General features: G+C 60.0%; 94 protein-coding genes, 3 tRNA genes, 1 other RNA gene and 2 pseudogenes (1 of these 100 only partly in view). 62 read left to right on the top strand and 38 right to left on the bottom strand.

All coding sequences use genetic code 11. From position 1 onward, the window contains the following. Both KGB29_RS24190 and KGB29_RS24185 read right to left on the bottom strand, forming a co-directional pair. Positions 1 to 502, bottom strand: the 5' portion of a protein-coding gene (locus KGB29_RS24190; protein WP_150812862.1) for an NAD(P)H-dependent oxidoreductase. 77 nt of this gene lie to the left of the window's left edge; the window shows 502 of its 579 coding nt (coding positions 1–502); it begins with the start codon at positions 500 to 502; its stop codon lies beyond the left edge, outside the window. Between the two features lie 42 nt (positions 503 to 544). After that, the gene (locus KGB29_RS24185; RefSeq protein WP_150812861.1) at positions 545 to 1,429 is read right to left on the bottom strand and encodes a LysR family transcriptional regulator; all 885 of its coding nucleotides are present in this window, start codon (positions 1,427 to 1,429) and stop codon (positions 545 to 547) included. 225 nt (positions 1,430 to 1,654) lie between these two features. On the opposite strand from KGB29_RS24185, the gene KGB29_RS24180 reads away from it, so the two are divergent. Further along, positions 1,655 to 2,419 carry a sulfite exporter TauE/SafE family protein gene (locus KGB29_RS24180; protein ID WP_150812860.1) on the top strand — a complete coding sequence of 255 codons (765 nt, stop codon included), beginning with the start codon at positions 1,655 to 1,657 and terminating at the stop codon, positions 2,417 to 2,419. Here the strand turns inward: KGB29_RS24180 and KGB29_RS24175 are convergent. Next, positions 2,409 to 2,723, bottom strand: coding sequence for a putative quinol monooxygenase (locus KGB29_RS24175; RefSeq protein WP_150812859.1), 315 nt, complete (start codon positions 2,721 to 2,723; stop codon positions 2,409 to 2,411). The genes KGB29_RS24180 and KGB29_RS24175 overlap by 11 nt on opposite strands. Before the next feature lie 162 nt (positions 2,724 to 2,885). Here KGB29_RS24175 and KGB29_RS24170 point away from each other — a divergent pair, with 162 nt between their 5' ends. The 7 genes from KGB29_RS24170 (at position 2,886) to KGB29_RS24140 (ending at position 10,595) form a co-directional block, all read left to right on the top strand. Continuing rightward, positions 2,886 to 3,476, top strand: coding sequence for an NAD(P)H-dependent oxidoreductase (locus tag KGB29_RS24170; protein ID WP_102669005.1), 591 nt, complete (start codon positions 2,886 to 2,888; stop codon positions 3,474 to 3,476). A gap of 66 nt (positions 3,477 to 3,542) precedes the next feature. Beyond that, a complete protein-coding gene (locus KGB29_RS24165; protein ID WP_154910468.1) occupies positions 3,543 to 4,454 on the top strand; it encodes a LysR family transcriptional regulator in 912 nt (303 codons plus the stop codon). A gap of 242 nt (positions 4,455 to 4,696) precedes the next feature. Continuing rightward, entirely contained in the window at positions 4,697 to 6,142 is a 1,446-nt protein-coding gene (locus KGB29_RS24160) for a SulP family inorganic anion transporter (protein WP_154910467.1), read from the top strand. 185 nt (positions 6,143 to 6,327) lie between these two features. Beyond that, positions 6,328 to 7,677: a gluconate:H+ symporter gene (locus tag KGB29_RS24155; protein WP_008047545.1), complete on the top strand. Its 1,350-nt coding sequence runs from the start codon at positions 6,328 to 6,330 to the stop codon at positions 7,675 to 7,677. 14 nt (positions 7,678 to 7,691) lie between these two features. Continuing rightward, the gene (locus KGB29_RS24150; RefSeq protein WP_154910466.1) at positions 7,692 to 8,552 is read left to right on the top strand and encodes a MurR/RpiR family transcriptional regulator; all 861 of its coding nucleotides are present in this window, start codon (positions 7,692 to 7,694) and stop codon (positions 8,550 to 8,552) included. Between the two features lies 1 nt (position 8,553). Then, entirely contained in the window at positions 8,554 to 10,011 is a 1,458-nt protein-coding gene (locus KGB29_RS24145; RefSeq protein WP_154910465.1) for a D-aminoacylase, read from the top strand. A gap of 215 nt (positions 10,012 to 10,226) precedes the next feature. Further along, positions 10,227 to 10,595, top strand: coding sequence for a glyoxalase superfamily protein (locus KGB29_RS24140; RefSeq protein ID WP_154910464.1), 369 nt, complete (start codon positions 10,227 to 10,229; stop codon positions 10,593 to 10,595). 26 nt (positions 10,596 to 10,621) lie between these two features. Here the strand turns inward: KGB29_RS24140 and KGB29_RS24135 are convergent, their stop codons facing one another. Beyond that, positions 10,622 to 11,650 carry an AraC family transcriptional regulator gene (locus KGB29_RS24135; RefSeq protein ID WP_090452994.1) on the bottom strand — a complete coding sequence of 343 codons (1,029 nt, stop codon included), beginning with the start codon at positions 11,648 to 11,650 and terminating at the stop codon, positions 10,622 to 10,624. Between the two features lie 210 nt (positions 11,651 to 11,860). Here KGB29_RS24135 and KGB29_RS24130 point away from each other — a divergent pair, with 210 nt between their 5' ends. The 6 genes from KGB29_RS24130 to KGB29_RS24105 all read left to right on the top strand — a co-directional run bounded on the left by KGB29_RS24130 (position 11,861) and on the right by KGB29_RS24105 (position 21,701). Continuing rightward, complete coding sequence (locus tag KGB29_RS24130; protein WP_150812855.1) at positions 11,861 to 13,456, top strand: FAD-binding oxidoreductase; 1,596 nt, start codon at positions 11,861 to 11,863, stop codon at positions 13,454 to 13,456. A 5-nt stretch (positions 13,457 to 13,461) separates the two neighbouring features. Further along, positions 13,462 to 15,057, top strand: a complete 1,596-nt coding sequence (locus KGB29_RS24125; protein ID WP_154861543.1) for a glycerol-3-phosphate dehydrogenase/oxidase — start codon at positions 13,462 to 13,464, stop codon at positions 15,055 to 15,057. 20 nt (positions 15,058 to 15,077) lie between these two features. After that, positions 15,078 to 16,646 carry an FGGY-family carbohydrate kinase gene (locus KGB29_RS24120; RefSeq protein WP_154910463.1) on the top strand — a complete coding sequence of 523 codons (1,569 nt, stop codon included), beginning with the start codon at positions 15,078 to 15,080 and terminating at the stop codon, positions 16,644 to 16,646. A 241-nt stretch (positions 16,647 to 16,887) separates the two neighbouring features. Next, complete coding sequence (locus KGB29_RS24115; protein WP_154910462.1) at positions 16,888 to 18,177, top strand: phospholipase; 1,290 nt, start codon at positions 16,888 to 16,890, stop codon at positions 18,175 to 18,177. Between the two features lie 60 nt (positions 18,178 to 18,237). After that, positions 18,238 to 20,193: a DUF1302 domain-containing protein gene (locus KGB29_RS24110; RefSeq protein WP_191628329.1), complete on the top strand. Its 1,956-nt coding sequence runs from the start codon at positions 18,238 to 18,240 to the stop codon at positions 20,191 to 20,193. 134 nt (positions 20,194 to 20,327) lie between these two features. Continuing rightward, positions 20,328 to 21,701, top strand: a complete 1,374-nt coding sequence (locus KGB29_RS24105) for a DUF1329 domain-containing protein (protein WP_154910460.1) — start codon at positions 20,328 to 20,330, stop codon at positions 21,699 to 21,701. A 161-nt stretch (positions 21,702 to 21,862) separates the two neighbouring features. Here the strand turns inward: KGB29_RS24105 and KGB29_RS29015 are convergent, their stop codons facing one another. Continuing rightward, positions 21,863 to 22,726 carry a methyl-accepting chemotaxis protein gene (locus KGB29_RS29015; RefSeq protein ID WP_411740517.1) on the bottom strand — a complete coding sequence of 288 codons (864 nt, stop codon included), beginning with the start codon at positions 22,724 to 22,726 and terminating at the stop codon, positions 21,863 to 21,865. Beyond that, a pseudogene (locus tag KGB29_RS29010) lies at positions 22,721 to 23,647 on the bottom strand (methyl-accepting chemotaxis protein); the annotation flags it as partial. The gene KGB29_RS29015 and the pseudogene KGB29_RS29010, both read right to left, overlap by 6 nt. Before the next feature lie 394 nt (positions 23,648 to 24,041). On the opposite strand from KGB29_RS29010, the gene KGB29_RS24095 reads away from it, so the two are divergent. From KGB29_RS24095 to KGB29_RS24085, 3 genes are all read left to right on the top strand, one after another. After that, positions 24,042 to 24,713, top strand: a complete 672-nt coding sequence (locus KGB29_RS24095; RefSeq protein ID WP_150812849.1) for a histidine phosphatase family protein — start codon at positions 24,042 to 24,044, stop codon at positions 24,711 to 24,713. A 31-nt stretch (positions 24,714 to 24,744) separates the two neighbouring features. Beyond that, a complete protein-coding gene (locus tag KGB29_RS24090) occupies positions 24,745 to 25,572 on the top strand; it encodes a phosphatase PAP2 family protein (RefSeq protein WP_150812848.1) in 828 nt (275 codons plus the stop codon). Positions 25,573 to 26,082: 510 nt separating this feature from the next. Continuing rightward, the gene (locus KGB29_RS24085) at positions 26,083 to 26,346 is read left to right on the top strand and encodes a hypothetical protein (protein WP_008047515.1); all 264 of its coding nucleotides are present in this window, start codon (positions 26,083 to 26,085) and stop codon (positions 26,344 to 26,346) included. Positions 26,347 to 26,442: 96 nt separating this feature from the next. On the opposite strand, the gene ssrA is transcribed toward KGB29_RS24085, so the two are convergent. From ssrA to KGB29_RS24045, 8 genes are all read right to left on the bottom strand, one after another. Further along, positions 26,443 to 26,839: a transfer-messenger RNA gene (gene ssrA / locus KGB29_RS24080) on the bottom strand. Positions 26,840 to 26,933: 94 nt separating this feature from the next. Then, the gene (locus KGB29_RS24075) at positions 26,934 to 27,212 is read right to left on the bottom strand and encodes a hypothetical protein (RefSeq protein WP_057716496.1); all 279 of its coding nucleotides are present in this window, start codon (positions 27,210 to 27,212) and stop codon (positions 26,934 to 26,936) included. Between the two features lie 334 nt (positions 27,213 to 27,546). Then, positions 27,547 to 27,819, bottom strand: coding sequence for a hypothetical protein (locus tag KGB29_RS24070; RefSeq protein WP_090453013.1), 273 nt, complete (start codon positions 27,817 to 27,819; stop codon positions 27,547 to 27,549). Between the two features lie 192 nt (positions 27,820 to 28,011). Further along, the gene (locus KGB29_RS24065) at positions 28,012 to 30,822 is read right to left on the bottom strand and encodes an FAD-binding and (Fe-S)-binding domain-containing protein (protein ID WP_154946589.1); all 2,811 of its coding nucleotides are present in this window, start codon (positions 30,820 to 30,822) and stop codon (positions 28,012 to 28,014) included. Further along, positions 30,819 to 31,490: a lactate utilization protein C gene (locus tag KGB29_RS24060; RefSeq protein ID WP_102669031.1), complete on the bottom strand. Its 672-nt coding sequence runs from the start codon at positions 31,488 to 31,490 to the stop codon at positions 30,819 to 30,821. Before KGB29_RS24060 ends, KGB29_RS24065 begins: the two co-directional genes overlap by 4 nt. Continuing rightward, positions 31,487 to 32,944 (bottom strand): LutB/LldF family L-lactate oxidation iron-sulfur protein, encoded by a 1,458-nt coding sequence (locus KGB29_RS24055; RefSeq protein WP_057716492.1) that lies wholly within the window; start codon positions 32,942 to 32,944, stop codon positions 31,487 to 31,489. The genes KGB29_RS24060 and KGB29_RS24055 overlap by 4 nt, the downstream gene beginning before the upstream one ends. After that, on the bottom strand, positions 32,941 to 33,765 hold the full coding sequence (locus tag KGB29_RS24050) for a (Fe-S)-binding protein (protein WP_057716491.1): 825 nt from the start codon (positions 33,763 to 33,765) through the stop codon (positions 32,941 to 32,943). The genes KGB29_RS24055 and KGB29_RS24050 overlap by 4 nt, the downstream gene beginning before the upstream one ends. 150 nt (positions 33,766 to 33,915) lie before the next feature. Next, complete coding sequence (locus KGB29_RS24045) at positions 33,916 to 35,610, bottom strand: lactate permease LctP family transporter (protein WP_057716490.1); 1,695 nt, start codon at positions 35,608 to 35,610, stop codon at positions 33,916 to 33,918. 261 nt (positions 35,611 to 35,871) lie between these two features. Between KGB29_RS24045 and KGB29_RS24040 the strand changes: the two genes are divergently transcribed. Next, positions 35,872 to 36,639: a GntR family transcriptional regulator gene (locus KGB29_RS24040; RefSeq protein WP_154910446.1), complete on the top strand. Its 768-nt coding sequence runs from the start codon at positions 35,872 to 35,874 to the stop codon at positions 36,637 to 36,639. 115 nt (positions 36,640 to 36,754) lie between these two features. Here the strand turns inward: KGB29_RS24040 and smpB are convergent, their stop codons facing one another. Next, on the bottom strand, positions 36,755 to 37,237 hold the full coding sequence (gene smpB / locus KGB29_RS24035; protein WP_008057382.1) for an SsrA-binding protein SmpB: 483 nt from the start codon (positions 37,235 to 37,237) through the stop codon (positions 36,755 to 36,757). A 118-nt stretch (positions 37,238 to 37,355) separates the two neighbouring features. Between smpB and KGB29_RS24030 the strand changes: the two genes are divergently transcribed. Genes KGB29_RS24030 through KGB29_RS24020 form a run of 3 tightly spaced genes read left to right on the top strand, consistent with a single transcriptional unit; the run spans position 37,356 to position 39,508 of the window. Next, entirely contained in the window at positions 37,356 to 38,759 is a 1,404-nt protein-coding gene (locus KGB29_RS24030; protein ID WP_154910445.1) for a sodium-dependent transporter, read from the top strand. 7 nt (positions 38,760 to 38,766) lie between these two features. Further along, the gene (locus KGB29_RS24025; protein WP_057716487.1) at positions 38,767 to 39,201 is read left to right on the top strand and encodes a type II toxin-antitoxin system RatA family toxin; all 435 of its coding nucleotides are present in this window, start codon (positions 38,767 to 38,769) and stop codon (positions 39,199 to 39,201) included. Next, positions 39,194 to 39,508 carry an RnfH family protein gene (locus KGB29_RS24020; protein WP_150812841.1) on the top strand — a complete coding sequence of 105 codons (315 nt, stop codon included), beginning with the start codon at positions 39,194 to 39,196 and terminating at the stop codon, positions 39,506 to 39,508. Before KGB29_RS24025 ends, KGB29_RS24020 begins: the two co-directional genes overlap by 8 nt. Positions 39,509 to 39,569: 61 nt before the next feature. On the opposite strand, the gene KGB29_RS24015 is transcribed toward KGB29_RS24020, so the two are convergent. Then, positions 39,570 to 40,097, bottom strand: a complete 528-nt coding sequence (locus KGB29_RS24015; protein ID WP_057716485.1) for an outer membrane protein assembly factor BamE — start codon at positions 40,095 to 40,097, stop codon at positions 39,570 to 39,572. 97 nt (positions 40,098 to 40,194) lie between these two features. Between KGB29_RS24015 and fur the strand changes: the two genes are divergently transcribed. After that, entirely contained in the window at positions 40,195 to 40,599 is a 405-nt protein-coding gene (gene fur, locus KGB29_RS24010; protein WP_003197684.1) for a ferric iron uptake transcriptional regulator, read from the top strand. Positions 40,600 to 40,675: 76 nt separating this feature from the next. On the opposite strand, the gene recN is transcribed toward fur, so the two are convergent. Beyond that, on the bottom strand, positions 40,676 to 42,349 hold the full coding sequence (recN, locus tag KGB29_RS24005) for a DNA repair protein RecN (protein WP_057716484.1): 1,674 nt from the start codon (positions 42,347 to 42,349) through the stop codon (positions 40,676 to 40,678). 240 nt (positions 42,350 to 42,589) lie between these two features. On the opposite strand from recN, the gene grpE reads away from it, so the two are divergent. The 8 genes from grpE (at position 42,590) to KGB29_RS23965 (ending at position 53,055) form a co-directional block, all read left to right on the top strand. Then, positions 42,590 to 43,156, top strand: coding sequence for a nucleotide exchange factor GrpE (gene grpE, locus KGB29_RS24000; RefSeq protein ID WP_015093431.1), 567 nt, complete (start codon positions 42,590 to 42,592; stop codon positions 43,154 to 43,156). Between the two features lie 102 nt (positions 43,157 to 43,258). After that, on the top strand, positions 43,259 to 45,175 hold the full coding sequence (gene dnaK, locus KGB29_RS23995; RefSeq protein WP_154910444.1) for a molecular chaperone DnaK: 1,917 nt from the start codon (positions 43,259 to 43,261) through the stop codon (positions 45,173 to 45,175). Positions 45,176 to 45,470: 295 nt separating this feature from the next. Continuing rightward, a complete protein-coding gene (gene dnaJ, locus KGB29_RS23990) occupies positions 45,471 to 46,595 on the top strand; it encodes a molecular chaperone DnaJ (protein ID WP_150812840.1) in 1,125 nt (374 codons plus the stop codon). A gap of 10 nt (positions 46,596 to 46,605) precedes the next feature. Next, complete coding sequence (gene dapB, locus KGB29_RS23985) at positions 46,606 to 47,409, top strand: 4-hydroxy-tetrahydrodipicolinate reductase (protein WP_057716481.1); 804 nt, start codon at positions 46,606 to 46,608, stop codon at positions 47,407 to 47,409. Between the two features lie 259 nt (positions 47,410 to 47,668). Continuing rightward, entirely contained in the window at positions 47,669 to 48,805 is a 1,137-nt protein-coding gene (carA, locus tag KGB29_RS23980; protein WP_046038697.1) for a glutamine-hydrolyzing carbamoyl-phosphate synthase small subunit, read from the top strand. 116 nt (positions 48,806 to 48,921) lie between these two features. Then, a complete protein-coding gene (carB, locus tag KGB29_RS23975; RefSeq protein WP_150812839.1) occupies positions 48,922 to 52,143 on the top strand; it encodes a carbamoyl-phosphate synthase large subunit in 3,222 nt (1,073 codons plus the stop codon). Between the two features lie 2 nt (positions 52,144 to 52,145). Continuing rightward, complete coding sequence (greA, locus tag KGB29_RS23970) at positions 52,146 to 52,622, top strand: transcription elongation factor GreA (RefSeq protein ID WP_032829443.1); 477 nt, start codon at positions 52,146 to 52,148, stop codon at positions 52,620 to 52,622. Between the two features lie 28 nt (positions 52,623 to 52,650). Continuing rightward, on the top strand, positions 52,651 to 53,055 hold the full coding sequence (locus tag KGB29_RS23965; RefSeq protein ID WP_150812838.1) for an MFS transporter: 405 nt from the start codon (positions 52,651 to 52,653) through the stop codon (positions 53,053 to 53,055). 9 nt (positions 53,056 to 53,064) lie between these two features. On the opposite strand, the gene KGB29_RS23960 is transcribed toward KGB29_RS23965, so the two are convergent. Continuing rightward, complete coding sequence (locus KGB29_RS23960; protein ID WP_007942889.1) at positions 53,065 to 53,373, bottom strand: YhbY family RNA-binding protein; 309 nt, start codon at positions 53,371 to 53,373, stop codon at positions 53,065 to 53,067. Positions 53,374 to 53,478: 105 nt separating this feature from the next. Here KGB29_RS23960 and rlmE point away from each other — a divergent pair, with 105 nt between their 5' ends. The 17 genes from rlmE (at position 53,479) to KGB29_RS23875 (ending at position 69,631) form a co-directional block, all read left to right on the top strand. Then, positions 53,479 to 54,111, top strand: coding sequence for a 23S rRNA (uridine(2552)-2'-O)-methyltransferase RlmE (rlmE, locus tag KGB29_RS23955; RefSeq protein ID WP_057716479.1), 633 nt, complete (start codon positions 53,479 to 53,481; stop codon positions 54,109 to 54,111). 199 nt (positions 54,112 to 54,310) lie between these two features. Continuing rightward, the gene (ftsH, locus tag KGB29_RS23950; protein WP_057716478.1) at positions 54,311 to 56,221 is read left to right on the top strand and encodes an ATP-dependent zinc metalloprotease FtsH; all 1,911 of its coding nucleotides are present in this window, start codon (positions 54,311 to 54,313) and stop codon (positions 56,219 to 56,221) included. Positions 56,222 to 56,229: 8 nt separating this feature from the next. Beyond that, the gene (folP, locus tag KGB29_RS23945; protein WP_150812837.1) at positions 56,230 to 57,081 is read left to right on the top strand and encodes a dihydropteroate synthase; all 852 of its coding nucleotides are present in this window, start codon (positions 56,230 to 56,232) and stop codon (positions 57,079 to 57,081) included. Positions 57,082 to 57,097: 16 nt separating this feature from the next. Beyond that, positions 57,098 to 58,435 carry a phosphoglucosamine mutase gene (glmM, locus tag KGB29_RS23940; RefSeq protein WP_150812836.1) on the top strand — a complete coding sequence of 446 codons (1,338 nt, stop codon included), beginning with the start codon at positions 57,098 to 57,100 and terminating at the stop codon, positions 58,433 to 58,435. A 66-nt stretch (positions 58,436 to 58,501) separates the two neighbouring features. Continuing rightward, entirely contained in the window at positions 58,502 to 59,257 is a 756-nt protein-coding gene (tpiA, locus tag KGB29_RS23935; protein WP_154910443.1) for a triose-phosphate isomerase, read from the top strand. Positions 59,258 to 59,261: 4 nt separating this feature from the next. Continuing rightward, positions 59,262 to 59,645 carry a preprotein translocase subunit SecG gene (gene secG, locus KGB29_RS23930; RefSeq protein ID WP_017336473.1) on the top strand — a complete coding sequence of 128 codons (384 nt, stop codon included), beginning with the start codon at positions 59,262 to 59,264 and terminating at the stop codon, positions 59,643 to 59,645. Positions 59,646 to 59,667: 22 nt separating this feature from the next. Then, positions 59,668 to 59,753, top strand: a tRNA-Leu gene (locus KGB29_RS23925). Positions 59,754 to 59,850: 97 nt separating this feature from the next. Beyond that, a tRNA-Met gene (locus KGB29_RS23920) sits at positions 59,851 to 59,927 on the top strand. A 138-nt stretch (positions 59,928 to 60,065) separates the two neighbouring features. Then, a complete protein-coding gene (rimP, locus tag KGB29_RS23915; RefSeq protein WP_007973115.1) occupies positions 60,066 to 60,524 on the top strand; it encodes a ribosome maturation factor RimP in 459 nt (152 codons plus the stop codon). A 59-nt stretch (positions 60,525 to 60,583) separates the two neighbouring features. Continuing rightward, a complete protein-coding gene (nusA, locus tag KGB29_RS23910) occupies positions 60,584 to 62,065 on the top strand; it encodes a transcription termination factor NusA (protein ID WP_007988680.1) in 1,482 nt (493 codons plus the stop codon). A 27-nt stretch (positions 62,066 to 62,092) separates the two neighbouring features. Further along, positions 62,093 to 64,618, top strand: a complete 2,526-nt coding sequence (gene infB / locus KGB29_RS23905) for a translation initiation factor IF-2 (RefSeq protein WP_090453038.1) — start codon at positions 62,093 to 62,095, stop codon at positions 64,616 to 64,618. A gap of 159 nt (positions 64,619 to 64,777) precedes the next feature. After that, the gene (gene rbfA, locus KGB29_RS23900) at positions 64,778 to 65,179 is read left to right on the top strand and encodes a 30S ribosome-binding factor RbfA (protein WP_007973108.1); all 402 of its coding nucleotides are present in this window, start codon (positions 64,778 to 64,780) and stop codon (positions 65,177 to 65,179) included. Between the two features lie 3 nt (positions 65,180 to 65,182). After that, complete coding sequence (gene truB / locus KGB29_RS23895) at positions 65,183 to 66,100, top strand: tRNA pseudouridine(55) synthase TruB (protein ID WP_150812834.1); 918 nt, start codon at positions 65,183 to 65,185, stop codon at positions 66,098 to 66,100. Positions 66,101 to 66,217: 117 nt separating this feature from the next. Next, entirely contained in the window at positions 66,218 to 66,487 is a 270-nt protein-coding gene (rpsO, locus tag KGB29_RS23890) for a 30S ribosomal protein S15 (protein ID WP_015093441.1), read from the top strand. 206 nt (positions 66,488 to 66,693) lie between these two features. Continuing rightward, positions 66,694 to 68,799, top strand: a complete 2,106-nt coding sequence (gene pnp / locus KGB29_RS23885; protein WP_007915263.1) for a polyribonucleotide nucleotidyltransferase — start codon at positions 66,694 to 66,696, stop codon at positions 68,797 to 68,799. Between the two features lie 140 nt (positions 68,800 to 68,939). Further along, positions 68,940 to 69,015 (top strand) — tRNA-Thr (locus KGB29_RS23880). A 310-nt stretch (positions 69,016 to 69,325) separates the two neighbouring features. Continuing rightward, positions 69,326 to 69,631 carry a DUF6388 family protein gene (locus tag KGB29_RS23875; protein ID WP_154910442.1) on the top strand — a complete coding sequence of 102 codons (306 nt, stop codon included), beginning with the start codon at positions 69,326 to 69,328 and terminating at the stop codon, positions 69,629 to 69,631. A gap of 131 nt (positions 69,632 to 69,762) precedes the next feature. On the opposite strand, the gene nadC is transcribed toward KGB29_RS23875, so the two are convergent. Next, positions 69,763 to 70,611: a carboxylating nicotinate-nucleotide diphosphorylase gene (nadC, locus tag KGB29_RS23870; protein ID WP_057716471.1), complete on the bottom strand. Its 849-nt coding sequence runs from the start codon at positions 70,609 to 70,611 to the stop codon at positions 69,763 to 69,765. A 243-nt stretch (positions 70,612 to 70,854) separates the two neighbouring features. Between nadC and ampD the strand changes: the two genes are divergently transcribed. The 4 genes and pseudogenes from ampD to KGB29_RS29000 all read left to right on the top strand — a co-directional run bounded on the left by ampD (position 70,855) and on the right by KGB29_RS29000 (position 74,584). After that, positions 70,855 to 71,415 (top strand): 1,6-anhydro-N-acetylmuramyl-L-alanine amidase AmpD, encoded by a 561-nt coding sequence (gene ampD / locus KGB29_RS23865; RefSeq protein ID WP_154910441.1) that lies wholly within the window; start codon positions 70,855 to 70,857, stop codon positions 71,413 to 71,415. After that, the gene (gene ampE, locus KGB29_RS23860; protein WP_057716469.1) at positions 71,412 to 72,248 is read left to right on the top strand and encodes a regulatory signaling modulator protein AmpE; all 837 of its coding nucleotides are present in this window, start codon (positions 71,412 to 71,414) and stop codon (positions 72,246 to 72,248) included. Before ampD ends, ampE begins: the two co-directional genes overlap by 4 nt. A 338-nt stretch (positions 72,249 to 72,586) precedes the next feature. Next, positions 72,587 to 73,678, top strand: a pseudogene (locus KGB29_RS29005) (methyl-accepting chemotaxis protein); the annotation flags it as partial. Further along, positions 73,655 to 74,584: a methyl-accepting chemotaxis protein gene (locus KGB29_RS29000; protein WP_373423036.1), complete on the top strand. Its 930-nt coding sequence runs from the start codon at positions 73,655 to 73,657 to the stop codon at positions 74,582 to 74,584. The pseudogene KGB29_RS29005 and the gene KGB29_RS29000, both read left to right, overlap by 24 nt. Before the next feature lie 27 nt (positions 74,585 to 74,611). Here KGB29_RS29000 and KGB29_RS23850 read toward each other — a convergent pair whose 3' ends face one another. Together KGB29_RS23850 and cra are read right to left on the bottom strand one after the other, a co-directional pair. After that, positions 74,612 to 75,388, bottom strand: a complete 777-nt coding sequence (locus tag KGB29_RS23850; RefSeq protein ID WP_150812832.1) for a TatD family hydrolase — start codon at positions 75,386 to 75,388, stop codon at positions 74,612 to 74,614. A 3-nt stretch (positions 75,389 to 75,391) separates the two neighbouring features. After that, positions 75,392 to 76,387 carry a catabolite repressor/activator gene (cra, locus tag KGB29_RS23845; RefSeq protein ID WP_150812831.1) on the bottom strand — a complete coding sequence of 332 codons (996 nt, stop codon included), beginning with the start codon at positions 76,385 to 76,387 and terminating at the stop codon, positions 75,392 to 75,394. Between the two features lie 290 nt (positions 76,388 to 76,677). Here cra and ptsP point away from each other — a divergent pair, with 290 nt between their 5' ends. From ptsP to KGB29_RS23825, 4 genes are all read left to right on the top strand, one after another. Next, positions 76,678 to 79,539, top strand: coding sequence for a phosphoenolpyruvate--protein phosphotransferase (gene ptsP, locus KGB29_RS23840; RefSeq protein WP_150812830.1), 2,862 nt, complete (start codon positions 76,678 to 76,680; stop codon positions 79,537 to 79,539). Continuing rightward, on the top strand, positions 79,539 to 80,480 hold the full coding sequence (gene pfkB / locus KGB29_RS23835; protein WP_154910439.1) for a 1-phosphofructokinase: 942 nt from the start codon (positions 79,539 to 79,541) through the stop codon (positions 80,478 to 80,480). The genes ptsP and pfkB overlap by 1 nt, the downstream gene beginning before the upstream one ends. An 11-nt stretch (positions 80,481 to 80,491) precedes the next feature. Further along, complete coding sequence (locus tag KGB29_RS23830; RefSeq protein ID WP_150812828.1) at positions 80,492 to 82,231, top strand: PTS fructose-like transporter subunit IIB; 1,740 nt, start codon at positions 80,492 to 80,494, stop codon at positions 82,229 to 82,231. A 182-nt stretch (positions 82,232 to 82,413) separates the two neighbouring features. Continuing rightward, the gene (locus KGB29_RS23825) at positions 82,414 to 83,955 is read left to right on the top strand and encodes an alkaline phosphatase D family protein (protein WP_150812827.1); all 1,542 of its coding nucleotides are present in this window, start codon (positions 82,414 to 82,416) and stop codon (positions 83,953 to 83,955) included. 120 nt (positions 83,956 to 84,075) lie between these two features. Here KGB29_RS23825 and KGB29_RS23820 read toward each other — a convergent pair whose 3' ends face one another. Both KGB29_RS23820 and KGB29_RS23815 read right to left on the bottom strand, forming a co-directional pair. Next, positions 84,076 to 86,604 (bottom strand): PepSY domain-containing protein, encoded by a 2,529-nt coding sequence (locus KGB29_RS23820; RefSeq protein WP_154910438.1) that lies wholly within the window; start codon positions 86,602 to 86,604, stop codon positions 84,076 to 84,078. A 248-nt stretch (positions 86,605 to 86,852) separates the two neighbouring features. Beyond that, positions 86,853 to 89,177: a TonB-dependent receptor gene (locus tag KGB29_RS23815; protein WP_057716460.1), complete on the bottom strand. Its 2,325-nt coding sequence runs from the start codon at positions 89,175 to 89,177 to the stop codon at positions 86,853 to 86,855. Positions 89,178 to 89,384: 207 nt separating this feature from the next. Here KGB29_RS23815 and KGB29_RS23810 point away from each other — a divergent pair, with 207 nt between their 5' ends. Further along, the gene (locus KGB29_RS23810) at positions 89,385 to 90,065 is read left to right on the top strand and encodes a Fe2+-dependent dioxygenase (RefSeq protein ID WP_090453057.1); all 681 of its coding nucleotides are present in this window, start codon (positions 89,385 to 89,387) and stop codon (positions 90,063 to 90,065) included. Further along, a complete protein-coding gene (locus KGB29_RS23805) occupies positions 90,066 to 90,827 on the top strand; it encodes a tetratricopeptide repeat protein (RefSeq protein WP_223473472.1) in 762 nt (253 codons plus the stop codon). Positions 90,828 to 90,984: 157 nt separating this feature from the next. Here the strand turns inward: KGB29_RS23805 and KGB29_RS23800 are convergent, their stop codons facing one another. The 6 genes from KGB29_RS23800 to KGB29_RS23775 form a co-directional block, all read right to left on the bottom strand. Further along, on the bottom strand, positions 90,985 to 92,148 hold the full coding sequence (locus tag KGB29_RS23800; RefSeq protein ID WP_056728269.1) for a type III PLP-dependent enzyme: 1,164 nt from the start codon (positions 92,146 to 92,148) through the stop codon (positions 90,985 to 90,987). Positions 92,149 to 92,559: 411 nt separating this feature from the next. Then, positions 92,560 to 92,931 (bottom strand): hypothetical protein, encoded by a 372-nt coding sequence (locus tag KGB29_RS23795; RefSeq protein WP_150812824.1) that lies wholly within the window; start codon positions 92,929 to 92,931, stop codon positions 92,560 to 92,562. Between the two features lie 190 nt (positions 92,932 to 93,121). Continuing rightward, entirely contained in the window at positions 93,122 to 94,279 is a 1,158-nt protein-coding gene (locus tag KGB29_RS23790) for a betaine/proline/choline family ABC transporter ATP-binding protein (RefSeq protein WP_154910437.1), read from the bottom strand. Continuing rightward, the gene (locus KGB29_RS23785) at positions 94,276 to 94,929 is read right to left on the bottom strand and encodes an ABC transporter permease (RefSeq protein ID WP_057716456.1); all 654 of its coding nucleotides are present in this window, start codon (positions 94,927 to 94,929) and stop codon (positions 94,276 to 94,278) included. The genes KGB29_RS23790 and KGB29_RS23785 overlap by 4 nt, the downstream gene beginning before the upstream one ends. Before the next feature lie 12 nt (positions 94,930 to 94,941). Continuing rightward, positions 94,942 to 95,835 carry a glycine betaine ABC transporter substrate-binding protein gene (locus tag KGB29_RS23780; RefSeq protein ID WP_154861577.1) on the bottom strand — a complete coding sequence of 298 codons (894 nt, stop codon included), beginning with the start codon at positions 95,833 to 95,835 and terminating at the stop codon, positions 94,942 to 94,944. Positions 95,836 to 95,855: 20 nt separating this feature from the next. After that, on the bottom strand, positions 95,856 to 96,572 hold the full coding sequence (locus tag KGB29_RS23775) for an ABC transporter permease (RefSeq protein WP_057716454.1): 717 nt from the start codon (positions 96,570 to 96,572) through the stop codon (positions 95,856 to 95,858). A 438-nt stretch (positions 96,573 to 97,010) separates the two neighbouring features. On the opposite strand from KGB29_RS23775, the gene KGB29_RS23770 reads away from it, so the two are divergent. Together KGB29_RS23770 and KGB29_RS23765 are read left to right on the top strand one after the other, a co-directional pair. Then, positions 97,011 to 98,594 carry a peptide chain release factor 3 gene (locus KGB29_RS23770; protein WP_057716453.1) on the top strand — a complete coding sequence of 528 codons (1,584 nt, stop codon included), beginning with the start codon at positions 97,011 to 97,013 and terminating at the stop codon, positions 98,592 to 98,594. Positions 98,595 to 98,932: 338 nt separating this feature from the next. Beyond that, positions 98,933 to 99,187, top strand: coding sequence for a hypothetical protein (locus tag KGB29_RS23765; protein ID WP_057716452.1), 255 nt, complete (start codon positions 98,933 to 98,935; stop codon positions 99,185 to 99,187). 195 nt (positions 99,188 to 99,382) lie between these two features. Here KGB29_RS23765 and KGB29_RS23760 read toward each other — a convergent pair whose 3' ends face one another. From KGB29_RS23760 to KGB29_RS23720, 9 genes are all read right to left on the bottom strand, one after another. Continuing rightward, a complete protein-coding gene (locus tag KGB29_RS23760; protein ID WP_057716451.1) occupies positions 99,383 to 100,363 on the bottom strand; it encodes a peptide ABC transporter ATP-binding protein in 981 nt (326 codons plus the stop codon). Then, the gene (locus KGB29_RS23755) at positions 100,363 to 101,331 is read right to left on the bottom strand and encodes an ABC transporter ATP-binding protein (protein ID WP_057716450.1); all 969 of its coding nucleotides are present in this window, start codon (positions 101,329 to 101,331) and stop codon (positions 100,363 to 100,365) included. The genes KGB29_RS23760 and KGB29_RS23755 overlap by 1 nt, the downstream gene beginning before the upstream one ends. Positions 101,332 to 101,341: 10 nt before the next feature. Continuing rightward, positions 101,342 to 102,253: an ABC transporter permease subunit gene (locus KGB29_RS23750; RefSeq protein ID WP_057716449.1), complete on the bottom strand. Its 912-nt coding sequence runs from the start codon at positions 102,251 to 102,253 to the stop codon at positions 101,342 to 101,344. Between the two features lie 10 nt (positions 102,254 to 102,263). Continuing rightward, on the bottom strand, positions 102,264 to 103,274 hold the full coding sequence (locus KGB29_RS23745; RefSeq protein WP_008051717.1) for an ABC transporter permease subunit: 1,011 nt from the start codon (positions 103,272 to 103,274) through the stop codon (positions 102,264 to 102,266). A 72-nt stretch (positions 103,275 to 103,346) separates the two neighbouring features. Continuing rightward, a complete protein-coding gene (locus tag KGB29_RS23740) occupies positions 103,347 to 104,942 on the bottom strand; it encodes an ABC transporter substrate-binding protein (protein WP_102669063.1) in 1,596 nt (531 codons plus the stop codon). A gap of 78 nt (positions 104,943 to 105,020) precedes the next feature. Next, positions 105,021 to 106,454, bottom strand: a complete 1,434-nt coding sequence (locus KGB29_RS23735) for an OprD family porin (RefSeq protein ID WP_057716447.1) — start codon at positions 106,452 to 106,454, stop codon at positions 105,021 to 105,023. A gap of 174 nt (positions 106,455 to 106,628) precedes the next feature. Then, positions 106,629 to 108,230: an ABC transporter substrate-binding protein gene (locus KGB29_RS23730; protein WP_057716446.1), complete on the bottom strand. Its 1,602-nt coding sequence runs from the start codon at positions 108,228 to 108,230 to the stop codon at positions 106,629 to 106,631. A gap of 303 nt (positions 108,231 to 108,533) precedes the next feature. Next, on the bottom strand, positions 108,534 to 110,159 hold the full coding sequence (locus KGB29_RS23725; RefSeq protein ID WP_057716445.1) for an ABC transporter substrate-binding protein: 1,626 nt from the start codon (positions 110,157 to 110,159) through the stop codon (positions 108,534 to 108,536). Positions 110,160 to 110,605: 446 nt separating this feature from the next. Next, entirely contained in the window at positions 110,606 to 111,322 is a 717-nt protein-coding gene (locus tag KGB29_RS23720; RefSeq protein ID WP_090453064.1) for an SIMPL domain-containing protein, read from the bottom strand. A 372-nt stretch (positions 111,323 to 111,694) separates the two neighbouring features. Between KGB29_RS23720 and KGB29_RS23715 the strand changes: the two genes are divergently transcribed. From KGB29_RS23715 to KGB29_RS23705, 3 genes are all read left to right on the top strand, one after another. Further along, entirely contained in the window at positions 111,695 to 112,957 is a 1,263-nt protein-coding gene (locus tag KGB29_RS23715; RefSeq protein ID WP_057716443.1) for an ATP-binding protein, read from the top strand. Next, positions 112,950 to 113,510 carry a response regulator transcription factor gene (locus tag KGB29_RS23710; protein ID WP_007973041.1) on the top strand — a complete coding sequence of 187 codons (561 nt, stop codon included), beginning with the start codon at positions 112,950 to 112,952 and terminating at the stop codon, positions 113,508 to 113,510. The genes KGB29_RS23715 and KGB29_RS23710 overlap by 8 nt, the downstream gene beginning before the upstream one ends. 97 nt (positions 113,511 to 113,607) lie before the next feature. Then, positions 113,608 to 115,335 carry an ABC transporter ATP-binding protein/permease gene (locus KGB29_RS23705; protein WP_150812820.1) on the top strand — a complete coding sequence of 576 codons (1,728 nt, stop codon included), beginning with the start codon at positions 113,608 to 113,610 and terminating at the stop codon, positions 115,333 to 115,335. The last annotated feature ends 8 nt before the right edge of the window (positions 115,336 to 115,343 follow it).

Genomic DNA, 115,343 nt, shown 5'->3' with positions numbered 1-115,343 from the left:
AGGTGAGGGTTCGGGTTGGCTTGATGCCACAGAATTCCAGCGTGGTTTTACGGACCTGATGCAAACCGGGCATGCGGTAGATCCATCGGTAGTACCAGGGCGGTGTGTCCATGGTCACCAGCAGGTGGGCGGTTCGGCCGCGCAGGAGTTTGTCGGGGAAGGCTTTGCCCTGGCGATACTTGAAGGCAAAACCCGGCAAGAACACCCGGTCGAAAAAGCCCTTGAGCAAGGCCGGTACGCCACCCCACCAGATCGGATAAACCAGCGTCAGCTGTTCGGCCCACAGGATATCGGCCTGGGCATTACTCAAGTCGGCCTCCAGCGGCTGGACCTGTTGATAGCCTTCGCGCAGCACCGGGTCAAAATCCATGCTGCCCAGAAACAATTGACGCACTTCATGCCCGGCGCGCACTGCCGAAAGTGTGTAGCGCTCCGCAAGGGCGGCGCAGAAGCTGTTGCCGGACGGATGCCCGAGTATCACCAGTATTCGTTTACCCATCATCGCTGTCCTTGAAGATCAAACCTCAAGGATAAAGTCTGCCCCTCAGGGGAGAGTCAAGGCGTGCAGCAGGGCCTTGGCATAACCGGGTAATGCGGCGAAGTCCCGGGCACAGAGCAGCAGTTTGCGTTGGCCCCAGGGTTCTTGCAGGGCGAGGCTTTTGAAGGGTAGTCCGGCGGACCCGCGTTCGACCGCGGCCAGCGGCACGATTGCCAGTCCCGCCCCTCGGGCGACCATGCGCATCACGCCATCGAAACCGTCGGCGCGGATACGAATCTGCATGCGCAGGCCGGCGTGCAGTGCCTGCTCTTCCAGGTACACCGCCAGCGCGCTGTTGGCATTCAGGCCAACGTAGTCGTGATGCAACGTGTCGGTGAAGCTTACTGAGGTCGCATGAGACAAGGGATGTTCCCGGGGCATGATCAGCACCAGCGGATCATCGCGAAACGCTCGGGTCTGCAGGTCATCGGTGTCCACCGCGTCGGAAACGATGCCCAGGTCCGCCGCACCCTGGCGCAAGGCGTGGGTGATGCGGGTGCTGGGCAGTTCCTGCAAGTCGATGTCGAGGTTGGGATGGCTATGCAGGAAATCCGCGAGCAGCTCTGGCAGGTACTCGGTGATCGCCGTGGTGTTGCACAGCAGCCGCACCTGGCCTTTGACGCCCTGGGCGTATTCGGCCAGTTCCTGTTGCAGGCGTTCGGCCTGTTGCAGCAGAACCCGGGCGTGTCGGGCCAGGGCATTGCCGGCCGGCGTCGGGCTGACCCCACGACGATTGCGCTGAAGAAACTCGACGCCCAGCGACGCCTCCATGGCGCGAATTCGCGCGCTGGCCGCTGCCAGGGACAAATGACTGCGCGCGGCACCGGCGGTGATGTTGCCGGTGTCGAGGATGTTCAGGTACAGGCGCAGGTCGGTCAGGTCGAAGTGCATTGCGGCAACCTCTGGATGTGTGTTGTCTGGGAGGGCGCCATCGCGAGCAAGCTCGCTCCCACAGTGGATCGCATTTCTTCTGCGAGAACTCGGTCTCCTGTGGGAGCGGGCTTGCCCGCGAAGAGGCCAGTCGCTTCAGCAAAATACTCAGCCTCTGTCTAAGCAAGAGGCAGCCTCAGTATATGGCAGATTTTCAATCAACTCCCGCGGGCTCACCATGGCCCCATGAATACACTCTCGGCGTTCTATCAGCATCTCGGCTTGGCCCTTTCGCTGCTGGTCATCGGCACCTTTGTGCTGGCCGGCATGATCAAGGGCGTGATCGGCCTCGGCCTGCCGACCGTTGCCATGGGCCTGCTCGGTCTGGCTATGGCGCCGACGCAGGCTGCGGCGCTGCTGATCATTCCGGCGACCCTGACCAACATTTGGCAACTGGCATTCGGCGGGCATCTGTCGGCGCTGGCCAAGCGGTTGTGGCCGATGTTGCTGGCGATTTTCATCGGCACCGGGGCAGGCACGCTGTGGGTCGGCATGAGCGGTGGCCATTGGGTGGTGCGGGGGTTGGGCGCGGCATTGTTGCTGTATGCGCTCAGCGGTTTGTTCCTGCCGACTGTGCGCGTAGGGCGGCGCAGCGAACGCTGGCTCGGTCCACTGTGCGGAGTGCTGACCGGCGTCATCACGTCGGCCACCGGCGTGTTCGTGATTCCGGCGGTGCCCTATCTGCAAGCGCTGGGCTTGAGCAAGGATCAGCTGGTGCAAGCGCTGGGCCTGTCGTTCACCGTCTCGACCCTGGCCCTGGCCGGTGGTTTGCTATGGCGCGGCGCGCTCGGCGGGGGCGAATTGAGCGCATCGCTGTTGGCGCTGATCCCGGCCATGCTCGGCATGTGGCTGGGGCAATCGCTGCGCCAGCGGATCAGTGCCCTGTGGTTCAAGCGCGTGTTCTTCGTTGGCCTGGGGGTGCTCGGCGGCCATTTGCTGATCAGCGGCTAGCGGACGACGGACTGATCATGTCGATGGCGCGGATCTCGAAATCCCGTTCCAGGTATTCATCGCGCTGCTCGAGGAACTGCTTCATGTGCGGCAGGTTCGAGTGCACATCGAGGTGGGCCTGGGATTGCCAGATCTCGTAGAAGATGAACAGGGTCGGGTCCTGTTTGTCGCGCAGCATGTGGTACTCGATGCAACCGGGTTCGGCTCGGCTCGCTTGCACGTAGCCGCTGAAAAACACTTCAAAGGCGTCGGATTTTTCCGGACGGGTCTTGGCGTGCAGGATGAATCCCTGGATTTCACTCATCTACATCTCTCCTCAAGTCAGAACTGGTGCCAGTTTAAGGCAACAATCGCCTGCTGATTCGTGCTTGTAGGTCAAATGAATTTTGCCAAATCGACGCTTACTCCGCGTGAGGTCGATCGGTACTCTGCCGCCATCCGATTCCCGACCTTCCCGAGACCTCCCATGAAAAAAGTCCTTTTACTCAATGGCGGCAAAAAATTTGCACACTCCGACGGCCGCTACAACGCCACCCTGCATGAAGCCGCGTTGAGCGTGTTGGATCGCGGCGGTATGGATGTCAAAACCACTTTCATCGACGAGGGCTACGACGTCGCCGAAGAAGTGGCCAAGTTCCTCTGGGCCGACGTGATCATTTACCAGATGCCCGGCTGGTGGATGGGCGCGCCGTGGACCGTGAAAAAGTACATTGATGAAGTCTTCACCGAAGGCCATGGCAGCCTCTATGCCAGCGACGGTCGCACCCGTTCGGACGCGTCGCAGAAGTACGGCAGCGGCGGCCTGATTCACGGCAAGCAATACATGTTGTCGCTGACCTGGAACGCCCCGCAGCAGGCCTTCGACGACCCGACCGATTTCTTCGAAGCCAAAGGCGTGGACGCGGTGTACTTCCCGTTCCACAAGGCCAACGAGTTCCTGGGCATGACCGGTTTGCCGACGTTCCTGTGCGTGGACGTGATGAAACGCCCGAACATCGAAGGCGACGTGGCACGCTATGAGCAGCATTTGGCAGAGGTGTTTGGCCTCAAGGCGTAGTGCTCGGCTACTATCCGATGCAACGGCCAGGAAGATCGCCGCGCCGACTCGCAAAAGAGGACACACGTGAAAGCCAGATCCGATGAGTTGCAGGTTTTCGTCTGCGTGATTGAATGCGGGTCGATTTCTGCGGCGGCCGAGCAGGTCGGGCAAACGCCTTCGGCGGTCAGTCGTACGCTGTCGCGGCTGGAGGCCAAGCTCGACACCACGTTGATCAACCGCACCACGCGGCGCATGGACCTGACCGAAGAGGGCAAATACTTCTTCGAACACGCCAAGCGGATTCTCGATCAGATGGATGAGCTCGAAGAGCGCCTGTCCTCACGCCAGCAAACACCGTCCGGGCGGCTGCGGATCAACGCGGCATCACCTTTCATGCTGCACGCCATCGTGCCCTACATCGATGAATTCCGCAGGCTTTACCCCGACATCCAACTCGAACTCAACAGCAACGATTTGATCATCGACCTGCTGGAGCAGAGTACCGACATCGCCATTCGCATTGGCACCCTGACCGACTCGACGCTGCATGCCCGCTCCCTGGGTTGCAGCCCGCTGCACATCGTCGCCAGCCCGGCGTACCTGGAAAAATACGGCACACCGCAAGCCGTGGCTGACCTGGCGCACCATACGCTGCTGGGGTTCACCCAGAACGAAGGCCTCAACCAATGGCCGCTGCGTTATGTGCATGGCGATCGCTGGCCGATCCAGGCGTCGATCAGTGCTTCCAGCGGCGAAACCATCCGCCATCTCGCACTGGACGGGCAAGGCATCGCCAGCCTGTCGCATTTCATGACCATCGAAGACATTCGTGCCGGACGCTTGAAGGTGTTGCTGGCCGAGTTCAATAGCGGTTATCGCCAGCCGATCAACGCGGTGTACTACCGCAACTCGCAACTGGCCCTGCGCATTCAGTGCTTCCTTGACTTCATCCAGGGCAAGTTGGCCGATTATGCGAGCGCAAACTTCAAGGGTTGATTCGTGATTGCTGCGCAATGACGAGAGGGGCTGAGCTCGCTTTAGACCGCGTCATCGTTCTTCGCGGGCAAGCCGCGCTCCCACAGGTACTGTGTTGTTCGCCCTTTTCGTGAATGACGCAAAACCTGTGGGAGCGAGCTTGCTCGCGATGGCGTTTGCGCAGGCACAACAACTGGTCGGTCTGACTGCATTTCCGTAACATCCGCACACTCTTTTTCGTCTCTCCCTGTGTGCGGTTCCCAATGAAAGCAAAACGTCTACGTGCCGATGTCCTGGCCGGACTTACCACTTCCTTCGCCCTGTTGCCCGAGTGCATCGCTTTCGCGCTGGTGGCCCATCTCAATCCGTTGATGGGGCTCTATGGCGCGTTCATCATCTGCACCCTGACCGCGCTGTTCGGTGGGCGACCGGGCATGGTGTCCGGCGCGGCAGGCTCGATGGCCGTGGTGATCGTCGCGCTGGTGGTGCAACACGGTGTGCAGTATCTGCTGGCCACGGTGTTGCTGGGCGGGTTGATCATGATCGCGTTCGGGCTGCTCAAGCTCGGCAAGCTGGTGCGCATGGTGCCGTACCCGGTGATGCTCGGTTTCGTCAACGGCCTGGCGATCGTCATTGCCCTGGCGCAACTGGAGCACTTCAAGAACGGTGAGGCCTGGTTGAGCGGTACGCCGCTGTACATGATGCTCGGGCTGGTCGCGGTGACCATGGCCGTTGTCTATGTGATGCCGCGCCTGACCCGTACGGTGCCGCCGGCGCTGGTGGCGATTCTCGGCGTGGGCCTGGCGGTGTATCTGCTTGGCCTGCCGACCCGAACCCTGGGCGACATGGCGCACATTGCCGGTGGCTTGCCGACGCTGGCGCTGCCGGACATTGCGTGGAACCTGGACACCCTGCGCATCATCGCGCCCTACGCGATCGTGATGGCGCTGGTCGGGTTGCTGGAAACCCTGTTGACCCTGAACCTCACCGACGAATTCACCGAGAGCCGTGGTTACCCGGATCGCGAGTGCGTGGCGCTGGGGGCGGCGAATCTGGTGTCCGGTGCGTTCGGCGGCATGGGCGGGTGCGCCATGATCGGCCAGACCGTGATCAACCTCAGCTCCGGCGGTCGCGGGCGTTTGTCCGGGGTGGTGGCGGGGGTGTCGATCCTGTTGTTCATCCTGTTTCTGTCGCCGCTTATCGAGCGCATTCCGCTGGCCGCGCTGGTGGGGGTGATGTTCGTGGTGTCGCAACAGACCTTCGCCTGGGCTTCGTTGCGGGTGCTGAACAAGGTGCCGTTGAACGACGTGCTGGTGATCATCGCGGTGACGGTGATTACTGTTTTCACCGATCTGGCAATGGCAGTGCTCTGCGGGATCATCATCGCGGCGCTCAATTTCGCCTGGCAGCAGGCCCGGCAGCTGTACGCCGACAGTCATCTGGAAACCGACGGCAGCAAGCTGTACCGGGTGCATGGCACGCTGTTCTTCGCCTCGACGACACCCTTCCTCAATCAGTTCGACCCGGCCAATGACCCGGCGCAAGTGACCCTGGATTGCCAGCACCTGAGCTTTGTCGACTACTCGGCCATCGCTGCACTGGGCACCTTGCGCGAGCGCTATGCCAAGGCCGGCAAGCATCTGCGGGTGCTGCATTTGTCCGAGCGTTGCAAGAAATTGCTCAAGCGTGCCCGGATGCAGCACGACTGAAATCAAACAGGCAGGCGCGATGAAAATCCGCCTGCCTGATTTTCATTATTTGCGACAACTCATACCTCTGCGCGACACGCCTTACCTCTGCACGAAAATTACTTTCACCTCGTTTGAAAATAACCTTCCGAAATGTTTTAAGAGTTTCACAAATATTTCGACGTGACCCTCTCGAGGAGTACCGCATGACCCTGTCCTTCGGCTATTGGCTGCTGGTGTATGCCGCCATCGCCATCATTGCACTGATCGTTCTGATCGCCCGTTACCGGCTCAACCCGTTCATTGTCATCACCCTGATTTCCATTGGCCTGGCGCTGGTGGCGGGCATGCCGCCGTCGGGTGTGGTGGGGGCGTACGAGGCCGGGGTCGGCAAGACCCTGGGACACATCGCGCTGGTAGTGGCGCTGGGCACCATGCTCGGCAAGATGATGGCCGAGTCCGGTGGCGCCGAGCAGGTGGCGCGGACCTTGATCGACCGCTTTGGCGAGAAGAACGCGCATTGGGCGATGGTGACCATCGCGTTTCTGGTGGGGTTGCCGCTGTTCTTCGAAGTCGGTTTCGTCTTGCTGGTACCGATTGCCTTTACCGTGGCGCGGCGGGTTGGCGTCTCGATCCTGATGGTCGGCTTGCCGATGGTCGCCGGGCTTTCGGTGGTGCATGCGCTGGTACCGCCGCACCCGGCGGCGATGCTGGCGGTGCAGGTGTATCAGGCGTCGGTGGGGCAGACCTTGATGTACGCAATCCTGATCGGCATTCCGACGGCGATCATCGCAGGTCCCCTGTACGCCAAATTCATCGTGCCGCGCATTCAGTTGCCGGCGGAAAACCCGCTGGAACGCCAGTTCCTGGAGCGTGAACCGCGCGACAGCCTGCCGGGTTTCGGCATCACCATGGCGACCATCCTGTTGCCGGTGGTGCTGATGCTGATCGGTGGCTGGGCCAATCTGATTTCTACGCCGGGCAGTGGTTTCAATCAGTTCCTGCTGTTCATCGGCAACTCGGTGATCGCGCTGTTGCTGGCCACATTGTTGAGTTTCTGGACCCTCGGCCTGGCCCAGGGCTTCAACCGTGAATCGATCCTCAAGTTCACCAACGAATGCCTGGCGCCGACCGCGAGCATCACCTTGCTGGTAGGCGCCGGTGGTGGCTTGAACCGGATTCTGGTGGACGCCGGCGTCACCGACCAGATCGTCGGCCTGGCCCACGAATTTCATTTGTCGCCGCTGTTGATGGGCTGGCTGTTTGCCGCACTGATGCGCATCGCCACCGGTTCTGCCACTGTGGCCATGACCACCGCTTCAGGCGTGGTCGCACCAGTGGCCATTGGTCTGGGTTATCCCCATCCGGAGTTGCTGGTGCTGGCGACTGGCGCCGGGTCGGTTATCTTTTCCCACGTCAACGACGGTGGTTTCTGGTTGATCAAGGAATACTTCAACATGACCGTTACCCAGACCTTCAAGACCTGGACCGTGCTCGAGACATTGATCTCGGTCGTCGCCTTCGGCCTGACCGTTGGCCTTTCTTACCTGATTTAGCCGGAGCCACTTGCATGGACATCCTCTACCAGATCCGCGCCCGTCAGGACTCCTTCAGCGCTGGTGAAGGACGCATCGCCCGCCTGATGCTCGACGACGTAGGATTTGCCGCCTCCGCCAGCCTCGATGAACTGGCGCTGCGGGCAGAGGTCAGCAGCGCCACGCTGTCGCGGTTCGCCCGTACGGTCGGCTGCAAGGACCTGCGTGACTTGCGCTTGCAACTGGCCCAGGCCAGCGGCGTCGGCAGCCGGTTTCTCGACCCGGCGGGCACGCCCGAGCAGTCGGCGTTCTACGGGCAGATCGTGGGCGACATCGAGTCGACCTTGCGCCAGCACCTGGCCGCGTTCGATGAGTCGCGTTTCGCCGATGCGGTGAAACTGCTGGGCAAGGCGCGCATGATCCACGCTTTCGGCATGGGTGGCTGCTCGACCCTGTGCAGCGATGAACTGCAAGTGCGCCTGGTGCGCCTCGGCTATCCGATTGCGGTGTGCCACGATGCGGTGATGATGCGCGTCACCGCCGCCAGCCTCAGCGCTGAACACGTGGTGATTGTCTGCTCGCTGACCGGGATCACCCCGGAGCTGATTGAAACGCTGGAGCTGGCGCGCAACTATGGGGCAGGCATTCTGGCCATCACCCGGGCAGATTCGCCCCTGGCGCAACTGGCCGACATCGTCCTGCCCCTGCAAAGCGCCGAAACCTCGTTCATCTACAAACCCACGGCAGCGCGCTACGGCATGCTGCTGGCCATCGACGTGCTCGCCACCGAGCTGGCCCTGGCCAATCCTGAAGACAATCAAGAACGTCTGCGGCGGATCAAACTCGCCCTCGACGAATACCGCGGCGGCGACGATCACTTGCCGCTGGGAGACTGACATGCAGTACGACACGCTGATTCGCAACGCCCTGATCATCGACGGCAGCAACAGCCCTGGATACCCCGCCGACGTGGCCATTCTCAACGGGCGCATCGAGCGTATCGGCAACTTGCGCGATGCCCGTGCCAGCGAGGAAATCGACGCGCAGGGCCATGTGCTGGCGCCGGGTTTCATCGACGTGCACACCCATGACGACACCGTGGTGATTCGTCAGCCGCAGATGCTGCCCAAGCTCAGCCAGGGCGTGACCACGGTCATCGTCGGCAACTGCGGGATCAGTGCCTCGCCAGTGAGCTTGCGCGGCGATCCGCCGGACCCGATGAACCTGCTCGGCACGGCCGCTGCGTTCGTTTATCCGACCTTCCGCGACTACCGCGTGGCCGTCGAAGCGGCGAACACCACGCTGAACGTTGCCGCGCTGGTCGGTCATACGGCGTTGCGCAGCAATCATCTGGACGACCTGTTTCGCACCGCCACGGCAGACGAAATCAGCGCGATGCGCGAGCAACTGCGCGAAAGCCTCGAGGCCGGCGCCCTGGGCCTTTCCACCGGCCTTGCCTATGCCAGCGCCTTCTCGGCATCGACCGATGAAGTGATGCAACTGACCGAAGAATTGACCGCGTTCGGGGCGGTCTATACCACCCATTTGCGCAGCGAATTCGAGCCTGTGCTGGAGGCCATGGACGAGGCGTACCGGATCGGTCGCCATGCGCAAAGCCCGGTGATCATCTCTCACCTCAAATGTGCCGGCGCCGGTAACTGGGGGCGTAGTCCGCAGTTGCTGGCATCCCTCGAAGAGGCAGCGAAGACCCACCCGGTGGGTTGCGACTGTTATCCCTACGCCGCGAGCTCTTCGACCCTGGACCTCAAGCAGGTGACCGATGCCCACCGCATCACCATCACCTGGTCGACCCCGCATCCGCAGATGGGCGGCCGCGACCTGATGGACATCGCCGCCGAATGGAATCTGCCGTTGCTGGAGGCCGCTCGCCAACTGCAACCGGCCGGTGCGGTGTACTACGGAATGGATGAGGCGGATGTCCGTCGGATCCTCGCGCATCCGCTGTCGATGGTCGGCTCCGACGGCTTGCCGGAAGATCCGTTTCCGCACCCACGCTTGTGGGGCGCATTCCCTCGGGTGCTCGGACATTTCAGCCGCGACGTGGGACTGTTCCCGCTGCACACCGCCGTGCACAAAATGACCGGGCTGTCGGCGGCGCGCTTCGGCTTGAAGGCGCGCGGTGAAATACGCGAAGGCCATTGGGCGGACCTGGTGTTGTTCGACCCGGCGACCATTCGTGATGTCGCCGACTTCAACGACCCACAGCGGGCGGCGGAGGGCATTGAAGGGGTATGGATCAACGGTGTGTTGAGTTACCGTGATGGCCAGGCCAACGGGCGCAGGGAAGGACGGTTTCTGGCCCGGGAAGGGGATTTGCGCACGGGTTTTCAGTGAGTTTCGAGGACGGCGTCACAGTGATGGCACTTTGAGACTAATGAATGGCATTTCCGCGCCGAAGGACTGTTATCAAACCCGACAACCTAACGCTGTTCAATCATGTAGGAGCGAGCCTGCTCGCGATGGAGTCAAAGGCGCCGCGTTTAGCCAGTCAAAACGCGTTATCGTTAACGACCATCGCGAGCAGGCTCGCTCCTACAGGGAGCAACCCGATGAGCTTCGGCAAAACAACTCCGATCCTGCGTATTTTCGACGAAGCCAAGGCAGTGGAGTTCTACGTCGATTTCCTGGGGTTCAAGATCGACTGGCAACATCGATTCGAAGCGAATTACCCGCTGTACCTGCAAATCTCCCGTGGCGAATGTGTGCTGCACTTGTCCGAACACCATGGCGACAGCACACCGGGGTCTGCGCTGCGGATCGAGACGGATGAGCTGGAGAAGTTTCAGCAGCAACTGTTGGCCAAGCAATACAGGTTTTCCCATCCGCAGATTCAGGCCATGCCCTGGGGCAGCCAGGACATGACCATCGCCGACCCGTTCGGCAATCGGTTGGTGTTCACCAACGCGATAAGTCTCTGAGCCTTCAGCCCCTCAGGTTTACGCCTTCAGCCTTCGTTCGGCACCCGGTGGGTTTGGCGAAACTCGCCGGGCGGCATCCCGCGCCGGCTTTTGAACGTGCGGTGAAACGAGCGGGGTTCAGTGAAACCCAGGTACTGGGCGATGTCCTGGATCGGCAGGGTGCTGTTGAGCAGGTAATGCTCGGCCAGCTCCTGGCGCAGGTCATCGAGGATCTGCTGGTACGACGTACCGGCCTGATGCAGCTGGCGTTGCAGCGTGCGCACTGACACCGCGAGATGCTCGGCCACCTGCTCCTTGCGTGGCAGACCTTCCTTGAGCAGTTTTCGCAGGATGCTTTTGACCCGCTGTTCCAGCGAAGCGTCCTCCAGTGTGGCCATCAACCCCTGGGCATGTTCTTCCAGGGTGCGCAGCAATTGCGCATCGGCCTGGCGCAATGGCAACTGCAAATACGGCAATGGGACAATCAGCGCCGAATAAGGCTGGTCGAACAGTACCGGACAGTCGAAGAACTGCTCGTACTGTGCCAGCGTCGTGTCGGCCGGACAGGCATGTTCCAGCCAGACGGCAGCCGGTGACATTTGCGTGTCGGCGATCCAGCGCGCGTATTGCAGCCAGGAACCGAGCACGTTTTCCACCAGGTGTCGGCGAATTCGCGGGCGCTGATGGCGGCATGTCCAGATCAGGTGCACCTCGCTGCCCTGCACCTCGGCGCGGCTGACGCCCATGTCTCCCACCAGTTTCTCGAACGGCATGATGCGGCTCATGGCGTCGCCCAGTGTCGCGCAGTTCATGGTGATGTAACCCAGCACGCTCCAGGAGTTGGGCAACACAAAACGCGCGGCGTTGAGACCGAACAACGCATCGCCCGAGTGTTCGCAGAAATAGTCGAGCAGCCGTTCATGGGCTTCACCTGGCAACCGCAGGCTGTTGTCACTCAACTGCTGTGCCTGCAACCCGGCAGCCGCCAACGCAGGCTCGATGGCCATGCCCAGTTGTTCGGCATGACGCAGGTATTTGAGCAGCGGCGGAACTGAAGTGAAGCCCAGGGATTGCATGATCGTATTCCTTTGATCAAGGCCCGCGTGCGCGGATGAATGCCCTGAAAGGTAATTTGAAACCACGGCTAAAGTAAATGGCTGACGCCTGCGCGACGTTTGACTCAATTGGCTACTCGAACTGGCCGGATGCGACCGTGACACTTTTCGGCGGCTGACTAGTATGGGGGCCTGAAATATCACTGATCAGAACCGCAAAAGGACACACGCATGCGACGCTGGAACGGCTGGGGAGATGCAACCACGGTGGTCGAACTGCCGGCCCAGGGCGCGAGTTTTCTCGCCCAGCGGGTGGGAGACGGTCGAGCGCTGCCCGATGCGACGCTTGAGACAGCATTGGCCCGCGTGCCCCCGTCGCGGTTGCAGCAACACTTCTTGTACAGCGTGGATGCCCATGATCGGTTGCTGCATGCGCGAGGGCAGAGCCTGCCGGACTGGCTGGCGTTGCGTGAAGGCGCGTTGGGGAATTATCCCGACGCCGTGGCCTATCCCGTGAACGCTGAACAGATTCGCCGGTTACTGTTGCTCGCCCATGAACAGGACCTGTGCCTGATTCCTTATGGCGGCGGCACCTCGGTGGCCGGTCACATCAACCCGCCGAGTTCCGCACGGCCGGTGGTGACGGTTTCCCTGGCCCGCATGAATCGCCTGCTGGACCTCGACGAACAGAGCCTGATGGCCACGTTCGGCCCTGGCACCAGCGGACCGCAGGTGGAAAGTCAGTTGCGCGCCCGTGGTTACACCCTGGGGCATTTCCCGCAATCGTGGGAGCTGTCGACCCTGGGTGGTTGGGTCGCCAGCCGCTCCAGTGGCCAGCAGTCATTGCGTTATGGGCGGATCGAGCAATTGTTCGCCGGCGGGACACTGGAAACATTTGCCGGACCTTTGGAAATTCCCTCCTTTCCGGCCTCGGCGGCCGGGCCCGATCTGCGCGAGGTGGTGTTGGGCTGTGAGGGCCGCTTCGGGATCATTTCCGAGGTGAAGGTACGGGTCAGCGCTCTGCCCGCCGATGAGCGTTTCTATGGTGTGTTTCTGCCCGATTGGCCCAAGGCGCTGCAAGCCATCCGCCAGTTGGCCCAGGCGCGGGTACCGCTGTCGATGCTGCGTCTGTCCAACGCGGTGGAAACCGAAACCCAGCTGGCGCTGGCCGGTCACCCGCAGCAGATCGCCTGGCTGGAAAAGTACCTGGCCCTGCGCGGCGCCGGTGCGGGCAAATGCCTGCTGACGTTCGGTGTTACCGGCAATCGTCGACAAAATGCGCTGTCCCTGCGTCAGGCCCGGCAGCACCTCAAGGCGTTCGGCGGGGTGTTTACCGGCACCTTGCTCGGCAAGAAGTGGGCGCAGAACCGTTTTCGTTTTCCCTACCTGCGGGAAAACCTGTGGAACGCCGGTTACGTGGTGGACACCCTGGAAACCGCCACTGACTGGAGCAACGTCGATAACCTGCTCACGCTGATCGAAAACAGCCTGCGCGACGCCTTGGCTGCCGAAGGCGAGCGGGTGCATGTCTTCACCCACCTTTCCCATGTCTATGGCGAAGGATCGAGCATCTACACCACCTATGTGTTTCGCCCGGCGGCCGACTACCCCGCCACCCTGGCGCGCTGGCAGGCGCTCAAGCAGGCGGCCAGCCAGACCATCGTCGACAACCACGGCACCATCAGTCACCAGCATGGCGTGGGCAAGGACCACGCGCCGTACCTGCGGCGGGAGAAGGGCGCGCTGGCGATGGACACCCTGCAGGCACTGAGTCGGCATTTCGATCCGGCCGGGCGACTGAACCCTGGCACGCTGTTGCAGGAGTGACGGCCATGAGCCTGGACTGGAACGCGGCGTGGCGACAGCGAGTGCTGCCGACGCTGGCGGATGAAACCTGGGACCTGATCGTCATCGGTGGCGGCATCAGCGGCGCCGGCATCCTGCGCGAAGCCGCGCGCCGCGGGTGGCGTTGCCTGCTGTTGGAGCAGCGCGATTTCGCCTGGGGCACCTCCAGCCGCTCCTCGAAAATGGTCCATGGCGGCTTGCGCTACATCGCCAAGGGCCAGTGGCGCCTGACCCGCGACTCAGTCCGCGAACGCCAGCGCCTGCTCGATGAGGCGCCGGGGCTGGTGGAGCCGATGAGTTTCATGATGCCGCATTACCGTGGCGGTTTTCCCGGACCGCGGGTGCTGGGTGGTTTGCTGTCCATCTATGACGCATTGGCCGGGCGACGCAGCCATCACTTCCATGACGCGCAACAACTGCGTTATCTGGCACCCGGGGTGAAGGAAGATGACCTGCTGGGCGGCACCTGTTTTGTCGATGCGCTGACCGATGATGCCCGTCTGGTGATGCGCGTATTGGGCGAGGCCCGGGCCGACGGCGCCGTGGTGCTCAACGGCGTGCGCGTGCAGCAATTGTTGCGTGAAGAGGGGCGCGTTTGCGGGGTTCAGGTCGAAGACTGCGAAGGGGGCGGGTTACTGACATTGCGTTGTGGTGTGCTGGCCGTGGCCACCGGCGCGTGGGCCGAGCGCTTGCGCCTGCCCGATGCCCCTCGCCAGTTGCGGCCGTTGCGTGGCAGTCATTTGCTGTTGCCGGGCTGGCGCCTGCCCGTGGCGCAAGCCTTCACCTTTCTGCACGAGCACGACCGTCGACCGGTGTTCGTTTTCCCTTGGGAGGGTGCCACGGTGGTCGGCACCACGGACCTCGATCATCACGGCGATCTGGACCAGAGCGCGAGCATCAGCTTTGATGAGCTCGACTATCTGCTGGCGGCCTGCAGCCAACAGTTCCCCCAGGCCGAGGTGGTCGCCGCCGATGTGCTGTCGACCTGGTCGGGCGTGCGCCCGGTGGTGGGCAGTGCGGCGGGGGAGCATCAAGACAAGCCGTCGAATGAAACCCGTGAGCATGTGCTGTGGCAGGAGCCTGGTTGCGTGACCCTGGCCGGCGGCAAGCTGACCACCTTTCGCCCGCAGGCGATTGAAGTGCTCAAGGCCTGTGCAACCATGCTCGATCGTCCGTTCGTTGATGACGCCGCGCCAGTGTTCGCCGCCGTGCCGCCGCTGGCGATACCGGGGCTCAGCGCCAACCGGTGGCGGCGCCTGGCCGGGCGGCATGGCCGTGACCTGCCGAGGCTGGCGCAACTGATCGCGGAACTCGGCCATGACACCGTCGGCGGCACTGACACCTTGTGGGCGGAGCTGGCCGTTGCCTGCGATGGGGAAATGGTCCTGCACCTGGATGACCTGCTGCTGCGCCGAACCCGCCTGGGCCTGTTGCTGCCGCGCGGTGGCGAGGATTATTTCGCTGCCATTGGCCAACTCTGCCAACCGCGACTGGGTTGGGACGATGAGCATTGGCAGCAGGAATTACAGCGTTATCGGGCGTTGTGGCAACGCCATCATGGTTTGCCGGATGCCGCGCATTGATGCCCATTGAAGAGAGCTCCATGGATAACCACCCGAACAAGCGTTACCTGTTGGCCATCGACAATGGCACCCAGAGCGTGCGCGCGCTGCTCTTCGACCTGCAGGGCAATCTGCTGGGCAAAGGCAAGGTCGAGTTGCAGGCCTATTATTCGACTCAACCCGGCTGGGCCGAACAGGACCCGGAGTATTACTGGACAAAACTGGGTGAGGCCTGCCAGCAGTTGTGGCAGCAAACCGGCATCGATCGCTCACAGATCGCCGGTGTATCCCTGACCACCCAGCGCGGCACGGTGATCAACGTCGATGCCCAGGGCAAGGCGCTGCGCCCGGCGATCCTGTGGCTCGATCAACGCCAGGCCGAAGTCAAGGGTGGCATCAAGGGACCGTGGGGCTGGCTGTTCAAACTGGTCGGCGCGCAAGCCACAGTGGACTACTTTCGCGCCCAGGCCGAGGCCAACTGGATCGCCCGCCACCAGCCTGAGGTCTGGGCGGCGACCGACAAGTTTTTGCTGCTCTCGGGGTTTCTCACCCATCGCCTGTGTGGGCGCTTTGTCGATTCGGTGGGCTGTTGCGTCGGTTACCTGCCGTTCGACTTCAAGCGCTTGCGCTGGGCCGCCCCCGCCGACTGGAAATGGCAGGCGCTGGCGGTGCGTCCCGAACAACTTCCGAGCCTGCACAAGCCCGGTGAAACCCTCGGCTACATCAGCGCCGAGGCCAGCCGCCACACCGGCATTCCCGAGGGGCTGCCGCTGATCGCCGCAGGTGCCGACAAGGCCTGCGAAGTCGTGGGTTCCGGCGTCGTCGACCCAGGCACCGTGTGCCTTTCCTACGGCACCACGGCGACGATCACCAGCACCCGGTCGCGCTACCTGGAAATCGTTCCGTTGATTCCGCCTTACCCGTCTGCGGTACCGGATCAATACAACTGCGAGGTGATGATTTATCGCGGCTACTGGATGGTCAGCTGGTTCAAGAACGAGTTCGGTCTGCGGGAAATGCAGCAGGCCAAAGCCCAGGGTGTGGAGCCCGAGCAACTCTTCGATGCGCTGGTCGACGCCGTGCCGCCGGGCTCCATGGGGTTAATGCTGCAACCCTACTGGTCGCCCGGTATCCGCGAGCCGGGTGTCGAAGCCAAGGGCGCGATGATCGGCTTCGGCGACGTGCATACCCGCGCACACATTTACCGGGCGATCCTCGAAGGTCTGGCGTATGCCTTGCGTCAGGGCATGGAGAAAATCGAGAAGCGTTCGAGGGTCTCCATCACGCGCTTGCGCGTCGCCGGTGGTGGCTCCCAGAGTGATGCCGCGATGCAACTCACGGCGAACATTTTCGGCCTGCCGGCCGAGCGTCCGCATGTCTACGAAGCGTCCGGCCTGGGCGCGGCCATTTGCTGCGCGGTGGGGCTGGGACTGCACGCGGATTTCCCCACGGCGATGGCCGCCATGACCCGGGTCGGTGCGGTATTCATGCCGCAACCCGAGGCGCAGCAGATCTATGAGCGACTGTACAAAGAGGTCTACCTGCGCATGTATCGACAGCTCAAGCCGCTGTACCAGAGCATCCGCAAAATCACTGGTTACCCCGCCTGAAAGAACACCGTAGATCCCCCCTGTGGGAGCGGGCTTGCTCGCGAAGGCGATGTGTCTGTGACATCAATGGCGACTGACACTCCGCCTTCGCGAGCAAGCCCGCTCCCACAATGAACTGTGGTGTTTCTTCTACCTTGCATGTGGCGCTATCGGAGACCTTTTCTGGTGAGATTGGACAGTGTCAGGGGCAGGGTCGGTTGTTAGGCTCAACCCCCACAGCACATCCAATAAGAACCAAGCAATGAAGCTGACATTCCTCCTGTTGCTGCTTTGTGCAACGGCCCCCACAGCCTGGGGCTGGTCGAACCATACGGTGGGCAGCTACCTGGCGTTGCAGGATTTGCCGGCCTTGCGTGATGCACCGCAGGTCGAAGTCGAGCCGCTGGAACAGTTTCTTTCGCAGCAATACCAGGCCGTGAGTGCGCTGCTCGATGAGCAGGAGCGCTTCGCCCGCGAGCACTTCGCCCAATACCCGCCGCGCCCCGACAACCTGCGATTGCCCGTCGTGCCTGGGGACAATCTGCGCCACGACTTCCTCAGCGCACTGCGCATCAACCCCGGGATTCATCTGGCGATGGTCATCCAGCCGATGCCGGGCAAGGATCTGCCCGAGCGTGAACACCTCAAGGCCGAACAAGTCATGGTGCAACAGACGCTTTCACCGTGGAATCGCCAGCGCTTCATCGTTGTCGCTGACCACGAACAAGTCGCGCCCCTGGCCGTGTTGGCCAGCGCTGCCGATGAGCCGGATTACGGCCACGACATCAACCTGTTCAGTGACAACCCCGGCGAAGTCGGCGCGTTGTACGGCTTCGGCCCGCAGCCTTTCGGCGACGCCCGGTTTCAGTACAGCTCCCAGGCGCCGTTCCATATGGGCTTCTTCCATGAAAGCCCGGTGGTGTACGCCGCTGCCGGGTTTCTTCAGCGCAGCTGGCCGGACTGGCGCGCCTACCAGTACATGGGCTTGGCGCGACTGGCGTTTGCCACTGGCCATCCTTATTGGGGCTATCGATTTCTCGGTTGGGGCCTGCACCACGTTCAGGACCTGACCCAGCCTTATCACGCCAAGCCGTTGCCCGGTGTCGAACTGGCGAGCCTGCTGGTGCTGGAAGGCAAGGCCCTGGCCGGCTTCGATGCGGACAAACATGCCGCCATCGAACGGGTCGCCACCCGACACATGGAAGTGGAGAAGTATCAGTCGACCTGGCTTCGTCGCCTGCTGCGCGCCGGCCATGCACACCCGATGCTCGACGCTTATACCGACTCTGCACAGGACGGCCGCTATCCGCCGTATTCAGTGAACTACCTGTGTGAAGTGGTGAGTGCCGAGTCCGTCGACGAATCCGCGGCGTTTGATGAAGCCATCGGCCAGTGGTTGGACACGGCACCGATCACCAGCGATTTCAGCAGCGGTAATCAGCTGCAGCGCGAAGACTTCGACCATCCGGCACTCAACCGGCAGCTGTTCAAACTGCTGGGAAATTTCGGCGCCCACAGCCGGATTTACGCCCGTGCGGGATTGGCGCCATAGCCATCGCAGCCACAGTTTCAGAACACAAAAACAATAAAACCAGGGAAAGAGGAACGGATCATGAGCACTCGATTTCGCCTGTCTGGCACGGCGCTTCCCGGCGTGGGCCTGGCAGGGCTGCTGCAACTGTGCGCGGTCGACGGCGTGCAGGCCAAGGAGTTCAGCGTGCTGGACAACCAGATCACCGGTTCATTCGACAGTACCTTGTCTTATGGCCGCTTGTGGCGGGTCCAGGGCCGGGACAAAAACAACGACGACGTCAACACCAACGACGGCAATCGCAACTTCGACACCGGGCTGGTTTCCGAGGTGTACAAGATCACCTCGGAGCTCGAGGCCAACTATCAGAACTACGGGATGTTCGTGCGCGGCACCGCGTTCTATGACACCCAATTGATGGACAAGCGCAACGATTACTACCGTAACAACAACCCGTCGCAACCCAGTCAGAGTTTCCCGCAGGACGACCACTTTACTGACCAGACCCGCGATATCGCCGGCAGCCGGGTGGAGATGCTCGATGCCTACCTCTATGGCAACTGGGACGTTGCGCAGATGCCAGTCACGGCCCGTGTCGGGCGCCAGGTGTTCAACTGGGGTGAGGGGATTTTCTACCGTGGCGGGGTCAACACCACCAACCCGGTGGACGCGGCCAAATACCGTTTGCCCGGGGCCGAAGTCAAGGAAGTGCTGGTGCCGGTGGAAGCGCTGAGCTTCAACATCGGCCTGACCGACAGCCTGACCATGGAAAGCTTTTACCAGACGAACTGGAAGGAAACCCGCATCGACCCGGTCGGCACGTTCTACTCGCAGACGGACCTGTTCGCCGACGGCGGCAACACCGCCTACAACAACTTTACCGGTACTGCCCTGGACACCCCGGTGCCTGGCTTCGGCAACGTGATCGATCTGTACAGCGCGCTGGGCAACAACCCGCTGCTCAGCCAGGCCCTGAGCACCACCGGCCTGTACGCCAACGGGGTCACCCCGGCCTTTGGCAACACCGTCAAAGTGGCCTCGGTCGGCAAGGATTACAACGCGCGCAACGACGGCCAGTTCGGTTTCGCTTTTCGCTACATCGTAGAAGAGCTCAACAGCACCGAGTTCGGGTTGTACATGGTCAACTACCACGCCAAGGAACCGACGATTTCCGCCGATCTGGGTGGGTACAAGGGCATCGACATGAACGCCCTGACCAACCTGTTGGCCGGTGTTGCCGGCAGCCAGGCGGGGCAACTGGCCAACGGCTTGGCGACCATGGATGTGCTGGGCAATATTCAGGCGCATCGGCGCTACGCCGAAGACATCCGCATGTACGGCTTCAGTTTCAACACCACCCTGGGCCAGGCGTCGGTTTTCGGCGAAGTGGCCTATCGGCCGAACCTGCCCATCGGGGTCGCCGCCACCAACGACCTGATCGGCGACCTGGCCAACGGCGCCGCCGCAGCGGCAGGCGGCCAGACCATCAACATCGGCGGGCAGCAGGTCACGCTCGACAGCCAGATCAATAACGCCGAGCGGGTGGAAGCGTTCAACACATCCGTGGGCACCATCTACAACTTTGGCCCGAGCCTGTCATTCGACTCGATGTTCGGCGTATTCGAGCTGGCGTCCGAGCACCTGCGCGGCAGCAACCTGCAATACACCGCGTATGACGGCAGTACCCGTTACTACGCTGGCACCGGCAACTTTTCCTATGTGTCCGGCGGCGAACGCAGCGATCAGGTCAACCGCAACTCCTACAGCTACACCGCGATGCTCAACGGCACCTGGAACGACGTGTATGCCGGGGTCAACGTCTCGCCTTATGTCGTCTACAAGGATGACTTCAAGGGCAACAGCTACCAGGCGGGCAACATCATCGAGGGCCGCAAGGCCTACACCCTGGGGATCAAGGCCAACTACCAGAACAAGCTGGAGGCCGAGCTGCAATACACCGAGTTCTACGGCGGTGGGCAGGACAACGGCCTGCGTGACCGCGACAACGTCGGCTTCAACCTCAAGTACTTCCTTTGATTGCTACACGCAGACCCATTGTGGGAGCGGGCTTGCTCGCGAAAGCGGTGAATCAGGCGACATCTGTGCTGGATGTGCCGCCCTCTTCGCGAGCAAGCCCGCTCCCACAGGTTTTTGTACTTCGGAGAACGATCATGTTTCACACTTCACGACTGACCAAGACCACGCTGGCGCTGCTCCTGAGCCTGGCCGCCGGCAGCGCGCTGGCCGCGATCTCGCCCCAGCAGGCCGAGCAATTGAAGACCACGCTGACACCGCTGGGGGCCGAGCGTGCCGGCAATGCGGCCGGGACCATTCCGGCCTGGAACGGCGGCATCACCCAGGCACCGGCGGGCTACAAGCCGGGCCAGCATCACCTGGACCCGTATGCGGCGGACAAGCCCCTGTTCACCATCACCAAGGCCAACCTTGAACAGCACAAGGCCCACCTCAGCCCGGGTCAGATCGCACTGTTCAACAGCTACCCCGACACCTTCCAGATGCCGGTATATCCCTCTCGCCGCTCGGGCGCGGCACCGCAGTGGCTGTATGACAACACCTTGAAAAACGCGACCTCGGCCAAGCTGCTCGATGGCGGCACCGGTTTTGCCGATGCCTATGGCGGTGTGCCGTTTCCGGTGCCCAAGGATGGCATTGAGGTGCTGTGGAACCACATCACCCGTTATCGCGGTATCTATGTGGTCCGTCGTGCCTCCGAAGCGCCGGTACAACGCAACGGCAGCTTCGCGCTTGTGACCTCGCAGCAGGAGGGGCTCTTCAACTATTACCGCTCGGGCGGGCAGTTTGCCGACCTGAAAAACATGCTGTTTTACTACCTGGCGTTCGTGAAGAGCCCGGCCCGTCTGGCGGGCGGTGCGGCATTGGTTCACGAGACCCTGGACCAGCTCAAGGACCCGCGTCAGGCCTGGGTCTACGACGCGGGCCAGCGCCGTGTGCGCCGGGCGCCGAACCTCGCGTATGACACCCCGATCGCCTCATCCGACGGCCTGCGCACGGCGGACGATACGGACCTGTTCAACGGCTCGCCAGACCGCTACGACTGGAAGCTCAAGGGCAAGCAAGAGGTCTACATCCCCTATAACAATTACAAAGTCGGCAGCCCTGAGGTGAAGTACGAGCAGTTGCTCACACCGGGCCACCTCAACCCGCAATTCACCCGTTATGAGCTGCATCGGGTCTGGGTGGTCGAAGGCACGCTCAAGCCGGGCGCGCGGCATATCTATTCCAAGCGCGTGCTGTTTCTTGACGAGGACAGTTGGGGCGCCGCATTGGTGGATCAATATGACGGGCGAGGGGAGTTGTGGCGGGTGTCGATGGCCTACCTGAAAAACTTCTACGACCTGCCCACCACCTGGAGTGCGCTGGACGTATTCCATGACTTGCAGGCGCGTCGTTACTACGTGCAGAACCTGGATAACGAAGAGCCGGGCACAGTGGACTTTGCCCAGCCGGTACCCGAAGACGCGTACTTCATGCCGTCGGCATTGCGCCAGCGCGGTACGCGGTAAGCCGCGCAGCACACCCTTTCAGATGCGGTCTGTGAGAACGCAATCGCGAGCAAGCTCGCTCCCACAGGGTGTTGGGTCGTTCACAGAGTCTGTGTTCGACTCTCTACCTGTGGGAGCGGGCTTGCCCGCGAATGGGCCTTTCAATCACCGACGGTGTACGATCAGACGCGGAAGTGGCTCACCATTTGCTGCAATTGACCACCCAGCCGCGCCAGCTCAACGCTGGACTTGGCGGTCTCATTGCTGGCGGTGGCGGTCTGTTCAGACACATCGCGCACGTTGATGATGCTGCGGCTGATCTCTTCGGCCACGGCACTTTGCTGTTCGGCAGCGGCGGCGATCTGCTGGTTCATCGACTGGATGTTGGACACCGTGCGGGTGATGTTCTCCAGTGACTCGCCGGCCTTGCGGGTGAGGGCCACGCTGCTGTCGGTGAGGACACGGCTGTTGTTCATCACGGCGGACACTTGTTGCGTGCCGTTCTGCAGGCCGGCCACCAGGCCTTCGATTTCCTCGGTGGATTTCTGCGTGCGCTGGGCCAGGCCGCGAACCTCGTCGGCCACCACCGCAAAACCACGACCGGCTTCACCGGCCCGGGCCGCTTCGATGGCGGCATTGAGTGCCAGCAGGTTGGTCTGTTCGGCGACGGCCTTGATCACGTCCATGACGCTGCCAATCTTGTCGCTTTCCTGTTGCAGCACGCTCATGGCTTCGGTGGAACGCACCACTTCGCTGGCCAGGCGCTCGATCTGGGCGATGGCTTCGTTGACCACTTTGTCGCCTTCACGGGCTTCGCCGTCCGCCGCCGCAGCGGCTTGCGAGGCTTCTTCGGCGTTGCGCGCGACTTCCTGCACGGTGGCGGTCATCTCGTGCATGGCGGTAGCGACCTGATCGGTCTCGACTTTCTGGCTGTTGACCCCGGCACTGGTCTGCTCGGTCACGGCCGACAGCTCTTCGGCGGCGCTGGCGATCTGGGTCACGCCGTCGCGGATGCCGCTGATCAAGTCGCGCAGGGTCACGCCCATGCGCGCGATGCCTTGTTGCAACACGCCGAGTTCATCGCGACGGGTGACCAGCACATTGTGGGACAGGTCACCGCTGGCGATGCGATCGACCACCGCCAGGGTTTCGCGCAATGGGCGAGTGATCTGGCGAGTGATGACCACGGCGGCAATGACGCCCACCAGCAGTGCCAGCAACGTGCTGATCAGTTGCAGGGTACGGGCCTGGGCACTTTCGGCATCACGGCGGTCGAGCTGGATCTGGTACAGCTGATCGCTCTGGGACACGATGGCGGCGCCCTGTTCGGTCATTTCCTTGCGCGCCTGCACCGCGTCATTGCTGGCGGCCTTGTAGGTCTGCAAGGCGCTGCGGTAGTTGCCCAGCGCGGTTTCCAGCTGACGCAAGGCGTCTTGTTGGGAATCGGCGAAATGCACGTTCAGCGGTTTCAGGCTGGCGATGGCGGCGTCCAGTTGACCGACGGCTTTTTGCTCGGTCTCGGCATTGGTACTGGCGGTGTAGCCGCGCACTTCGTAGCGGGCCAGCAGGAACGATTCCTTGGCCGCGGTGATGGCCTGGAACTGTTCGAATCGCTGGTCGCTCAACGGCATTTGCTGCACGCGGGTATTGATGTCATTGATCAGCGTGTTGGCGGTTTCGGCGTTGGCACTCATGGCGTCGCGGGCGCTGTTGCCGGCGCGATAGGCGCTGCGCATCTTGCCCAGGGACGTTCTGTAGGCGTCGATGACGGCGCCTTGCTCGCGCAGCAGCTTGAGGTTTTCCGGGCTTTTGAACTTCGCCAGCAGGGCTTGCTGCTGGGCCGAGAAGGCGTCGAGGGTGGTCTGCACGTTCTGCGCGGCGGTTTCGTCGCCGTTGGTCAGCATGTATTGCAGGCGAACCACGCGCAGCTTGGTCAGGCCGGCGTTTAGCTGGGTGATGTCGCTCATCCAGTTGCTGCGGTCGATCAACCCGCCCAGGCTGGTCCAGCCGGTCAGGGCCAGGACGCAGGTCAGTGCCAGGACCAGGCCAAACCCCAGGCCCAGTTTCAGGTTCACGCTGATGTTGCCGAACCAGCTATTCATCTCATTCCTCCAGGAACTTGGTACTTCTTTATCGTCGGTTGGCTGGAAGATTGTTTTTTTTGGAAGCCGCCAAGCGGTGTAAGCAGGATGTATCGGCAGCAATCCCGGGAGCTGAAAGGTTTTTTCCGCACGGTTCTGTAACAAGACTTTTACAGCGCCTTTAAGCTTTTTTTCACATGGGTTTCACCAGCCACCGACGCGCGTTTCCTTAACCTGCCGGTATCTGATGAGGTAGTGCGTGCCGGCGAGGCGGCTTGATGTGGAATTAAGACTGAGTCTTTTTGGGGTAAAACGCTCGATCGATCTGAACCGCTTCGCCCGCTATCGCAATACTGTGGTGGTGTTGGTCTCGGCGTTGCTGGTGATCCCGTTGGTGCTGTTCTTGCTGCGACCTGCCGCCGTTGCGGACCTGGCTCACGGCAATGTGAGCGGTGCACAGGCGTTGATGACCGGGTGGGCCAAGGGCGACCTGATCGTTCTGGTGCGCCACGTCGAGCGCTGCGATCACTCCTCGGCGCCTTGCCTGGTTGGCAACGATGGCATTACCGAGCGCTCGCGCAGTGTCGCCATGGGTGTCGGTGCGCATTTCCAGAACCTGGGCCTGGACAAGGCCGATATCTACAACAGCCCGATCCTGCGTACGGCGCAGACCGCCAACTTCATGTTCAACAAGGTCGGCACGGGCGAAGACTGGCTGATCGGTTGCCGGGGCACCATGCTGCGCGACGCATTGGCGCACAAAGTGGCCGGACGTAACCTGATTCTGGTGACCCACAGCGAATGCATGGACCAAATGGAAAAAGACCTCCATTTGCCGACTTCGACCCTGGGTTACGGGGCTTCTTTGTTTATCTCCGCCGAAACGCCGCAGACTCCGCGCATGCTTGGCTTTATCGAAGCATCGGATTGGCCGACGGTGACGCCCCGTTGAATTTCATCATCCCTTCGAATCAGGACAGAGCATGCAGACCGCTTCCCGCTTTTACTGGGTGAATTTTGGTATCCCGCTGGCCTGCGCGGTCGCGGTGTTCCTGATGTTCGACATGACCAGTATCGACATCGCCTTCAACAATTACTTTTTTGATCCGGTGACGCAGACGTACCCGTTGGACCAGGTCCATCTGTTCGAAAAAATCACCCACAAATGGGCGCGGATCATTCCGAACTGGACCGGAGAAATGGCGATTATCGGTGCCTTGCTGTCGTTTCTCTGGCCGCGCCTGAAGACTGAAAAGCACTCGAAAATCATCGCCTTCCTGGAAAAAATCAAAGTCGCACCGGTGCTGCGCTTTGCCAATCGCCATCGACGCGACTTTCTCTACGTGGTGTTCGCGTTCTCCATCAGCACCGGGGTCATTCACTACCTCAAGGGCCACACCAGCGTGTATTGCCCGATCGAGACGACCCTGTACGGCGGCAAAATGGAGCACGTTGAGTGGTATGAAAATTTCGACCTGTTGAAAGTCGCCGGTGAGGGGCGCTGCTGGCCGGGCGGACATGCATCGGGCGGTTTCACCATGCTGGCGTTGTACTTCGTGGCTCGCCGTTATCGCTGGCGCTATTCGAAAGCGATCATGTACGGCTCGCTGACTCTCGGTTTCATCTATGGCACCACACGGGTATTGCAAGGGTGGCACTACATGTCCCACACCTTCTGGGCCGGGATCTTCGTATGGCTGGCGTGTTTACTGACGGCGCTGGCGTTCTACGGGCGAGCGAGGCTGGAACAGCCCGTGCTCTCCAAAGCGCAACAACCGGTGGCGGCGACTCAGATCCAGGCTGCGAATTGAATTGGTGTTGAACCGCAAAACCCGCATCTCGAAAGGGGGGCGGTTTTTATGTTGCTCGAGGAAACCTTCAGTGAGTCTCGAATTGCGAATTCGCAGACAAAAAAAAGCCCGCGGGAGGGCGGGCAAACCGTAGTTTCTTGAATGAGCGAGTGCAATGTACAGGCAGTAACGCAACCGTGGGGTGAAGAAAAATTCATCTGGATCAAAGCCTTGTACCAGAGCATGCGGCATAGCTACGGCAAATGATCCGCGGCAAAGTCTGCTACCGACCGGTTTGTCTGTCAGGCATCGACTCGACGCCACTACCTGGAAACAAGGAGGTTCGGGTCGGTGCCCATATTGCAACCATGCACATAGCGGCATTGCGCGACTGTCCATGTGACCCTATCGTCAGATTTTACCTGCCACAAAGTGCTTTTGTGAGTTGTGGGCGTACGATGTAACCACGTTTTCGCTGAATGCCTGGGGAGCGACCGAAGCGACCGAACGATGTTGAATTGGAGAAAAGTCATGATTCGCAAGCACTACTTGAAAGCCCTGGCGACGCTGCTCATCGCCGCTGGCGTGCAGTGGGTGACGCTACCCGTCTACGCGACCGAGCAGGGTGAACAGCGGCGTGAAGCTCGCGATACCAGGCAGGAAGGGCGATCCACTGCCCGGCAAACCAAGGATGAATGCAGAAAGGGCAATGACAAGAGCAACGTGGAATGTCGCCAGGACAAGCGCAGCACCAAGCAGGATACCCGTCGCACAGCTCGGGATATCAAGTACTGATCGTTGGCGTGGGTCCTGTTTCAGACGGTTGCAGGGCTAGCGATACAGCCAGAAACAAGAAAGCCCGCACGGGGCGGGCTTCGTTGGTGTCTCAATTGGTGGAGCCGGGGGGATTTGAACCCCCGTCCGCCAGTACTCCGCTGTCGGTACTACATGCGTAGCCGTGTCTATTAAGTTAACCCTCAGCGACCCGACGGGCAGGGTGCTTTGGGCGAGTTGTGTAAGTTTTAGCCGCTTCGTCCACAACGTACTGCACGGCGATTCTGTTCTATATGACAATCACTTTGGGTTTACAGACATCCCCTGGTGATTGCTGGACCCGAAGGTACCAGAAGCTCAGGGCTAAGGCTGCTTACGCAGCGAGAGCGAATTCCTGGCCGTAGTTATCGTCATTGGCAACTATAAGTAGTTGCAACAGTGGATTTACGAGTTCTGTTACCAACTCGGCATGCACCTAAAGTTTCGCAACCGGCGTCGAATCCTAAACGGCCCCGAGCCTGATGCTCTGTGAATCAAGTGAGCAGCAGGCATATACAGTGTACGTCATCACGCCCCGGAAGGCCAACCCGTAGGTTGGCCACCACAGATCATGGGTTTGGTTGGGTGCTCTGTCTGTCAGCGAGCGCCAATGCCTGGGTGGCCTCGGTGACGCATTTTTTGTCGTCTCCGGAGGCTTGTGAGGCTTCGGCGCTGGACATCAGTCTTTTGATCTCCATCGTGGTGTTTGCGGAGTTCGCCGGCAGCGCATTCACTTTGCCTTTGAGCTCTTGCAGCTTGCTCGTACAGAGGTTGTTGTCCGCAGCAAATACAGGAGAGGCCAGCATGGCAGCAGCAATGAACAGGCCAGCGAGTGTGGTGCGTTTCATGGGTATCTCCTTGAGCTGATGGTCTCAGTGCTGTCGTATGAGTAGACGGCCAAGCCGAGCCCGAAAAGTCCGCCCGATCTGATGGGGCCTACCTCAAAGACTACGATTCAACGCAAGAATTCGGTTTTCTTAGAAAATGTGTCGAGCTTCTGCAGCGATGCGGGCGGTTACACGTATCCAGACCCCCAGATGCAACAAAACCCGCAATTGGCGGGTTTTGGTTTGCTTCGTATCGGGCACGGCCGGGCTTTGAGCTCCCGGCTGCCAGTACTCCGTTGTTGATGTACGCCAACGCGGCCCGAAAGGCCAACCCGAAGGTTGGCCTTGAGCCGAGTTACTTGGCGCCTTTTTTCGAGTCTGTGACGGCCTTGATAATGTCGTTGGTCTCGGCGATGCAATCATCAATGCCTTCCTTGGTGCCTTTTGCCTGGTCGGCTTTGGCTTGCTCGACGGAGGCTTTTACCTGGTCAGTCATTTCCGGAGGAATCTGTGCCTTGCCGTTTTCGATGGTTTTCAGGTTGACCGCGCAAAGGTCTTCAGCGGCAAATGAAGTGGAAGCCAGCATGGAAGCAGTAACGAACAGACCTAACAGCACAGAACGATTCATGTGTTTCTCCTTGAACTGATGGCCAGGCATTGCTGGCCATCAAATCGGTCTACCGAGTGTTGGGAAAGTCCCGCATTGGCGGGACTTGATCAGTGGACTGCGGCGACACGTCAGGGTTCTGTTTTTCTGTGTTGATGCCCACAAGAAACGACTAGACAGGCGCCTGAATGCGCCTTTCTTGAGGCCTCGTCATCAGGTCACCCTGGCCTGGGTAACGCGGTCCACCAGATAGACTAGTCCGTGGTAGTCGATTCCGCCGTGTTGTGTCAGGCCAATCTCGCAGGTACGGCTGGTGGAAATCCCCTCGCTGCACTGCTGCACCGCATCCTTGAGCGTGCGCAGCGAATGGGCGTTCAGCTCCGGCGTGGTGAAGCCCTTGTCGCCGGCGAAGCCGCAGCAGTGAATACCTTCGGGAATGACCACGTTTTTGCTGCACTTGCGCGCCAGGTCGATCAACGCCTGGCTTTCCCCGAGGTGTTGGGTGCTGCAGGTTACGTGCACGGCGATCGGCGCCTCCTGTGGCGTGAAGTCCAGGCGATCCATCAGGTGTGTGCGGATGAAGCGCACCGGGTCGTACAGGTCCAGACGGACTTCCCCAAGGTCTTGAACCAGGCGCAAGGTGCAGGGGCTTGTGTCACAGTAGATCGGGTCGAGCCCGCCACGGCTGGCGTGGAGCAGGGCGCCGATCAGTTCCTGTCGTTTGTGCTCGGCTTGCTCGGCGTAGCCTTTGGAGGCGAATGGCTGGCCGCAGCACAGGTTGTCGAGGTTGTCCGGGAACACCACCTGGTAGCCGGCCTTTTCCAGCAGGCCTCGGGTCTTGTCGTGCAGCGACATTTGCTCCGTATCGCCCGCTGCCGGGCCCATGGCGCGGGATACGCAGGCCGCCAGATAGACCACGCGCGGGCGCGCGTCCGTCACCGTCGGGCTGAAGCGAATCGGCCGTTCAGGCTGAGGCATGGCGTTGGTCCATTGCGGGACCTGACCCTTGGACAGGCGCGTCAACGTCGCCGACAACTTCGCCAATCTCGGTGCCCCCAGCAACATCCGCGCACCATTGGCCACGTGCAGGGTGAAGCGTGCACCTTGCAGTGCCGTGGCGAAATGTCCTTCAAGCCAGTTAGCGGTTTTCGTATGCGTCGCCTTCCGGCTGCGCAGCTTTTTCACCAGCTCGCCGGTATTGATGCCTACAGGGCAACGTTGTGCGCACAGGCCGGTGGCGGCGCAGGTATCGATGCCTTGATAGTCGAAGGCGGCTTCGAGTTCGGACGTATCGATGCCCGCGCGTTTCTTTGCCTGAATGTCGCGCCAGATCACGATGCGCTGACGCGGACTCAGGGTCAGGCCTTTTGACGGGCAGACCGGTTCGCAGAAGCCGCATTCGATGCACTTGTCCACAATCTCGTCAGCAGCGGGCAAGGGCTTGAGGTGCTTGAGGTGGATCTGTGGATCTTCGCTGAGCACCACGTCCGGGTTGAGAATGCCATTGGGGTCGAGCAGTCGTTTGAGCTGCCACATCAACTGGTAGGCATCGCTGCCCCATTCCAGTTCAACGAACGGCGCCATGTTGCGTCCGGTGCCGTGTTCAGCCTTCAGCGAACCGCCGAACTCCACCGCCACCAGTTGCGCCACGTCGTCCATGAACGCCTGATAGCGTGCGACTTCTTCCGGGCTGTTGAAGCCTTGGGTGAAGACGAAGTGCAGATTGCCTTCCAGGGCGTGCCCGAAAAGGATCGCTTCGTCGTAGTGATGTTTGTCGAACAGCTCGATCAGGCGGTTGACGCCGATGGCCAGTTGTTCGACCGGGAAGGTGACGTCTTCGATGATCACCGTGGTGCCGGTCTTGCGCACGGCGCCGACGGCGGGAAAGGTGTCTTTGCGGATGGCCCAGAGACGGGCGTTTTCCTGCGGGTCTTCGGTGAAGTCGACCTGCTTTTCCACCGGGAACGCCTTGAGCGACGCCATGATCTGCGCCAGTTGCTCGTGCAGCAAAGTGGACGACGCGGCGCGGGATTCGATCAATAGTGCACAGGCATTGTTCGACAGGTGCTGTACGAAAGCGGGCATGCCGGGTTTGTTCTGTACCGAGCGCAGGCTGCGCCGGTCCAGCAGTTCCACGGCCGACACTGGTTGGCTTTTCAGCACAGACACTGCATTGCAGCAGGTCTCGACATCTGGGAACACAATCAGGGCCGAGGCCTTGTTCGGGTGGTCGATCACGGTGTCGTAGGTCACGGCACTGATGAACCCGAGTGTGCCTTCGGAGCCCACTAGCAAGTGGCTCAAGATATCCACAGGCTCGTCGAAATCCACCAGGGCATTGAGCGACAGGCCGGTGGTATTTTTCAGACGGTATTTGTGGCGAATTTTCGCAGCCAGCTCGGTATTTGCGCGGGTCTCGCGGCCCAGGATCGCCAAGCGTTCCAGCAGCGCGGCGTGGCTTTGGCGAAACGCCGTGACGCTGGCGGCATCCTCGGTGTCGAGACGACTGCCATCGGCCAGCACCAGACGAATGCCGGCCAGGGTGTGATAGGTGTTTTGCGCGGTGCCGCAGCACATGCCGCTGGCATTGTTGGCGACGATCCCGCCGATCTTGCAGGCATTGATCGAGGCCGGGTCCGGACCGATCTTGCGTCCGAACGGTGCCAGCCAGGCGTTGGCCTGGGCGCCGATCACCCCCGGTTGCAGGCGGATTTGCGTGCCTTGGCCGCGGATCTCGCGACCGTTCCAGTTATCCCCCAGCACGATCAGCACCGAGTCGCTGATCGCCTGGCCGGACAGGCTGGTGCCGGCGGCGCGGAAAGTCACCGGCACCTGATCCCTTTGCGCCAGTTGCAGCAGTGCCACCACTTCGTCTTCTGACTCGACGCGGATCACCAGTTGCGGAATCAAACGATAGAAGCTGGCGTCGGTGCCGAAGGCCAGGGTCGACAGCGGGTCGTCGAAACGTCGCTCTTGGGGAATCAGTTGCTGTGCGTCACGCAGGAAAGCGGCCGGTAGACTCATTGGTCCTCCAGGATCAGTACCACCAGGTCTTTTGGACCGTGTGCGCCGTACGCCAGCACTTGCTCGATGTCGGCGGTCTTCGACGGGCCGGACACCAGCAATGCGTTGGTCGGCATGCCCTGGGCCCATTCGAATTCCTGTTGCACCTGATAGAAGTTGTCGCGGATTTCACTGGCCTTGAGCAGGGCGAAATGCACCGGTGGCGCCAGGCTCATCAGGCGCGGTTCTTCCCGGGTCGGCCAGAGAATAAGGCTGCCCGTGGCAGCGATGGCGCCGAGGGTTCCAGTGATGCTCGCCGGGGTGTCGTTGAACAGCTCGGCTTTCCATTCTTCAACCGGGCGGTCGTAGGCTTTCAGCATTGGCAGGCCGGGATTATTCGCCCAGTGCTGCGTGATCCGTTGACCGTGGGGCGTTGTCGGTGCGATCAGCAGGCTTGGCAACTGGCGGTCCTGCAGCAACTGCGCGAGTAGCGTCGGCCACTCTTGGCCGGACGTCAGATGAATTTCCGTGTGCACCGCTTCCATCAATTTGCGCAGTTGCGCAATGCGTTGCTCGGGCGCGTAGGTGTAAGGCTGGGTCACCAGATCGACATCGAAGTTGTCGGCCACCGGCGTTGTGCCTGTCAGGCTTTTACGCAGTTTGGCGAGGATATTTTGTTTGGCGCTCATCGGCGTTCTCCCTGTTTGGCCAAGTGCTCGCGGGCCATGTCATGCAATGAGCGGGCAGCGGGTTTCGGTGCGCTGTGGTTTTGCGTCCACGGGCCGACATTGCTCGGCGTAAGGGCGCGCAAACGGGTGGCAAAGAAACCGAACAGGCGATAGAGCGTCGGCGAACTGTTGAGCTTGGCCCAGGCGTTCCAGATGAACCGCTCCTTGCGCGAATACTTGCTGCCCTGGCCGCGCATCACTTGATGGGGGCTGTCCGGGGCCTTGACGTTTTCTTCCCGCAGGCGCCGCAGCAAAGCAGGGATCGGGATTTTCACCGGGCAGACTTCACCGCAGGCGCCGCACAGCGACGAGGCGCTCGGGTGATCCGGGACTTTCGCCAGGCCGACCATGTGCGGGGTGATGATTTTTCCGATAGGCCCGGGGTAAACCTCCCCATAGGCATGACCGCCGATTCGGGTGTACACCGGGCAATGATTCATACAGGCGCCGCAGCGAATGCAGTTCAGGGTCTGGCGCAATTCGCTGTCGGCAAAGGCCTGGCTGCGGCCGTTATCGAGCAGTACGAGGTGCACTTCCTGTGGGCCGTCGAGTTCATGTTCCTTGCGCGGGCCGGAGATCATGTTGACGTAGGTGGTGATCGGAATGCCCAAGGCTGAACGGGTCAGCAGCGACAGCAACGGCACCACATCACGCAGGTTTTCCACGACTTTTTCGATACCGGTGACGGCGATGTGCACGGGTGGCACCGTGGTGGTCATGCGACCGTTGCCTTCGTTTTCCACCAGCAGCAGGGTGCCGGTTTCGGCCACGGCGAAGTTGACACCGGAGACGCCGATGTCCGCTTCGAAGAATTTCTGCCGCAGGACTCTGCGACCGATCTGAATGAGTTGGTCTACGTCCTTGGTGTATTCCACGCCAAGTTTGTCGTGGAACAAGGACGCGACCTGACCGGCGTTCTTGTGGATTGCCGGCATGATTATGTGTGAAGGCTTCTCGTGGTCGAGCTGGACGATGTACTCGCCCATGTCCGATTCCAGGCATTCAATGCCCTGTTCAGCGAGGACATGGTTCATCTCCATCTCTTCGCTGACCATCGATTTGCCCTTGATCACTTGCCGCCCCTCGTGAGCGCGGATGATCGAGAGGACGATGCCATTGGCCTCGTCCACCGTTTCCGCCCAGTGCACTGTCACACCGTTGCGGGTCAGGTTCTGTTCCAATTGCTCGAGCAGGTCGGGCAACTTGGAGAGCGCGCGGGCACGGATTGCATTGCCCAGTGCGCGCAAGTGTTCTCTTTCATGGGCATCGCTGAAAGCGGCTGCCCGTTTGGTCATCAGTGAATCCATCGCCTTGCGAAAGTTGCTTCGCAATTGCGGGTCACCCAGTGCGTTGTGGGCGCGGGTGCGGAAATCTTCTTCTACGGCAACCGTAGGAATAATCGTCGAGGTGCTCATTTCACACCTCCGGTTCGCTGCCAGAGGAAGCTGGCCAGATGCTGACCGCGCAACGCTTCCTGCTGTTTTTCCAGCGAGCCGTTGATGTTCATCAAACAGCCGCAGTCGGCACTCAATACCTTGTGCGCGCCGGACTCCTTCAGCGCTCGGGTCTTGTCAGCCACCATCGCGCCGGAAATGTCTGGCATACGGACGCTGAATGTCCCACCAAAGCCACAGCATTCACTTTCGTGATCGTGGTTGACCCGCTCCACATTGCTCAACTGCGCCAACAACTCGCGGCCGTGCAGGTGGGTGTTCATTTCACGGCGTGCCGAGCACGAGGTGTGCAGCGCCACTTTTACGGGCTCGCCGCCGTCCTTGAGCTGCACCTTGCAGACAAACAACAGGAACTCGGCCAGCTCGTAGGTTCTGGCCGCCAGGGCCTGGACCTGTTTCAACGTGTCCGGCTCGTCCTTGAACAAGTCGGCGTAATGTTCGCGCAGCATGCCCGCGCAAGAGCCTGAGGGCACTACCACCGGATAGTCGCCGGCAAACAGCGCCAGTTGCGAGCGCGCCACTGTCCGAGCCTGTTCGGTGTAACCCGAGGTGTAGGCCGGTTGTCCGCAGCAGCTTTGCCCTTGCGGGTATTCGACACGAATGCCTTCGCGCTCCAGCAGGTGGATCGCATCCATCCCGGCTTCCGGGTAGAACAAATCGACCACGCAGGTCCCGAACAGGTAGACCCGTGACGGTTTCTCGCTGGGGTACTGCCGAGGCTCGGGCAGTGGCGGGGCGACACGGGTCGCATTCGGCACGGCGTTGTAAAAAAGCTCGCTCATCAGGCGGTCTCCGGGTGGTCCCGGTTATTCGTCTGTTGAGGCTGCTGAATATAGAGCCGGTAGCTTTCAGCAGCCTTACAGACCGGGGTGTGAGTAGCGGACGCCGGGGGCGTGGCCCGGCGTCGGTTTTTATCGTGTTGCTTGTAGCCCTTAGTGCACCAGCATGCCGGTGAACCAGTAGGCCTGGGCCAACGTGATCAAGCCGACAATCGTTGCAAAGAATAGGCTGTGCTTGAGGGTGAAGCGGAACAGATCCGATTCTTTGCCCACCAGGCCGGTCGCGGCACAAGCCACGGCGATCGATTGTGGCGAGATCATCTTGCCGGTCACGCCACCACTGGTGTTCGCCGCCACCAGCAAGGTGTCGTTGACACCGATCTGATGCGCAGTGGTCGCTTGCAGCGAACTGAACAGCGCGTTGGACGAGGTATCGGAACCGGTGAGGAATACGCCCAGCCAGCCGAGGAACGGCGAGAAGAACGGGAACGCTGCACCGGTGCCTGCCAACACCAGGGCCATGGTCGAAGACATGCCCGAGTAGTTGGTGACGAAGGCAAACGCCAGCACCATGCCGATGGACAGGATTGGCCAGCGCAGTTCGTAGAAGGTCTCTTTAAAAGTGGTCAGACCAGTTTTGATATTGATCTTCAGCACCAGCATCGAGATCAGCGCCGAGAAGAAAATCGCCGTGCCGGTGGCGGAAATCGGGTCCAGTTTGAACACTGCCGGAAGGGCGGTTGGCGCGACTACGATCGGTGCGACCTTGATCACCATCTGATCCAGGTGCGGGATGGCGAAGTTGAATACGAAGCTGTACATCGAACCGCCGGCGGCGAACATCGCCTTGAACGGCTTCAGGGTCCAGATGGTGACCAGTACGGTCAGGATCAGGAACGGCGACCATGCCTTGAAGATTTCCCCAAGGCTGTAGGGCGAAGCCACGGTGGTGCGCTTCTGGCCGAAACCACCGACGCTGGCGCTCACCACGGAGGCCGAGACAGCGCCGACGATGTGTTGGCCGGCGGCGCGTTTTGGTTGCCAGACTTTCAGGAACAGGGTCAGGGAAATCAGACTGGCCAGGGCCGAGGTGATGTCCGGCAGTTCCGGGCCGATGAAGTTCGAGGTGAAGTACTGGGTGACGGCAAAGCTCAAGCCGGCCACCAGCGCTGCCGGCCACGTTTCCCGCACGCCGCGCAGGCCGTCCATCATGAACACCAGCCAGAACGGCACGAACAGCGACAGCAGCGGCAGTTGGCGGCCGGTCATGGCGCCGATCTTGAACGCGTCGATACCGGTCACTTGCCCGGCAACGATGATCGGAATGCCCAGGGCGCCGAAGGCCACTGGCGCGGTGTTGGCGATCAGGCACAGGCCGGCGGCGTACAGCGGGTTGAAGCCAAGTCCTACCAGCAGCGCAGCGGTAATCGCCACGGGTGCGCCAAAACCGGCTGCACCTTCGAGGAAGGCGCCGAAGCAGAAACCGATCAGCAGAACCTGCAGGCGCTGGTCATCGGTGATCGACAGAACCGAACTGCGGATGACTTCAAACTGCCCGCTCTTGACCGTCAGTTTGTAGAGGAACACCGCTGCCACGATGATCCAGGCGATCGGCCACAGGCCATAAGCGAAGCCATACCCGGCGGCGGCGAACGCCATATCGACCGGCATCTGGAAGGCGAAGATCGCCACCAGGATCGATAAAGCCAGGGTGATGCTGCCGGCCACATGTCCTTTGAGGCGGAACACGGCCAAAGCCAGGAAGAAAAATACGATGGGGATGACGGCGGCGAGTGCGGACAAGCCGAGGCTGCCAAGCGGGGTATAGAGCTGTTGCCAGGTTTGCATATGGGGTGGCCCCTAATTGTTGTTGGTCAGGCACTGATCAGCGTTCTTGGATAATTGGTAAGACCAATTTACAATCGCTGTTGGCTAGGGTAAAAGCCTTGTAGGCGGTGTGTCAATTTGCCGCCCTAAAACTTTTGTCGAATGCGAAGAGCGCAGGTCGTCTGTCTGGTAAGACCAAATGCGCAATGGCAGGTGCTGGCGCGGCGCCGATAGGCCAGAATAGAGCCCCGGCGAGCCGTCGGATCGTGGAGTAATCGAGTTATGGGGTTTGATCAGATTCGTCAGCGCCGTTTGTCTGACGATATTGTCGAGCAGCTTGAGGGCATGATCCTCGAGGGCACGCTGAAAGCGGGTGAGCGCTTGCCGGCCGAACGTGCGTTGGCCGAACAATTTGGCGTGTCACGCCCTTCGTTGCGCGAAGCCATTCAGAAGCTGACCGCCAAGGGCCTGCTGGTCAGTCGCCAGGGCGGCGGCAACTATGTGGTGGAGTCGCTGGGTAGCACCTTCAGTGATCCCTTGTTGCACTTGCTGGAAAGCAACCCCGAGGCACAGCGCGATCTGCTGGAGTTTCGGCATACACTGGAAGCGTCTTGCGCCTACTACGCGGCGTTGCGTGCCACTGATGTGGATCGCGAGCGACTGACCGCGGCATTCAACGAGTTACAGGACTGCTATTCGCGTCACGAAGAGGTGGGTCGTGCTGAAGAGGGTGCGGCGGACGCAAGCTTTCACCTGGCGATCGCCGAGGCCAGCCACAATGCTGTGCTGCTTCACACCATTCGTGGGCTGTTCGACCTGCTCAAGCGCAACGTGGTGACCAACATCGGTGGCATGTACAAGCAGCGCACTGAAACCCGCGACATGCTGATCACGCAGCATCGAGAGTTGTATCAGGCGATTATCGAAGGGCGGGCGGAGCAGGCGCGGGAAGTTTCCAGCCGACACATTCTGTATGTACAGGAGGTACTGGAGGAGGTGCGTCAGGAAGTGCAGCGCGTGGCCCGGGCGGAACGGCGCAAGGGGATGTAGCCAGTCGGCTCCATATCATTTGTGAGGTTGCTTTCGCGGGCAAGCTCGCTCCCACAGGTACACCGAAACCCTGTGGGAGCGGGCTTGCCCGCGAAGGGGCCTCAAGGCGAAAGAGTCAGTCTTCCTTGCCCTTGTTGCGCACCGCACGCTGCAACTCGCGACCGGCGTCGCGTTCGCGCTCGGTATCGCGCTTGTCGTATTCCTTCTTGCCCTTGCCCAGAGCGATCTCGCACTTGACCATGTGCTTGCTCCAGTACCAGGACAGGCACACGCAGGCGTAACCCTTTTGCTGCACGGCCGCGGCCAGCTTTTCCAGCTCGCGCCGGTTGAGCAGCAATTTACGGGTGCGCACCGGATCGGCAATGACGTGGGTACTGGCGGTCGTCAGGGGCGTAATGTGGCTGCCGAGCAGCCAGGCTTCGCCATCCTTGAGCAGTACGTAGCTGTCAACCAGCTGCAGTTTGCTTGCCCGCAGACTTTTTACTTCCCAGCCGGCCAGGACCAGACCAGCCTCGAAACGATGTTCGATGAAGTAATCGTGTCGCGCCTTTTTGTTTTGCGCGATGGTCCCTGTTGGGTGTTTCTTCTGTTTAGCCATAGGGGCGGCATTATAGGGAGTTGCACGCGAGTCGGCTACGGTGTTGCTACGTGCTTGAGCAGGTTGATTGAATCCCGGACAATGCGGCCTCTTTTTTGAACGCTTGGGCGTGATAACGATGTCGACAGACAAGGTTTCTGTCCACGGCAGTTGGGCTAGCCGCTGGGTCTTCATACTCGCCGCGACCGGTTCGGCCGTGGGGCTGGGTAGTATCTGGAAATTTCCGTACATGGTCGGCGTCTATGGCGGCGGCGCCTTCGTGCTGATGTTCCTGGCCTGTATCGCATTGATCGGCGTGCCGGTCATGCTGGCGGAAACCCTGATCGGCCGGCGTGCCCGACAGAGTCCGGCCAATGCCTTGAAGATACTGGCGGTCGAGGCGGGGCACTCGGCCAAATGGTCCTGGGGCGCGTTTGCCGGGATGATCACGGCATTGCTGATCCTGTCGTTCTACAGTGTGGTTGGCGGCTGGTCGCTGGACTACATCATCGACATGGGGCGTGGCGATTTTCAGGGTGCGACGCCTGATCAGGTGGGGGCTTACTTCGGCAATGTGATCGCCGATCCCTGGCGCCTGACACTTTGGCACACGATTTTCATGCTGTTGTCAGCGGTGGTGATCGCCAAGGGCGTGGTTGCCGGGCTTGAGCGCAGTTTGCGCATCATGATGCCGTTGTTGTTCGTGATGATCCTCGTGCTGCTGGGCTACAGCATGACCACCGGTCATTTCATGGAAGGCGTGCATTTCATGTTCGACTTCCACCCGGAAAAGGTCATGGACGGCTTGTTGCCCGCGATGGGGCATGCGTTCTTTTCCCTGAGCGTGGGCGTTGGCTCGATCATGATCTACGGTGCGTACATGCCGAAGAACTCATCGATTTCAGGGACGGTTGTCGGGGTGGCGCTGCTCGACACCTTCGTTTCCCTGGTGGCCGGCCTGGCGTTGTTTCCGATTGTTTTCGCGGCGGGCCTGAATCCGAGCGAAGGGCCAGGGCTGATGTTCGTCAGCCTGCCGTTTGCCTTCGGTAACGTCGCGTTCGGGCAACTGATGGGTGTTGTGTTCTTCGTGCTGGTGGCGGTCGCTGCCTGGAGTTCGGCGATTTCCCTGCTGGAACCGATGGTGGCCTACCTGGTCGAGCGCACTAAAGTGAGTCGTGCCTGGGTCACCTTCTGGCTGGCTTTCAGCTGCTGGTTTGTCGGTCTGGGTACGGTGTTCTCCTTCAATATCTGGAAGGAGGTCAAGTTCTTCGTGAACGATGGCGGGATGTTCCACCTCTACCAATGGGGAGCGGCCGGAGGCCTCGACTTCTTTGGCGTGATCGATTTCTTCACCTCGCGACTCATGCTGCCGCTTGGCGGTTTGTGTTTCGTGGTGTTTGCGGGCTGGATCATGGGGCGTGAAGCGGTGCGTGACGAGTTGTCGATCCGTAACCCTGCGCTGTTTGGCCTGTCCTTGTTCTTGATGCGCTATGTGGCGCCCATCGGCATTCTCGTAGTGTTTGCCGCCCAGCTGTGGAAGTGACGCTGACATGACGACACACATTTCTCGTTCGGCCTTGCTGCCGTACCCGGCGCAAGCGCTGTATGACCTGGTCAACGACGTGGCGCGCTATCCGGAGTTTCTGCCGTGGTGCTCGTCCGCCGAAGTCCTGGAGAGCTCACCTGAGCATATGCGGGCGAGTGTCGGCGTGGCGAAGGGTGGCCTCAGTCAGCATTTCGTGACGCGCAACACGTTGATTCCGGGGCAGTCGATCGAAATGAACCTCGAAGAGGGCCCTTTCACCCAATTGCATGGCATTTGGGTATTCAAGGCGCTGACCGACAAAGCCTGCAAGATCAGCCTCGATCTGTCGTTCGATTATGCCGGGCCGCTGGTTCGCGCCACCTTGGGGCCGCTGTTCAATCAGGCGGCCAACACTTTGGTGGATGCGTTCTGCCAGCGCGCCAAGCAGATACATGGTTGAGGTCATGATTGAAGTCGAGGTGGTCTACGCGGCCGTAGACCGTCAGGTGCTGCTGACAGTGGCCGTACCTGTCGGAACGACCGTACGGGCGGCCTTGCTCAGGTCGGCCGTGGCTGAAGAGTTTCCGGAGCTGGATCTGACCCATTGCCCTGTGGGGATCTTCGGGAAGGTGGTCGCTGACCCGGAGAGTCGGGTAGTCCAGGCCGGGGATCGCATCGAGATTTACCGCCCGTTGCTGGCCGATCCGAAAGAGGTGCGCCGACTGCGCGCGGCGAAAGCTGCCGAGGCCAAAGCGCGGAATCAGTGAGTGGCTTGAACGCCAGACAATAAAAAGCCCGGGCATGCCGGGCTTTTTATTGCGTCGCAAATTATTGCGGCGAGGTGTCCAGTGGTTCCGGCGTCGGGACCGGAACGGTTTCTACGCCGTCGACGTCCTTCTGGATCTGATCCAGCAACGAACCTGGCTTGACCGGTTTTTCCGGTTTTGGCTTCTCGACGTTTTCTGCCGGGGCAGCCACTGTCGTGCCGCTGTCCTTGCCGAGAATGGCTTCGTCACGGCTCACACCTGGCATGAAATCGCCGGAGAGGCTGACAAGCTGATCATTTGGGTTGAAGATAACGCTAATGCGTTCCTGTTGGCGTTCACCGCCACCCGGTTGCAGGCTGTACAGATAATCCCAGCGATCGGCATGGAACGTGTCAGTCAGCAGAGGGTTGCCCATGATAAACCGTACTTGCTTACGGGTCATTCCCGGGCGTAACTGGTCTATCATGTCCTGCGTGACGACATTGCCCTGCTGGATGTCGATTTTGTAAACCCCGGGGAATGAACAACCGGCGAGTGCGAGCAGTCCCACAAAGGTGAAACTGGTTAGCAAGAGCTTGGTGTTTTGCATCGGTGGGCGACTTCCACTATCTTGGCTGGGACAACGTAAACGCCGATCATACCCGCATTAAGAGAAGCTGCGAAGCAGCATCGCGAGAAAGCTGACCATGGTTGAAAATAGCGAACTACGCAAAGCCGGCCTCAAAGTGACCCTTCCACGGGTCAAAATTCTGCAAATGCTCGATTCCGCCGAGCAGCGCCACATGAGTGCCGAGGATGTCTACAAGGCCCTTATGGAGGCTGGTGAGGACGTCGGTCTGGCCACGGTTTACCGTGTTCTGACCCAGTTCGAGGCAGCTGGCCTTGTGGTGCGGCACAACTTCGACGGAGGCCATGCGGTCTTCGAACTGGACGACGGAAAGCATCACGACCATATGGTCAACGTCGAAACCAGCGAAGTGATCGAATTCTTCGACGAAGAAATCGAGCGGCTTCAGAAAGCAATCGTCGACAAGTATGGCTTCGAGATGGTTGATCACAATCTGGTGCTGTACGTGCGCAAGAAAAAGTAAGCATGTCGCGCGAACATTCAGTTCGCGAAACGAACGAAGGCGACCCCAGGGTCGCCTTCGTGCTTTCTGCCTTTATTCAAGCTTTTGCGGCCACCACCATTTTTTTGGCATGCGCCAGGGATTCCTTGGTGAGGTCGATGCCGCCCAGCATCCGTGCGACTTCTTCGACGCGGTCGTTTTTGCTCAATCTGGAAACGGCCGTGCGGGTGGCATCTTCGCCGCGCACTTTATGCACAAATAGATGTTGATGGCCTTGCGCCGCCACTTGCGGCAAGTGGGTCACGGTCAGTACCTGCCCGCGCTCGCCGAGGCGACGCAGCAGCTGGCCGACGATTTCTGCAGTCGGACCACCGATACCAACGTCCACTTCGTCGAACACCAGAGTGGGAACGCGAGATGTCTGCGCGGTGATCACCTGGATCGCCAGGCTGATCCGTGACAGCTCGCCTCCGGATGCAACTTTTGCCAAGGCTTTCAATGGTTGACCCGGGTTGGCGCTGACCAGTAGTTCAACCTGTTCAAGTCCGTTAGGCAGCAGTTCGTCGCTACTGTTTGGGCGCAGCTCGATGGTGAAGCGCCCGCCAGGCATGCCCAGGCGCTGGATCTCCTGTTCCACGGCGCTGGCCAGGCTGCTCGAGGCTTGATGGCGCAGATCGCTCAGTTCGCGAGCCTTTTCCTGATAATGGCGAGCGTATGAAGACAGTTCGTCGCTCAGTCTCTCGATGGATTCGTCGTTGGCGTTGAGGGTTTCGATTTCATCCAGCAGTTTCTGCTGCATCTCGGCAACTTCGGTCGGCTGGATGCGGTGTTTGCGCGCCAGGGTGTAGATCGCGTCGAGGCGCTCTTCAAGGTATTGAAGGCGCGATGGATCGGCGTCGAAGTTGTCGAGGAAGCGGTTCAGTTCACCCACGGCCTCTTCAACCTGGATCTGTGCACTGGTCAACAGGCTGCTGGCTTCGCCCAGCGCACCGATCGAGCTGTTCACGCTCGACAGGCGGTTGAGGCTGGCGGTCAGGGCGTTCAGTACATTCCCGGAATCACTTTCACTGCATTGCTCGACGACTTGCCGGCAGATCCCGAGCAAGGTCTCTGCGTTTGTCAGGTTCTTGTGCTCCTGCTCGAGCTGCTCCAGCTCGTTGTCGCCAAGGCCAAGGTTCTCCAGTTCTTCGAGTTGATAGCTGAGCAACTGATGGCGGGCGCGTTGCTCATCGCCGGAGTTGGAGAGTCGCTCCAGTTCCTGGCGGGTCTGGCGCCAACGCTGGGCGGCGAGCTGAACCTGGCGGGCAAGGTCGGTCGCGCCGGCATATTCATCGAGCAGGCGGCGGTGAGTATCGGTCTTGAGCAGGGATTGGTGTTCGTGCTGGCTGTGAATGTCGATCAGCAGCTCGCCCAGCGCCTTGAGGTCGCCAAGCGGGCAGGGCGTGCCGTTGATGTAGCCGCGCGAACGTCCTTCGGATGTGATGACCCGGCGCAGGATGCACGGGCCGTCGTTTTCGAGGTCGCGTTCGGCCAGCCAGGCGCTGGCTTCCGGAATGTCGACCAGATCGAAGGTGGCCAGGATATCGGCCTTGTCGGCGCCGGGGCGGACCACGCCGCTGTCGGCGCGATCACCCAGGGTAAGGCCCAGCGCGTCGAGCATGATCGACTTGCCCGCGCCGGTTTCTCCGGTGATCACGCTCATCCCGCGATCGAGTTCGAGATCGAGATGTTCAACGATGGCGTAGTTGTGTACGGACAGGTGCACCAGCATATGGGCCGCTCCCAGGTGTTAGGTCTGGTTATTTATACAGTGTTTTGTTTCGGGCTGACAATGCCCCTCGTTAGCTCGATTCGCTCGGACCGACGAAAGCCTTATCGCGACCGGGAATGACAAAGCAGTTGTTTTTTGTAGGGTTAATCGTCGACCCCCCTTGAAGCCGGATTTTGCGGCCCCATATAGCTGGGCAGACGCGCGAGTTGAGCTCGCGGACGAAATTGAAAGGAGAAATCTATGGCTGACGAACAGACAGTGGATACGCAAAACCCAGACGCCAACCAGGCGCCCGAGGCTTCGGGTGATGACCTGGCGGCTCGTGTACAAGTGCTCGAAGAGCAACTGGCAGGCGCTCAGGATCAGGCTTTGCGTGTAGCCGCCGATCTGCAGAACGTCCGCCGTCGCGCCGAGCAGGATGTGGAGAAGGCTCACAAGTTCGCGCTGGAAAAATTCGCCGGCGACCTGCTGCCGATCGTCGACAGCCTGGAGCGTGGCCTGGAACTGTCCAGCCCGGACGACGAAAGCATCCGTCCGATGCGCGAAGGCATCGAGCTGACCCTGAAAATGTTCCACGACACTCTCAAGCGTTATCAGCTTGAAGCGATCGATCCGCATGGCGAACCGTTCAACGCCGTTCAGCATCAGGCAATGGCCATGCAGGAAAGCGCCGATGTCGAGCCTAACAGCGTTCTGAAGGTGTTCCAGAAGGGCTATCAGCTCAATGGTCGCCTGTTGCGCCCGGCGATGGTCGTGGTCAGCAAGGCGCCTGCGCCGGTTTCGCCTTCGATTGACGAGCAGGCTTGAAATCCGCCGCAAGGCCCCCATTTATAAGTCAAGCGTTTAAGTGCTACCGCAGTTAGCCACCACTGCTGCGGCAACCAAATCCAAAGTTTCGGGAGAGTGAACATGGGCAAAATTATCGGTATCGACCTGGGGACTACCAACTCCTGCGTCTCCGTGCTGGAAAACGGCAAGGCAAAAGTTATTGAAAACGCTGAAGGCGCGCGTACCACGCCGTCGATCATCGCTTACGCCAACGATGGCGAAATCCTGGTTGGCCAGTCGGCCAAGCGTCAGGCCGTGACCAATCCGCACAACACCCTGTACGCGGTGAAGCGTCTGATCGGTCGTCGTTTCGACGAAGAAGTCGTGCAGAAAGACATTCAGATGGTCCCTTACAAGATCGTCAAGGCTGACAACAGCGACGCCTGGGTTGAAGTGAACGGCCAGAAAATGGCACCGCCACAAATCTCGGCTGAAATCCTGAAGAAGATGAAGAAGACCGCCGAAGACTATCTCGGCGAGACCGTGACTGAAGCGGTGATCACCGTTCCGGCCTACTTCAACGACAGCCAGCGCCAGGCGACCAAAGACGCCGGCCGCATCGCTGGCCTGGACGTAAAACGTATCATCAACGAACCAACCGCAGCTGCTCTGGCTTACGGCATGGACAAGGCCAAGGGCGATCACACCGTGATCGTTTACGACCTGGGCGGCGGTACTTTCGACGTTTCCGTGATCGAGATCGCTGAAGTCGATGGCGAGCACCAGTTCGAAGTACTGGCCACCAACGGTGACACGTTCCTGGGCGGTGAAGACTTTGACATTCGTCTGATCGACTACCTCGTCGACGAATTCAAGAAAGAAAGCGGCATGAACCTCAAGGGCGACCCGCTGGCCATGCAGCGCCTGAAAGAAGCTGCTGAAAAAGCCAAGATCGAACTGTCCTCGAGCCAGTCGACCGACGTGAACCTGCCGTACATCACTGCAGACGCCACCGGTCCTAAGCACTTGAACGTGAAGATCTCCCGCGCCAAGCTCGAAGCGCTGGTGGAAGACCTGGTTCAGCGCACCATCGAACCTTGCCGCATCGCAATGAAAGATGCCGGTATCGACGTTGGCGCGATCAACGACGTGATCCTGGTGGGCGGTCAGACCCGTATGCCACTGGTTCAGAAGCTGGTAACCGAGTTCTTCGGTAAAGAAGCTCGTAAAGACGTCAACCCGGACGAAGCGGTTGCCATGGGTGCTGCCATCCAGGGTGCGGTACTGGCCGGTGACGTGAAAGACGTTCTGCTGCTCGACGTCAGCCCGCTGACCCTGGGTATCGAAACCATGGGTGGCGTGATGACTGCGCTGATCGAGAAAAACACCACGATTCCTACCAAGAAATCGCAAGTGTTCTCGACTGCCGACGACAACCAGGGCGCCGTGACCATTCACGTGCTGCAAGGCGAGCGTAAGCAAGCCGCACAGAACAAGTCCCTGGGCAAGTTCGACCTGGCTGACATTCCACCAGCTCCACGTGGCGTGCCGCAGATCGAAGTGACCTTCGACATCGACGCCAACGGCATCCTGCACGTAGGTGCGAAGGACAAGGCTACCGGCAAGACTCAGTCGATCGTGATCAAGGCCAACTCCGGTCTGTCCGACGAAGAAATCGAGCGCATGGTGCGTGATGCCGAGGCTAACGCCGAGGAAGATCGCAAGTTCGAAGAGCTGGCCGCTGCCCGTAACCAGGGTGATGCACTGGTTCACTCGACTCGCAAAATGGTCTCCGACGCCGGCGATAAAGTGACCGCTGAAGAGAAGACTGCAATCGAAGCTGCCGTAGTTGCCCTGGAAGCCGCCGTTAAAGGCGACGACAAGGCTGCTATCGACGCCAAGGTTGAAGAACTGTCGAAAGTCTCCGCTCCAGTGGCGCAGAAGATGTACGCCGAACAGGCTCAGCCTGCTGAAGGCGCGACACCGCACGACGACAAGGCGGAAAAGGCTGACGACGTTGTCGACGCCGAGTTCGAAGAAGTCAAAGACCACAAGTAAGTTGTTGGTCGGCCGGTTGACTGCCTTTAGGCGGTGACTGGTAGGATGTCGCCGCGCGGGAGCTTGCTCCCGCGTTGGCGTATCTGGAATACGCGAATTTTTACAGCATGCGACAACGTTCACGTGCTGGTGGTATGGCCGGAAATGCTCCTGCTTTTCGTGCCGCAAGTACCGCAAGAATCAAAGACCAGGATCGTTGAATTGACGTGAGTTGGGTCCGGGCCTGTATTGGGGCTCAACGAGTTCGGCAAACTCAGGAGGGTTTTGTCGGACGTCCTCAAGAGTGCAAAGACTTATGGCAAAGCGTGACTATTACGAAGTGTTGGGTGTTGAGCGTGGTTCAAGCGAAGCGGACCTGAAGAAGGCTTACCGTCGCCTGGCGATGAAGCACCACCCGGACCGTAATCCCGATGACAAGGCGTCGGAAGAGATGTTCAAGGAGGCCAACGAGGCCTACGAAGTGCTGTCCGATTCCAGCAAGCGCGCGGCGTACGACCAGTACGGCCATGCCGGTGTCGACCCGAGCATGGGTGGCGGCGGTGCCGGGTTCGGCGGTCAGAACTTCTCCGACATCTTTGGTGATGTCTTCAGTGACTTCTTCGGTGGTGGTCGCGGCGGTTCCCGTGGCGGTGCTCAGCGCGGCAGTGACTTGCGCTACACCCTGGAGCTGGATCTCGAAGAGGCGGTGCGCGGTACGACCGTGAATATCCGCGTTCCGACGCTGGTCAACTGCAAGCCTTGCGACGGCTCCGGCGCCAAGAAAGGTTCTGCGCCGGTGACCTGCCCGACTTGCGGCGGTATCGGCCAGGTGCGCATGCAGCAAGGTTTCTTCTCGGTGCAGCAGACCTGCCCGCGCTGCCATGGCCAAGGCAAGATCATTTCCGATCCGTGCGATTCCTGCCACGGCGAAGGTCGTATCGAAGAGTACAAGACCCTGTCGGTGAAAGTGCCGGCCGGTGTCGATACCGGTGATCGCATTCGTCTGTCCGGCGAAGGCGAGGCGGGTGCCCAGGGTGGCCCGACTGGCGACCTGTACGTGGTGATCAATGTGCGCGAGCACTCGATTTTCCAGCGCGATGGCAAGCACCTGTTCTGCGAAGTGCCGATCAGCTTCGTCGATGCGGCGCTGGGTGGCGAGCTGGAAATTCCGACCCTTGATGGTCGGGTCAAGCTGAAGATCCCTGAGGGGACCCAGACCGGCAAGCAGTTCCGTGTGCGCGGCAAGGGTGTCGCGCCAGTGCGTGGCGGTGGTGCTGGCGACTTGATGTGCCGCGTGGCGGTCGAGACTCCGGTCAACCTGAGCCGTCGCCAGCGTGAAATGCTCGAGGAATTCCGTAGTTCGCTGGCGGATGACAACAGCCATTCGCCAAAAACCACCGGTTGGTTCGAAGGCGTGAAGCGCTTCTTCGGCGATTTGTAAGGAGACAGGCATGCGACGTATTGCAGTGATGGGCGCCGCCGGGCGCATGGGCAAGACCCTGATTGAAGCCGTGCAGCAAACCCCGGGCGCCGGTCTGACGGCGGCGGTGGATCGTCCCGACAGCACGTTGGTCGGCGCGGATGCCGGTGAGTTGGCTGCGCTGGGTCGTATCGGCGTGCCTCTGTCCGGTGATCTGGATCGGGTTGTCGACGAGTTCGACGTGCTGATCGACTTCACGCACCCGACGGTGACCCTGAAGAACCTGGCGTTCTGCCGTAAACACGGCAAGGCCATGATCATCGGTACCACCGGTTTCAGCGTTGAAGAAAAGCAGTTGCTGGCGGAAGCGGGCAAGGACATTCCGATTGTCTTCGCGGCCAACTTCAGTGTCGGGGTCAACCTGTGCCTGAAGTTGCTCGACACGGCCGCTCGCGTATTGGGCGACGATGTCGATATCGAAATCACCGAAGCTCACCATCGGCATAAAGTCGATGCGCCGTCCGGCACTGCCGTGCGCATGGGAGAGGTGATTGCCGATGCGTTGGGTCGCGATCTGAAAAAGGTGGCGGTGTATGGTCGTGAGGGCCAGACCGGCGCTCGTGATCGCGAGACCATTGGTTTCGCCACTGTGCGCGCTGGCGACATCGTCGGTGATCACACCGTGCTGTTCGCCGCCGACGGCGAGCGTGTCGAGATCACCCACAAGGCGTCCAGTCGCATGACGTTCGCCAAGGGCGCGGTACGTGCTGCATTGTGGCTGGACGGGCGCGAGCCTGGCCTTTACGACATGCAAGACGTGCTCGATCTGCGTTAAGATGCACCCGAAATCGGGCTCGCGCACAGCGTTTGAGCCCGGTTTTGTTCCGCCAAGCGACGTCCTGTCGCATTCTCCAGCCTTTAAGGCTCATTGGCGGTAGACCAAAAAGGCCTTTTTCTGTAAGCTACAGCTTTAGTGTGTCCACTAAAAGCGCGCAGAATAATTCAGTGAAGAAGCGGGGTGACGTGTCCATACGTCACTCCGCTTTTTTACAACCTGCGATCGCCCTTTCAGGCTTTATTTACGGGAGGTCTTCTTGACTAAGCCAGCCATACTCGCCCTTGCTGATGGCAGCATTTTTCGCGGCGAAGCCATTGGAGCCGACGGTCAAACCGTTGGTGAGGTGGTGTTCAACACCGCAATGACCGGCTATCAGGAAATCCTTACCGATCCTTCCTACGCCCAACAGATTGTTACCCTGACTTACCCGCACATCGGCAACACCGGCACCACGCCGGAAGACGCCGAGTCCAACCGCGTCTGGTCTGCCGGCCTGGTCATCCGTGACCTGCCACTGGTGGCGAGCAACTGGCGTAACACGATGTCCCTGTCCGACTACCTGAAGGCCAACAATGTTGTGGCCATCGCCGGTATCGACACCCGCCGCCTGACGCGCATCCTGCGTGAAAAAGGCGCGCAGAACGGCTGCATCATGGCCGGTGACAACATTTCCGAAGCCGCCGCCATTGCCGCCGCCCAGGGTTTTCCAGGCCTCAAGGGCATGGACCTGGCGAAAGTCGTCAGCACCAAGGAAAGCTACGAGTGGCGCTCGACTGTCTGGGATCTGAAAACCGACAGCCACGCGACCATCGAAGCTTCCGAGCTGCCGTACCACGTGGTTGCCTACGACTACGGTGTCAAGGTGAACATCCTGCGCATGCTGGTCGAGCGCGGTTGCCGCGTGACCGTCGTGCCTGCGCAAACACCTGCTGCCGATGTGCTGGCGCTGAAGCCGGACGGCGTATTCCTGTCCAACGGCCCTGGTGACCCGGAGCCTTGCGACTACGCGATCCAGGCGATCAAGGACGTGCTGGAAACCGAAATTCCGGTCTTCGGTATCTGTCTCGGTCACCAACTGCTGGCCCTGGCCTCCGGCGCCAAGACCCTGAAAATGGGTCATGGCCACCACGGTGCCAACCACCCCGTCCAGGACCTGGACAGCGGTGTGGTGATGATCACCAGCCAGAACCACGGTTTTGCCGTAGACGAAGCGACCCTGCCGGCCAACGTTCGCGCGATCCACAAATCGCTGTTCGACGGCACCCTGCAAGGTATCGAGCGTACCGACAAGAGCGCCTTCAGCTTCCAGGGTCACCCGGAAGCCAGCCCTGGCCCGAACGACGTAGCGCCATTGTTCGATCGCTTCATCACCGAGATGGCCAAGCGACGCTGATCGCTCGCCCTGATGTAGCAAGGCTTGAGGGTGGTCCCGATACCGGTGGCCCCCTCAAGGCTTCAGATTGAACAAGACGGCTTGCCGACTGACCTGCGGATTTGAGTGACAAACCCATGCCAAAACGTACAGACATTAAAAGCATCCTGATTCTCGGCGCTGGCCCGATCGTGATCGGCCAGGCCTGCGAATTCGACTACTCCGGCGCCCAGGCCTGTAAAGCCCTGCGCGAGGAGGGCTACCGCGTCATCCTGGTGAACTCCAACCCGGCCACCATCATGACCGACCCGGCCATGGCCGACGCCACCTACATCGAGCCGATCAAGTGGCAGACCGTTGCCAAGATCATCGAAAAAGAGCGTCCGGACGCGCTGCTGCCGACCATGGGCGGCCAGACTGCTCTGAACTGCGCCCTGGATCTGGAGCGCGAAGGCGTTCTGGAGAAGTTCGGCGTAGAGATGATCGGTGCCAACGCCGACACCATCGACAAGGCTGAAGATCGTTCGCGTTTCGACAAGGCGATGAAGTCCATCGGCCTGGCGTGCCCGCGCTCCGGTATCGCCCACAGCATGGAAGAGGCCAACGCGGTCCTCGAGAAGCTTGGCTTCCCGTGCATCATCCGTCCGTCCTTCACCATGGGCGGCACCGGTGGCGGTATCGCTTACAACCGTGAAGAGTTCGAAGAAATCTGCGCCCGTGGTCTGGACCTGTCGCCGACCAAGGAACTGCTGATCGACGAATCGCTGATCGGTTGGAAAGAGTACGAGATGGAGGTTGTCCGCGATAAGAAGGACAACTGCATCATCGTCTGCTCCATCGAAAACTTCGACCCGATGGGCGTGCACACCGGTGACTCGATCACCGTGGCACCTGCACAGACCCTGACTGACAAGGAATACCAGATCCTGCGTAACGCCTCCCTGGCGGTACTGCGCGAGATCGGCGTGGAAACCGGCGGCTCCAACGTTCAGTTCGGTATCTGCCCGAACACTGGCCGCATGGTCGTGATCGAGATGAACCCGCGTGTATCCCGTTCGTCGGCCCTGGCTTCGAAAGCCACCGGCTTCCCGATCGCCAAGGTTGCGGCCAAGCTGGCCGTGGGTTACACCCTCGACGAGCTGTCGAACGACATCACCGGCGGCAAGACCCCGGCGTCCTTCGAGCCGTCCATCGACTACGTCGTCACCAAGCTGCCACGCTTTGCCTTCGAGAAGTTTTCCAAGGCTGACGCGCGCCTGACCACTCAGATGAAGTCGGTCGGTGAAGTCATGGCCATCGGCCGGACCTTCCAGGAGTCCCTGCAGAAAGCCCTGCGCGGCCTGGAAGTCGGTGTTTGCGGTCTGGACGAGAAGGTTGATCTGGCCAACCCGGAAAGCATGAGCGTGCTCAAGCGCGAGCTGACCGTGCCGGGCGCCGAGCGTATCTGGTACGTGGCGGACGCCATGCGCGCCGGCATGAGTGTTGAAGACATCTTCGGCATGACCATGATCGATCCTTGGTTCCTGGTGCAGATGGAAGACCTGATCAAGGACGAAGAGAAGGTCAAGACCCTGGGGCTGACCAGCATCGACCGCGATCTGATGTTCCGCCTCAAGCGCAAAGGCTTCTCCGATATGCGCCTGGCCAAACTGCTGGGCGTGACCGAGAAGAGCCTGCGTGCTCATCGTCACAAGCTGGAAATCTTCCCGGTCTACAAGCGCGTCGACACCTGCGCCGCTGAGTTCGCCACCGATACTGCTTACCTCTACTCGACGTACGAAGAAGAGTGCGAAGCGGCGCCATCGGGTCGCGACAAGATCATGATCCTGGGTGGCGGTCCGAACCGTATCGGCCAGGGCATCGAGTTCGACTACTGCTGCGTACACGCGGCACTGGCCCTGCGCGATGACGGCTACGAGACCATCATGGTCAACTGCAACCCGGAAACCGTATCCACCGACTACGACACCTCCGATCGCCTGTACTTCGAGCCAGTAACCCTGGAAGACGTATTGGAAATCGTCCGCGTCGAGAAGCCGAAAGGCGTGATCGTCCAGTACGGCGGCCAGACCCCGCTGAAACTGGCTCGTGCCCTGGAAGCTGCTGGCGTGCCGATCATCGGCACCAGCCCAGATGCAATCGACCGCGCCGAAGACCGTGAGCGCTTCCAGCAGATGGTTCAGCGCCTGAACCTGCGTCAGCCGCCAAACGCCACCGTGCGCAGCGAAGACGAAGCGATTCGTGCCGCCAGCAAGATCGGTTACCCGCTGGTGGTGCGCCCGTCCTATGTACTGGGCGGTCGTGCGATGGAAATCGTTTACGAAGAAGAAGAACTCAAGCGCTACCTGCGTGAAGCGGTTCAAGTGTCCAACGACAGCCCGGTGCTGCTGGACCACTTCCTCAACTGCGCGATCGAAATGGACGTGGATGCGGTCTGCGACGGCAAGGACGTGGTAATCGGCGCGATCATGCAGCACATCGAGCAAGCCGGTGTTCACTCCGGTGACTCCGCATGCTCGCTGCCGCCGTACTCGCTGCCGGCGCACATCCAGGACGAGATGCGCGAACAGGTCAAGAAAATGGCCCTGGAGCTGGGTGTGGTTGGCCTGATGAACGTACAGTTGGCGCTGCAAGGCGAGGACATCTACGTCATCGAAGTCAACCCGCGCGCCTCCCGTACCGTACCGTTCGTGTCCAAGTGCATCGGTGTTTCCCTGGCGATGATCGCAGCGCGAGTGATGGCCGGCAAAACCCTGAAAGAGCTGGGTTTCACCAAGGAAATCATCCCGAACTTCTACAGCGTGAAAGAGGCGGTGTTCCCGTTCGCCAAATTCCCTGGCGTTGACCCGATCCTCGGCCCAGAGATGAAGTCGACCGGTGAAGTGATGGGTGTGGGCGACACCTTTGGTGAAGCGTTCGCCAAGGCCCAGATGGGTGCCAGCGAAGTGTTGCCGACCGGCGGTACTGCGTTCATCAGCGTGCGTGACGACGACAAGCCACTGGTTGCGGGCGTGGCCCGTGATCTGATCAACTTGGGCTTCGAAGTGGTTGCCACTGCCGGTACTGCCAAGCTGATCGAGGCTGCAGGCCTGAAAGTGCGCCGTGTGAACAAGGTGACCGAGGGTCGTCCGCACGTGGTCGACATGATCAAGAATGACGAAGTCACGCTGATCATCAACACCACCGAAGGTCGTCAGTCGATCGCTGATTCGTACTCCATTCGTCGTAATGCCCTGCAGCACAAGATTTACTGCACCACCACCATTGCTGCTGGCGAAGCCATCTGTGAAGCGCTGAAGTTCGGTCCCGAGAAGACCGTGCGCCGCTTGCAGGATCTACACGCAGGATTGAAGGCATGAGCATAACGAAGTACCCGATGACCGTTCAGGGCGCACGCGCCCTGGAAGAAGAGCACACTCACCTGACCAAGGTCGTTCGTCCGAAGCTTAGCCAGGACATCGGTACGGCCCGCGAGTTGGGTGACTTGAAGGAAAACGCCGAATACCACGCTGCCCGTGAGCAGCAAGGTATGGTCGAGGCGCGGATCCGTGATATCGAAGGTCGCATGCAGAACGCGGTGATCATCGATGTGACGACCATTCCTCACACCGGCAAGGTGATTTTCGGCACAACCGTCGAAATCGCCAACGTCGAAACCGATGAAAGCGTGACTTACCAGATCGTTGGTGAGGATGAGGCTGACATCAAACTCGGCAAGATCTCTGTCGGCTCGCCGATTGCCCGCGCCTTGATTGCCAAGGAAGAGGGTGATGTGGTTGCAGTCAAAACGCCTGGTGGCGTTATCGAGTACGAGATTGTCGAAGTTCGCCACGTCTGAAGGCCGGCGCCCGTTTCGTGCGGGCGTCATGCTTTGGCAGCTGACCCAGATGTTGTGGGTCGGCGGCTTGTGGCTGTTGCACGTCGGTCTTTTGCCGGTGCTGGGACGAATTGGCCTGGCACCGCTGCTGATCGATGAAATCGCAGGCATGCTCAATGCGTTGGTAGTGGGATTCGCTACGGCGTGTGTGATATTGCAGGCTTTGGTGCTGGTTAAGGCCGAGGGCCTTGTCAGTCTATGGCGCGATATTCGCGGGCAACTGCTGTTGATGGCGCTGTATGCGTGCGCGATGTACTTCGTGGTGCGTTTCGGCTGGCCGGATGCCGTGCGTTGGCAGGCGTTCAGCTATCTTGTTCTGGGCTTTACCGGGCTGGTGCTGGTGTTGCAGCCGATGCCGGGATGGAGTGGCAGGGTGCGCGAAGCACACCCTTGACCCTTGCCATCACTTGAAGCGATGGACGTTCGACAGCTGCTTGTTGACGCTGAAGTTCTTGCGGTAGATCAGTGCCATCTTGCCGATGACCTGGACCAGATCCGCTTTGCCGACCTTGCAGAGCTCTGCAATGGACGCCAGGCGCGATTCGCGATCGAGGATGTTGAGCTTGATCTTGATCAGCTCGTGATCCGCCAATGCGCGTTCGAGTTCGGCTAACACACCTTCAGTCAAACCATTGTCTGCCACAATCAGAACCGGTTTCAGATGGTGGCCAATGGATTTGTACTGTTTCTTCTGCTCTTGAGTGAGCGGCATAATCTGACCCCTGCGTCTGATCTTGTAAAAAGCGGCGGCCAGTTTACCCGAGCGAGTCCGGGACCGCCCAGTTAATCACGACCCGTTTTATTTTCGAGGTGGCCCGTGGCCCGTTCCAAGACAAGCCTTAACTGGCTGAAAGAACATTTCAACGACCCATTCGTCAAAATGGCACAAAAAGACGGGTATCGTTCCCGCGCCAGCTACAAACTGCTGGAGATCCAGGAAAAGGACCGTCTGATCCGCCCGGGCATGAGCGTAATCGACCTTGGAGCGGCCCCTGGTGGCTGGTCCCAGGTGACCAGTCGTCTGATTGGTGGGCAGGGGACATTGATCGCTTCTGACATTCTGGAAATGGACAGCATCCCGGACGTGACCTTCATTCAGGGCGACTTTACCGAGGATGCCGTGCTGGCCCAGATCCTCGATGCCGTCGGAAATAAGGAAGTAGACCTTGTGATTTCCGATATGGCCCCCAATATGAGTGGACTACCGGCCGTGGACATGCCGCGAGCGATGTTCCTGTGCGAGTTGGCACTGGATCTCTCGACTCGGGTGCTCAAGCCCGGTGGTGATTTTTTGATCAAGATCTTCCAGGGCGAAGGTTTCGACGAGTTCCACAAGAGCGTTCGCCAGCAGTTCGAGAAGGTGCAGATGCGCAAGCCGACCTCGTCGCGCGACCGTTCTCGCGAGCAGTACCTGCTGGGCCGTGGTTTCCGCGGACGCAGTGAGAGTTGAGTGAATTTTCGATCAAGGCGATAGGATTTTTGTATTACGCCTTGTCAGAATTAGCGAATATTGTGTAGGAAGTGTTTCACAAAGGGTTACAGACGGCGCCTGCCAAGTTGTAGGTAATGTAGTAAGTTAGGCCGGTGAATATCATGCGAAGCGCGCGCCAGTAGCGGAGCTTGCTTCAGAGGGTAGTTAATTGAACGATATGGCAAAGAATCTGATCCTGTGGTTGATCATCGCGGCTGTCCTGGTGACGGTGATGAACAACTTCTCCAGCCCTAACGAGCCGCAGACCCTCAACTATTCCGACTTCATCCAGCAGGTCAAGGATGGCAAGGTCGAGCGCGTAGCGGTTGATGGCTACGTGATTACCGGCAAGCGCAACGATGGCGACAGCTTCAAGACCATTCGCCCGGCGATCCAGGACAACGGCCTGATCGGCGACCTGGTGGATAACCACGTCGTGGTCGAGGGCAAGCAGCCTGAACAGCAAAGCATCTGGACTCAGCTTCTGGTTGCCAGCTTCCCGATCCTGGTGATCATCGCCGTGTTCATGTTCTTCATGCGGCAGATGCAGGGCGGTGCCGGTGGCAAGGGCGGGCCGATGAGCTTCGGCAAAAGCAAGGCGCGCCTGCTCTCCGAAGATCAGGTGAAGACGACCCTGGCTGACGTTGCCGGTTGCGACGAAGCCAAGGAAGAAGTCGGTGAACTGGTCGAGTTCCTGCGCGATCCGGGCAAATTCCAGCGCCTGGGTGGCCGCATTCCTCGCGGTGTGCTGATGGTGGGTCCTCCGGGTACCGGTAAAACCTTGATCGCCAAGGCCATCGCCGGCGAAGCCAAAGTACCGTTCTTCACCATTTCCGGCTCCGACTTCGTCGAAATGTTCGTCGGCGTGGGTGCCAGCCGTGTTCGCGACATGTTCGAGCAGGCCAAGAAACACGCTCCATGCATCATCTTCATCGACGAAATCGATGCGGTCGGTCGCCATCGTGGTGCTGGCATGGGTGGTGGTCACGACGAGCGCGAGCAGACGCTCAACCAATTGCTGGTTGAGATGGACGGCTTTGAGATGAATGACGGCATCATCGTGATTGCCGCGACCAACCGTCCCGATGTTCTGGACCCTGCGCTGCTGCGTCCGGGCCGTTTCGACCGTCAGGTTGTAGTTGGTCTGCCGGACATCCGTGGTCGCGAACAGATTCTCAAGGTTCACATGCGTAAAGTGCCGATGGGCGACGACGTTGCCCCGGCCGTGATCGCTCGTGGTACTCCAGGCTTCTCCGGTGCTGACCTGGCGAACCTGGTCAACGAGGCATCGTTGTTCGCTGCCCGTGCCGGCAAGCGCATCGTCGAGATGAAAGAATTCGAACTGGCGAAAGACAAGATCATGATGGGCGCCGAGCGCAAATCCATGGTCATGTCCGAGAAAGAAAAGCAGAACACGGCTTATCACGAAGCGGGTCACGCCATTGTAGGTCGTGTCGTGCCTGAGCATGATCCGGTGTACAAGGTGTCGATCATCCCGCGCGGTCGCGCGCTGGGTGTGACCATGTTCCTGCCGGAAGAAGATCGTTACAGCCTGTCCAAGCGTGCGTTGATCAGCCAGATCTGCTCGCTGTACGGCGGTCGTATCGCTGAAGAAATGACCCTGGGCTTCGATGGCGTGACCACCGGTGCCTCCAACGACATCATGCGCGCCAGTCAGATTGCGCGGAACATGGTGACCAAGTGGGGTCTTTCGGAAAAGCTCGGTCCGTTGATGTACGCCGAAGAAGAGGGTGAAGTGTTCCTCGGTCGCGGCGGTGGCGGTCAGAGTGCAAGCTTCTCTGGTGAGACGGCCAAGCTGATCGATTCCGAAGTGCGCAGCATCATCGATCAGTGCTATGGCACGGCGAAGCAGATTCTCACGGACAACCGTGACAAGCTCGATGCGATGGCTGACGCCTTGATGAAGTACGAAACGATCGATGCCGAGCAGATCGACGACATCATGGCGGGTCGTACGCCTCGCGAGCCGCGCGACTGGTCGGGTGGCACGGGTACTTCCGGCACCCCTCCGGTGGTGCAGGACGAGCGTCCGGAAACACCGATCGGCGGTCCTGCTGCTGACGTATAAGGTTTTAAATGACTTCTGTTCAGTCCTCGACCCGGTTGCCTTGCGGCAACCGGGTTCTTGATTTGGCCCAGACGCATGTCATGGGTATTCTCAATGTCACCCCTGATTCTTTCTCCGATGGTGGCCAATACAGCCAGCTTGACGCGGCCATGCGCCACGCCGAAGCCATGGTGGCGGCCGGCGCGACGCTGATCGACGTCGGTGGAGAGTCCACCCGCCCTGGTGCCAGGGTTGTGTCGCCACTCGAAGAGCTGGAGCGCGTAGCCCCTATCGTCGAGCGCATCAATCGCGAGCTGGATGTGATCATCTCGGTCGACACCTCAACGCCTGCCGTCATGCGAGAAGCAGCGCGCCTGGGTGCGGGCCTGATCAACGATGTGCGTTCGTTGCGACGCGATGGTGCCCTGGATGCTGCTGCTGCCACCGGGCTGCCGGTTTGTCTGATGCACATGCTGGGCGAGCCGGGCGATATGCAGGACAATCCGCAGTATCAGGATGTCACCCGGGAGGTCGGCGAGTTTCTCGCCGAGCGCATGCATCAGTGTTCATTGGCGGGTATTCCAGCTGAGCGGATCATTCTTGATCCCGGCTTTGGCTTCGCCAAAACCTTGCAGCACAATCTGAGTTTGTTCAAGCATATGGAAGCCCTGCATGCCTTGGGGCGGCCCCTGTTGGTCGGGGTTTCGCGTAAGAGCATGATTGGTCAGGCATTGAGTCGTCCGGTGGGAGAGCGGCTGTATGGTGGTTTGGCGCTCGCGACGCTGGCTTTGGCGAAAGGTGCGCGTATATTGCGCGTCCATGATGTAGCCGAAACGGTGGATGTGGTGCGGATGATCGCCGCAGTGGAATCAGCCGAATAAGAATGATGGAGCACTTATGAGCAAAAAATATTTTGGCACCGATGGTATTCGTGGGCGTGTCGGTGAGTACCCGATTACTCCTGATTTCATGCTCAAGCTCGGCTGGGCTGCAGGCATGGCTTTCCGCAAGATGGGTGCCTGCAAGGTATTGGTAGGCAAGGACACCCGAATCTCCGGCTACATGTTTGAGTCGGCGCTTGAAGCGGGGCTGACGTCGGCAGGTGCCGATGTGATGCTACTGGGGCCGATGCCGACTCCGGCGATTGCCTACCTGACGCGTACCTTCCATGCCGAAGCTGGCATCGTGATCAGTGCGTCGCACAATCCGCATGATGACAATGGCATCAAATTTTTCTCCGGCCAGGGCACCAAGCTTCCGGATGAAGTCGAGCACATGATCGAAGAGCTGCTCGATACCCCAATGACTGTGGTTGAGTCGAGCAAGATCGGCAAGGTGTCGCGAATCAACGATGCGTCGGGACGCTATATCGAATTCTGCAAGAGCAGTGTGCCGACCGGTACCAGCTTTACCGGCCTCAAGATTGTGATCGACTGCGCCCATGGTGCGACCTATAAAGTGGCGCCGAGTGTGTTTCGTGAGTTGGGTGCCGAAGTCGTGGTCTTGTCCGCGCAGCCCAATGGTTTGAATATCAATGACAACTGCGGCTCGACCCATATGGGGCAACTGCAGGCCGCTGTGCTGGCTGAACACGCCGATCTGGGTATCGCCTTCGATGGTGATGGCGACCGGGTGTTGATGGTGGATCACACGGGGGCCATCGTCGATGGTGATGAGTTGCTGTTCATCATTGCTCGCGACCTGCATGAGCGAGACAAGCTGCAAGGTGGTGTAGTCGGTACACTGATGAGCAACCTGGGATTGGAGTTGGCCTTGGCCGACCTGGGGATTCCATTTGTCCGCGCCAATGTTGGTGATCGTTATGTGATTGCTGATCTGCTGGAACGTAACTGGCTGGTCGGTGGCGAAAATTCGGGTCATATCGTTTGCTTCAATTACACCACCACTGGTGATGCGATTATCGCCGCGTTGCAGGTGCTGAAGGCGTTGAAAGCCCGTGCGCAAGGTTTGGCTGAAGCGCGTCAGGCGCTGCGCAAGTGTCCTCAGGTGCTGATCAATGTGCGATTCGGCGGCGGCGCAAGCCCTCTCGAACATCCGTCGGTCAAGGAGGCCAGCGAGCGTGTGACCAAGGCCATGGCAGGTCGCGGGCGTGTGCTGTTGCGCAAGTCCGGAACCGAACCGCTGGTGCGTGTGATGGTCGAAGGCGAAGACGAAACGCAGGTTCGTGGGTATGCCGAAGAGCTGGCAAAACTGGTTACTGAAGTTTCTGCCTGAATTCGGCTTGCCAGCCATGATTGTGTTGGGTAACATCTGCGCCCACTTTGACCGACGAGGTACAGCATGCGTCGCCCTATGGTAGCTGGTAACTGGAAGATGCACGGTACCCGCGCCAGCGTCGCAGAGCTGATCAACGGCCTTCGTGACTTGGCCTTGCCGAGCAGTGTTGATGTTGCGGTATTCCCGCCTTTCCTGCATATCAATCAAGTGATTGAAGGCCTGGAAGGAAATTCGATTTCGGTCGGCGCGCAGAATTCTGCGGTGGAATCCGGACAAGGTGCGTTGACCGGTGAAGTTGCACCGAGTCAGTTGGTGGATGCAGGTTGTTCCCTGGTGCTTGTCGGGCATTCCGAGCGCCGCCAGATTCTGGGGGAGCAGGAGGTAATGCTGGTCCGCAAGTTCGCAGCGGCACAGGCATGTGGCTTGACTCCGGTGTTGTGCATAGGGGAGACCCTGGAGCAACGTGAAGCCGGAAAAACTCTTGAGGTTGTCTCGCGTCAGCTTGGCAGTATCATTGAGGAGCTGGGTGTCGGTGTCTTTGCCAAGGCAGTGATCGCTTACGAGCCGGTCTGGGCCATTGGCACGGGGCTGACTGCAACGCCGCAACAGGCGCAGGATGTGCACGCAGCCATTCGCGCCCAGTTGGCGGCAGAGAATTCTGAAGTCGCACAAGGTGTGCGGCTTCTATACGGCGGCAGCGTGAAGGCGGCCAATGCGGTCGAACTGTTCGGCATGCCGGATATCGATGGGGGTCTCATTGGTGGGGCTTCCCTGAATGCAGATGAGTTCGGTGCGATCTGTCGCGCCGCGGGAAACTGAAAAAATGCTGGAAACAGTCGTAGTCGTTTTTCATCTGCTGGGTGCATTGGGCGTAGTAGCTCTGGTTTTGCTGCAGCAGGGTAAAGGTGCGGATGCTGGCGCGTCTTTCGGAGCAGGTGCTTCAAATACTGTGTTCGGAAGCCAAGGTTCCTCTACCTTTCTTAGTAAGTTTACTGCTATACTTGCCGCAGGTTTTTTCATAACCAGCTTGGGGTTAGGTTACTTTGCTAAAGAGAAGGCTCACCAGCTGACTCAAGTAGGTCTCCCAAATCCAGCGGTACTGGAAGTTCCAAAGCAACAACCGGCTTCTGATGATGTCCCGGTGCTTCAAGAGCAAAAGTCGGCTACTCCAGCGACTGACGTGCCTCCAGCTCAAGAGCAGAAGTAAGAAGGGTTTCAAACGTAGTATTGCCGAGGTGGTGGAATTGGTAGACACGCAACCTTGAGGTGGTTGTGCCCATAGGGTGTAGGGGTTCGAGTCCCCTTCTCGGTACCAATTAGTCAGGAGAGCCCGCTGTTGCGGGCTTTCTTGCAGGTGGAAGGTTACATTGACCCTGTAGGGGATCGGTCGTATACTTCCGCCCCAGCTTTGTCGCGGGGTGGAGCAGTCTGGTAGCTCGTCGGGCTCATAACCCGAAGGTCGTCGGTTCAAATCCGGCCCCCGCAACCAGTTTAAGGAGCCCCTTTTAAGGGGCTTTTTGTTAGCTGGACACTTTCAACGCCGCTGTTCGACGGCGTTTCAAGGATGGGCGTTTCGCCCATTTTTTTATTTTGCATAGCATGCACATACATGCACTAGGGGGTTCAGGTGTCGAGCAAGCTAGAAGAGTTGCAGGCCTTGCTGGCCCCGGTGGTCGTGGCCCTAGGCTATGAATGCTGGGGTATCGAGTTTTCGGCTCAGGGTCGTCACTCGATGTTGCGCGTTTATATCGATAAAGAAGGCGGCGTGCTGGTGGACGATTGCGCCATCGTCAGCCGTCAGATCAGCGGTGTGCTGGATGTTGAAGATCCAATCTCCGTTGAGTACACCCTTGAAGTTTCCTCGCCTGGCATGGAACGCCCTCTGTTCACTCTTGAGCAGTTTGCAAAATTTGCCGGTGAACAAGTGAAGATCAAGCTGCGCTCGCCTTTTGAAGGTCGACGCAACTTTCAGGGCCTTCTGCGCGGCGTAGAAGAGCAGGATGTCGTGGTGCAGGTAGAAGACCATGAGTTCCTGTTGCCGATCGATATGATCGACAAGGCCAACATTATTCCCAGTTTTGACTGAGGCGTGCCAGATACTGCGGATCCCGCGGATCCAATGGCTTGCGAAAGGCGAGGCGTACGATGAGCAAAGAAGTACTGCTGGTTGTTGAGTCGGTATCCAATGAAAAGGGCGTACCGGCAAACGTGATTTTTGAAGCGCTGGAGCTGGCCTTGGCCACTGCTACCAAAAAGCGTTTTGAAGACGAAGTTGATCTGCGTGTGGAAATCAACCGCCACACGGGTGCATACGAGACATTCCGTCGCTGGACGGTCGTCGAAGAAGCAGACCTGGATGATCCGGCCATCGAAACCTGGCCGAGCAAGGTTGCTGAAACGCATCCTGGCGCCAAGGTCGGTGACGTCGTAGAAGAGAAGATCGAGTCCATCGAGTTCGGCCGCATCGCCGCACAGACTGCCAAGCAAGTCATTGTGCAGAAAGTTCGCGAAGCCGAGCGCGCTCAGGTTGTTGACGCTTACCGCGAGCGCCTGGGTGAAATCATCTCCGGCACTGTGAAAAAAGTTACCCGCGACAACGTGATCGTTGATCTGGGCAACAACGCTGAAGCGTTGCTGGCCCGTGAAGACATCATTTCTCGCGAAACTTTCCGGGTTGGCGTGCGTCTGCGTGCGCTGCTCAAGGAAATCCGCACCGAGAACCGCGGCCCGCAGTTGATCCTGTCGCGTACCGCGCCGGAAATGCTGATCGAGTTGTTCCGCATCGAAGTGCCGGAAATTGCCGAAGGCCTGATCGAAGTGATGGCTGCGTCCCGTGATCCGGGTTCGCGCGCCAAGATCGCCGTTCGCTCCAAGGACAAACGCATCGACCCGCAGGGCGCTTGCATCGGTATGCGCGGTTCGCGCGTCCAGGCAGTGTCGGGTGAGTTGGGCGGTGAGCGTGTTGACATCGTCCTGTGGGACGACAACCCGGCTCAGTTCGTGATCAACGCCATGTCCCCGGCCGAGGTTGCGGCAATTATCGTTGACGAAGATGCCCACGCAATGGACATCGCCGTTGGCGCAGACAATCTGGCTCAGGCCATCGGTCGCGGTGGTCAGAACGTGCGTCTGGCCAGCCAGTTGACTGGCTGGACCCTGAACGTGATGACCGAATCGGACATCCAGGCTAAACAGCAAGCAGAAACCGGCGACATCCTGCGCAACTTCATCGACGAGCTGGAAGTCGACGAAGAACTGGCTCAGGTGCTGGTTGATGAAGGCTTCACCAGCCTGGAAGAGATTGCCTACGTACCGTTGGAAGAAATGCTCAACATCGACGGCTTTGACGAGGAAATCGTCAACGAGCTTCGCGCTCGTGCCAAGGATCGCTTGTTGACCAAAGCCATCGCTACTGAGGAAAAGCTGGCAGACGCCCATCCGGCCGAAGACCTGCTCTCGCTTGAGGGTATGGACAAGGATTTGGCGATGGAACTGGCGGTGCGCGGCGTAATTACCCGCGAAGACCTGGCCGAGCAGTCTATTGACGACCTGCTCGACATCGACGGCATTGACGATGATCGTGCCGGCAAGTTGATCATGGCCGCCCGAGCCCACTGGTTCGAGTAATTAGGCGCGGCCTGAGGAGAGAAGTGCATGACGCAAGTCACGGTGAAACAACTGGCCGATGAGGTCAAAACACCGGTAGAGCGCCTGTTGCAGCAGATGCGTGAGGCAGGTCTGCCGCACACCGCCGCCGAAGAAAGTGTGACTGACAGTGAGAAGCAATCGTTGCTGACTCACTTGAAAAGCAGCCACAAGGCGAAAGTGGAAGAACCACGCAAGATTACGCTGCAGCGTAAAACCACCAGCACCCTGCGTGTTGCTGGCAGCAAGAGCATCAGCGTTGAAGTACGCAAGAAGAAAGTCTTCGTACAGCGCAGCCCGGAAGAAATCGAAGCCGAGCGCAAGCGTGAACTGGATGAACGTCGCGCAGTAGAAAATGCTGCTCGTCAGAAGGCTGAAGAAGAAGCCAAGCGTCGCGCCGAAGAAGAAGCGCGTCGCCAGCCTGCTGCTGCGCCGACCGCTCAAGCCGAACCTGTTGCAGCGCCTGCTGCGGTGGCCGAGCCAGTTCGCGAAAGCGCACCAGTTGTGGCGGCTGCTCCAGCTCCTGCGGCCGATACCCGCAAGCGCGACGAACAGCGCCGTCCGGACAAGCCACGTGCCGATGACAGCAATCGTCGCGGTAGCGGCGATGGCGAGCGCAAAAACGCTCCGCATCGTGCTTCGGTCAAGGAAAAGGCTCCGGCTCCACGCGTTGCCCCACGTACTACCGACGAAGAAAGCGATGGCTTCCGTCGTGGTGGTCGCGGCAAGGCCAAGCTGAAGAAGCGCAACGCCCACGGTTTCCAGAGCCCGACCGGCCCTGTCGTGCGCGAAGTGAAGATCGGCGAAACCATCACTGTTGGCGATCTCGCCCAGCAGATGTCGGTGAAGGCTGCTGAAATCATCAAGTTCATGTTCAAACTGGGTACTCCAGCGACCATCAACCAGGTACTGGATCAGGAAACTGCCCAGTTGGTTGCCGAGGAACTGGGCCACAAAGTGACCCTGGTCAGCGACACCGCCCTGGAAGATTCCCTGGCCGAGTCCCTGAAGTTTGAAGGCGAGGCAGTTTCCCGTGCACCAGTCGTGACCGTAATGGGCCACGTCGACCACGGTAAGACTTCCCTGCTCGACTACATCCGTCGTGCCAAGGTTGCTGCTGGCGAAGCCGGTGGTATCACCCAGCACATCGGCGCATACCACGTTGAAACCGACCGTGGCATGGTGACGTTCCTCGACACCCCTGGTCACGCCGCGTTTACCGCAATGCGTGCCCGTGGTGCCAAGGCGACCGACATCGTGATCCTGGTGGTTGCAGCGGACGACGGCGTGATGCCGCAGACCATTGAAGCTGTCCAGCACGCGGTAGCGGCTGGCGTGCCACTGGTTGTTGCAGTGAACAAGATCGACAAGCCAGGTGCTGACCTCGATCGCATCCGTAGCGAACTGTCGGTTCACGGCGTGACGTCGGAAGAGTGGGGTGGTGACACTCCGTTCGTACCGGTCTCGGCGAAGATGGGTACTGGCGTCGACGAACTGCTCGAAGCCGTATTGCTGCAAGCCGAAGTCCTGGAACTGACTGCAACTCCGTCGGCTCCTGGTCGTGGCGTCGTGGTTGAATCGCGTCTGGACAAGGGCCGTGGCCCGGTGGCTACCGTTCTGGTTCAAGACGGTACCCTGCGCCAAGGCGACATGGTCCTGGTCGGTTCGAACTATGGCCGTGTACGTGCCATGCTCGACGAGAACGGCAAGCCAATCAAGGAAGCCGGTCCGGCCATCCCTGTCGAGATTCTCGGCCTGGACGGTACCCCGGACGCTGGCGACGAGATGAGCGTGGTTGCCGACGAGAAGAAAGCCCGTGAAGTGGCTTTGTTCCGTCAAGGCAAGTTCCGCGAAGTCAAACTGGCTCGCGCTCACGCCGGCAAGCTGGAAAACATCTTCGAAAACATGGGCCAGGAAGAGAAGAAGACGCTCAACATCGTCCTCAAATCCGACGTCCGTGGTTCGCTGGAAGCGTTGAACGGTGCCTTGAACGGCCTGGGTAACGACGAAGTGCAAGTGCGCGTGGTCGGTGGCGGCGTCGGTGGTATCACCGAATCCGATGCCAACCTGGCACTGGCCTCCAACGCTGTACTGTTCGGCTTCAACGTGCGTGCCGATGCCGGCGCGCGCAAGATCGTCGAGCAGGAAGGTCTGGATATGCGTTACTACAACGTGATCTACGACATCATCGAAGACGTCAAGAAAGCCCTGACCGGTATGCTCGGCAGCGATGTTCGCGAGAACATCCTGGGTATCGCCGAAGTGCGTGACGTGTTCCGTTCGCCGAAGTTTGGCGCGATCGCCGGTTGCATGGTTATCGAAGGTGTTGTTCACCGTAACCGTCCAATCCGTGTACTGCGTGAAGACATCGTTATCTTCGAAGGCGAGCTGGAATCCCTGCGCCGCTTCAAGGATGACGCTTCCGAAGTACGTGCCGGCATGGAATGCGGTATCGGCGTGAAGAGCTACAACGACGTTAAAGTCGGTGACAAGATCGAAGTCTTCGAGAAGGTGCAGGTTGCTCGCAGCCTCTAACTCGCGCACTTCAGGAGCCGTGACGGGTCGTCGCATGCAAATGCGCAATTCGTCACCAGGACTCTAAACGCAACGCCCGGTCTGGCTTTTGTCAGGCCGGGCGTTTGCCGCTTTCAGACCTCACGGGTTTCACCGTGGGGCAGCAACAGGTAACAAGACATGGCAAAAGAATATAGCCGTACCCAACGCATCGGCGATCAGATGCAGCGTGAGCTGGCACAACTGATCCGTCGTGAAGTCAAAGACCCGCGCGTCGGCCTGGTCACCATTACCGCAGTGGAAGTCAGCCGTGACGTCGGTCACGCCAAGATCTTCATCACCGTGATGGGGCAGGACAGCGCCGAAGAAATTGCACAAAGCATCAAGGTGCTCAACTCCGCCGCCGGTTTCCTGCGCATGCAGTTGGCTCGCGAGATGAAACTGCGCAGCGTTCCACAGCTGCACTTCCACTACGACGAAAGCGTCGTGCGTGGTGCGCATCTGTCGGCATTGATCGAGCGCGCAGTGGCTGAAGACAATCAGCATCCGGTTGCGGCAGAAGCCGAAGACACCAAGGAGTAATCGGTGGCTCAGGTCAAACGTATCCGTCGTAACGTCAGCGGCATTATCCTTCTCGACAAACCGCTGGGGTTCACCTCCAACGCGGCCTTGCAGAAGGTTCGCTGGTTGCTGAACGCCGAAAAGGCAGGTCATACCGGCAGTCTCGATCCCTTGGCCACCGGTGTGTTGCCGCTGTGCTTCGGCGAGGCGACCAAGTTCTCGCAATACCTGCTCGATTCCGACAAGGGTTATGAAACCCTGGCGCAACTGGGCAAGACCACCACCACGGCGGATGCCGAAGGTGAAGTTTTGCAGGAGCGCCCGGTGACCGTTGGTCGCCCCGATATCGAGGCTGTACTGCCCAAATTTCGTGGGCAAATCAGTCAGATACCGCCGATGTACTCGGCACTCAAGCGTGATGGCCAGCCGCTGTACAAGCTGGCTCGTGCAGGTGAAGTAGTGGAGCGCGAACCGCGTTCTGTTACTATTGCGCGCTTGGAATTGCTGGCCTTCGAAGGAGATACTGCGCGGCTGGCGGTGGATTGCAGCAAAGGCACCTATATCCGTACCCTGGTGGAGGATATCGGTGAGCAACTCGGTTGTGGCGCTTACGTTGCAGAACTGCGACGTACCCAGGCCGGGCCATTCACCCTGGCGCAGACGGTTACCCTCGAAGAGCTGGAAGCGGTACATGCCGAAGGCGGCAACGAAGCGGTCGATCGTTTCCTGATGCCATCGGACAGCGGCCTGCTGGATTGGCCACTGTTGCAGTTCTCGGAAGCGAGTGCGTTCTACTGGCTCAACGGCCAGCCGGTACGTGCCCCGGATGCTCCGAAGTTCGGCATGGTGCGGGTACAGGATCACAATGGTCGCTTCATCGGTATCGGTGAAGTGAGCGAAGACGGGCGCATCGCGCCGCGTCGACTGATTCGGTCAGAATGACCGGACGAGGGTGGCTGTCAACAGGCACGGTCACTACTCATTTTTAGATACAGGGATTTGTCCCTGGCCTGTTGAAACTGTTTTTCTGAAACAGTTTCCTGATAAAAGGATTGCCTCATGGCTCTCGACGTTCAAGAAAAAGCTCAAATCGTAGCTGACTACCAGCAAGCTGTTGGTGACACCGGTTCGCCAGAAGTGCAAGTTGCACTGCTGACCGCCAACATCAACAAACTGCAAGGTCACTTCAAGGCCAACGGTAAAGACCACCACTCCCGTCGTGGTCTGATCCGCATGGTTAACCAGCGTCGTAAGCTGCTGGACTACCTGAAAGGCAAGGATCTGGGTCGTTATCAGACTCTGATCGGTCGCCTGGGTCTGCGTCGCTAATAAGCGATTGCGCTAGAGGTTGGTTGTCTGTCGTGCACCAGCGGGTTTCCCGCCGGCGCATGGCAGGCTCCCAGCCTCAAGTTTTATCTGGATACCTGCTTTGCCTGAGTAACACCTGGACAAACCAGTCGGGCCGATTCCCGGCGTTGCCCAAGAATTTCGCAAGAAACCAGTTCCCCCAAGAGCCACAAAGAAGGTAGGACACCGTGAACCCGGTAATCAAAAAATTCCAGTTCGGTCAGTCGACCGTTACCCTCGAGACTGGCCGTATCGCCCGTCAGGCCTCCGGCGCAGTATTGGTCACCGTTGACGACGACGTCAGCGTATTGGTGACCGTAGTCGGTGCAAAACAAGCCGATCCAGGCAAGGGCTTCTTCCCTCTGTCTGTTCACTACCAGGAAAAGACTTACGCTGCCGGTAAGATCCCTGGCGGTTTCTTCAAGCGCGAAGGCCGTCCTTCCGAGAAAGAAACCCTGACTTCCCGACTGATCGACCGTCCGATCCGTCCGCTGTTCCCGGAAGGCTTCATGAACGAAGTGCAGGTTGTCTGCACCGTCGTTTCCACCAGCAAGAAGACCGATCCGGACATCGCTGCGATGATCGGTACCTCGGCTGCGCTGGCGATCTCCGGCATTCCTTTCGATGGCCCGATCGGCGCTGCCCGCGTTGCGTTCCACGAAAGCACCGGTTACCTGCTGAACCCGACTTATGAGCAACAGGCTGCCTCGAGCCTGGACATGGTCGTTGCCGGTACTTCGGACGCTGTGCTGATGGTTGAATCGGAAGCCAAAGAGCTGACCGAAGACCAGATGCTGGGCGCGGTACTGTTTGCTCACGACGAGTTCCAGGTTGTGATCAACGCCGTCAAAGAACTGGCCGCTGAAGCTGCCAAGCCAACCTGGACCTGGGCGCCTGCGCCAGAAGCCACCGAACTGCTGGGCGCTATCCGTGCCGAGTTCGGCGAAGCGATCTCCCAGGCCTACACCATCACCGTCAAGGCCGACCGTTACGCTCGCCTGGGCGAGTTGAAGGACCAGGTCGTTGCCAAGCTGTCCGGTGAAGAAGGCCAGCCTTCTTCCAGCGAAGTCAAAGCAGCTTTCGGCGAAATCGAATACCGCACCGTTCGCGAAAACATCGTTAACGGCAAGCCACGTATCGACGGTCGCGACACCAAGACCGTACGTCCGTTGAACATCGAAGTCGGCGTTCTGCCAAAAACCCACGGTTCGGCTCTGTTCACCCGTGGCGAAACCCAGGCTCTGGTCGTTGCAACTCTGGGTACTGCCCGTGATGCACAGCTGCTGGACACCCTGGAAGGCGAGAAGAAAGACCCGTTCATGCTGCACTACAACTTCCCTCCGTTCTCGGTAGGCGAGTGTGGTCGCATGGGTGGCGCTGGTCGTCGCGAAATCGGTCACGGCCGTCTGGCTCGTCGTTCGGTTTCGGCCATGCTGCCTGCCGCCGACGTGTTCCCGTACACCATCCGTGTTGTGTCGGAAATCACTGAATCCAACGGTTCGAGCTCGATGGCTTCCGTTTGCGGCGCTTCCCTGGCCCTGATGGACGCTGGTGTGCCGATGAAGGCGCCGGTTGCCGGTATCGCTATGGGTCTGGTTAAGGAAGGCGAGAAATTCGCCGTCCTGACCGACATCCTGGGTGACGAAGACCACCTGGGCGACATGGACTTCAAGGTAGCCGGTACCGCCAAAGGCGTCACCGCGCTGCAGATGGACATCAAGATCAAGGGCATCACCGAAGAGATCATGGAAATCGCTCTGGGCCAAGCCCTGGAAGCGCGCCTGAACATCCTCGGCCAGATGAACCAGATCATTGGCCAGTCGCGTACCGAACTGTCGGCCAACGCTCCGACCATGATCGCGATGAAGATCGACACCGACAAAATCCGTGATGTCATCGGTAAAGGCGGCGCGACCATTCGTGCGATCTGTGAAGAAACCAAGGCTTCGATCGACATCGAAGACGACGGTTCGATCAAGATCTTCGGCGAAACCAAGGAAGCGGCTGAAGCAGCACGTCAGCGCGTTCTGGGCATCACCGCTGAAGCCGAGATCGGCAAGATCTACGTCGGTAAGGTTGAGCGCATCGTCGACTTCGGCGCATTCGTCAACATCCTGCCGGGCAAGGACGGTCTGGTTCACATCTCCATGCTGAGCGATGCTCGCGTTGAGAAAGTGACCGACATCCTGAAAGAAGGCCAGGAAGTGGAAGTGCTGGTACTGGACGTGGACAACCGCGGCCGTATCAAACTGTCCATCAAGGACGTGGCGGCAGCCAAGGCTTCGGGCGTTTAATCACGCCTCACGCCTGACTGTTTCAACGTTGTAAAAAATGCCCCGCCGTGAAAACGGTGGGGCATTTTTTTTGTCTGTAGATCACAGAGTTGATTGACGACGTTGCCGTTGCTGAAACTCGGTGCTAGGTTTAGCCCACCGCCCGTGTAGCTCAGCCGGTAGAGCAGCGCACTCGTAACGCGAAGGTCGCAGGTTCGATTCCTGTCTCGGGCACCATATCTCCCTCGCTTGTTTCACCTTTCCGCTCAGGTTCTCGAGTTCGCGGTCCTGATCGCTGTTTGAATTTATCTTCCCGCCGTCATCAAAACATCGTGTGCACAACTTTTTGTGGGGAGATGTAAAGAGACGTGTAAATCCTCAGCCAAACGTCCTATATTCGGAGTCTGCCTGAGCAACGCCCAGCAGTTTTCAGATGATCCAGAATGGTTCTGAAGGCCAGATAAACCGGGCTTGATCCGGTTTTTTGTGTCAGAGAGATCCTTGAAGATCCAGATCCATCTTCCATTCCCAGATCAGCGAGAACGCCATGACTGTTAAAGAGATGACCCAGGAAGCCCGACACGAAGAAGCGCTGAAGAAGTATGTGCTGGATGCCCCCGAGCTGATGGACGAGATCAAGGACTTGTCCGCCGACGATCAGAAAGACCAGATCCAGTGGGCGTTCGAGGATGAAGCCGAAGCCCAGGGCTTGCAACCGTGGGAGCTGACGCTCAAGTACACATCAAGCCCGGAAGAATACGAGACCGAACGCCTGAAACTGCACAAGGAAGCTGCCGAGGTGTTGGGCGTCGAGTGGGAAGAGTACTGCGAGATGAACAATCTGGTGGTCTGACACTCATGCAGGAGCGAGCTTGCTGGCGATGGTCGTTAACGATAACGCGTGTTTACTGGTTAAACATGGCGCTCTCAGGTACATCGCGAGCAAGCTCGCTCCTACAGTTTTGGCAACTCACATACGTGTGATCAGAGACTCAGGCGCATCGACAGATCGACCGCCTTCACATCCTTGGTCATCGCACCGATCGAAATGTAATCCACCCCGGTCTGTGCAATTGGCAGCAACGTACTTTCGTTGATCCCGCCGCTGGCCTCCAGCTTGGCCTTGCCGGCATTCAGGCGCACGGCTTCACGCATGTCGTCCAGGCTCAGTTCGTCGAGCATGATGATGTCGGCACCGGCCGCCAGCGCTTCCTTGAGTTCATCCAGGCTTTCCACTTCAATCTCGACCGGTTTGCCCGGAGCGATCTTGTGCGCGGCGGCAATGGCCTGCGCGATGCCGCCGCTGGCGGCGATGTGGTTTTCCTTGATCAGGAAGGCGTCATACAGGCCGATGCGGTGGTTATGGCAACCGCCGCAGGTCACGGCGTACTTTTGCGCCAGGCGCAGCCCCGGCAGTGTTTTGCGGGTGTCGAGCAGCTTGACCTGAGTCTCGGCCACGAAGTCCGCCAGGTATTGCGCGCGGGTCGCCACGCCGGAGAGCAGTTGCAGGAAGTTCAGGGCGCTGCGTTCGCCGGTCAGCAGTGAGCGCGCAGGGCCTTCGAGGTGGAACAGCACCTGATTGGGCGTCACCCGTTCACCGTCGGCAACCTGCCAGTGCACCGCCACCCGCGGGTCCAGTTGCCGAAACACGTTATCCACCCAGGCGGTGCCGCTGATGACGGCCGCGTCGCGGGTAATGATGGTGGCTTTGGCCAGGCGTTCGGCCGGGATCAACTGCGCGGTGATATCGCCGCTGCCGATGTCTTCATGCAGCGCACGGCGCACGTTGGCTTCGATTTCGGCGGTCAGATCGGCGAGACGTAGATTCGGCATAACGGACTCCACAAACAAAGTGGCTCGATTATAGGGCCATGGCACCGACCAACCCAAGGCATCAGAGCGTTACGTTTGCGCTGGCACCTGTATTTGGTCGAATCCCTGACGTTACCGGCGTTGGCTGTCGATTCCGAACATACGCCTGTTTGAGATCGGCAACCTCAAACGCGGCAAGTGATCGCGTCCTGGGGGATTATCGCGGCATACTGTGCCAATACAGTCGACGTTGAAGGAATCGGTATGCAGTTGGACCCCGCGAGCGGTTGGATTCAGGGTGTGCATGTCTGCCCCTCTCCCAACTTCAATGCGCGCCCCACAGACGAAATTTCCCTGCTGGTGATCCACAACATCAGCCTGCCGCCGGCGCAGTTCGCCACCGGCAAGGTGCAGGAGTTTTTCCAGAATCGTCTGGATGTCACCGAACATCCCTATTTTGAAGGGATCGTGGACTTGCGGGTGTCGGCGCACTTTCTGATCGAACGTGACGGTACCGTTACCCAGTTTGTTTCGTGCCTTGAGCGTGCGTGGCATGCGGGCGTCTCGAGCTTCGAGGGGCGGGAAACCTGTAACGATTTTTCCGTGGGCATCGAGCTCGAAGGCACGGATGATCTGCCATTCACCGACGCGCAATACCACGCGTTGACAGCCCTGACGCGCCAGTTGCAACAGGCGTTCACGGCAATCACCACAGAGCGCATCTGCGGGCACAGTGACATTGCACCGGGGCGCAAAACCGATCCAGGGCCGGCGTTCGACTGGGCACGCTATCGTGCCGCCCTGGCACAAGAGGAAGGACGATGAGTTTTCTGGTGTTGCTGTTGGCGGTGTGGATCGAGAAGTTCTCGGCCCTGCGCCATCGGGTTCAGCGTGACAATGGCTGGACACATGAGCTGAACAAGCTTGAGGCCAGCCCGCGATTTTCAAACCGACCATGGCTGGTGCTGTCGATACTGGTCTTGTTGCCGGTGGCGTTGCTGGGGTTGCTGCTGGTCGTCATCGAGCCGGTGGCCTACGGCTTGCTGGCGTTGCCGATCCATATGCTGGTAGTCATCTACAGCCTGGGGCGCGGTGATCTACTGGGCGATCTCGGGCCGTTCCGCGATGCCTGGCGTCGGGAGGACCTGCAAGCGGCGGCCCATGTCGCCCAGCGCGATCTGGATATCTGTGCAGACAATGGCGAGCAGCTGCTGGAGCAGGTCGAAGGGCATTTGCTGTGGGAGGCCTACCAGAGCTTTTTCGCGGTGATTTTCTGGTACTTCCTGTTGGGTCCGGTTGCGGCGCTGAGTTATCGGTTGCTGGCGCTGGCCGAAGAGCACGGGAAAAACCCTGCAGTGGTCGAGCGCGCCGGGCAACTGCGTCACGCCTTCGACTGGTTGCCGGTGCGTCTGCTGGCCGCGAGCCTGGCGTTGGTCGGCAATTTTGTCGCGGTCAGTCGGGTGATGCTGCATGAGCTGCTGAACTGGAACATCAGCGCCGCGCAATTGATCGTGAAAGTCGGGCTGGTGGCCGGTGAAATTCCGGCGCCGGTGACCGGCGCGGAAGGTATCAACAATCTGGACCGCATCTGGGCGCTGCTGCTGCGTGCGGCGGTGCTCTGGTATGCCGGGTTTGCGTTGTGGACGGTCCTGCATTAACCCGGCTGTCTGAGCCATTGTGGCGAGGGGGCTTGCCCCCGTTGGGTGGCGAAGCCGCCCTATGCGATTTGACAGTTGAAACGTGGATCTACGACCTACGACTGCTGCGCAGCCGAACGGGCGGCCCGACAAGCCCCTCGCCACATCGAGTTCGCTTCGTATCGCTCGCGGACTTCTGTCGTTAACCTTAAGTTACAAAACCTCCTGCCGATTTAAGTTATACAGAGATAGCGTCGAATAGTGGCTATCTGCTTTCTGTCTGCGCCTGCCAATAAAAAAAATAAGAAACTGAAGGGAGACATCCAGTGAAGAGCTTGCTCTATCCCGCTGTCGCACTGATGAACCGTCTGAGCTTCGGTATGAAGTTCAGCCTGATCAGCGTACTGTTCCTGGTGCCGATGCTGGTGACCAACTTCTATCTGGTGCGTGACTCCTACCGCGAATTCCAGGGCACGCGCATCGAACTGCAAAGTCTCGACCTGTTGGGCAGCAGCCTGACGTTGCGGCGCGATCTGGAAACCCTGAACAACCTGGTGCAGATCAATGTCAGCCTCGGCCAATCCGGCAAGGCCGGCAACGTCGAGTCGAAAATCAGCGCCCTTGAGCAGAATATTCTGACTCGCCTGCAAGGGCTGACGGCGATGACCAGCGACCCGGAGCAGGTTGCGGTGTTTGATGGCAAACGCGATGAAATGATCGCCGCGTTCAAGGCCCAGCAAACGGAAAATTCCCTGCAAAGCAAAAGTGCCTTGATCGGCAAGCTGGTGGGCAGCGCGCAGATTTTCAGCCAGCTCATCACCAGCCAGTCCGGTCTCAGTCGCGACAACCAGAGCGACATGCGCCAGTTGAGCGAGCTCGTCACCCTCGTCACGCCACGGGTCACCCAGATCCTGGGCGAAGGTCGGGCAATGGGGTCTTACTCGTTGGGACAGGGATTCATCAACTCGGCTTCGAGTACCCGTTTCGATGAATTGCTGGCGCAGATTGAAAAGCTCCAGGCCGAGTATGGCCTGAAGTTGCAGGATGCCCTGGGTTCCAGCAAGGCTGCGCGTGAGACCCTGGCCACTCAGGCCGATAGCAGCCGGGCATCCTTGAAGAAAGCCAGCGAGCTGTTCGAAGAACAAGTGGTCATGGCTGATACCCTCGATGCGCCATGGCAGGGCTTTTACGATCAGGTCAGCGTCCTGATGGACCAGACCTACCAACTCAACGAAGCGGTCCTGAAGTATCTCGGCCCGCAATTGCAGCAGCGACTTGAGCAGAATCGCACGCACATGGTCTTGCAGGCCGTGGCGCTGTCAGTCGTCTTTGTGTTGATCTTTTATCTCTACGGCGCTTTCTATGCCTCGACCCGCACCACGCTCAAGCGCCTGGGCGCGGTGATGGACAAGGTGGCGGCCGGCGACATGACCGTGACCTTCAGCGCCCACAGCCGCGATGAGCTGGGGGAGCTGGGCGAAGTGTTCAACGGCACGGTGAAAAAGATCCATGACCTGATCGAGCGGGTGGGGCAGACCGTCAGCGAAGTCGAGCGTCAGGCCGGCCAGGTGGAAAGCGTTTCCGCGCAAAGCAACCAGGCCGTCGCCGGGCAGCGCACGCAGATCGAACAAGTGGCCACGGCGATGAACCAGATGTCGGCCACTTCCCAGGAAGTGGCGCGCAGTGCCGCCGCGGCGGTGAGCAGTGCCCACAGTGTCAACGATGAGACCATCAGTGGTCGTGGCCTGGTGGAGTCGCAGCAAGGCAGCATTGCCGCGCTGGCCAGCGAGATCGATCAATCGGTACTGGTGATCAACCAACTGGCCAGCGACAGCCAGTCCATCAGCCGTGTGCTCGAAGTGATCAAGAGCATCGCCGAGCAGACCAACCTGCTGGCGCTCAATGCCGCCATCGAGGCGGCACGGGCCGGTGAGCAGGGCCGTGGTTTCGCCGTGGTAGCCGACGAAGTCCGGACCCTGGCCAAACGAACCCAGCAGTCGACCGAAGAAATCGAGCAGATGATCGCCAAGCTCCATGGCGGTGTCGGCGCGGCGGTCAAGGCCATGGGCACCAGCCATGAAATGGCCAATGGCACGGTCGGGCAGTCGGAAAAGGTCCAGCGGGCGCTGGAAAACATCTTGGGAGCGGTCGGCATGATCGTCGACCAGAACCAGCAGATTGCCGCCGCAGTGGAACAACAAACCGCCGTGGCCCACGACATCGACCAGAACATCGTCGAGATCAATCGCGCCGGCGAGCGCACCGCTGAAGGTGCGCATCAGACCGAAGATGCCAGCCGGGCGTTGTCGGCCCAGGTCGTGGAGTTGAAACAGTTGATCAGCGCGTTTCGGGTGTAGCGGTCGCCTGATACCACAGGATTTGATTCACCAGTTGAACAACTCGCAAGCATTGGCCGTACTGGTCGCAGCCAATTGCTCGGGGCTGATCGCCATGATGTCGGCCAGTGCCGCGCAGATCGCGGGCAGATGCGCGGGGCTGTTGCGTTGGCCGGGGAACATGGCGGGCGCCATGTCCGGGGAGTCGGTTTCCAGCACCACAGAATCCAGCGGTAGCTTGGCCAGCACTCGGTGCATGCGCAGTGCTTGAGGCCAGGTCGCGGCGCCGCCCAGGCCGAGTTTGAAACCCAGCTTGATGTATTCCCGGGCTTCTTCCTGGCTGCCAGCAAAGGCGTGGATGATGCCGGCCCGTTTCAGGCGAAACCGTTTGAGCGTGGCAATCACCGCCGCATGGCTACGCCGCACATGGATCAGTGCTGGAAGATTGAAGTCCGCCGCCAGTTGCAATTGCGCCTCGAACAACGCCTGCTGGCGGTCGCGGTCCAGGTTTTCGATGAAGTAGTCCAGGCCGATCTCGCCGACGGCACACAGTTGCCGATGGCCAGCCAGGCGGGTCAGCCAATCGCCGAGTTCGCTCAAGTCTTCAGGGCGATGATCGTCCAGATACACCGGGTGCAATCCGAACGCCGCATGCTGGTCGGGATCGTTTTGCACCAGCTCCCAGACCCGCTGCCAATTGGCCTGATAAACCCCCAGCACCACGATCCGCCGCACCCCGAGGGCGCGGCTTTCGGCCAGCAGCGCCTGACGGTCGGCGTCGAAGTCCGGAAAATCCAGATGGGTGTGGGTGTCGATCAGCTCCACGGTTCAGTCCTGGCGAATACGCTGCTTGAACGTGCGCGCAATGGCTTGCACACCGGGCCGGTAATCCGACTGCTCGATGGCTGCCAGGGCCAGCGCGAGGGCTTTGTCGGCGATCAACTGGTGCTGCTGGGCCATGGCGTTGACCGGCAGCGGCAGGAAGTCCAGCAACTGAGTGTCGCCGAACGTGCCGAGGCGCAGCGGGCGGTTTTTCAGCGGGAAGTCGTGCAGCGCATCGAACACGCCTTGAAGCAGCACGTAGGATGTGGTCACCAGGGCATCGGGCAAATGACCCAGGCGCTGCAGCAATTCTTCCATCAATTGTTTGCCGCACTCGCGGCTGAAGGATTCGCCTTCTTCAATCAGCACCTCACCGTTGAACCCGACGAGCGCCTCTTTGAAGCCGGCGCAACGTTCCTGGCTGATGCTCAGCTCCGGGCGGGCGCCGATCAGCGCGATCTGTTTGGGCAAGGGATCGAGCAGGCTGCGGGTCAGTTGCAGGCTGGCCTCGCGGTCGTCACTGATCACCGAGCAGAAATGCTCGGGTTCCATGACCCGGTCGATGGCGATGATCGGAATGCCCTTGGCCTGCAATTGGCGATAGCTGTCGTCGCCGGGCGGCAGGCAGCTGGCAACGATCAGTGCGTCGCAGCGCCGGGCGCGGAACAACTGCAGCAATTGCCGTTCGCTGTCCGGCGCATCGTCGGAACTGGCGATCAGCAACTGATAACCCCGGGCCCGCGCACCTTGTTCCAGCAATTTGGCGATTCGCGCGTAACTGGGGTTTTCCAGATCCGGCAGAATGAACCCCAATGTGCGGGTGTGTCGGCTGCGCAATCCGGCGGCCTGTGGGTTAGGCGTGAAGCCATGTTGTTCGACGACCGCGCGCACGCGTTCGACGGTAGCGCTGCTGATGCGCTGTTGTTCGGCCTTGCCATTGATGACATAGCTGGCGGTGGTGACGGACACACCGGCCAACTGGGCGATATCACTGAGTTTCAACCCGCTGTTTCCTTGTTTTTTCGAGATTGCCTCGACATTTTCGTCAATCCTAACCGATTAAGGCAGGCGACCATTGTCGCAACGCATCCGACAAGTTGGACTTCAAGGATGGGCCAATTTCGAGTAACGTGCCAATCGATATAGATTAAACGTTTCAGCAAGCGTATTTTCTACGTTTTAGGCGCCTTTGGCCGGTTCTGCCGTGAAACCGCCAAAAGCGATGACCAAGCGCCTAAGCTGACTCATTCAAAACAATACCTGGTGCCCCAAGGCGCCAAAAAGGAGAAAGCATGCTCGAGCTCACTGTAGAGCAGATTTCGATGGGCCAATCGGCTGTGGATAAGTCCGCAGCGCTGCAATTGCTGGCCGGGCATCTGGTCGCCGACGGCCTGGTTGCCGAGGGTTATCTCGCCGGCTTGCAGACGCGGGAGGCTCAGGGCTCGACCTTTCTCGGTCAAGGTATTGCCATCCCCCACGGTACGCCCGAAACCCGCGACCTGGTGTTCACCACCGGTGTGCGCCTGATGCAGTTCCCCGATGGCGTGGACTGGGGCGATGGTCATATCGTTTACCTGGCGATCGGCATCGCCGCCAAATCCGATGAACATCTGCGCCTGTTGCAATTGCTCACCCGCGCCCTCGGCGAGACTGACCTGGGCCAGGCCCTGCGTCGCGCCGGCTCCGCCGAAGCCTTGCTGAAGTTGCTGCAAGGCGCGCCGCAGGAGTTGGCGCTGGATGCACAGATGATCGGTCTCGGTGTGGCGGCCGAAGATTTCGAAGAGCTGGTCTGGCGTGGTGCACGTTTGCTGCGGCAGGCCGACTGCGTGAGCAACGGTTTCTCCGCCGTGCTGCAGCAGGTTGAAGCGCTGCCCTTGGGCGATGGCCTGTGGTGGCTGCACAGCGAACAGACGGTGAAGCGTCCGGGCCTGGCCTTCGTTACCCCGGACAGACCGCTGCGTTATCTCGGCCAGCCACTCACTGGACTGTTCTGCCTGGCCAGCCTCGGTGAGGCCCATCAAGCCCTGCTCGAACGCCTGTGCGCGTTGTTGATCGAAGGGCGTGGCCATGAGTTGGGGCGCGCCACCAGCAGCCGCAAGGTCCTCGAAGTGCTCGGTGGTGAAGTGCCCGCCGACTGGCCCAGCGCGCGAATTGCATTGGCCAACGCCCACGGTTTGCATGCGCGCCCGGCGAAAATCCTCGCGCAACTGGCAAAGAGTTTTGAAGGTGACATCCGCGTACGCATCGTCGATGGCCATGACAGTGCGGTGTCGGTAAAGAGCTTGAGCAAGTTGCTCAGCCTCGGCGCCCGTCGGGGACAGGTCCTGGAAATCATCGCCGAACCGGGCATTGCGGCGGATGCGTTGCCGGCCTTGTTGGCCGCCATCGAAGAAGGCCTCGGTGAGGAAGTCGAACCGCTGCCGCCGGTAAGTCAGGCGCGTGAAGTCGTTGCCGATATGGCCGAAGTGGTCCTCGCTCCGTTATCTGGCAGCGTGGTTCAGGCGATTGCCGCCGCTCCGGGGATCGCTATCGGCCCGGCGCATATTCAGGTGCTGCAAACCATCGATTACCCGTTGCGCGGCGAGTCCGCCGGCATCGAGCGCGAGCGCCTCCAGCACGCCCTGGCGCAGGTACGCCGTGACATCCAGGGCCTGATCGAGCGCAGCAAGAGCAAAGCCATTCGCGAAATCTTCATTACCCACCAAGAGATGCTCGACGACCCGGAACTGACCGATGAGGTCGATACGCGCCTCAAGCAGGGCGAAAGCGCCGAGGCGGCGTGGATGGCCGTGATTGAAGCGGCGGCTCGGCAGCAGGAAGCGTTGCAGGATGCCTTGCTCGCCGAGCGTGCGGCCGACTTGCGCGACATCGGGCGTCGGGTGTTGATGCAGCTCAGCGGCATCGAAACCCCGAGCGAACCGGATCAACCGTACATTCTGGTGATGGACGAGGTCGGCCCGTCCGACGTTGCGCGTCTCGACCCGGCTCGCGTGGCGGGGATTCTCACCGCTCGGGGTGGAGCTACAGCGCACAGTGCGATTGTTGCCCGGGCGCTGGGTATTCCGGCCTTGGTCGGCGCCGGTCCCGGCGTGTTGCTGCTGGCACCGGGTACGGCTTTGCTGCTCGATGGCCAGCGTGGTCGCCTGCATGTGGACGCTGACGCGGCGACCTTGCAGCGCGCCACGGCCGAACGCGATACCCGCGAGCAACGCTTGAAGGCGGCTGCTGAACTGCGTCATCAACCGGCATTGACCATCGATGGCCACGCCGTCGAAGTGTTCGCCAACATTGGTGAAAGCGCCGGCGTCACCAGTGCGGTGGAGCAGGGCGCCGAAGGCATTGGCCTGTTGCGCACCGAACTGATTTTCATGGCCCACCCGCAAGCGCCCGACGAGGCGACCCAGGAAATCGAGTACCGCCGCGTTCTCGACGGTCTGGCCGGGCGGCCGCTGGTGGTGCGCACCCTCGATGTCGGTGGCGACAAACCGCTGCCGTACTGGCCGATTGCGAAGGAAGAGAACCCGTTCCTCGGCGTGCGCGGCATTCGCCTGACCTTGCAGCGTCCGCAGATCATGGAAGCGCAACTGCGCGCCTTGCTGCGGGCTGCCGACAACCGGCCGCTGCGGATCATGTTCCCGATGGTGGGCAGCGTCGACGAGTGGCGCCAGGCCCGTGACATGACCGAACGCCTGCGCCAGGAAATCCCGGTCGCCGACCTGCAACTGGGGATCATGATCGAAGTGCCGTCGGCGGCATTGCTGGCACCGGTCCTGGCCAAGGAAGTCGATTTCTTCAGCGTCGGCACCAACGACCTGACCCAATACACCCTGGCCATCGACCGTGGCCATCCGACGCTGTCGGCCCAGGCCGATGGCTTGCATCCGGCGGTGCTGCAACTGATCGACATCACCGTGCGTGCGGCCCATGCTCACGGTAAATGGGTCGGTGTGTGCGGCGAGCTGGCGGCCGACCCGCTGGCGGTGCCGGTGCTGGTCGGCCTCGGAGTGGATGAGCTCAGCGTCGGGGCGCGCAGCATTGCCGAGGTCAAGGCGCGGATTCGCGAACTGGGCTTCACTCAGACTCAAACCCTTGCCCGACAGGCGCTGGCCGTGGGCAGTGCCAATGAAGTGCGCGCATTAGTGGAGGACTTGTAATGTCCCGGATTCTTACCTTGACCCTCAACCCGGCGCTGGACCTGACCGTCCAGTTGCGGCGCCTTGAAGCCGGCCAGGTCAACCGCAGCGATGTGATGCACACCCACGCCGCCGGCAAAGGCGTGAACGTGGCGCAAGTGCTGGCGGACCTCGGGCATCAGCTGACCGTCAGTGGCTTTCTTGGCGAAGACAACCTGCAAGCGTTCGAAACATTGTTCGCCAAACGCGGTTTTGTCGATGCCTTCATCCGTGTTCCGGGCGAAACCCGCAGCAATATCAAACTGGCGGAAAGCGACGGCCGCATCACCGACATCAACGGGCCGGGGCCGCAGGTCAGCGAGGTGGCACAGCAGGCCTTGATGGATCGGCTGGAGCAGATTGCTCCGGGGCACGATGCGGTGGTTGTCGCCGGAAGCTTGCCGTTGGGCGTCAGTGCGCAATGGTTGCAGGCGTTGATATTGCGCTTGAAGAACCTGGGGCTGAATGTCGCCCTCGACACCAGCGGCGAGGCATTGCGCGCAGCGCTGAAAGCGGGGCCGTGGCTGATCAAACCCAACACTGAAGAGCTGGCCGAGGTGCTGGGCTGCGAGGTCGTGTCGGTCAGTGCCCAGGCCTTGGCGGCGGAGCGTTTGCATGCCCAGGGTATCGAGCATGTGGTGATTTCCCATGGCGTCGATGGCGTGAACTGGTTCAGCGTCGGCTCTGCGCTGCATGCCACGCCACCCAGGGTCAACGTCGCCAGCACGGTGGGCGCGGGTGATTCGTTGCTGGCGGGGATGCTCCACGGTTTGCTCAGTGCCGATACGCCGGAGCAGACCTTGCGCACCGCCACGGCGATTGCCGCGATGGCAGTGACCCAGATCGGATTCGGCATTGGCGATGCAGCGCAACTGGCGCAGCTCGAACAGGGTGTGCGCGTGCGTCCCCTGACAGAACAATAAGAGGGATTGTCATGAAGTTAGCCATCGTTACGGCCTGCCCGAACGGCATGGTCACCAGTGTGCTGTGTGCCCGGCTGCTCGATGCCGCGGCCCAGCGCCAGGGCTGGAGCACCAGTGTCGAAGTCACCGATGCCGCGCATCCCGAAAAGCAACTGTCGGCGGCCACCCTCGACGCGGCGGAGTGGGTGTTGCTGGTGACCAGCGCGCCGGTGGAAATGTCGCGTTTTGTCGGCAAGCGAGTGTTCCTGAGCACCCCGGCCCAGGCCCTGCAAGACGTGGAAGCCGTGCTGCGCCGTGGAGCGCAGGACGCTCAGGTTTACGCCGCCGAAGAGGCCGCCGTCGAACCTGTGGCGGTTGTCCAGAACGCGCCGCGACTGGTGGCCGTTACCGCGTGCCCGACGGGTGTCGCTCACACGTTCATGGCCGCCGAAGCCTTGCAGCAAGCGGCCAAGCGCCTGGGCTATGAGCTGCAGGTGGAAACCCAGGGCTCGGTCGGCGCGCGCAATCCATTGAGCGCGCAAGCGATTGCCGAGGCCGATGTGGTGCTGCTGGCGGCCGATATCGAAGTCGCCACCGAGCGTTTCGCCGGCAAGAAAATCTATCGCTGCGGCACCGGCATTGCCCTTAAGCAAGCCGAAGCGACGTTGAAAAAGGCCTTGGCCGAAGGCCAACAGGAAAGCGCATCGAGCGCTGCCAAAACAACGGCCAAACAGGAGAAGACGGGCGTCTATAAACACCTGCTGACCGGCGTGTCCTTCATGTTGCCGATGGTGGTGGCCGGCGGCTTGATGATCGCCTTGTCGTTCGTGTTCGGCATCACCGCGTTCAAGGAGGAGGGCACGCTGGCGGCGGCGTTGATGCAGATCGGTGGCGACAGCGCGTTCAAGCTGATGGTGCCGCTGCTGGCAGGCTATATCGCCTATTCCATCGCCGACCGTCCGGGCCTCGCGCCGGGGATGATCGGCGGACTGCTGGCGAGCACCTTGGGCGCCGGTTTCATCGGCGGGATCATTGCCGGCTTTCTTGCCGGTTATGCGGCCAGGGCGATCAACCGTTATGCGCGATTGCCGCAAAGTCTTGAGGCGCTCAAGCCGATCCTGATCATCCCGCTGCTGGCGAGTCTGTTCACCGGTCTGGTGATGATCTACGTGGTCGGCAAACCGGTCGCCGGGATGCTTGCCGGGCTCACGAACTTTCTCGACAGCATGGGCACCACCAACGCGATTCTGCTCGGTGTGTTGCTGGGCGGCATGATGTGCGTCGACCTCGGCGGGCCGATCAACAAGGCGGCCTATGCGTTTTCGGTGGGGTTGCTGGCGTCGCAGAGCTACGCGCCGATGGCGGCGACCATGGCGGCCGGCATGGTGCCGCCGATCGGCCTGGGCATCGCCACGTTCATTGCCCGACGCAAGTTCGCCCAGACCGAGCGCGAGGCCGGCAAAGCAGCGCTGGTGCTGGGGCTGTGCTTTATCTCTGAAGGGGCGATTCCTTTTGCGGCGAAAGATCCGCTACGGGTGATTCCGGCGAGCATCGCCGGCGGTGCGCTGACGGGTGCGTTGTCGATGTATTTCGGCTGCAAATTGATGGCGCCCCATGGTGGGTTGTTCGTCCTGGCGATCCCGAATGCGATCAACCATGCGCTGCTCTACCTGTTGGCGATTGTGGCGGGGAGTCTGTTGACGGCGGTGGCGTATGCGCTGGTGAAACGGCCGGAGGTGGTGGAGTTGGCGGTAGAACCCGTCACCGCCTGACACCTGACCCTGTGGGAGCGGGCTTGCTCGCGAAAGCGGAGTGTCAGCAATGAGTATTTCGGCTGACACGACGCCTTCGCGAGCAAGCCCGCTCCCACAAGGGATCTGTGGTGTCGGGAAGATTTGTGTCATGCCAGGGTCATAGGGTCATGCTTTAGTTTTCCTTTTCCAGGGAGAACACCATGAGCGATTTCAACCTCGGGCGCCGTCGTGTCATGCAAGCGGTCGGCGCCGGGCTGTTGTTGCCGGGGCTGGCGCCGGCGGTGATCGCTTCGGTCAAGGATCGGCCGCAACTCACCGACGGCGTGCAGTCCGGCGACCTGCTGGGCGACCGGGCGATCATCTGGAGCCGCTGCGACCGCCCCGCGCGGATGGTGGTGGAGTGGGACACCCGCAGCCTGTTTCCCAACCCCCGGCGATTCGTCTCGTCCCTGGCCGATGCGCGCACCGATTTCACTGCCCGGGTCGAACTCACCGGGCTGCCCGCCGGTCAGGCGATTTTCTATCGCGTGCAGTTTGAAGACGCCCAGAGCGGTATCGCCAGCGAGCCCTGGTTCGGTCACTTGCGCAGCGTGCCGCAGACCCGCCGTGACATCCGTTTTGTCTGGAGCGGCGACACCGTCGGCCAGGGCTTCGGCATCAACCCGGACATTGGCGGCATGCGCATCTACGAAGCAATGCGCCTGCGTTTGCCAGACTTTTTTATCCACAGCGGCGACACCATTTACGCCGACGGCCCGATCCCGGCTCAGCTCACCACGGAAGGCGGCCGGGTGTGGCGCAACATCACCACCGAAGCCAAGAGCAAAGTCGCCGAGACCCTTGATGAGTACCGCGGCAATTACCGCTATAACCTGATGGACGAAAACATCCGTCGTTTCAATGCCGAGGTCCCGCAGGTCTGGCAGTGGGACGACCACGAAGTGGTGAACAACTGGTCGCCGGGCAAGCAGCTGGATGCGCGTTACCAGGACAAAGATATCCACAGCCTGGTGGGCCGCGCACGCCAGGCCTGGCTTGAATATGCGCCGATGCGTTTGCAGAGTGCCGATGGCGGAGGGCGGATCTACCGCAAGCTTGGTTACGGGCCGCTGCTCGATGTTTTTGTACTGGACATGCGCAGTTATCGCGGGCCCAACGATGACAATCAGGGCGCTGAAAAACCTTTCCTCGGGCGTGAGCAACTGGACTGGCTCAAGCGCGAAATGCAGGCCTCGAACGCGCAATGGAAAGTGATCGCCGCCGACATGCCCATTGGCCTCGGCGTGCCCGACGGCGAGGTCAGCCCTGGTGTCGCGCGCTGGGAGGCCGTGGCCAACGGTGACCCCGGCCCGGCACAGGGGCGTGAACTGGAGATCGCAGAACTGCTCGGCTTTCTGCGGGCGCAAGAGGTGCGCAACTTCCTGTTCCTGACCGCGGATGTGCATTACTGCGCGGCCCATCATTACCATCCGGACCGGGCGGCGTTTCAGGATTTCGAACCGTTCTGGGAGTTCGTCGCCGGACCGCTGAATGCCGGTAGCTTTGGACCGAACTCGCTGGATAAAACCTTTGGTCCTGAAGTGGTGTTCGAGAAGGCGCCACCCGCGCAGAACGTCTCGCCGTTTGCCGGGTTTCAGTTTTTTGGCGAGGTGAACATCGATGGGCAGAGCGGGGAGTTGAGCGTGGTGTTGCGGGATCTGGACGGGGTGTCTGTATTCGAGCGCAAGTTGCAGCCGGTTTGACTCACACCCGAGCCACTGTGGGAGCGGGCTTGCTCGCGAAGGCGTCGTGTCAGTCGAAATCATCTTTGCTGACACTCCACTTTCGCGAGCAAGCCCGCTCCCACATTGGTTCAGGGTGAATCAGTACACGTCGCGGCGGTAGCGGCCCTGTTCGATCAGACGCTCCACTTCGGCGCTACCCAACACTTCGTTGAGCACCTGATCCACGCCCGAAGCCATGCCTTGAAGGCTGCCGCAGATGTAGATCACCGCATCGTCCGCCAGCCACTTCTTGAGCTCGGCCGCCGATTCACGCAGGCGATCCTGTACGTAAATCTTTTCGGCCTGGTCGCGGGAAAATGCCAGGTCGAGGCGCGCCAGATCACCATTGATCAGCCACTCCTCCAGCTCCTTTCGGCACAGGTAATCGTGCTCGCGGTGGCGCTCGCCAAACAGCAGCCACTGGCGTTGCTGACCATCGGCAATCCGGGCCTTGAGCAGGCTGCGCAACCCGGCCAGGCCCGTGCCATTGCCCAGCAGGATCATCGGCACCGGTTGGGCCGGCAGATGGAAACCACTGTTGCGCCGCACGCGCAGGCTGATGGAACTGCCCACCGGCGCGTGTTCGGTCAGCCAGCCGGAACCGACACCGAGGTTGCCGTCGGCATGCACTTCCTGACGCACGATCAATTCCAGCACGCCATCGGCCGGGATCGACGCAATGGAATACTCGCGCATGGCCAGCGGCACGAGGGCCTCTGCCAACGCTTGGGCGTGCAGGCCGACCAGGTGGGCGCGGTTCTCCGGCAACTGGCGGCTGGCCAGGGCCTGTTCGAGGGTTTCTTCCAGGCCGTTGAGTTGCACCTTGGTTTCACCGTGAATCCCCATGCCATCGAGGAAGTGCTCGATGGCCCACGTGCAGTTGCGCGGCATCACTTCCACCAGGTCGCCCGCCAGCCAGCTGCTGGTGGAAGGAGGCTTGAGGCCCAACAAGTACACCGGCGAGCCACTGCTGTCCGGATTGAGCAGTTCACGATGCAGCAGGGTCCAGTTGTCGTAGCTGGGTGCTTGCCAGGTATCCACGGGGGCCTGGCCGGTCAACAGGCCCAGTTGCTGTTGCCAGTGGCGCAAGGCGTAAGGGTCACCGCTGTCGACCTCCACCGGGGCGAACAGGGTCTTTGCGCCCTGTTCGCCCAACCAGGCGTGCAGGCGTTTGGCGAAACCGCAGAAGTGTTGATACTGCCGGTCGCCCAACCCCAGGACGGCGTAATTCAGGCGTCCCAGGCTCGGTGTCCGGCCCAGTACCTTGCGCTCGAAACTGCGGGCGCTGTCCGGTGCTTCGCCGTCGCCGAAGGTGCTGACGACGAACAAGGCATTGTTCGATTCATGCAAGTCCTGCTCGCTGACGTCTGCCAATGGCTGCACTTTGACCGGCAAGCCTGCGGCCTGTAATTGCCCGGCGGTTTGCCATGCCAGCTGTTCGGCAAAACCACTTTGGCTGGCGAAGCCGATCAGCCACGCCGGCGCGTCGCTGGCGGTTTGCACGAGATCTTTGCGTGCATCCTTGATCTGGCGCTTTTTGCGCCGACGATCCAGGTACAGCATCCAGCCGGTGATGAAGAACAGCGGCATGGTCAGCGAGGCGATGGTCAGGATAATGCGCCCGACGATGCCGAAGTAACTACCGACGTGCAGCGCATAGATGCTGGTCAGCAGTTGCGCCTTGAGGCTCTTGTCGCTGTAGCGATCAACCCGTTTGACCACGCCGGTGGCCGGGTCGAGGGTGATCTGGTTCAGGGCGCGGTCGTGAGGCGAAGTTTTCAGCAGGAAGTAAACGGTCGCTGGTTGGCCGGCCACGGGCGGCATGCGCACGTTATAGGAGCTCAGTTGCGGACCGGCCGCACTGTAGATGCTGCTCCACATCGCCGAGTAATCGGCCGTCGGTGCCGGACCGCTTGGCGCAGGGCCGCGTCCGCCGCGCACGCGTTCGCTCTGTGGTGAGTCGGAGAGCAACCGGGTCAGGCCTTTGTTGTACCACTCGTAGGACCAGGACAACCCGGTCAGCGCCGCCAGAAGGTAAAACACCAGGCACCAGGTGCCGGCCACCGAGTGCAGGTCCCAGTTGAAGCTGCGGCCCTTTTTCTTCCAGTCCAGGGTCAGCCAGGTCCGCCAGCTTTTCCACTGGCGAGGCCAGCGCAGGTACAGGCCGGACAGGCAGAAGAACACCAGGATCAGCGTGCACGCGCCGGTGATCTGCCGACCCGTGTCGCCCATGGCGAGGAAACGGTGCAGTTGCAGCATCAGGCCGAAAAAGCCCTGGCCGGTGGCGTCGCCGAGGAACTCGGCGGTGTACGGGTCGAAGTAGCGCATCTCGCCACGGCGTTCACCCGGCGGCGGGGTGAACCACACTTTGGCGGCGCTGCCGCTGTCCGTTTCCACCGTGAGCATCGAGACTTTTTTGCCCGATGCGGCTTCGATTCGCTCCACCAGTTCGACGGGCGGCAGCACACCGGCGACCTGTTTCTCGACCTGCAACACAGAAGGATTGAGTGTGCTCAGGATTTCATCCTGAAACGACACCGCCGCCCCGGTGATGCCCATCAGGGCCAGGACCAGCCCGGCGCTGATGCCGAAAAACCAGTGCAACTGGAACAGGGTTTTCTTCAACACGTCGCTCGCCTTGTTCGTTCAAGTTGATTCATCACGGCGCGCATTATGCCGTGGGGTTGTCGAGAAGCATTCTTTTTTACGCACAAAGGCCCCGTTCATGTGGATGAACGGGGCCGGGTCTGATTTCACCCTCTCCTGTGGGAGCGAGCTTGTTCGCGATAGCGGTGTGTCGGCCAACATAAATGTTGAATGTGGCGACGTCATCGCGAGCAAGCTCGCTCCCACAGGGATTGCAGTGTGAGTGGCAATCAGAAGTGGAAGTTGGTGCTCAGCAAAGCGGTACGACCGGCCGCCTGGTTGGCGAAGTGAGTCGAGAACGCCTTGTCGTAGTAGGTTTCGTCGGTCAGGTTCTGTACGTTCAGTTGCAGGTCGACGTTCTTGGTCAGCTTGTAGGCCGCCATTGCGTCGTAACGAACGTAGGAATCGACCATGGTGGTGTTGGCGGCACTGCCGAACACATCATCGACATAGAACGCACCGCCACCGATGGTCAGCCTTGGCGTGACCTGATAGGTCGTCCACAGGCTGGCGCTGTTTTTCGGCGTGTTAGGCAGTTCGTTGCCGTTGTTGGCTTTGTTTGCCGGCAGGTCGCCGCCATCGACTTGCTCGCTGTCCATGTAGGCGTAACCGGCGAAGACCTGCCATTTGTCGGTGAGCTTGCCGGTGGCCGACAGTTCGATACCTTGAACGCGGGTTTTGCCGACGTTTTCAAACGTAGTGGTGTTGGTTTGCACACGAGCGTTTTCTTTCTCGGTGCGGAAGATGTCGGCAGTCAGGGACAAACGATCGTTCAGCAGATCCCACTTGGTACCGATTTCGTAGTTCTTGGTGGTTTCCGGCTCCATGTCGCTTTTGAGCAGGTTGCCGTTGCGATCCGGCGTGCCACCCAACGGGTTGCCTTCCGCGCCATCGCCAAGGGTGTTGCCTGGTGGAGTGGCAGACGTCGCATAGGAGGCATAGATGCTGCCGTTTTCCGCTGGTTTGTACACCACACCGAACTGACCGGTAACGAACTCGCTGGTGTCATCGCCCTTGGACGTGGTCACGCTGGAACCGTTGAAGGTTTTGTAGTCGGTGTCGAAATGGTCGTAGCGCAGGCCCATGTTCACCAGCCACTGCTCGGACAACGTCAGGGTGTCGAATACATACAGTGCGTAGGTGTTGGCCTTGGTATCGGTGCCTGCGTAGTTGCGGGAGATGGCACCGCTCCACGGATCATTCGGCGTCGGGTTGGACAGCGAGGTGCAGTTGTAACCGCTTGGCGCGCCGATCAGTGCCGGCGAGCAGTTGTTGGTTACCGCTGCCGTTCCCGGGGTGGTGTCCGTGTTGACGTTGTACGAGGACTTTTCACTTTCCTCGTGGGTGTATTCGACACCGGTGGAGAAGCTGTTCTTGAACCCGGCGATGTAGATATCACCAAACAGGTCGGTCTGGTTGGTGGTGGTCTCGGTGTTGCTCACGCGGGTGTTCGCCCGGCGCCAGACGCTGCCGTTGTTGACGTTGCCTTTACTGTCGTCCGGCTGGGTCAGGATGTAATCCTGCATGCTGGTGCCGTGACGCAGGGTGTTCTTGATGGTCAGCGAGTCGCTCAGGTCGTGCTCGATGGCGAAGGTCGCGGTGTCGGTGCGGGTCTTGCGGAAGTCGCGGTCGGTCAGACCATAGAAATTGCTGCTGTCGCCGCCGTCATTCGGCTTGTCCGGGTTGGACTTGGTGCGTCCAGCCGCGAGAGTGGTCGGGATCGAGTACGGAATGCCCGAATCCGGCGTGTCGTTGCTTTCGAGGTGGTAGTAGTCGAGGTTGACGCGAGTGTCTGTACCCAGGCCGAAAGCCAGGGACGGTGCGACACCCCAGCGGTCGTAGTCGACGCTGTCACGTCCGGCGACGTTGCTCTCATGGCTCATCAGGTTCAGACGGCCAGCGGCAGTGTCGGTGAACTGATAGTTGCCGTCCATGGTGTAGCGCTGGGTCTGGTCGGAGCCCCAGGTGAAACCACCATCGAACGAATTGCCCAGGTGAGCTTTCTTGCTGACCAGGTTGATGCTGCCGCCTGCAGCGCCGCGACCGCCGATGGCAGAGTTCGGGCCTTTGCTGACTTCGATCGATTCCACGGCGAAGATCTCGCGGCTCTGGGAACCGGTATCGCGAACGCCGTCCAGGTAGGTATCGCCCTGGGCGTCAAAGCCGCGAATGAACGGACGGTCGCCCTGTGGGTTGCCGCCTTCACCGGCACCGAAGGTGATGCCTGGAATGGTGCGCAGGGCGTCCTGCATGTTCATGGCGCCCGTGTCTTTCAACACTTGTTGCGGAATGACGGTGATCGAGCGCGGTGTGTCCACCAGCGGCGCGGTGTACTTGGGCGAGGAGGCTTTCTCTACGTTGTAGGTCGTCTCGTCCTGGGCTTCGCCGGTGATGGCGGTGGCGCCCAGCGAAATCACATTGCCCGGTGCTTTTTCGTCGGCTTTTTCCGCCGCGAAAACCATGTGGCCCGCAGAGCCGGCAGTAATCGCCATGCCGATGGCCGATGCGAGCAGACGTGGTGAACTGACCGGTACTTGTGGTTGTTGACGCGACATTTGAGTTCCCCTCCCCAAGGATTTGAGGCCGCGGAATATAGGGTAAACACGTATTCGTATCAATTGCGAAACATTACTATTCGCACTGAATTTACATTCTTTACAATTTACCCTTACGGTTTCTGCTGACTCATTCGTCAGATGTGTTTTACACAGGCAATAAGAATCAATACCATTGGCATCCCTTTGGTTTCAGGTGCTTTTGTCATGCTGCTGCACATTCCCGGCCTGTTTGAAAAAGACGAGGTGCAGCGCATTCGCGAGGCTCTGGAGCAAGCCGATTGGGCCGATGGCAAGATCACCGCCGGCTACCAGTCGGCGAAGGCCAAACACAATTTGCAGTTGCCGGAAGGTCACCCGCTGGCCAAGGAGATCGGCGCGGCGATGCTGGAGCGGCTGTGGAAAAATCCGCTGTTCATGTCAGCAGCGTTACCGCACAAAGTCTTCCCTCCGTTAGTGAACTGTTACACAGCCGGTGGCAGTTTCGACTTCCATATCGACAACGCGGTACGTCAGCCAAAAGGCAGCATCGAGCGGGTGCGAACGGATTTGTCCGCCACGCTGTTCTTCAGCGAGCCGGAGGATTACGACGGCGGCGAGCTGGAGATCCAGGACACCTTCGGCACCCAACGGGTGAAGCTGCCTGCCGGCGACATGGTGCTGTATCCCGGCACCAGTCTGCACAAGGTCAATGCGGTGACACGCGGAGCGCGACTCGCTTCGTTTTTCTGGACGCAAAGCCTGGTGCGTGAAGACAGCCAGCGCGCCCTGTTGTTCGAGATGGACGGGGCAATCCAGCAACTGACCCGCGATGTGCCCGATCATCCATCGCTGATCCGCCTGACCGGGACGTATCACAACCTGTTGCGTCGCTGGGTCGAGGTCTAAGTGGCGGATTTTCGTTTACGCCGCGAGGAAATGCTCGACGGTGAGCGCCTGCGCGCGATGCTCGACGAAAGTCCGGCCCGTGCGGCCCAGGCCATCCTGATTGCCGCACGAGAAGGAGAGGTCGAAGCCCAGGCCTTGCTCGGGCAGATTCTGCTCGACGGCCAGGGGATCGCGCAGGACCAACCGCTGGCGCTGAGCTGGTTCGGCATCGCAGCGCGCCAGGGGCACCTCATGGCGCGCAACATGCTCGGTCGTTGCCATGAGCATGGTTGGGGCTGCGCTGCCGATGCATCGCTAGCGGCCAGGCATTACCGACTTGCCGCCACTGCAGGGCTGGATTGGGCGATGTACAACTACGCCAATCTGCTGGCGACCGGTCGCGGGGTGGTTGAGGATCAGCTTCAGGCACTGAGTCTCTATCGCCGTGCGGCTGAGTTGGGCCATGCAAAATCGATGAATCTGTTGGGGCGGTATCTGGAAGAAGGGCGGGTCTGTCCGGTGAATCCGGCAGCGGCGCGTGACTGGTATCGACGTTCGGCCGAGGGCGGGGATTTTCGCGGGCAGTTCAGCTTTGCTGCAGTCTTGACCGACGAAGGGAATATCGAGGATGCGTTGGCCTGGCTGCGCAAGGCGTTGGCCGGTGGCAACCTGAATTTTCTGCGAGTGGCGAGTCAGGCGCTGATGGGCGCGGTCGATCCGAGGATCCAGGCACTGGCCCACGAATTCCATCATCGTGCCGAAGAATTAACCCCAGTCTCTTGAGCCTTTGTGGGAGCGAGCTTGCTCGCGATGACGTCATGACATTCAGCATCAATGTTGATTGAGCTATCGCCATCGCGAGCAAGCTCGCTCCCACAGAGGGTGGCGTAAATGAAAAAGCCCATGACAGGTCATGGGCTTTTTGTTTTCTACGCAGTATTTACACGTAGAACGACTTCAGCGGCGGGAAGCCATTGAACTCGACGGCGCTGTAACTGGTGGTGTACGCACCGGTCGACAGCCAGTACAGGCGATCACCGATGGCCAGGTTCAGCGGCAGGCCGTACTTGTAGTTTTCGTACATGATGTCGGCGCTGTCGCAGGTTGGACCGGCGATGACCACTTCTTCCATTTCGCCTTTCTTCTCGGTCCAGATCGGGAACTTGATGGCTTCGTCCATGGTTTCGATCAGGCCGGAGAACTTGCCCACATCCGTGTACACCCAACGCTCTACCGCGGTACGGGATTTACGTGCAACCAGTACCACTTCGCTAACCAGGATGCCGGCGTTGGCGATCAGCGAGCGGCCTGGCTCCAGGATGATTTCCGGCAAGTCATCACCGAAGTCTTCCTTCAGGAAGCGGATGATTTCCTCGGCGTAGGTTTCCAGGCTGTTGGTGCGGGTGATGTAGTTGGCCGGGAAGCCGCCACCCATGTTGATCAGCTTCAGGTGGATACCGTCTTCTTCCTTCAGGCGCTCGAAGATCACTTTGACCTTGGCGATCGCCGCGTCCCAGACGCTGATGTCGCGCTGCTGCGAGCCGACGTGGAACGAGATGCCGTAAGGCACCAGGCCCAGGTCGCGGGCGAGGATCAGCAGGTCCATGGCCATGTCGGTCTGGCAGCCGAATTTGCGCGACAACGGCCAGTCGGCGGTGGTCGAGCCTTCGGTCAGGATACGCACGTAGACTTTCGAGCCCGGTGCGGCCTTGGCGATGTTGCGCAGGTCGGCTTCGGAGTCGGTGGCGAACAGGCGCACGCCCTTCTCGTAGAAGTAGCGGATATCCTTGGATTTCTTGATGGTGTTGCCGTAGCTGATCTGGTCGGCGCTGACGCCGCGACCAAGCACTTTGTCCAGCTCGTAGATCGAGGCGATGTCGAAGCTCGAGCCTTTCTCTTTGAGCAAGTCGATGATCTCGACGGCCGGGTTGGCCTTGACCGCGTAGTAGACCTTGGCGAATTCGAAACCGGCGCGCAGGTCGTCATAGGCCTGGCTGATCATCGCGGTGTCGATCACCACGAACGGGGTTTCCTGTTTGTCGGCGAACGCCTTCATTTTCTGAAAGGTTTCACGCGCGAAATAGTCTTCGACCTGGATCGACATACCTGGGAGCTCCTAAAGGCAAACGTTGTTAATCAATGGGTGCAAATGAACGTCCTCCGTATCCCCACTTTGGTTCGCCTACTTCCCAAGGCATGTCGCCGAAAGCAAAAAGGCCATGGGAAGTGCAGCTTTCCCTTGGCCTTGCTGTCTCGTCGTCAGTACTTGAGCCGGATGGATCGTTTCCAGCATGGACGTTCGGCGCGAACTTTAGGGCGTGAGGGGCTTGAGATCAACAAAAAATGTCGCGTTTTTGCACTCTTCCGTCGTGCGGTCCCTGACAGCTACTGATGTAACCGACCTGTGTGACGGTGTGATGTTCCCCCAAAAGGGGGCGTGGCGGGAGAAAAAGCTATTGCGGTGAAAGAGCAAACTTTCACCGCAGGTCCAGAAGGACAAATGGGTGGTGGTTGATCAAAAGGCAATCAGATCAATGCTGAGACTTGCGGAAATACTGGAATACGTGACCGAAGACACGGTCACTCGAATGATGGTGCTGGCTTGCACATTTCTTAGGATAAACCTGCCGTTCATATCGCCCGCCAGGGGGCTGATAGAGGCACCCGGTGTAGACGTCGTCCACATGCCGCCACCGCTAGGAACCTGGCTGCCATTGCTATCGACAAGCTGGGCGGCGATGTCCAATTGAAAGTCATTCCCTTTTCTAACACGTTGCGGGTTGGCGATACCCCCGAAGATGATGTGTGTGGGAGGACCCGCCATGATGCCTGATGCGTTGTTTTCTGAAGCTGATTGAGCAGGCGATGTCGCGTTATCGGTTTTCATGGGTCACCTCGATAGGGGAAAAGTGTTGGATCAAGAGAAATGATCCGGGCTCAGTAGATCTTTTCCCTATCGATGGCGGAACTGTCATTTTTGCTAGTTTTTTATATTGTTTTCGAATATCTGGGCGCTCATGAGGCGTCGGGAGGCTTAGACTTCGCCCCCCAATTGCGTGTTGAGTTTTTGAAAGGCCTTAAACCAGTACTGCCTTAGCTGGCGAAACAATGCTGGTCTTGCCACCCCGGGACTTGCCGGAGCTCAAATACTCGGCGATCGACTCCTGAGTCACTTCCCCCAAGAACACCCGCTCCGCATCCATCACCGGCAACCACGAGCGATTGAACTCGTACATGCGCGACAACAGGATGCGCAAATGCTCGTCATACGCCGCCGTGGCGTTGAACTCGCGCAGGTATTGACCGCAAGTACCCGTCTGACGGTGCAGGTCGCGACGTCGTACATAACCCAGCGCCTTGTTCTCACCGTCGGTGACCACTACATAACGCCGGTCATGTTCGTCCATCAATTCCAGCGCGTCGGCCACCGGGGTTTGCGGGCTAACCGATGGTGCGTTGTCCGCCGCATCTTCGGCCTTCACCAGTAGCAGGCGCTTGAGGGTGCTGTCCTGACCGACGAAGTTGCTGACAAAGTCGTCCGCCGGATGCGCGAGCAAGGTGTCCGGATGATCAATTTGCAGCAGCTTGCCGGCGCGGAAAATCGCGATCTTGTCGCCGAGCTTGATCGCCTCGTCGATGTCGTGGCTGACCATGATCACGGTCTTGTTCAGCGCCCGCTGCATTTCGAAGAACTCGTTCTGGATCATCTCGCGGTTGATCGGGTCGACTGCCCCGAACGGCTCGTCCATTAATAGCAGTGGTGCATCCGCCGCCAGTGCGCGAATCACGCCGATCCGCTGTTGCTGGCCACCGGACAGTTCTCGTGGATAACGATGCAGATACTGCTTGGGTTCAAGCTTGATCATGCTCATCAACTCGCGGGCGCGGTCGTGGCATTTCTGCTTGTCCCAGCCGAGCAGTTTCGGCACCACGACGATGTTCTCCTCGATGGTCATGTTCGGGAACAAACCGATCTGCTGGATCACATAACCGATGTTGCGACGCAGCGTCACTTCGTCGAGGCCGGTGGTGTCTTCGCCGTTGATCAGGATCTTGCCCGAGGTCGGTTTGATCAGGCGGTTGATCATTTTCAGCGTGGTGCTTTTGCCGCAACCCGATGGCCCGAGGAACACGCAGATTTCGCCTTCATTGACGGTCAGGCTCACCGAGTCCACGGCTTTCACATCTTTGCCGTTGCTTTGGAAGGTCTTGCTGAGGTTTTGAAGTTCGATCATTTGAGCAGTCCTTTTGGAGTCAGCGAACGTTGCAGCACTTGCAGGATCAGGTCGGCGATGATCGCCAGCACACTGACCAGTACAGCGCCGACAATCAGCATCGACATGTCGCTGCGGCTGATGGCAGCGAGGATGAGTACGCCCAGGCCACCGGCGCCGATGGTCGCGGCGATGGTCATGACGCCGATGTTCATGACCACGGCAGTGCGCACACCAGCGAGGATCACCGGCACGGCGATGGGTAATTCGACCATGCGCAGGCGCTGACCGAAGGTCATGCCGATGCCGCGCGCGGCTTCACGGATGCCCGGTTCGACGTTGGTCAGGGCCAGGTAGGTGTTACGCATGATCGGCAGCAGCGAATACAGAAACACCGCGGTGATGGCCGGCATCGGACCCAGGCCCTGGCCGAACTTGGAGTAGAACGGCAGCAGCAGGCCAAACAGGGCAATCGACGGCACGGTCAGGAGCACCGTGGCGCTGGCTTGCAAAGGCCCGGCGAGGCTCGGGAAGCGTGTCATCAGGATGCCCAGCGGCACGCCAACCACAATCGCCAGGGTCACGGCGATGCCGACCAGGGTGATGTGTTGGCCGGTTAGCTGTATCACCTGCTGCCAGTCGAGGTGGGAAAAGGCGTTGAGAAATTCCATGGCTTTTCCTCCTTATTTGATTGGATGCTGGCGCAGGAAATCTGCGGCAACGGACGAAGGGCTTTGGTGATCGACATCGACCCGCGCATTGAGCTCGCGCATGGTGTCGTCGTCGAACAGCTCAGCCAGAGGCTTGAGTTGTTCGGCCAGTTGCGGATGCGCATCGAGGTAGGCCTGACGCACCACCGGTGCGGCGGTGTAGTCGGGGAAGTAATGCTTGTCGTCTTCCAGCAGTTTCAGCTTGAAGGCGTTGAGGCGACCGTCGGTGGTGTAGACCAGACCGGCAAACACCTGGCCGTTACGCAGCGCGGTGTAGACCAGACCGGCGTCCATCTGGCGGATGTTCTTGCGGGTCAGGTTCATGTCGTAGAGCTTGACCATGCCATCAAGACCGTCCGAGCGGTTGGCGAACTCGGTATCCAGCGCCACCAGATTGTTGGTCTCGGCTTCCTTGCGCAGCACCGAGTTCAGCTCGCTGATGGTGTTGATCTGCGGGTATTGGTCAGCAACGTTTTTCGGCAGTGCCAAGGCATAGGTGTTGCTGAATTTCGACGGTGTCAGCCAGACCAGGCCTTTTTTCGCGTCGAGTTCTTTTACTCGTGCGTAGGACTGTTCGCTGTCGAGTTTTTCAGTGACATGGTTGTAGGCCACCAGCGAAACGCCGGTGTATTCCCAGAGCATGTCCAGTTGGCCACTTTCATGGGCGCTGCGGGCCAGATTGCTGCCCAGGCCGCCGGTCACCTGCACCTCGTAACCTTTGGTGCGCAGGTACTGCGAGGTGATTTCCGCCAGCAGGGTCTGTTCGGTGAACACCCGGGCGCCGATGCGGATCAACGGTTTTTCCGTGGCTTGGGCAAATCCTGCGAACAGCAGGACGCAGCCTAGTAAAAAGCTTGAAGTTTTCATGACGATTCCTTTGCCGAGGCTTAAGACGGGCGCAAGCCGCGTTCGAGCCAGAGGCGGCTGGCGAGTGTCACCAGGCCGTCGAGCAACAAGGCCAGCAGGGCGGTGCAGGCCGCGCCGAGCAGCAATTGCGGCTGATTGTTCAGGGCGATGCCGGGGAAGATCAGGCTGCCGAGACTGTTGGCGCCGATCAGGAACGCCAGCGGCGCCGTCCCGACATTGATCGCCAATGCCACACGCACACCACCGATGATGATCGGCACCGCGTTTGGCAATTCGACTTTCCACAGCACCTGGCGCGGGGTCATGCCGATGCCGACGGCGGCTTCCTTGAGCGAACCCTGAACGTTTTTCAGGCCTTCGTAGGTGTTGCGCACGATGGGCAGCAAAGAGGCGAGGAACAGGGCGAAGATGGCAGGACCGCTGCCGATGCCGAGGATGCCCAAGGCGATGGCCAGGACGGCCAGGGGCGGAATGGTGTTGCCAATGTTGAAGAACTGCATGAAGCGTTCGGCACGGCCGATCATGGACGGGCGGCTGAGGAGGATGCCGGCAGGAATGCCCACGACAAGGGCGGCCAGCATGGAAGCGAGGACGAGAACCAGATGAGCTTGCAGGTAAAACAACAAATCGTCGCGGTAGTGTTCGATCGTGTTGATGCCGATCCATTGGATCAGCAGGGCCAGAAGGGCGAATACCAGCGCGCCTCCTATCAGCCCTTTGCCATAGTGGATAGCCACAGGCGGACTCCTTTTTTCAGTCGGCGAACACTTTCTCGTGTGGCAACGCCATTCCTGGCTGCCGAAAAAATGATCGCGATAAGCAGCTCATGCCGAGCGCGTTTCACTGTAGGAGCGAGCTTGCTCGCGAAAAACTTCAAGACAATGCGTACCTTCAGGTACCCAGCATTATCGTTGACGTCCATCGCGAGCAGGCTCGCTCCTACAGGGGGAAACGCACGGCAATCGAGCCATGAGCACAGCCTCGTCAGGCCGAATTGCAGGTGTTTCAGGCCCCCGACGAGTGGTCGTTACGGGGGAGTGGACGTCTCCGTGCTTTAAAAGGTTCCCATCTGAAGCAGCATTTGGCCACCCCTAATGTGCTCAACGGTTCGGTTCTTCGATCAACTTGGGCTATAATCTGCGCCCTTTTTTGAATCACCTGCCAGGCGATTTCCCATGACCAAACAGGCCGCCGAAGTCGCGAAACGCCGCACTTTCGCCATTATTTCCCACCCCGATGCCGGTAAGACCACCATCACCGAGAAGCTCCTGCTGATGGGCAAGGCGATTGCGGTAGCCGGTACGGTGAAATCTCGTAAATCCGATCGCCATGCCACCTCCGACTGGATGGAAATGGAAAAGCAGCGGGGTATCTCCATTACCACGTCGGTCATGCAGTTCCCGTATCGCGAACACATGATCAACCTGCTCGACACTCCGGGCCACGAAGACTTCTCCGAAGATACCTATCGCACCCTGACGGCGGTGGACTCGGCGTTGATGGTTCTCGACGGCGGTAAAGGTGTAGAGCCTCGGACCATCGCCCTGATGGACGTCTGCCGTCTGCGTGACACGCCGATCGTCAGCTTCATCAACAAACTCGACCGTGACATCCGCGACCCGATCGAACTGCTCGACGAAATCGAAGCCGTCCTCAAGATCAAGGCTGCGCCGATCACCTGGCCGATTGGTTGCTACCGTGACTTCAAAGGCGTGTATCACCTCGCCGATGACTACATCATCGTGTACACCGCCGGTCACGGCCACGAACGCACCGAAACCAGGATCATCGAGAAGCTCGACTCCGATGAAGCCCGCGCCCACCTGGGTGACGAGTACGAACGTTTCATCGAGCAGCTGGAACTGGTGCAGGGCGCCTGCCACGAGTTCAACCAGCAGGAGTTCCTCGACGGTCAACTGACTCCGGTGTTCTTCGGTACGGCACTGGGCAACTTCGGTGTCGACCACGTCCTCGACGCCGTCGTTGATTGGGCGCCGCGCCCACTGGCACGCGTGGCCAACGAGCGCACCGTGGAGCCGGTGGAAGAGAAGTTCTCGGGTTTCATCTTCAAGATCCAGGCGAACATGGACCCGAAACACCGCGACCGCATCGCCTTCATGCGTATCTGCTCCGGCAAGTACGAAAAAGGCATGAAGATGCGCCACGTGCGCACCGGCAAGGACGTGCGGATCGGCGACGCGCTGACCTTCTTCTCCTCCGAGCGTGAGCAACTGGAAGAGGCGTTTGCCGGCGACATCATCGGCTTGCACAACCACGGCACCATCCAGATCGGCGACACCTTCAGCGAAGGCGAAGTCCTGGGTTTCACCGGCATTCCACACTTCGCCCCGGAACTGTTCCGTCGCGTACGCCTGAAAGATCCGCTGAAATCCAAGCAACTGCGCCAGGGCCTGCAACAACTGGCCGAAGAAGGCGCGACCCAGGTGTTCTTCCCGGAACGCAGCAACGACATCATCCTCGGCGCCGTCGGTGTGCTGCAGTTCGATGTGGTCGCCAGCCGTTTGAAAGAGGAATACAAGGTCGAGTGCTCCTACGAGCCGATCACCGTTTACTCTGCGCGCTGGATCGAATGCAGCGACAAGAAGAAGCTTGAGGAGTTCTCCAACAAGGCTGTGGAAAACCTGGCGCTGGACGGCGGTGGTCACCTGACCTACCTCGCACCGACGCGGGTCAACCTGGCATTGATGGAAGAGCGCTGGCCGGACGTGAAATTCCGTGCGACCCGTGAGCATCACTAAGCGCTGAGTTGCAAAATCCAAAAGCCCCGTTGCGAAAGCTGCGGGGCTTTTTATTGTCTGGCGCAATTGCCTGTAGGGGCGAGCCTGCTCGCGATGATTCCAGCCGCGCTGCATTTATCCAGACAGAGCGCGTCATCGTTAGCCTCCATCGCGAGCAGGCTCGCTCCAACAGGGGGCTTCGGTGTTAGTTGAGTTGTGAATAACCCCTATTCCAAACCAGTCTCCAAACCCGCTGCATTTTCCCCCGCCAGATAGCGTCCAATCTGGAGAACCCGGCTGATCGGAACTAGATTTGACTCAGCACCAGACAGGCACTCAACGAAAGGAAGGAATCGGCTATGAACAGGTTGTTTCGCGTTTTACTGCTGTTGAAGGTGATGGTGATGCTCTCGCTCGGAGCTTCGACGGCGTGGGCCGAGTGTATCGATCACGGGGAGCAGGCTTCGAGCGGGCAGGCGGGTTATGCGGGGTTGATGATCGCCAAGTCCGAATCGGAACCGGGAGATCAGGGGCAGGGCGGTGCGGACAACGACGATGACTCGACCACCGACGAACCGGACTCCGATGAGGAAGAGGGCGACAGCCAGACGTAGTCGCTCTATTGCAGGCAAAAGAAAACCCCTTCTACCTGAGTGATGCGCATTCGAGGCAGAAGGGGTTTGGTTAACGCGTAATTACTTGAGCTACTCAATCCCTGTGGGAGCGGGCTTGCTCGCGAAAGCGATCTGTCAGTCGACATTGAGGTTGACTGGAATGACGCCTTCGCGAGCAAGCCCGCTCCCACATTTTTATGCCGCGCCGTCGAGAAATTGCTCGGCGTAGTGGCAAGCCACCTGGCGGCCGGCGATCAGGCGCAGGGCCGGCTCTTCAGTGCTGCAACGCTCGGTGGCGTACGGGCAGCGCTTGTGGAAGGCGCAGCCGGACGGCGGGTTCAGCGGGTTGGGCAATTCGCCGACGATCTTGATTTTCGGCTTGTCCGGATCCGGGTGGATGGCCGGCGTCGCCGACAACAGCGCCTGGGTGTAAGGGTGCAGAGGTCGGGAGTAAATGTCCTCTTTCGTGCCCATTTCCACCGGACGACCGAGGTACATCACCATCACATGGTCGGCAACGTGGCGTACCACTGCCAGGTTGTGGGAGATGAACACATAGGCGGTGTTGAACTCTTGCTGCAAATCCATGAACAGGTTGAGCACCTGTGCCTGAATCGACACGTCCAGTGCCGAGGTCGGTTCGTCCGCCACCAGCACTTTCGGTTGCAGCATCATCGCGCGGGCCAGGGCGATCCGCTGGCGCTGACCACCGGAGAACATGTGCGGATAACGCTGGTAGTGCTCGGGACGCAAACCCACCTGCTTCATCATCGCCTGGACTTTCTCGCGACGTTCCGCGGCGCTCAGGTTGGTGTTGATCAATAACGGCTCTGCAAGCTGATCACCGACTTTCTGCCGAGGGTTCAACGAGGCGTACGGGCTCTGGAACACCATCTGCACGTCTTTGCGCAGTTGCTTGCGCTGGGCCTTGTCGGCACCGGCGACTTCCTGCCCGGCAATTTTCAAGGAGCCGGAGGACGGCTCTTCGATCAGGGTCAGGGCACGGGCCAGGGTGGATTTGCCGCAGCCCGACTCGCCTACGACAGCGAGGGTCTTGCCGGCTTCCAGTTCGAACGACACGCCGTTGAGGGCGCGCACGGTGGCGTGACCCTTGAACAGGCCTCGGGACACCTCGTAGTGACGGGTCAGGTCGCGGGCGGTAAGAACGACGGCCATTACGCCACCTCCTGGTTCAGCGGGTAGAAGCAGCGAGCGAGGCTGTTGCTTTTCTGGTCAAGGGCCGGACGTTGTTGACGGCAGTTGTCTTTCACGTACGGGCAGCGTGGCGACAGCAGGCAACCTTGCGGGCGGTCGTAGCGACCGGGAACGATGCCCGGCAGGGTCGACAGGCGCGAGGCACCCAGGCTGTGTTCCGGAATTGCCTTGAGCAACGCTTCGCTGTACGGGTGTGCCGGAATGTCGAACAGTTGCGGCACCTGGCCGACTTCGACCGCCTGGCCGGCGTACATCACGCACACGCGCTGGGCGGTTTCGGCCACGACGGCGAGGTCGTGGGTGATCAGCACCAGGCCCATGTTCTGCTCTTTCTGCAACGCCAGCAGCAGGTCCATGATTTGCGCCTGGATGGTTACGTCCAGCGCCGTGGTCGGTTCGTCGGCGATCAGCAGTTTCGGTTCGCCGGCAATCGCCATGGCAATCGCGACACGTTGGCTCATGCCACCGGACAGTTGATGCGGGTAGGCGTCCATACGGCTGGCGGCACCCGGGATTTCAACTTTTTCCAGCAGTTCGATGGCGCGCTTGCGCGCAGCCTTGCCGGACATTTTCAGGTGCAGGCGCAGCACTTCTTCAATCTGGAAACCGACGGTGTAGCTCGGGTTCAGGGCAGTCATCGGATCCTGGAAGACCATGGACAGGTCTTTACCCACGATCTGGCGACGCTGGCGATTGTTGAGCTTGAGCATGTTCTTGCCGTCGAAATTCAGGGCGTCAGCGGTGACGATCCCCGGATGCTCGATCAGGCCCATCAGCGCCATCATGGTCACGGACTTGCCGGAACCGGACTCGCCAACGATGGCCAGCACTTCGCCCTTGTCCACTTGCAGGTCGAGACCATCGACGACTGGCGTGGCGTTTTTGTCGCCGAAGCGAACGTTGAGATTCTTGATTTCTAGCAGTGACATGGGAATCTCCTCAGGCGGCGTTCTTGAGTTTCGGGTCCAGCGCATCGCGCAGGCCGTCGCCCATCAGGTTGATTGCCAGCACGCTGAGCAAAATGGTCAGACCAGGCAGGCTCACTACCCACCAGGCGCGTTCGATGTAGTCGCGGGCCGAAGCCAGCATGGTGCCCCACTCAGGGGTTGGCGGTTGTACGCCAAGGCCGAGGAAGCCCAGTGCGGCGGCATCGAGGATCGCCGAGGAGAAGCTCAGGGTGGCCTGAACGATCAGCGGCGCCATGCAATTAGGCAGCACGGTGACGAACATCAGGCGCGGCAGACCGGCACCGGCCAGGCGCGCGGCAGTCACGTAGTCGCGGTTCAGTTCGCCCATCACCGCAGCGCGGGTCAGACGAACGTAGGACGGCAGGGACACCACGGCGATGGCGATCACGGTATTGATCAGGCCAGGGCCGAGGATGGCGACGATCGCCACGGCCAGCAGCAGGGACGGCAGGGCCAGCATGATGTCCATCAGACGCATGATGCTCGGGCCAAGTATGCGCGGGAAGAACCCGGCGAACAGACCCAGCAGGATCCCCGGGATCAGCGACATCACCACCGACGACAAACCGATCAGCAAGGACAGGCGCGAGCCCTGGATCAGGCGCGACAGCAGGTCGCGACCCAGTTCGTCGGTGCCGAGCAGGAACTGCATCTGTCCACCCTCCAGCCAGGCCGGCGGGGTCAGCAGGAAATCACGGTATTGCTCGCTCGGGTCGTGAGGGGCAACCCACGGGGCGAAGATGGCGCAGAAAATCACCAGCAGCATGAACATCAGGCCGGCGACGGCACCTTTGTTCTTGGAAAACGCTTGCCAGAATTCTTTGTACGGAGACGGGTACAGCAGGCTTTGATCGACTGCTACCGATGGAATTGGAGTGGTCATGGTCATGATCTCAGCGCTGATGACGGATGCGTGGGTTGGCAAAGCCGTAGAGGATGTCCACTACGAAGTTGACCACAATCACCAGGCAGGCGATTAACAGGATGCCGTTTTGCACAACGGGATAATCTCGGGCGCCAATGGCTTCGATCAGCCATTTGCCGATGCCGGGCCACGAGAAGATGGTTTCGGTCAGGACCGCACCGGCCAGCAGGGTGCCGACTTGCAGGCCGACCACGGTGAGTACCGGGATCAGCGCGTTGCGCAGGCCGTGTACGAACACCACGCGTGCCGGCGACAGGCCTTTGGCCTTGGCGGTGCGGATGTAGTCTTCACGCAGCACTTCGAGCATCGACGAACGGGTCATCCGCGCGATCACTGCCAGCGGAATGGTGCCGAGCACAATGGCCGGCAGGATCAGGTGGTGCAGGGCGTCGAAGAAGGCGTCCGGCTCGTCGGCCAGCAGCGTATCGATCAGCATGAAGCCGGTGCGTGGCTCGATGTCATACAGCAGGTCGATCCGCCCGGATACCGGGGTCCAGCCCAGACTTACCGAGAAGAACATGATCAGGATCAGGCCCCACCAGAAGATCGGCATCGAATATCCCGCCAGGGAGACACCCATCACTCCATGGTCGAACAGGGATCCTCGCTTGAGTGCTGCGATCACCCCGGCCAGAAGGCCCAGGATGCCTGCGAACAACAGGGCGGCCATGGACAGTTCCAGGGTCGCGGGGAACAGGGAGGTGAATTCGCTCCACACGCTTTCACGGGTACGCAGGGATTCCCCGAGATCGCCGTGGGCCAGCTTGCCGATGTAATCCAGGTACTGGGCATACAGGGGTTTGTTCAGACCTAGGCGTTCCATTGCCTGAGCGTGCATTTCGGGGTCGACCCTACGTTCTCCCATCATGACTTCTACGGGGTCGCCCGGGATCATGCGAATCAACGCGAAAGTCAGCAAGGTGATGCCGAAGAACGTGGGGATCAGTAACCCCAGTCGGCGGGCAATAAAACTAAACATCGTGTGTTGTACCTCATCAGCCGGTTAGGCGTGCCCGGCATGCCTGGGTCAGGAATGCCGGGAGTTTTCTTATTACTTCACCTGGGTGGTGGCGAAGTTATTCGTGGTGAGGGGGCTAATGTGATAGCCCTCTACGTTGTTGCGCGTTGCGGTGAACATTCTAGTGTGTGCGAGGCTGATCCATGGTTGATCCTGGTTGAAAATCACCTGAGCCTGTTCGTAAAGCGCTGCACGCTCAGCCGGGTCGACTTTTGCGCGGGCCTGGTCGATGAGTGCCTGGAACCTGTCATTGCACCAGCGTGCATAGTTTTCGCCGTTCTGCGCAGCTTCACAACTGAGCATAGGCGTCAGGAAGTTATCCGGGTCGCCGTTATCGCCCGCCCATCCGGCGGAAACCATGTCGTGCTCGCCGTTTTTCGCGCGCTTGAGCATCTCTCCCCATTCCATCACGCGGATGTCGATCTTGATCCCGACCTTGGCCAGGTCGGCCTGCATCATCTGCGCACCGAGCATCGGGTTCGGGTTGGTCGCGCCGCCTCCGTTGCGGGTGAACAGGGTGAAGGTGGTGCCTTCCGGTACGCCGGCTTCCTTGAGCAGGGCGCGCGCCTTGTCCAGGTCGCGGGCAGGATTCTTCAGCGTGTGGTTGTAGCCCAGCAGGGTATCCGGGAACGGGTTGACCGCCACGGTGGCATTGCCCTTGCCGAACAGCGCGTTGACCGCGGCTTCCTTGTCGAAAGCGATGTCGATGGCTTTGCGCACGCGCACATCGCTCAAGTACTTGTGGGTGGTATTGATGGCGATGTAGGCGACGGTCATCGCATTCATTTCATCGACCTTCAGGTTCGAGTCTTTCTTGATGCTCGGGATGTCATCCGGTTTTGGATACAGCGCGACCTGGCACTCGTTGGCCTTGAGCTTCTGCAGGCGCACGTTGTTGTCGGTGGCGATGGCCAGGATCAGCGCATCAGCCGGTGGCTTGCCACGGAAATAATCCGGGTTGGCCTTGAAACGAACCTGGGCGTCCTTGTTGTAGCGCTGGAAGACGAACGGGCCGGTGCCGACTGGCTTGTTGTTCAGGTCGCCGGTCTTGTTGGTCTTGAGCAGCTGGTCGGCGTACTCGGCGGAGTAGATTGACGAGAAGGCCATGGCGATGTCGGCCAGGAACGGCGCTTCACGGCGGGTCAGGGTGAACTTGACCGTGTTGTCGTCGACTTTCTCGACGCTCTTGAGCAGTTCCTTGAAGCCCATGCTTTCAAAGTACGGGAAGCCCACGCTCGACAGTTTGTGCCACGGATGATTCGGGTCCAGCTGGCGCTGGAAGCTCCAGACCACGTCGTCGGCATTCATGTCGCGGGTCGGCTTGAAGTATTCGGTGGTGTGGAACTTGACGCCTTTGCGCAGATGGAACGTGTAGCTCAGGCCGTCTTCGCTGATGTCCCAGGACTCGGCCAGTGCCGGAATCACGTCGGTGGTGCCGGGCTTGAAGTCCGCCAGGCGATTGAAGATGGTTTCGGCCACCGCATCGGCTGTGACTGCAGTCGTGTACTGGACCATGTCGAAGCCTTCGGGGCTGTTTTCGGTGCAGACCACAAGCGGCTTGGCCGATACACCCACCGCGACACTCAGCAAGGCAGCCGCGATGGCCGCACGTAGGGGAAGCATTTTCATCAAGAACCCTCTGCAATCAGTTGAAGGACAAAAGCCGAACGGCCGATTCGTCACTGAATCAGCCGTTCGGCACGGGCATTACAGGATGTTGAACGGAACCGTGGTCACGAGGCGGAACTCGTTGATGCTGCCGTCAGCCTGGTTTTCGCTGGCACGGTGAGCGGTATAGGTGCCGCGAATCGTGGTGGCCTTGAGCGGGCCGCTCTGCACGGCGTAGGTCGCGCCGATGCCGTATTCATAATGGTGTTCGCCATCCTGGGACTGGATGCCGTCGTAACCCTTGCCTGCCACGCCGCCGTTGCCGGTGTAGTGAGTACCGTCGATACCCCAGCCGCGAGCCTGGTAGATGTTGAACTTCAGGCCCGGCACGCCGTATTCGGCCATGTTCAGACCGTAGGCAACCTGGAACGATTTTTCGTTCGGGCCGTTGAAGTCCGACAACAGGGAGTTGGCCAGGTAGATGCCGTTGGTTTCGTGCAGGTAGTCGAAGTACTCGTTACCGTTCACTTCCTGGTACGAGAAGGTCAGGGTGTGGGCCTGGTGGGTCAGGCCGAACGACAGCGAGTAGGTGTCGTTGTCGATGTCGCCGATCAGGGCTTTACCGGTTTCCTTGGTTTTGTAGTAGTTCAGGCCGGTGGTCAGGCTCAGTACCTGGCTGTCGCCCAGTACGTGAGAGGCGCCGAAGTAGTACTGGTTCCAAATATCTTCAGCCTGGGTCGCCCAGAGACTGGTGGTCAGGCTGGCGAACGGGTTGTAGGTGATACCGCCGGTGTAGACGTGGTCGGTTTCGACGATGCCGTTTGCGTATTCGGTGCGGAATTTGCGCTGGCTTTCTTCGGTACGCGGTGAGTTGCGGTCGAAGGTGGCCAGGTCGAAGGCCAGGTTGTTCAGCTCTTCGCTGTGGAGGGCCACGCCCTGGAAGCTCGAAGGCAGTGCACGGTTACCGATCACGTCGACCATCGGGCTGCTGAAGTTCATGCGGCCGGCGGTCAGGGTGCTGTTGGATACACGAGCCTTGACGTTGGCCAGGCCCAGTTTGCTCCACTGGCCTTGAGCGTCGCCGCCCTCTTTGGTCAGGGTACGGTTGTTGCCTGCGCCTGGACGAGTGCCCGGTGCGCCGCCGTTGTTGGACGCCAGGTCTTTGCGGTCCTGGTCCAGTGCGATGGCGTTGTACGCCGCCACCTCAGTGCTGAAGCCTACGGTGCCTTCGGTGAAGCCGGAGTTGTACTTGAGGATGGTGCCCTGGACCCAGTTGATCCGGCGATCGGTCGGGGTCGAAACGCCGTCTTTCTTGTAGGCGAACTTGGCGCCGCGTTGCAGTTGTTCGTTGGCGTACCAGTTGCGCGTGGTGCCTGTGATCGACTGGCCTTCGATAAAACCGGTGGCTTCGCTTTGAGCGCTTTTCTCGTTCACGGTAACCGGGGTGAAAGCCTGGCTTTGGGTTTCTGCGTAAGCCGTGGCGGTTACGCTGCTGATGGCCATGGCCAATAACGCGGTGCTGCTCAGTTTCATGGGTAAAGCTCCTTACTTTCTTTTTTTTATGCCGGTCTTTTTTTGTGATCCGGCTATTGGTTTAGAACTCATTCACGGCATCGCAAACGTTTGCCGCCAGCCAAATTGGCAAAAGACGGCAAAGCGTCTGCGTGAGGGCGGAACATCCGCCCCCCGGCATTTCTGGCTAATCGGTTATTTTTCTATGCTGACACCCGAGAAAACATTGCGACCGAACGGGCTCACCTTGAACCCTTCGATTTTGGCGCTCAGCGGCTGGTTGACCGTCGAGTGGGCGACTGGCGTCATCGGCACTTGCTGCTTGAGCAATTGCTGCGCCTGTTTGTAGAGCAGGGTGCGCTGGTCGCGGTCGGTGACGACCTTGGCCTGCTTGATCAGCTTGTCGTAAGCCGGGTCACACCACATCGAGTAGTTGTTGCCGCCAATGGCGTCACAGCTGTAGAGCGTGCCCAGCCAGTTGTCCGGGTCACCGTTGTCGCCGGTCCAGCCGATCAGGCTGATGTCGTGTTCGCCATTCTTGGTGCGCTTGATGTACTCGCCCCACTCATAACTGACAATCTTGACCTTGAGGCCGATCTTCGCCCAGTCAGCCTGGAGCATCTCGGCCATCAACTTGGCGTTGGGGTTGTACGGACGCTGGACCGGCATGGCCCAGAGGGTGATTTCGGTGCCTTCCTTGACGCCGGCAGCCTTGAGCAGCTCCTTGGCTTTTTCCGGGTTGTAGGCGGCGTCCTTGATAGTCTCGTCGTAGGACCATTGGGTCGGCGGCATGGCGTTGACCGCCAGTTGCCCCGCGCCCTGGTAGACGGCATTGAGAATGCCTTGCTTGTTCACCGCCATGTCCAGCGCCTGGCGTACTTCAAGCTGGTCGAACGGTTTGTGGCGCACGTTGTAGGCGATGTAGCCGAGGTTGAAACCGGGCTTCTCGATCAGTTGCAGGGCCGTGTCGTTCTTCAGCGCGGGCACATCGGCAGGGCGCGGGTGCAGGGTGATCTGGCACTCGCCGGCCTTGAGTTTCTGCACGCGCACCGAGGCGTCGGTGTTGATGGCGAAAATCAGGTTATCGAGCTTGACCCGGTCAGGGGCCCAGTAATGCTTGTTGCCGGTGTAACGGATGTTCGAGTCTTTCTGGTAGCTCTTGAACACGAACGGCCCGGTGCCGATCGGCTTCTGGTTGATGTCGCTCGGCTTGCCTTCGGCCAGCAGCTTGTCGGCGTATTCGGCCGAAAGGATGGCGGCGAAGCTCATGGCGATGTTCTGGATGAACGCGGCGTCCACGCTGTTGAGCGTAAAGACCACGGTCAGTGGCCCGGTCTTTTCGACCTTGGCGATGTTCTTGTTCAGGCTCATGCCGTTGAAGTACGGAAACTCTGTCGGATAAGCCTTACGGAAAGGTTGCTGCGGGTCGAGCATGCGATTGAACGTGAACAGCACGTCATCGGCATTGAAGTCTCGGGTCGGCGTGAAGTATTTGGTGGTATGAAACTTCACCCCTTCGCGCAGGTGAAACGTGTATTTGAGGCCGTCCTCGGAAATATCCCAGCTCGTGGCCAGGCCCGGTACGACGTTGGTCGCGCCTTTTTCGAACTCAGCCAACCTGTTGTACAGCGGCTCGGCGGCGTCGTTGTCGGTCGCAGTGGTGTACTGCGCCGTGTCGAAACCGGCGGGGCTGCCTTCGGAGCAGAACACCAGGCTGTTGTTGGCGGCCTGGCTGATGGAAGTGGCGGCCAACAGGCCGGTGCCCAGCAATGCGGATAAAACCAAGGTATGGCGCATAACGCTCCCTTTACTCTCAAAATGTTTTCAATGAGTCGCCGTCCCGTCCGCGGACGTAGAGGCATCACTGATTTCAAGCCATGCGCGCAGCATTAACCGATGACCCACGCGTGCACTGGTCAGATCCCGACGGTATGAGCCATGGGTCCGGCAGTAAATGCGTAGAGTCCTAAAGACTCGTAGGAAATGGCAACGCGTCCTCGCCCGATGCTGTAGTCAGCTGCGGATTAGGATGTAGGCGAATTCCTGCTTTCTCGGAAGATAAAGCAACGGCGACGTCAGGAACGTCGCCGTTGCAAAACCTTATTTGCTGACGCTGACGCCGTAGAAGGAGTTCAAGCCAAATGGGCTGATCTTGAAGTCCTGCACGTTGGCGCGCATGGGTTGGAACACCGTCGAGTGAGCGATAGGTGTCATAGGCACAGCATCCTTGAGGACGTGTTGCGCCTGTTTGTACAGTTCGGTGCGTTTGCCTTGGTCCGAAGTGCGCTTGGCTTGCTTGACGATGTCGTCAAACTTCTTGTCGCACCATTTGGAGAAGTTATTGCCTTCCAGCGAGTCGCAGCCGAACAGCACGTTCAGCCAGTTGTCCGGGTCACCGTTATCGCCGCTCCAGCCAATCAGCATCGCGCCGTTCTCACCGCCCTTGGAGCGCTTGATGTACTCGCCCCACTCGTAGCTCTGGATCTTGACCTTGAGGCCGATCTTGGCCCAGTCGGACTGCAGCATTTCTGCCATCAGCTTGGCGTTCGGGTTGTACGGACGCTGAACCGGCATCGCCCACAGGACGATCTCGGTACCTTCCTTGACGCCGGCTTCCTTGAGCAGCTCCTTGGCTTTCTCGGGATCGTACTTGGCGTCCTTGATGGTGGTGTCATAGGACCACTGGGTCGGCGGCATGGCGTTGACCGCCAGTTGGCCGGCGCCCTGGTACACGGAGTCGATGATCTGCTGCTTGTTGACGGCCATGTCCATGGCCTGGCGCACTTTCAACTGCGACATCGGGTTTGGCTTGTCGTCGCCCTTGATCTTGTCCATCACGTTGTAGGCGATGTAGCCCAGGTTGAACCCGGCCTGCTCAGGCATCTTCAAGGACTTGTCTTCCTTGAGCGCCTTCAGGTCGGCCGGACGAGGGAACAGGGTGACCTGGCACTCGTTCTTCTTCAGCTTCTGGATGCGTACCGACGGGTCGGTGGTGATGGCGAAGATCAGGTTGTCGATCTTGACGTCGTCAGGCTTCCAGTAGTCCTTGTTCCCTGTGTAGCGGATGTTGGAGTCTTTCTGGTAGCTCTTGAACACGAACGGGCCGGTGCCGACCGGCTTCTGGTTGATGTCGGCTGCCTTGCCTTCCTTGAGCAGCTGGGCAGCGTACTCGGCGGACTGGATCGAGGCGAAGCTCATGGCCATGTTCTGGATGAACGCGGCATCAACGTCCTTGAGGGTGAACTTGACCGTGTGGTCGTCGACTTTATCGATCTTGGTGATGTTGGTATCCATCCCCATGTCGGTGAAGTACGGGAATTCGGTCGGGTACGCTTTGCGGAACGGATCATCCTTGTTAATCATGCGATTAAAGGTGAACAGCACGTCGTCGGCGTTGAACTCACGAGTCGGTTTGAAATACGGGGTAGTGTGGAACTTGACGCCTTCACGCAGGTGGAAGGTGTAGGTCAGGCCGTCATCGGAAACGTCCCACTTGGTCGCCAGCCCAGGAACCACGGCGGTGCCGCCACGTTCGAACTGGGTGAGGCGGTTGAACATGGTTTCTGCAGAGGCGTCGAAGTCGGTTCCGGTGGTGTATTGACCTGGATCGAAACCGGCCGGGCTCCCTTCGGAGCAGAACACCAGGTTAGTCGCTGCTTGGGCGAACGGTGCGCTGGCTAACAAGCTTGCGCCAACTAAGAACGGAATGACCGCGTGTTTAAGCATGGTGGCCTCATGATTTGTTGTCATTTTTGGAATTAGAGGACGACCTCGTGAGTCGTGCCTGCGGATACTTATGCAGGGGCCATACCCAATGCAAGATCCAGAGTGACTACAAGCCTTAAACAGTGGCACGAACGTACCTTAATGTCGCATTTGTATAATTCCTGACGCATTTGACCGTTTGCGCGGCGTTTTTACGGTGCAAATGACGCACTTTTACAGTGCGCTCCTGACTCGGGTTGCTCCCGCGTGGGGCGGGGTGTTACTTATTCATACCCCGGATTGTGGGGTGGGTATGGCGTGAATAAGAGTGGTTATTGTTGTACCGATAGTAGCCAATCGACGGCTTTTCTCGGGGGGACCTATCCAGTTATAGCTCATGCCTGAAAACTGCCAAAAAAAACGGCGATCATTTTCATGATCGCCGTTTTTGTTTACGGGCTACCGATTCAAGGCATCAGCACTTCAATCGAGCCATCGGCGGTCATGCTGACCTGGCTGGTGCCGGCCTCGACATCCGGCGTCACCGGTGCGCTGTCCATGGCGGCGGCTTTCATCATCATCGGCGCGCGCATGTAAGGCTGTGGATAACCGTTGCTGTTGAGGTTCAGGTTGACGATTTTGTAGCTCTTGCCGCCAAGGGCGTCGGTGGCCAGTTGGGCGCGGGCCTTGAAGGCGGTCACGGCGTCCTTGAGCAAGGCGTCTTCGCTGGCCTTGCGGGTCGGGGTGGCGATAGCGAAGTCCATGCCGCCCATTTTCAGGTCGGTGAGCAGTTCGCCGGTCAGCTTCGACAGCGCAGCGAAGTCCGGGCTTTCCAGGCGCAATTCGGCGCGCTCGCGCCAGCCGGTGATTTTCTGGCCCTTGGTGTCATAGATCGGGTAGCTGTTGCGGCTGCCCTGGCGCAGAGTGATGTCCTTGACTTGCTTGGCCTTGGCCAGCGCCTTGTTCATGGTGGTGCTGACATCGGCGGCGAGTTTGGCCGGGTCGGTGTTCTGTTCTTCGGTGTAGAGGGTCACGATCATCAGGTCGCGGGCCACTTCCTGACTGACTTCGGCGCGCAGGGAAATCTGGTTGTAATGAAGCTCGTCGGCGGCCAGGGCCGGGAGGCTGGCGACGGTGCCAACGCTCAGGGCGAGGAGGGCGGCGCTGCGGCGGAATGTGTGCATGAAGGCTCCTTGAAAGGTGCGCAGGGGTATGGTCCGGACCTGCGTGAAACCATCAGACTCTAGCTTTTAAGTTCCGGTTCGCACAGTTACAACTTCTATACAGATGGAACTCAGGTGGCCCTGTGGCGAGGGGGCTTGCCCCCGTTGGACTGCGCAGCAGTCCCAAAACCTGCACCGCGTAATGACAGTTAGACCGCATCGACCTATTTGCGACTGCTTCGCAGCCGAACGGGGGCAAGCCCCCTCGCCACAGTTGTCATCGCCCGCGAAATTATGGGTAGCACTGTGGCCGTTTGCCGCACTTTTGCCTGTCAGCCCCCGCGCTTGGTTATACTCCCTGCGATCCGCCTGGAGCGCTCATCAGGAGAGCTCATGCTCGCCCCCGTTCAAATCACTTCCGCCACTCGCCAGAACCTCTGGCGGCTGACGTTCATCCGCACGTTGGTGCTGGCCGCCCAGGCCGGTTCCGTTGGCCTGGCCTACTGGCTCGAGTTGCTGCCACTGCCCTGGTTTCAATTGGCGGCGACGCTCGCATGTTCAATGCTGCTGTGCGTGTTCACAGCCATTCGCCTGCGTACCTCGTGGCCGGTGACCGAGCTCGAATACGCCGTGCAACTGGCCTGCGATCTGTTTATCCACAGCGCATTGCTGTATTTCTCCGGTGGCTCGACCAACCCCTTCGTCTCCTATTACCTGGTGCCGCTGACCATTGCCGCCGTGACCTTGCCGTGGCGTTACTCGGTGATCCTGTCGGGTATCGCGTTGACGATGTACACGCTGTTGCTGGCGCAGTTCTATCCGCTGCAAACCTTCCCGATCGCCCGGGAAAACCTGCAGGTGTACGGAATGTGGCTGAGCTTCGCCCTGGCTGCAGCGGTGATCACGTTTTTCGCCGCGCGCATGGCCGAAGAGCTGCGTCGTCAGGAAGAGCTGCGCGCCATTCGCCGCGAAGAAGGCCTGCGCGATCAGCAACTGCTGGCCGTCGCCACCCAGGCCGCCGGTGCGGCCCATGAACTGGGCACGCCGTTGGCGACCATGAGTGTGCTACTCAAGGAAATGCGCCAGGATCATCATGATCCGATGTTGCAGGACGACCTGAGCGTGCTGCAGGATCAGGTCAAGTTGTGTAAAGAGACCTTGCAGCATCTGGTACGCGCCGCCGAGGCCAATCGCCGGTTGGCGGTGGAGATGCAGGACGTCACCGATTGGCTTGATGAAGCCCTCAATCGCTGGCACCTGATGCGTCCGGAAGCCAGTTATCGCTTCCAGCGCCTCGGTCAGGGCCCGGTCCCCCGGATGGCGCCGCCGCCGGACCTGACCCAGGCTTTGCTGAATCTGTTGAACAACGCTGCCGATGCCTGCCCCGAAGGGCTGCAAGTGACGCTGGACTGGGATTGGGAAAACCTCACCATCAGCATTCGTGACCATGGCGCCGGTGTGCCGCTGGCCATTGCCGAGCAAATCGGCAAGCCGTTTTTTACCACCAAGGGCAAAGGCTTCGGCCTGGGCCTGTTTTTGAGCAAGGCCAGCGTGACACGCGCCGGCGGCTCAGTGAAACTCTACAGTCATGAGGAAGGTGGCACGCTCACCGAGCTGCGCCTGCCCCGTGTCGCCCGAGGAGACGAACATGAGTGAAGAGATCCAAGTCGAAGGCGAAGAACTGCCGCATTTGTTGCTGGTCGATGACGACGCCACATTCACCCGCGTCATGGCCCGCGCCATGGCTCGCCGCGGTTTTCGCGTCAGCACTGCCGGTTCCGCCGAGGAAGGCCTGGAGCTGGCCAAGGCCGATCTGCCGGATTACGCCGCCCTTGACCTGAAGATGGACGGCGATTCCGGCTTGGTGCTGCTGCCCAAGTTGCTGGAAATGGACCCGGAAATGCGCGTGGTGATCCTCACCGGTTACTCGAGCATTGCCACTGCCGTCGAGGCGATCAAGCGCGGTGCCTGCAACTACCTGTGCAAGCCGGCGGACGCCGACGACGTGCTGGCGGCGCTGCTGTCCGAGCACGCCGACCTCGACAGCCTGGTGCCGGAAAACCCGATGTCCGTGGACCGCCTGCAGTGGGAGCACATCCAGCGCGTGCTGACCGAACACGAAGGCAACATCTCCGCCACCGCCCGTGCCCTGGGCATGCACCGCCGCACCCTGCAGCGCAAACTGCAGAAGCGTCCCGTTCGCCGCTGAACCTGCGCTGAACGAATGCGGGCCGTATCTCGCGAAAAACCGGACCGATCATCTATGATCGGTTCGTGTGTGTACTTTTTTCTATCGAGCCTTATCCATGAATCAGAACGCTGAGTATTCCGCGGTCAACGACGCTGTGCGCGGGCAGTTTTTTCGCAAAGTGTGGGCGATGATCACGCCTTACTGGCGCAGTGAAGAGAAGGTCAAAGCCTGGACTCTGCTGATCGCCGTGATTGCGCTGTCGCTGATCAGCGTAGGGATCTCGGTGTGGTTCAACACCTGGTACAAGGATTTCTACAACGCGCTGCAACAAAAGGACGAGGAGGCATTCTGGCGGCTGATCCTGTATTTCTGCGGGATTGCTGCGGTGGCGATCGTCGGCGCGGTGTATCGGCTGTACCTGACGCAGATGCTGACGATCCGCTGGCGGGCATGGCTCACCGAAAAGCATTTCACCCGCTGGCTGGGTGACAAAAACTACTACCAGCTGGAGCAGGGCGGTTACACCGATAACCCGGACCAGCGGATTTCCGAAGACCTCAACAACTTCACCTCCAACACCCTTGAGCTGGGTATCGGGCTGCTGCGCAATATCGTCAGCCTGGTGTCGTTCTCGATCATCCTGTGGGGTGTGTCGGGCAGTATTGAAGTATTCGGCATCACCATTCCCGGCTACATGTTCTGGTGCGTGCTGGTTTACGCGGTGGTCGGCAGCTGGTTGACGCATTTGATCGGTCGTCGCCTGATCGGCCTGAACAATCAGCAACAACGCTTCGAAGCTGACCTGCGTTTCTCCATGGTGCGAATTCGCGAGAACGCCGAAAGCATCGCGTTGTACAACGGAGAGCCGAACGAAAACCGCCGGTTGAGCAGCCGCTTCGGGATGGTCTGGCATAACTTCTGGGACATCATGAAGGTGTCCAAGCGCCTGACGTTCTTCACCGCTGGTTACAGCCAGGCCGCGATCATCTTCCCCTTCATGGTTGCCGCCCCGCGTTACCTTTCCGGCAAGATCGAACTGGGCGAACTGATGCAAATCAGCTCGGCGTTCGGCAATGTGCAGGAAAGTTTCAGCTGGTTTATCAGTGCCTACCAGAGCCTCGCTTCCTGGCGCGCCACCTGCGATCGTCTGTTGAGCTTCCACCAGGCCATGCGTGACAACGAAGAACGTGCGCCGGCCATCGACGTCCAGAATTCGGGATCGGTGCTGAAGGTGCACAACCTCGGCCTCGACCTGGCTGAAGGTCGTCACCTGCTGACCAACGCCGACATGACCGTGAAGGAGGGCGAGCGTGTGATGCTCAGCGGTCGTTCCGGCAGCGGCAAGTCGACCCTGCTGCGGGCGATGGGGCATCTGTGGCCGACCGGCCACGGCAGTATTCGCCTGCCATCGGCGCGCTACCTGTTCCTGCCGCAAAAACCGTATTTGCCGATTGGCACCCTGCGTGATGTCCTCAGTTATCCACAGCCCGGCGATACCTATCCGAACGAGCGCTACGCGCAGGTGCTGGAAACCTGCCGCTTGCCGCACCTGATTGCCCGTCTCGACGAAGCCAACCACTGGCAGCGCATGTTGTCGCCGGGTGAGCAGCAGCGCTTGGCCTTCGCCCGTGCGCTGCTTTATGCACCGCAATGGCTGTACATGGATGAGGCCACCTCGGCGATGGACGAAGAAGACGAGGCCACGCTTTATCAGGCGCTGATCGACGAGTTGCCGGGGCTGAGCATCGTCAGTGTCGGTCATCGCAGCAGTCTGAAGCGCTTCCACCCTCGGCACATTCGTATCGAGAATGGCCATCTGGTGGATCAGACCGTGACTGCCTGAACACCCTG

It is taken from the genome of Pseudomonas sp. BF-B-30 (genome assembly GCF_019956305.1).
Taxonomy (GTDB): Bacteria; Pseudomonadota; Gammaproteobacteria; order Pseudomonadales; family Pseudomonadaceae; genus Aquipseudomonas; species Aquipseudomonas jessenii.
This window is presented reverse-complemented; position numbering and strand designations above follow the sequence as displayed.

Bases quoted from the DNA above. Each gene is read 5' to 3' on its own strand.
- KGB29_RS23760 (WP_057716451.1), bottom strand. From the start codon at position 100,363: ATGGCCGTCGTTCTTACCGCCCGCGACCTGACCCGTCACTACGAGGTG.
- KGB29_RS24110 (WP_191628329.1), top strand. From the start codon at position 18,238: ATGAGCACTCGATTTCGCCTGTCTGGCACGGCGCTTCCCGGCGTGGGC.
- KGB29_RS24135 (WP_090452994.1), bottom strand. From the start codon at position 11,650: ATGCAATCCCTGGGCTTCACTTCAGTTCCGCCGCTGCTCAAATACCTG.
- KGB29_RS24025 (WP_057716487.1), top strand. From the start codon at position 38,767: ATGACGACACACATTTCTCGTTCGGCCTTGCTGCCGTACCCGGCGCAA.
- KGB29_RS23810 (WP_090453057.1), top strand. From the start codon at position 89,385: ATGCTGCTGCACATTCCCGGCCTGTTTGAAAAAGACGAGGTGCAGCGC.
- KGB29_RS23780 (WP_154861577.1), bottom strand. From the start codon at position 95,835: ATGAAAACTTCAAGCTTTTTACTAGGCTGCGTCCTGCTGTTCGCAGGA.
- ampD (WP_154910441.1), top strand. From the start codon at position 70,855: ATGCAGTTGGACCCCGCGAGCGGTTGGATTCAGGGTGTGCATGTCTGC.
- KGB29_RS24160 (WP_154910467.1), top strand. From the start codon at position 4,697: ATGAAAGCAAAACGTCTACGTGCCGATGTCCTGGCCGGACTTACCACT.
- KGB29_RS23830 (WP_150812828.1), top strand. From the start codon at position 80,492: ATGAAGTTAGCCATCGTTACGGCCTGCCCGAACGGCATGGTCACCAGT.
- KGB29_RS24115 (WP_154910462.1), top strand. From the start codon at position 16,888: ATGAAGCTGACATTCCTCCTGTTGCTGCTTTGTGCAACGGCCCCCACA.
- rpsO (WP_015093441.1), top strand. From the start codon at position 66,218: ATGGCTCTCGACGTTCAAGAAAAAGCTCAAATCGTAGCTGACTACCAG.
- carB (WP_150812839.1), top strand. From the start codon at position 48,922: ATGCCAAAACGTACAGACATTAAAAGCATCCTGATTCTCGGCGCTGGC.
- dapB (WP_057716481.1), top strand. From the start codon at position 46,606: ATGCGACGTATTGCAGTGATGGGCGCCGCCGGGCGCATGGGCAAGACC.
- glmM (WP_150812836.1), top strand. From the start codon at position 57,098: ATGAGCAAAAAATATTTTGGCACCGATGGTATTCGTGGGCGTGTCGGT.
- ftsH (WP_057716478.1), top strand. From the start codon at position 54,311: ATGGCAAAGAATCTGATCCTGTGGTTGATCATCGCGGCTGTCCTGGTG.
- recN (WP_057716484.1), bottom strand. From the start codon at position 42,349: ATGCTGGTGCACCTGTCCGTACACAACTACGCCATCGTTGAACATCTC.
- KGB29_RS24130 (WP_150812855.1), top strand. From the start codon at position 11,861: ATGCGACGCTGGAACGGCTGGGGAGATGCAACCACGGTGGTCGAACTG.
- KGB29_RS24175 (WP_150812859.1), bottom strand. From the start codon at position 2,723: ATGAGTGAAATCCAGGGATTCATCCTGCACGCCAAGACCCGTCCGGAA.
- KGB29_RS23795 (WP_150812824.1), bottom strand. From the start codon at position 92,931: ATGAAAACCGATAACGCGACATCGCCTGCTCAATCAGCTTCAGAAAAC.
- dnaK (WP_154910444.1), top strand. From the start codon at position 43,259: ATGGGCAAAATTATCGGTATCGACCTGGGGACTACCAACTCCTGCGTC.
- pfkB (WP_154910439.1), top strand. From the start codon at position 79,539: ATGTCCCGGATTCTTACCTTGACCCTCAACCCGGCGCTGGACCTGACC.
- KGB29_RS24170 (WP_102669005.1), top strand. From the start codon at position 2,886: ATGAAAAAAGTCCTTTTACTCAATGGCGGCAAAAAATTTGCACACTCC.
- KGB29_RS23875 (WP_154910442.1), top strand. From the start codon at position 69,326: ATGACTGTTAAAGAGATGACCCAGGAAGCCCGACACGAAGAAGCGCTG.
- KGB29_RS24050 (WP_057716491.1), bottom strand. From the start codon at position 33,765: ATGAGCGAGCTTTTTTACAACGCCGTGCCGAATGCGACCCGTGTCGCC.
- KGB29_RS23785 (WP_057716456.1), bottom strand. From the start codon at position 94,929: ATGGAATTTCTCAACGCCTTTTCCCACCTCGACTGGCAGCAGGTGATA.
- KGB29_RS24140 (WP_154910464.1), top strand. From the start codon at position 10,227: ATGAGCTTCGGCAAAACAACTCCGATCCTGCGTATTTTCGACGAAGCC.
- KGB29_RS23745 (WP_008051717.1), bottom strand. From the start codon at position 103,274: ATGTTTAGTTTTATTGCCCGCCGACTGGGGTTACTGATCCCCACGTTC.
- nusA (WP_007988680.1), top strand. From the start codon at position 60,584: ATGAGCAAAGAAGTACTGCTGGTTGTTGAGTCGGTATCCAATGAAAAG.
- KGB29_RS23735 (WP_057716447.1), bottom strand. From the start codon at position 106,454: ATGAAACTGAGCAGCACCGCGTTATTGGCCATGGCCATCAGCAGCGTA.
- KGB29_RS24125 (WP_154861543.1), top strand. From the start codon at position 13,462: ATGAGCCTGGACTGGAACGCGGCGTGGCGACAGCGAGTGCTGCCGACG.
- KGB29_RS24015 (WP_057716485.1), bottom strand. From the start codon at position 40,097: ATGCAAAACACCAAGCTCTTGCTAACCAGTTTCACCTTTGTGGGACTG.
- KGB29_RS24120 (WP_154910463.1), top strand. From the start codon at position 15,078: ATGGATAACCACCCGAACAAGCGTTACCTGTTGGCCATCGACAATGGC.
- KGB29_RS23755 (WP_057716450.1), bottom strand. From the start codon at position 101,331: ATGTCACTGCTAGAAATCAAGAATCTCAACGTTCGCTTCGGCGACAAA.
- KGB29_RS24070 (WP_090453013.1), bottom strand. From the start codon at position 27,819: ATGAATCGTTCTGTGCTGTTAGGTCTGTTCGTTACTGCTTCCATGCTG.
- KGB29_RS23715 (WP_057716443.1), top strand. From the start codon at position 111,695: ATGCTCGCCCCCGTTCAAATCACTTCCGCCACTCGCCAGAACCTCTGG.
- KGB29_RS24045 (WP_057716490.1), bottom strand. From the start codon at position 35,610: ATGCAAACCTGGCAACAGCTCTATACCCCGCTTGGCAGCCTCGGCTTG.
- KGB29_RS23730 (WP_057716446.1), bottom strand. From the start codon at position 108,230: ATGCGCCATACCTTGGTTTTATCCGCATTGCTGGGCACCGGCCTGTTG.
- KGB29_RS23800 (WP_056728269.1), bottom strand. From the start codon at position 92,148: ATGTCGATCCAGGTCGAAGACTATTTCGCGCGTGAAACCTTTCAGAAA.
- KGB29_RS24185 (WP_150812861.1), bottom strand. From the start codon at position 1,429: ATGCACTTCGACCTGACCGACCTGCGCCTGTACCTGAACATCCTCGAC.
- KGB29_RS24030 (WP_154910445.1), top strand. From the start codon at position 37,356: ATGTCGACAGACAAGGTTTCTGTCCACGGCAGTTGGGCTAGCCGCTGG.
- smpB (WP_008057382.1), bottom strand. From the start codon at position 37,237: ATGGCTAAACAGAAGAAACACCCAACAGGGACCATCGCGCAAAACAAA.
- KGB29_RS29000 (WP_373423036.1), top strand. From the start codon at position 73,655: ATGACCGTGACCTTCAGCGCCCACAGCCGCGATGAGCTGGGGGAGCTG.
- KGB29_RS24040 (WP_154910446.1), top strand. From the start codon at position 35,872: ATGGGGTTTGATCAGATTCGTCAGCGCCGTTTGTCTGACGATATTGTC.
- KGB29_RS23740 (WP_102669063.1), bottom strand. From the start codon at position 104,942: ATGAAAATGCTTCCCCTACGTGCGGCCATCGCGGCTGCCTTGCTGAGT.
- KGB29_RS23960 (WP_007942889.1), bottom strand. From the start codon at position 53,373: ATGCCGCTCACTCAAGAGCAGAAGAAACAGTACAAATCCATTGGCCAC.
- KGB29_RS24060 (WP_102669031.1), bottom strand. From the start codon at position 31,490: ATGAGCGCCAAACAAAATATCCTCGCCAAACTGCGTAAAAGCCTGACA.
- KGB29_RS24075 (WP_057716496.1), bottom strand. From the start codon at position 27,212: ATGAAACGCACCACACTCGCTGGCCTGTTCATTGCTGCTGCCATGCTG.
- KGB29_RS24065 (WP_154946589.1), bottom strand. From the start codon at position 30,822: ATGAGTCTACCGGCCGCTTTCCTGCGTGACGCACAGCAACTGATTCCC.
- KGB29_RS24145 (WP_154910465.1), top strand. From the start codon at position 8,554: ATGCAGTACGACACGCTGATTCGCAACGCCCTGATCATCGACGGCAGC.
- KGB29_RS24155 (WP_008047545.1), top strand. From the start codon at position 6,328: ATGACCCTGTCCTTCGGCTATTGGCTGCTGGTGTATGCCGCCATCGCC.
- KGB29_RS24090 (WP_150812848.1), top strand. From the start codon at position 24,745: ATGCAGACCGCTTCCCGCTTTTACTGGGTGAATTTTGGTATCCCGCTG.
- fur (WP_003197684.1), top strand. From the start codon at position 40,195: ATGGTTGAAAATAGCGAACTACGCAAAGCCGGCCTCAAAGTGACCCTT.
- KGB29_RS23790 (WP_154910437.1), bottom strand. From the start codon at position 94,279: ATGATCGAACTTCAAAACCTCAGCAAGACCTTCCAAAGCAACGGCAAA.
- KGB29_RS24085 (WP_008047515.1), top strand. From the start codon at position 26,083: ATGATTCGCAAGCACTACTTGAAAGCCCTGGCGACGCTGCTCATCGCC.
- KGB29_RS24020 (WP_150812841.1), top strand. From the start codon at position 39,194: ATGGTTGAGGTCATGATTGAAGTCGAGGTGGTCTACGCGGCCGTAGAC.
- tpiA (WP_154910443.1), top strand. From the start codon at position 58,502: ATGCGTCGCCCTATGGTAGCTGGTAACTGGAAGATGCACGGTACCCGC.
- infB (WP_090453038.1), top strand. From the start codon at position 62,093: ATGACGCAAGTCACGGTGAAACAACTGGCCGATGAGGTCAAAACACCG.
- KGB29_RS24055 (WP_057716492.1), bottom strand. From the start codon at position 32,944: ATGAGCACCTCGACGATTATTCCTACGGTTGCCGTAGAAGAAGATTTC.
- ampE (WP_057716469.1), top strand. From the start codon at position 71,412: ATGAGTTTTCTGGTGTTGCTGTTGGCGGTGTGGATCGAGAAGTTCTCG.
- KGB29_RS23710 (WP_007973041.1), top strand. From the start codon at position 112,950: ATGAGTGAAGAGATCCAAGTCGAAGGCGAAGAACTGCCGCATTTGTTG.
- KGB29_RS24105 (WP_154910460.1), top strand. From the start codon at position 20,328: ATGTTTCACACTTCACGACTGACCAAGACCACGCTGGCGCTGCTCCTG.
- KGB29_RS23720 (WP_090453064.1), bottom strand. From the start codon at position 111,322: ATGCACACATTCCGCCGCAGCGCCGCCCTCCTCGCCCTGAGCGTTGGC.
- secG (WP_017336473.1), top strand. From the start codon at position 59,262: ATGCTGGAAACAGTCGTAGTCGTTTTTCATCTGCTGGGTGCATTGGGC.
- dnaJ (WP_150812840.1), top strand. From the start codon at position 45,471: ATGGCAAAGCGTGACTATTACGAAGTGTTGGGTGTTGAGCGTGGTTCA.
- KGB29_RS23825 (WP_150812827.1), top strand. From the start codon at position 82,414: ATGAGCGATTTCAACCTCGGGCGCCGTCGTGTCATGCAAGCGGTCGGC.
- rbfA (WP_007973108.1), top strand. From the start codon at position 64,778: ATGGCAAAAGAATATAGCCGTACCCAACGCATCGGCGATCAGATGCAG.
- KGB29_RS23815 (WP_057716460.1), bottom strand. From the start codon at position 89,177: ATGTCGCGTCAACAACCACAAGTACCGGTCAGTTCACCACGTCTGCTC.
- nadC (WP_057716471.1), bottom strand. From the start codon at position 70,611: ATGCCGAATCTACGTCTCGCCGATCTGACCGCCGAAATCGAAGCCAAC.
- KGB29_RS23770 (WP_057716453.1), top strand. From the start codon at position 97,011: ATGACCAAACAGGCCGCCGAAGTCGCGAAACGCCGCACTTTCGCCATT.
- KGB29_RS23765 (WP_057716452.1), top strand. From the start codon at position 98,933: ATGAACAGGTTGTTTCGCGTTTTACTGCTGTTGAAGGTGATGGTGATG.
- KGB29_RS23750 (WP_057716449.1), bottom strand. From the start codon at position 102,253: ATGACCACTCCAATTCCATCGGTAGCAGTCGATCAAAGCCTGCTGTAC.
- KGB29_RS24180 (WP_150812860.1), top strand. From the start codon at position 1,655: ATGAATACACTCTCGGCGTTCTATCAGCATCTCGGCTTGGCCCTTTCG.
- grpE (WP_015093431.1), top strand. From the start codon at position 42,590: ATGGCTGACGAACAGACAGTGGATACGCAAAACCCAGACGCCAACCAG.
- KGB29_RS23705 (WP_150812820.1), top strand. From the start codon at position 113,608: ATGAATCAGAACGCTGAGTATTCCGCGGTCAACGACGCTGTGCGCGGG.
- folP (WP_150812837.1), top strand. From the start codon at position 56,230: ATGACTTCTGTTCAGTCCTCGACCCGGTTGCCTTGCGGCAACCGGGTT.
- KGB29_RS24150 (WP_154910466.1), top strand. From the start codon at position 7,692: ATGGACATCCTCTACCAGATCCGCGCCCGTCAGGACTCCTTCAGCGCT.
- ptsP (WP_150812830.1), top strand. From the start codon at position 76,678: ATGCTCGAGCTCACTGTAGAGCAGATTTCGATGGGCCAATCGGCTGTG.
- KGB29_RS29015 (WP_411740517.1), bottom strand. From the start codon at position 22,726: ATGGGCGTGACCCTGCGCGACTTGATCAGCGGCATCCGCGACGGCGTG.
- KGB29_RS23725 (WP_057716445.1), bottom strand. From the start codon at position 110,159: ATGCTTAAACACGCGGTCATTCCGTTCTTAGTTGGCGCAAGCTTGTTA.
- KGB29_RS23965 (WP_150812838.1), top strand. From the start codon at position 52,651: ATGCTTTGGCAGCTGACCCAGATGTTGTGGGTCGGCGGCTTGTGGCTG.